This window comes from Ideonella sp. A 288 (assembly GCF_002198735.1).
In the GTDB taxonomy this organism is placed as follows: domain Bacteria; phylum Pseudomonadota; class Gammaproteobacteria; order Burkholderiales; family Burkholderiaceae_C; genus Pseudaquabacterium.
The window spans coordinates 1-86361 of the sequence record NZ_MWLO01000163.1; the positions used below are offsets into that span (position 1 = coordinate 1).

Genomic DNA, 86361 nt, shown 5'->3' on the forward strand with positions numbered 1-86361 from the left:
CTCCACGGTGCGGGCCACGGCGCTGGCGCCCTCGCCGGCCTCCTTGGCGGCCTTGGCGGCCATGCCGTCGGTGACGCCGGCGTTGTCGGCGTTCTGTCGCACCGACGAGGCCATCTCCTGCAGCGACGCGGCGGTTTCCTCGACGCTGGCGGCCTGCTCCGAGGCCGACTGCGACAGCGACTGCGAGGTCTGCGACACCTGGTTGGCGGCGGCGGTCAGGTGCTCGGCCGCGGTGCTCACCTCGGTGATCGTGCGCGACAGGGTGTCCAGCAAGGCATTGAGTTGCTCGCCCAGCGAGAGGAAGAAGCCCGACTTGCCGTCCAGCGCGATGCGCGCGCTGAGGTCTCCGTCGACCGCGCCCTGCGCCACCGCGGTGACCTCGGCCTCGGCGGCCAGTTGCTCGGTGCGGTCGAGCCATTGGCCGACCGTGCCGCGCAGCAGGCCCTGGTCGTCGAGCACGGGCGTGGTGGTCAGGTCATAGGTGCGGCCGCCCAGCACCATGCGCGATTGGGTGCGCTGGGTCAGCTGCTTCAACCGGGTCACTGCGGCGGCCGGGTCGGGGTAGAACAGCCCGATCGAGCGGCCCACCACGTTGTCGGGGTCGAAGGCAGGCTGCTCGCGGCGGAACGCGGCGGCGTCGCGGTGCAGCACGGCATCGAGCGCCTGGTTGATGTACAGCACGGTGCCTTCGGCGTCGGCGATGCGCACCGGCAGCGAGGCCACGTCCAGCGCCTGCTTGATGCGGAGCGCTTCGTCCTTGATGCGGCGTTCCTCGACCAGCAGCGCCGCCTCGCGTTCCTGCGCGGCCAGCACGGCGGTCATGTCCTTCCATTCCACGACGATGCCCAGCCGGCGCTTGTCGGCGTCGATCACCGGGTTGAGCAGCAGTTCGAAGCGGCGGCCGCCGATGGCGAGCTTGGCGGTGTGCGGCGCGTCCAGGCGCGCCAGCATGGCCCGCTGGTGCTCGGGACGGCGGTGGAAGATGTCGACGTTGGCGCCGATCACGGTCTTGGCATCGAAGTGCGGCAGGTCCTTGCGGATGTCCGACTCGGCCTCCTGCAGCATCTGCAGCAGCGACCGGTTGGCGTAGACGATGTTGAGGTCGGCGTCGGCCACCATCATGTTGGTGGCGGCCACGGTCAGTGCATGCTGGATGCGTTCGGCCACCAACGCGCGTCGCTGCGTGTCGGCCACCTCGAAGCCCAGGCGCACCTGCAGGCAACGCAAAGCCCGCATCAGCTCGGCCAGGTCGCCCTCGCCGCGTGCCTCCACCAGCCCGTCGAAGCGGCCCTGGCTGAACTGTGCGATCCAGCGGCTGGCGTCGGCCATGCCCGATCGCAGCGTGCCGAGCAGGCGCGCACCGCCCCACGCGGTGGCGCCCAGCGTGGCGGCGGCCAGCGCCAGCAGCCACCAGGCCTGCAGCGCGCCGCCCACGCCGGCCATCGCCGTGGCGGCGGTCGCGCCCAGCGCCAGCAGTGTGGCGCGGGTGGGCAGGGTGGCGTTGGCCACCCGGGCCACCAGCCCCGGGGCCTTGTCGGGCACCACCAGGCCGTCACGGATGGCCAGGCCCTGGGCCTTGCCGTCGGTGAACTTCTTGTAGGCCGCGGCGCAGGCATCGATCAGTTCCCGCGTGGGCCGCGTGCGCACCGACAGGTAGCCCGTCACCTCGTTGCCTTCGAGCAGTGGCGTCACATTGGCCACCACCCAGTAGTGGCTGCCGTCCTTGCGGCGGTTCTTGACCACGCCGGTCCAGGGCCGGCCGGCCTTCAGCGTGGTCCAGAGGTCGGCAAATGCCTCCTCGGGCATGTCGGGATGGCGCACCAGGTTGTGCGGCTGGCCGAGCAACTCGGACTCGACGAAGCCGCTGGCCTCGACGAAGTCGGCGTTGACCCAGGTGATCCGCCCCTTGGCATCGGTGCGCGAGACGATGGTCATGCCATCGGGCAGGGTGTACTCGGTGTCGTTGACAGGCAGGTTCTTGCGCACGGGGCGTGTTCCTTGAAGGCGAGGTCAGTGCGCAGCCGCGCTGCGCGGGGCCGAGGACAAGGGGCTGTTGGGGCGCTGGACGACGTGGGCGACGAGCGCCGACACGTCCAGCACCAGGGCCACCTCGCCGCTGCCGAGGATGGTGGAGCCCGCAATGCCGCGCAGTTGCGCGAAGACGCGGGCCAAGGGCTTGATCACGGTCTGGTGCTGGCCGTGCAGGCGGTCGACCAGCAGGCCCACCTTGCTGCGCTCGGTGCGCACGATCAGCATGCTCTGCCGCGGCGGCCGCTCGCCGTCGAGGCGGAAGCAGCGGCGCAGGTCGACGAAGGGCAGCACCTCGCCGCGCAGGTCGAAGCAGCCGTTGCCGCCGGAGGCGTCGGCATGGCAGGCCGGCGGGTTCTCGATGCACTCCACCACCGATTCGAGCGGCACCACGTAGTGGATGCCGGCGACGTTGGTGAGGAAGCCGTCGATGATGGCCAGGGTGAGCGGCAGGCGGATCTGGATCGTCGTGCCGGCGCCCTCGGTGCTGGCGATGTGCATCTGGCCGCGCAGCGATTCGATGTTGCGGCGCACGACGTCCATGCCGACGCCGCGGCCCGACAGGTCGGTCACCTGCTCGGCGGTGGAGAAGCCGGGCATCAGGATCAGCTCGTTGACCTCGGCATCGCTCAGCACCGCGTCGGGCGAGACGAGGCCGCGCTCGATGGCCTTGGCCAGGATGCGGTCGCGCTTCAGGCCCTTGCCGTCGTCGCTGACCTCGATGACGATCTGGCCCGACTCCTGGTAGGCGTTCAGCGCCAGGCGGCCCTTGGCCGACTTGCCCGCGGCCACCCGGTCGGCGCCGATCTCGATGCCGTGGTCCAGGCTGTTGCGCACCAGGTGCATCAGCGGGTCGGCGATCACCTCGACCATGGCCTTGTCCAGCTCGGTGTCGCCGCCGGTGAGCTCGAGATCGACTTCCTTGCCGAGCTGCTTGCTCACGTCGCGCACCACGCGCTGGAAGCGCGCGAAGGTCTCGCCGATGGGCACCATGCGCAGGCCCAGCGCGCGGTCGCGGGCGTCCTCCACCAGGCCGGCGATGCGCAGCGCGGCCTCGTGGAAGGGCGCCGACGCGGCCTCGTCGGCCACCAGCTGGGCCCCCGAACTGGCGATGACCAGTTCGCCGATGATGTCGATCAGCCGGTCGAGCTTGTCGGCGCGCACGCGGATGAAGCTGCCGGCGTTGGCGTCGGCGTTGCGGCGGTCGCGGGTGGCCTGTCGGCGGTCGGTGCCGCCCGGGGCCGGCGCGGCCGCGGTGGGGGCCGAGGCCGTGCCCGTGGTCGCCATCGCGGCGGCCTTGGCCTCGACGGGTGCAGCCGCCTTGGCCGCCGGGGCCCGCGCCTCGGGCCGGCGGAAGCCCAGGCGGTCCCACAGGTCGAGCAGGTCGGTCGTGGCGTCGGCGTCGTCGCCGCAGCGCCGCAGCAGCAGCGCGTCGAAGTCGTTGGGGCCGAAATCGGGCGACAGGATCGCGATGTCGCAGTCCTCGGCGCAGAAATCGAACACCTGCTCGATGAGGCTGCGCGGGCCCGGGCTGTCCAGGCGGATCTCGAAGCCGAGGTGGCAGTGCTCGGGGTCGAGCGCCTCGAGCGCAGGCACGGCGTCGGCCAGCGTCTCGATGCCCAGGACCGTGCCCACGCTGTCCAGGTAACGGATGAACGACAGGGGGTCCAGGCCGTTGCGCAGCGCATCGCCGCCGAAGCGCAGCGACAGGTGCCAGGCGCCAGCCTGCTCGCCGTCGGCACCGTCGGAGTCGGCCACGGTGTCGTGGGCAGCCGCTGCGGCAGAAGCCCCGCTGCCGGACCCGCCTGCCATGGCCGCGCGCAGTTCAGCGCCCAGTGCAGCGCCCGCGGCGGCGGCGGCCAGGTCGGCGGTGCCGGTGCGCACCTCGTCGAGCAGGCGCTCGATCTCGTCGCGGCTGCGCAGCAGCAGGGCGATCACGGGCTCGCTCACCACGATCTGCGCCGAGCGCAGCCCTTCGAGCAGCGTCTCGGCGTCGTGGGTGAAGGCCACCACGGCCTCGAAGCCGAACAACCCGGCCGTGCCCTTGATGGTGTGGGCGGCGCGGAAGGCGGCGTTCAGGTTCTCGTGGTCGTCGGGCGCGGTCTCCATGACCAGCAGCGCCTGCTCGAACTGGCGCAGCATGTCCTGCGCCTCGTCCAGGAAGCCCACCCGCGCGGCGGCCAGGATCTCGTCGTCGTCGTCGCGTTTCATGCGGCTTCTCCGCTCGGGGTGAGCAGGCGCGTGCTCAGGCCGTAGGTGGCCAGGGCCTGCCGCACCGGTTCGCTGGGCTCGGTGATGCACAGGCGCTGCCCGCGCTGCCGCGCGCTGTGCTGCAGCGACAGCAGCAGCTGCACGCCGGCACTGTCGCAGGCCTCGACATGCGACAGGTCGAGCCACAGCTCGGGCCCGTCGTCGGCCAGCGTCTGCAGCAACGTCTCGCGCTGCGCCGCGGCGGCGGCGATGGTGAACTCGCCGATCGGGGCGTGGACGGGGAGGGTCATGCGACGGCTCCGGTGGCTCGCGTGAGCTGTTCGATCGTGTCGATCAGCATCGAGGGTTGGAAGGGCTTGGCCAGCCAGGCGCCCGCGCCGGCGCGGCGGCAATCGTCGCGCACCGTGAGGCTGGATTGCGTGGTCACCACCACCACCGGCGTGCGGCGGTAGGCCTCGATCGAGCGCAGCTTGCGCAGCAGGCTGGGGCCGTCCATGCGGGGCGTGGACACGTCGCAGACGACGCAGTCCAGGGCGCGCCCGTCCAGCAGCAGGAGGGCTTCAACCCCATCGCCGGCTTCGATGACGTCGAAGCCGGCGTCCTCGAGTGTCAGGCGCACCACGGTGCGCACGCTCGACGAATCGTCGATGACCAGTGCCATTCGGCTCATGCAAGCTCCTGCGGGCCTGTTGGGCGGCCGCTCAGACGCAGAGCCGGTTGACGGCGTCCACGAGCTGCGAGGGCTGGAAGGGCTTGGTGATCCAGGCGCGGGCACCGGCGGCGCGGCCCTCGGCCTTCTTGGATTCCTGCGACTCGGTGGTCAGCATGATCACGGGCGTGAACTTGTAGTTCGCGGCCGTCTTCAGGTGCCTCAGGAAGCTCAGCCCGTCCATGTTGGGCATGTTCACGTCGCAGACGATCAGGTTGAGCTTGCGGCCGTCCAGCTTGCCGCAGGCGTCCTTGCCGTCGGCGGCTTCCACCACCTCGTAGCCGGCCTTTTGCAGCGCCAGCTTCACGACCGTCCGGAAGCTCCCGGAATCGTCGACCACCATCACTGTCTTAGCCATTTGATTGCTCCTTCGATGAGACAGGTTTTCAGAAGAACTCGACGGCCGCCGTGCGTTCGATCTGCACGGTGCCGTGATGGAAGGTGCGCTGCTCTTCCATCGTGTAGGACTGTTCGAGCCGGGCCAGCCACTCGGCGATGTCGGCGTGGGTGGCCGACGGGTTGGACTGCACCCATTCGGCGAAGCGGCCCATGTCGCGGCCGACGATGTCGAGCATCTGGGTCAGGCGGTCCTGGAACTGGAAGCCCATGAACACCTGCTCGAGCTCGCCGTTCATGCGCAGCGCGGCCTCGCGCAGCTCGCGAGAGCCGCGCAGCGTGCCGGCCATGCGCGTGACCAGCGCGGCGGCCACCTCGCGGGCGCGGCGCCGGGCCAGCAGCTCGAGCTCCTCGTCGCCGATGGTGGCCAGCTCCGACTGCTTGCGCAGGCGGTCGATGCGCGCGGTCATGGTGCCCAGCTCTTCGCTGATGCGCTGGCCGGCCTCGCCGCTGCGGGCGGCCAGCGACCGCACTTCCTGCGCCACGACGCCGAAACCCGAGCCGCCCTCGCCGGCGCGGTTGGCCTCGATCGAGGCATTGAACGCCACCAGGTGGGTGTGGCGCGCCAGGTCGCGCACCTCCTTGGCGACGCGGCCGAGTTCGGCCAGGCGTTCGCTGCAGGCCAGCATCTCGGTGACCATCGCGTCGCGTTGGGCACGGCTGGTGCGCATCGGCTCCAGCAGCGACTCGACGATCTCGGCGTTCTCTTCCAGGGCCTCGTCGGTGGCGCCGGCGCCCATCATCGGATTGAGCTTCTCGGCGTGCTGCGCGGCCTGGCTGAGCCCGTCCGACAGGTTGCCGAAGGATTGCAGCAGGCCGCCCACACCCTTCTCGGCCTCGGCCTTCGATGCCTCGATGTGGCGTTGCCACACCGGCACCACCTGGCTGACCATCAGCGTCGTGCCCTCGGCCGCCGCCAATGCACCGGCGCGCTGTGCCGGGGCCGCCGCGCCGCGCGGCCAGGCCAGGGCGGCGCAGACGGTGCCGCAGGCCAGCGCCGCCAGCGCGCCGCTCGTCCATTGCGGTGCCACGGCCAGGCAGCCCGCGGCCGCCACGGCCCCGGCAGCCACCGGGCGCCAGAGCGCACCGAGGCCGCCCGCAGCGGGCACGGCGGTCGGACGGGTGTTGGTATCTGGGGTCTCGGAGCTCATGCATCCTCGCTGCGAACGTCGCGCTTCGGGTCATCCCGCGCCCGGGCAAGTGCCGCGACTGACGGGTTATCGGCCGGTTCGAGGAGGATTTGAGCCTCGGCAGCGAGGAATCAGTGGTTCGAACAGCCCCATGTCGGTGCGTCATTTGTGCGGATGGTCGGCGCCGCACCAGTCGAACAATCCCTACAGGTGGCCCGAGGGGCATTCAGTCCCGCAGCGGGCCGCCGATACACACCAGGTTGCCGCCGTGTTCCGACATGGGGGTGCGGCCTCGAATCGTTGGTTTCCGGATCGGATGCATCGCCATGGTCATGTCGACAGCCAGCAGCGCGTTGAAGCAATTGCGACAGGTGCGCCTGCCCGGGCTGCGCTTCGGCAACTTCTTCAAGTACCACGGCTTGCTCGCGCCGGGCGTGCGCCTGTTGCGCCTGCTGCCCTTCGGCATGAAGGCTGCCGTGGTGACGCTGTGCTTCGTCGTGCCGATCGCCCTGCTCGGCGTGAACTACCTGCGCACGGTCACGGCACAGACGGCGCTGACCCGGAGCGAACGGCAGGGACTGGTCATCGCGATCCGCGCCGCCGAGCTGTCGCATGCGCTGCACGCGGCCGAACTGGATGCTGCGGTCACCGCACTCGGCGGCGCCGAAGGAAAGCGGCCGGACTGGCGAGCCGGCATCGACCAGGCCTACCTGGAATTGTCGGAGGCGGTGGCGACCCTGCCGTTTGCGCCCGGCATCATCGATTCGCTGCGCCGCGTGCAAACACCGCACGACGCGCTCAAGGCCGGCGAAGCCGTGGACGCCAAGGGCCGGCTCGAGGCCCTGCACCGCTACCACGACGCGCTGAACGCACTGGTGCCGGTGCTGACGGCCGAATCCGGGCTGGCGGTGGACCCGGAGCTGGCCACTCACCGGCTGCAGCACCTGGCGTTCACCGACCTGCCGGCGCTGGCCGGCAGCCTGGCCTCGATGCGTGCCAACGGCGCCGGCTGGCTGGGCGGCCGCACCGAGCCCCACTGGCGCAACGGCGCCGTGGGGAACCTGATGCTGGCCGATCTGGCGCTGGACCAGGTGCGCTACCGCACCGAGCCGCTGGCGCGCGAACGCGCGCCGGGGGTGGCGCAGTTGCACGACGCCGCCGCCTGGAAGCCCATCCTCGACTTCATCGCCACCGCCAACACCGGGCTCCTCGGGTCGGCGCCGCTGGGCGAGGTGAGCAGCTTCCTTGCCGAGGGCGAGCAGGCCGTGCAGGCGGCGCAGAAGCTGCACCGCTTGTCGCTCGAAGCCCTGGACAGGATGCTGGCCGACCGCGACGAGGCGCTCGGACAGGAGATGCGGCGCATGGCCGTCGTGGTGACGCTGTGCCTGCTGGCGGCGCTGTACATGCTGTTCTCGGTGTACCGGGTGATGGACGGCGGGCTGGACCTGATCCGCGAACAGGTCACGCGCATGGCGCACGGCGACCTCAGCGCGCGGCCCCGCGCCCGCGGCCGCGACGAGGTGGCCAAGGCGCTGGATTCGCTGAGCACCTCGCTGTCGCGGCTGGCCGACCTGTTCTCGGCGGTGCGACAGGGCGTGTCGGCCATGTCGCATGCCTCGCATTCGATGACCACCGCGTCGGACGACCTGCGCCGCCGCACCGAGGAGACCTCGCAGTCCACCACCGAGATCATCGGCCGCGTGGCGCAGTTCGTCGACCAGCTGGAGGACACCGGCCGGCGCATCGACGACGCCACGCAGGTGGTGCAGACGCTGCGCATCGACGCGCTGCGCAGCCACACGCAGATGCAGCGGCTGGACGAGCGCATGAAGTCGCTGCGCGGCAAGAGCCGCAAGATCGCGGACATCGTTCAGGTCATCGACCACATCGCGTTCCGCACCAACATCCTGTCGCTGAATGCGGCGGTCGAGGCCGCCAAGGCCGGGCCCGCGGGCCGGGGCTTTGCCGTGGTCGCGCAGGAAGTGCGCAGCCTGGCCACGCGGACGGCCGACTCGGCGCGGCAGGTGCACGGCATCATCACCAGCTCCACCGAGGACATCGAGCAGTGCAGCGCGATGGCCGACATGAGCGCCGAATCGCTGGCCGACACCCAGCGCAACGTGCTGCGCATCAACCAGTCGATGGACGAGATCGTGGGACTCACCCGCGGCGGGCTGGGCAGCTCGCAGGTGCTGCTTCAGCAGCTGCAGGCCATCGACGCCAAGACCGTCGACAACCACAAGCTCGTCGAGCAGATGGCAGCCGCCACCGGCGATCTGCGCGGCCAGGGTGTGCTGCTCAGCGAGCAGGTCACCGGCTTCAAGCTGGCCTGACGGGGCCGGCCCGCGCCAGCCCGCGCCCCGCAGCGGACCGTCGTCCGGGCGCGCTGCCGCGCGCCCGGGGCCTGTCGGCTGCAGTTCGTCGCACCGGCCGCGCAGTTCGTCGCACGCCGGCTTGGCCGGTATCTTGGCAAACCTACACTCCGCTCGGTTCAAAAAGGGTTCGGACAGGGGGTGCGGCATGCGCAAGGGATGGCTCGCGGGTGGAGGCGTGGTCGTGGCGGTGGCCATCGGCATCGCGGTGGCGGTGTCGGGCGGCAAGCTCGGCGCGCTGGGCAGCTTCGGTGCGTCGGCGATGGCGGCCAAGGGCCCCGCCGGGGCGGCCTCGGCGCCGCTGGAATTCCGGCCGAGCGAGGTCGTTCGACCGGTGCTCACCACCATGTCGCGGGAGATTCAGTTCTCGGGCCCGCTGGTGGCCCCGGGCACGGCCGTGGTGCGGGCCAAGGCGGCCGGCACGCTGCTGACGCTGGCCGTCGCCGAGGGCCAGCGGGTGACGGCCGGGCAGGTGCTGGGCCGCATCGATGTGTCCGAGCTGTCCGGCCGCGTGGCCGAGCGCAATGCCAACCTCGAATCGGCGCGTGCCGCGCTGGCCCAGGCCGAGCGCACCCACGCGTCGAACGAGCGCCTGGCCGCCCAGTCCTTCATATCGCCCAATGCCCTGGACACCTCGCGCTCGCAGGTCGAGACCGCCCGCGCCGCCCTGAACGCCGCCGAGGCCTCGCTGTCGGTCACCCGGGTGGGCCTGCGCGACGCCGCGCCCGCCGCGCCGATCACCGGCGTGGTGGCCAAGCGCCATGTGCTGCCCGGCGAAAAGGTGGCCATCGAGCAGACGCTGCTGACCATCGTCGACCTGCGCACGCTGGAGCTCGCCGGCCTGGTCGGCACCCATGAGGTGGGCAGCCTGGCGCCGGGCATGACGGTGCAGGTGTTGGTGGAGGGCGTCGACAAGCCGGTCACCGGCCGCCTGGCCCGCATCGCCCCGGCGGCCGAACCGGGCACGCGCTCGATCGGCGTGACCATCGAGCTGGCCAACCCCGGTGAACGCCTGCGTGCCGGCCAGTACGCGGTGGCCACCGTGGCCCTGCCGGACGACCGCCAGCGCCTGGCCCTGCCGCTGTCGGCCATCGGCTCGGCCTCGGGCCAGAACCATGTGTGGCTGATCGAGAACGGCGTGCTGGCGCGGCGCGAGGTGATCACCGGCCGGCTCGACGAGGCGCAGTCGCGCGTCGAGGTGGTGTCGGGCGTCACGGCCGGCGCCCAGGTGCTGGCGGCGCGTTTCGACAACCTGCGCGAAGGCGCCAAGGCGCTGGTGGTGGCGGGCAGGGCGTCGCCGCTGGCTTCGGCCGCGCTGCGCTGATCGACACCGAGGAACCTCACCATGTGGATGACCCGAGTCTCGATCGCCAACCCGGTGTTCGCCGCCATGGTGATGGTGGCGCTGTGCGTGCTGGGCCTGTTCTCGTACGTGCGCCTCGGTGTGGAGCAGATGCCCGACATCACCTTCCCCGGCGCCTTCGTCGAGGTGATGTACCCGGGTGCGGCGCCCGAGGCGGTGGAGCGCGAGTTGATGAAGCCGGTCGAGGAATCGGTGAACAGCATCGCCGGCGTCAAGCGCATCACCTCGCGCAGCATGGAAGGCCGCGGGCAGATGAGCATCGAGTTCGCGCTGAATGCCGACATGGGCCGCGCGATGCAGGACGTGCGCGACCGCATCGCCGCGGTGCAGGCCGTGTTCCCGCGAGAGGCCAAGGCGCCGACGATCTCGCGCTTCAACAACGACAACAACCAGCCGATCGTCAACCTGGCGCTGGTCAGCCGTTGCGCGGTGCCGGCGCCCGCGCCATCCGTGCCGGGCGTGGCCGCCGCGGCCAGCCAGGCAGCCTTGGCGGCGCCTTGCACGGCCACGCGCAGCGCGCGAGAGCTGTCGGTGCTGGGCGAGAACGCCGTGGGCAAGCGGCTGCAGCGCGTGGAGGGTGTGGCCCGGGTGGACATCAGCGGCCTGACCGTGCGCGAGGTGCGCATCGACCTCGATCCGGTGCGCCTGCGAGCCTACGGCATCACGCCGGCCGAGGTGGCCACCGCGCTGCGCGAGGCCAACGCCGACCAGCCGGTGGGCCTGCTGTCCGACAGCACGCAGGACGCCATCCTGCGGGTGGAAGGCCGGGTGCGCGACCCACGCCAGTTCGAGCAGGTGGTGGTGGCCCGCCGCGGCAACCTGGCGCTGACCCTGGCCGACCTGGGCACCCTGGTCGAGCGCGAGAAGGAGGCCGATTCCACCGCCCGCATCAATGGCCAGCGGGCCATCAACTTCAACGTCTTCAAGCAGCAGGACGCCAACATCGTGGCCACCGGCGATGCCGTCAAGGCGGCGATGGACGAGGTGCGCAAGACGCTGCCGCCGGACGTGGAACTGCGGCTGGTGTATGCCGGCAGCGACTGGGTCAAGGGCTCGCTGGTGGGCCTGCGCCACACGCTGATCGAGGGCGCGCTGCTCACCGTGGCCATCGTCTTCCTGTTCCTGCACTCGTGGCGCTCGACCATCATCACCGGCCTCACGCTGCCGATCGCGGTGATCTCCAGCTTCATCGCCGTCTACGCCTTCGGCTTCACGCTGAACTTCATGACGATGATGGCGCTGTCGCTGTGCATCGGCCTGCTGATCGACGATGCCATCGTGGTGCGCGAGAACATCGTGCGCCACGTGCACATGGGCAAAGACCACAAGACCGCCGCGCTCGAGGGCACCGACGAGATCGGCCTGGCGGTGATGGCCACCACCTTCGCGCTGTGCGCGGTGTTCGTGCCGGTGGCCTTCATGGGCGGCATCATCGGCAAGTTCTTCTACCCGTTCGGCATCACCGTGGTAGTGGCGGTGCTGGTGAGCCTGTTCGTGAGCTTCACGCTCGACCCGATGCTGTCGTCGGTGTGGAAGGACCCGCCGTCCGAGCGCCTGAAGCACCTGCCCGGCATCGGCCACGCCATCCGTGCCACCGATCGCGGCATGGACGTGCTGCACCGCTGGTACGAGCGCCTGATCGACTGGGCCTTCTCGGCCCGCCGCTACCGCCTGTGGCTGCCGGCCTGGGGCCGCGGCTTCGGCGCCGATGGCCGCCGCGACCGCAGCAGCCCGCGCCACTGGCGCCGCGCCACGCTGTCGCCACGCGGCGTGGTGATGGCCATCGGCGGGGCCAGCTTCGCCGCCGCCATCGGCCTGGGCGGACTGGTGGGCAGCGAGTTCGTGCCGCAGACCGACCAGGGCTACACCCAGCTGGCCTTGCGCCTGCCGGTGGGCTCCAGCCTGGACCGCACCGATGCCAAGGTGCGGCAGATCGAGGAGATCGTGCTGGCGATGCCCGAGGTGGCCACCGTGTCCACCTGGGTGGGCGGCGCCGGCCAGCGCAACCAGGCCTGGCTGAACATCGCGCTGAAGGACCGCGCCGACCGCAACCGCAGCCAGAAGCAGGTGGAAGATGCGATGCGCGAGCAGATCGCGCGCATCCCCGGCGTGGACGCCGCCGTCGGCTTCGATCGGCCGGTGTACGTGGCCCTGCTCGGCAGCGACGCCGAGGGCCTGGCCAAGGTGGCCACCGAATTTGCCGAGAAGGTGAAGCAGATCCCGGGCATCGTCGACGTGGAGCTGTCGGTCAAGCCCGGCCTGCCGGCCTACGCGGTGCGCCTGAAGCCCGGCGCGGTGCGCGAGCTGGGCCTGACCGCGCCACAACTGGCCGCGTCGCTTCGCGCCTATGTCAATGGCGACGCCGCCACCTACTGGACCACGCCGCAGGGCGACCAGGTGGAGGTGGTGCTGCGGCTGAACGAAGCCCAGCGCGAGCGCATCGACCAGCTGCGCGGCCTGCCGGTGGCCTTTGCCAAGGACGGCACGCCGATCGCGCTGGACAGCGTGGCCACCATCGAGCCGGTGTTCAACCCCGAGATCATCCGCCGCCAGAACCTGCAGCGCCGCGAGGCCGTGTTCGCCGGCGTGCAGGGCCGATCCACCGGCGAGGTGGGCGACGACGTGCAGAAGCTCATCAAGGCCACCACGCTGCCGCCGGGCTACAGCTTCGACGTCGGCGGCCAGATGCAGCAGCAGGCCGAGGCCTTCAGCGGCCTGCTCAGCGCGATGGCGCTGGCGGTGATCTTCATCTACATCGTGTTGGCCAGCCAGTTCGGCAGCTTCCTGCAGCCGCTGGCCATCATGGCCAGCCTGCCGCTGGCGCTGATCGGCGTGATGCTGGCGCTGCTGCTGTGGCGCAGCACGCTCAACGTGTTCAGCATGATCGGGCTGGTGATGCTGATGGGCCTGGTGACCAAGAACGCGATCCTGCTGGTCGACTTCGCCAACCAGGCGCGCAAGGCCGGCGCCACGGTGCACGAGGCGCTGCGCCAGGCCGGCCTGGTGCGCATGCGCCCGATCATCATGACCACCGCCGCCATGGTCTTCGGCATGCTGCCGTTGGCGCTGGCGCTGAACGACGGCGGCGAACTGCAGGCGCCGATGGGCCGGGCCATCATCGGCGGCGTCATCACCTCGACGCTGCTGACGCTGCTGGTGGTGCCGGTGCTCTACAGCTACCTGGTGCGCGAGCGCAAGCCCGAGGCCGCCCCGCAGGGCGAAAGCGATCCTGCGGCGCCCGCGGCCTTGCCTGGGTCGGGCGCCGGTGCCTGGCCGGCCCATGCGCCGGCCGATCGGAACTGAATCCCCAACAGCCAGCGCGTGCGTCGCAGGGTTTGTTGGACGACGGCGTGCGTGCGCCGGGAGCGGTCGCGGGCTCGGTGGCCCACTTCACGATGCGCCCCGCGATGGACATGGTCGTTCTGGCCGCACCGGCACCGATCGGATGAGAATCCTTCATGGCCCTCGACTCCGACCGCGACATCGCGCACTTCGCCCGGCGCCTGGCCGATCATGCTCCTTCGATGCTGGCGTACTGGGACACCCAGATGCGCTGTCGATTCGCCAACCGGGCCTATGAACTGCGGTTCGGGGTCGATCCCGACGAGCTGGTGGGCCGGTCGATCGTCGACCTGCTGGGGCCCCACCTCTATGCGCTGAACGAGCCGTACATCCGTGCCGCGCTGCGCGGTGAGTCTCAACAGTTCGAGCGCGTCGTCCCTGGGCCCGATGGCGTACAGCGACACAGTCTGGCGACCTACACGCCGGACGTGGTGGACGGACAGGTCGTGGGGTTCGTGGTGCAGATCACCGATGTGACGCCGCTCAAGGCGGTGCAGGATCAGTTGCAGGTCACCATCGCCAGCCTCGAGGCCGAGATCAGGCGTCGCCGCACGGTCGAGGAATCGCTGATCGACACGCAGCAGCGGGAGGTCGCCGAGAGCCGCTTCCGGCTGGTTTTCGAGGCCTCATCGAGTGCGCTCCTGATGCTGGATCGTGCGCATCGGATCGTGCTTCTCAACCAAAGGGCAGAACAGCTCTTTGGCTACCACCGAGACGAGTTGCTCGGCCAGTCGATCGAACGCCTGGTGCCGGAGTCTGCGCGCGCCGCCCACGCGGCCCAGGTGGCCGAATTCGTCGCGCGGTCGCACACCCGAGCGATGGGCATCGGGCGGGACTTGCGCGCCCGCCGCAAGGACGGCAGCGAAGTGGCCGTCGAGATCGGCCTCGACGCCATCGAAATGCCCGACGGCCGATACACGCTGGCGTCGGTGATCGACATCACGGAGCGCAAGCGCGACCACGACGAACTTCGTCGCAGCAACGCCGAGCTGGAGCAGTTCGCCTACATCGCTTCGCACGACTTGCAGGAGCCGCTGCGTATGGTGGCCAGCTACACGGAACTGCTGGCGCAGCGCTACAAGGGCCGGCTCGACGACAAGGCCGACAAGTACATCTACTATGCCGTCGATGGTGCCAAGCGCATGCAGCGCCTGGTGGCCGACCTGCTGGCTTTTTCTCGCGTCGGCTCGCAGGGCAAGCCGCTGATTCCCGTGGCCGTCGATGCGGTCGTGAGGCGCGCCGTGGCTGCGCTGCAGGCCTCGATGCTCGAATCGGGCGCTAGGGTGGATGCGCAAGGCCTGCCGACCGTGCTGGGCGACGAAACCCAGTTGGTGCAGCTGTTCCAGAACCTGATCGGCAACGCCATCAAGTTTCGTGCCGAACCCGCGCCGCACATCATCATCCTCGCCACGCGACAGCGGGAACGATGGGTCTTCGAGGTCAAGGACAACGCCATCGGCATCGAGATGCAGTATGCCGAACGCATCTTCCTGATGTTCCAGCGCCTGCACGAGCGGGGCACTCACGAAGGCAGCGGCATCGGCCTGGCCATTGTCAAGCGCATCGTCGAACGCCACGAGGGCCAGATCTGGGTGGAATCGGTGCCGGGTCGCGGCACGAGCTTCTTCTTCACACTGGCATCGGCAGAAGCCGGCACCGCGCCGCCATGAGGGCAGGCGTTCGGGGCCGGCGACGCTGAAGTGCGTCGGGACGGCTATTCGACCGCTCGACCGATGCGTGGCAGCACGGCGTAGAACTCGCTTCCGTGACCGATGCTGCTGCTGACACCGACGGTCCCACCTTGGGCTTCGACGAGCCGTTTGGTCAGGGCCAGGCCCAGGCCCGTGCCCTGGTGCTGCCTGGCCGACCCGGCGTCGAGTTGGTGAAACTCGGTGAACAGCTTGGCGATGTCCGACGGCGCGATGCCGAGGCCGTTGTCCCGCACCTCCACGCGAAAGCGGTGCTCACCTTCCGCCGCCACGCGCACCGACACCTGGCTGTGGTCGGCCGTGAACTTCAGCGCATTGGACAGGTAGTTGTAGAGCACCTGCTTGAAGCGGCCGGGGTCCAGCTCAACCTCCACGAGCGTCGGGTCGACCTCTACCGCGATGTCGATGCCCTTCTTCGCCGCTGCCTCGCCCAGGACGGCCTTGACCTCTTCCGTCAGCTCGAGCAGGCTCACCGGTTCAGGCGCGAAGCCGAGCTTGCCGGCCTCGACCTTGGCCAGGTCGAGCACGTCGTTGATCAGTTGCAGCAGGTGCCGGCCACTGGACAGGATGTGGCCCAGGAACAGCTCGTGCTTCGGCGACGTGGGGCTCACCACACCGTCGCGCAGCAACTGCGAGAAGCCGATGATGGCGTTCAGGGGCGTCCGGAACTCATGGGACATGTTGGCCAGGAATTCGCTTTTCAGCCGGTTGGCGGCCTCGAAGCGGCGGTTCTCGAACTCCAGTTCGGCGCTGCGGGCCTGCAGGGCTGAGGCCCGCTTTCGTTCGGTGACGTCGCGGACCGAGGCCAGCCAGACGGGCTCGTCGTCCCATTCGATGCGAACGACGCGCATCTCGCAGTCCCTGTGGCCGTCGGGGTGCGGGATCGTGATGTCCGCTGGCTCTGCGTCCAGGACGGAGAAGCCCAGCGGCTCGCTCATCAGCACCTCGCGACTGCGTCCGAACATGTCGATCGCCGCCTGATTGACATAGCGCACCTGACCGAACTCGTTGGCCAGCACCATGCCGTCCGGCGCGGCATCGAGCAAGACCTGAAACTGGCGCTGCTGGGCCCGCTTGCGGTCCATGATCTGCAGCACGCTGCGCCAGAACAACCGGCTGTTCGACTCCTGTTTGCCGAACAGGTCTTCGGCGCCTTCACTGCGGGCGAGCCGCCGCAGTTCGTCGCTGGCATGGCCCGAAATGGCGATGATCGGCGCCTCATGGGTCAGGATCCTGACCCGTCGAACCGTCTCGATGCCTTGTGAGTCGGGCAGGTTGAGATCGAGGATGATGGCGTCGACCTTTTCCCCGGACGAAAGCAGTTCGATGGCGGCCGCCAGGGTCGGGGCACGGTTGATCACGAATCGCTGTGCCGTGGACTGCTCCAGCAACTCGCGGGTGAGGTCGGCGTCGGCCGGGTTGTCTTCGACCAGGAGCACATGCCTCGGTTGCAGTGCGGCAGAACAGGCGAACGCGGATCTCATTCAGGCCTCGTCGGAAATCGACCGAGATTCAGACAGCCGCGTCCTCGAACATGCCGCCGAGGCGGGCCCGTTCATCGTTGAACGTGTAGGTGGGCGTCCCGGTCAGGATGCCGTGCACGCCGCGGAAGGGCGCCTGCACATGCAGGCCGTGGCTGTCGATCACGTACTCGCGGATGCCCTTGTCGTGGAAGGTTCCACGCATCTTCAGCACGGTCAGTCCGCGCCGCATCTCGCCATGCAGTTCCACGTAGCGCAGCAGGATGATGGTGTCGGTGATGGTGGAGATGTGGGTCTCGGTGATCGACTCGCCGCCGGTCAGCATCGACGTCGTGTTGGTGAACAAGCCGGTGATCTCGAGGTGCTTGATCGTGCTGGTCAGGGCGATCACGAACTCGCGGAACGACTTCGGTGTGGACACCCGCTCGAAGGCCGACATGCTGTCGATGGCGACGCGCTGGGGCTGGAAGGCACGGATGTCGCGCTTGATCTGAAGCAGGTGGTCTTCCAGGCCCATCACTTCCGGATAGCGGCAGATGATGCGCAGCAAACCGTCGCGCTCAGCCTTTTCGAAGTCCACACCCCATGACGCGGCATTTCTCGTCAGCTGTTCGCGGCTCTCCTCGGCGCCGAACAGCAGGGCTCGCTCCCCGGCCTCGATGGCGGCCTTGATGTACTGCGAGACCATCAGCGTCTTGCCGGTGCCGGTGGCGCCGCTGACCAGGATGATGGAATCGCGGTACATGCCGCCGGCGCACATCTTGTCCAGTTCGGGCACGCCCGACGAGACACGGATCTGCGACGAGCGCTGTTTCAGCTCGATCGCCGACAGCGGAATGATCGTGACGCCGTCCTCGGAGTCGATGGTGAAGGGGTACTCGCCCTTGTGGTGCGTGGCGCCGCGGAACTTCAGGATCTCGACCGTGCGGCGCCGCTTCTCGTTCTCGAGCCGGTTGCGCAGCACGATCACGTTGTCGGCCACGAATTCCTCCACGCCCCAGCGCCCGACGCCGCCCTCTTCCACGGTTCTTTCCATCGTCACCAGGGTGGTAACGCCCAGCATGCGCAGGCCGGCCGCCACCCGGTGCAGCTCGCGCCGGATGATGTTGGGATCGGTCAACTGCGGGAACAGCGCGCCCACCGCGTCCAGGATCACGCGCTTGGCCTTGACCGAGTGGATCGCATGTTCGATTCGCGCCAGCAGGCCCGACAGGTCGTACGGACCCGTGGCGACCACATCCTCACCCGGCTCGGGCGTCACGTCCACCACCGCGATGCGTTTGCTTTCGACCAGGCCTTCGAGATCCCAGCCGAAAGAGCGCACGTTCTCCATCAGGTCCGCCGGCGCCTCCTCGAAGGTGACGAAGACGCCGGACTCGCCGTAGTCCCGCACGCCGGCCAGCAGGAACTGCAGCGCCATCACTGTCTTGCCGCTGCCGGCGGTGCCCGACAGCAGCGTGCTGCGGCCGGCCGGGATCCCGCCGTTGGCGATCTGGTCGAACCCGACGATGCCGGTGGGCAACTTGCCGAGTTCCTGGGGAGGATGTCGCGATGTCATCACGGCACCGACTTGATCAGCCGTTCCACATCCAGCCCGACGAGCACCTTCACCCGGTCGGACAGGTCACCGATGATCTTGCGCACCGGCTCGGGCAGTTGTTTCACCAAGGTCGGCGTGGCCAGGATCTTGGCATGCTCGGCCAGGTCGGGATGCTCCAGCACGTCGATCACTTCGACATGGAACTGGCCCGGCAGATCCGTTTCACAGATGTTGTTCAGGTTGTCGATGGCACGCTGCGACTGCGCACTGCGGCCGGTGATGAACAAGCGAAGCTTGAAGACTGTCATGGCGAAATACCTTGCGGATCGCGGCGCCGGTGACCAACCCGGTAGTAGTCCACCAGCAGCCCCATCATTTCGACCGCCAGCAGGCGGGCCTCGAAAACGATGGTGTGCGAGTGGGGATCGTCGTAGAGCGATAGCGCTCGGTCGAGCGCCGCGACGTGAACTTCGAGCAGGTCGCGCGGGCCGCCAGCGGCGTCTCCGAGCGTCGTGACAATGATTTCCATGGCCCGTCGGGGGGCCACCACCTGATCGCATTCGCGCATCAGATAGGGTTCGAGCAGGGCGAAGTAGGACTGCACGACGGCCTCGTAGGTGGCCGGGCTGCGCAGGGAAACGGCACCGGTCCCCGCCAGTGCGGCGGTGACGGTGGTCGAATGGCCGGCCGAGGACATCGAGCGGTAATGCGCCAGCGTCCGTTGCAGTTCGCGCAGTTGCACTTCGCGCATGCGGCTGACGGCATAGCCGATGGCGCGCTTCAGGTTCTGGGTGCGCACCTCGCTCTTGGGCAGGTAGTCCTGCGCCCCGGCGTCGATGCAGGCCAGGGCGAGATCCTCGTCCTCAACGCCCGTCAGCACGACGATGGGCACCTCGGCGGCAACCTCTCGCATCGTCTTGACGACATCGACGCCTTGGCCGTCGGGCAGGCCCAGGTCGAGCACGATCACGTCGACCGGGGTGGATTGCAAGGCCTGCACCGCGGCGGCCACGGCGGGCACGTGGACGATCTGGAAACGGTCGCGATGCTGCTCGCTGAGCATGTCGCTCACCAGTTGAGCGTCGCCCGGGTTGTCTTCGACCAGGAGCAGCACCGGTGTGCCCTGCGCGCCGTGTTGAAGTGATGCACTGGCCATGGTTCGACCGTGGTTCATGGATTCGATGGCCGCCATCGGTCGTGTTCTGGTGCGCTGACGAGGCCCCGCCTACACAGGTCGGGCGGACTGCCCGGCCACGAGGGCCGCCACGATGTCGCGCAGATGCTCGAAGTCGAGGTGTTTGTTCAGGAAGCGATCGGCGCCGTCGACCAGGCACTGCCTGGCAATGGCAGGTTCCGTGTGGGAACTCAGGATGACGATGTAGCAGTGGTCCTGCGCGCACGCCTGCCGCTCGGCGGCGCGGATGGCTTGCGCCACCTGCAGGCCGGTGAGGTCGGGCATCTGGAAGTCGAGCACGGCCAGATCGGGCTTGTGCTCCACCCACAGGCGCAGTGCCTGGGCACCGTCGCTGGCCGGGCCGATGACATCGGCGCCGGCGTCTTGCAGCACCTCGACGACCTGCCGGGCCACGACCGGCGCATCGTCGGCGACCAGCGTGCGGGGGCGAAAGCTGCTGAGTGAGTTCACGGCCACAGCTTGCCAGCCGGCGACCTGGGCTGCTGTCCGTCTCTTGCTGTCGGGTTGTAGGCAATTTGCCTACACACCTTCAATCGCTCACTCGACCAGGCCGTTCTTCAAGGCGTAACGGGCAATGTCGACGTGGCTGATCAAGCCGGTCTGCTCACGGATCCTGGCCAGATAGGTGGCCACGGTCTTCTCGCTCAGCCCGAGGTCGAAGCCGATTTCCTTGATGGCCCGACCCAGCGCAATGCGGCGAAAGATGTCGAGTTCACGTTCCGACAGATCCTCATGCGGGAGCGTCGGCTTTCTCTGGCGCAGCGAGCGTGCGATGGCCGCCGCCGTCTCGGCCAGCAGGTAGGTGCCGCCCGCGGTCACCCGCTCGATGGCCATCAGCAATTCGTCGGCGGCCTGGTGCTTGTGCAGCAGGCCGTTGGCGCCCGCCTTCATGGTCTCGATGACGTACTCGATCTCGCTGCTGCCCGTGAGCACCAGGACCGGCACGGACGCTTCACGGCCGCGGATGCGCCCGAGCAGCTCGATGATGCCTGGGCCAGGCATCATCACGTCGAGCAGCATCAGGTCCCAGGTGCGCGTCGGCAGTTGCTCCAGCACCGCATCGCCGTCGGCCAGTTCGGTCACCTCGACGTCGGGGTAACGCTCGAGCACCAGTTCACGCACGCCGCGTCGTGTGACGGCGTGGTCGTCGGCGATCAGGACATGTCGCATCCGGCCCCCGCTACGGTCGCATCTTGGGGACGGTGACGCAACCGACGGCCCCTCCGCCAGGGAGAGACTCGAGCCGGAAGCTGCCGCCGAGCGATTCGGCACGCTCCGTCATGCCCAGGAGCCCCAGCAAGCCGCTGCGGGTGAGCAGGTCGCCGGGCAAGCCCACGCCGTCATCCTGCACCTCCAGGATCCAGCGGTCTGCATCGTCGGACAAGCCAATCTGCACCCGCTTCGCACACGCATGCCTGGCCACATTCGTCAGCAGTTCCTGGAAGATCCGGAACAGGGCCGTGGCCACCGCGGGCTTCGGCACCTCATGCGGCTGCACGTGGACCACGGTCTGCACCCCAGAGCGTGTCTCGAAGCGGCGCGCTTCGTCGCGCAGGGCCGACGACAGGCCCAAGGCATCCAGAGCGCTGGGCCGCAGCTCGACGGCGATGCGTTGCACGGTCTGGACGGTCTGGTCCACCAGGGCGTCGGCCTCTGCCAGCTTGGGCGTCAACGCGGCGGCGTCCGCACCAGCCACTGCGCGGCGCATCAGCCAGCGGATGTCCATCTTCAATCCGGTCAGCAATTGCCCGAGGCCGTCGTGCACCTCCCGAGAGATGCGCGTGCGTTCCTCTTCCTGCAGGTTGCGCAAGCGGCTGGTCAAGGCGCTCATTCGCTGCTCCCTTGCGGCCTGTTGCTCGACCAGGCGCTGCAGTTCGGCGTCACGGCGCTTGCTCTCGGTCACATCGCGCAGGATGGCGGCCAGGGCTTGCGTGCCGCCTGAAGCGTCGTGGATGACGCTGGTGATCACCGACAGGTTCAGCGGCCGGCCGTTCCTGTGAAAGAGGACGACTTCTTCCACGCCACCCGCGTCGGCCCCGCGCGGCACCGGGAAGACCCGGCGTTCGTTCGGCCAGCCCACCTCGTCGGCCTGCGGCCGGATGATTTCACGCACTTGCCGGCCCACGGCTTCTTCAGCCGTGTACCCGAAGATGCGCTCCGCGCCACGGTTCCAGCTTGTGATGACGCCATCGATCGAACTGCTGACGATCGCGTCGTAGGACGATTCCACGATCGCCGCCAGCCGCACCTGGAGCGCATCGGCCCGCTGCCGCTCCGCACTTTCCTGGGTCCGGGTGATGGCGTAACCGATGGCCCGCCGCAGGGACTGCGGCCTGAGGTCGTTCTTGGCCAGGTAATCCTGGGCGCCCGCCGCCACGCACTCCAACGCCAGTTCGTCGTCCTCCATGCCGGTCAGGACGACGATCGGAACCGTGGGTGCGAGGGCTCGGATCGCCTTCACGCAATCGACGCCGAAACCATCGGGCAGGTTCAGGTCGAGCAGGACCACATCGAAGGTCGCCGCCGGCAATCGCTTCCCGGCCTGCGCCAGATCCGACACATGGTCGTGGCTGCCGGCGCTGGCGTACTCGCCGTCGAGGAGGGCCGCGATGAGCCCTGCGTCGCCAGGGTTGTCTTCCACCAGCAGGACGCGAAGGGGGGTCTGCGGGCCATGCTTCACGGCAACCTCACCACCGTGAACCAGAAGCTCTCGATGGCGTGCACGATGGCCTGAAAGGCTTCCAGGCCCACCGGTTTGGTGACATAGCAGTTGGCTCCCAGTTCGTAGCTCTTGGCGATGTCCTGCTCGGCATCGGAACTTGTCAGCACCACCACCGGGATCACGCGCAGGGCTTCATGGCGATTGATCTCCGCCAGAACCTCCCTGCCGCCCATCTTGGGCAGGTTCAAGTCCAGCAGGATCAGGTCGGGGGCCGTGGCGGTGGCAAAGGGCGGTCTGCGGAGCAGGAAGTCCAGCGCCTGAACGCCGTCGGAGACCACGTCGATGTGCACCATCAGCTTGCCGTCCTGAAGCGTTTCGCGGGTCAGGTCGGCGTCACCCGGGTTGTCTTCGACCAGCAGCACATGAATGGGCGTCGTCATGGCATTTCCATCGGCACGCGGCAGCACGGGTGTGCGGGGGCTCGATGGATCGGCATGGGCAACTCTTTCCTGATCTTGTGCCCGGCGCTGACCACCGGCAGGTTCGGGTGAGGGTCCGAATGATTCGCGCGGAGTATGGCACTGCACCGACTGCGACTGGGGCCACCGCCGCTGCCGTCCGCAGATTTGGTGCGGGCATCGGCTCAAGCCGCGCGAGGAAAGGCCGAAGTCACGGGACTGTGATCTCCTGCAACAGGCTCCCATGGCACCCCATCCAAAGCTTCCGGACATCGGCAATCCTGGGCCGAGCGCTCACAAGCTGCTGCTGGTCGACGACGACCCCATGGTCATCGCTCTTCTCGGGAACACTCTGGAAGGTTTTGGCCGGCTGCAGTTCGCCACCTCCGGGATCGACGCCTTGCGCCTGGCGCAAGACACCGTGCCGGACCTGATCCTGCTGGACATCGAGATGCCTGGCATGGGTGGCTTCGAGGTCTGCAGGGCCCTGAAGGCCAATCCCCAGTTGGCGGACGTGCCCGTCATCTTCATCACCAGCCACGACGCCGGGGAGCACGAGGTCACCGGCCTTGCGCTGGGTGGGGTCGACTTCATCTGCAAGCCGCTGCGGCCGGCGAGCGTGGTGGCGCGGGTGCGCATGCACCTGCGAATGAAGGACATGTCGGACATGCTGCGCCGCTCGGCGTACACGGACGGACTGACCGGCATCGCCAACCGGCGCCAGTTCGATGACCTGCTGGGACGCGAATGGCACCGTGCGGAACGCACGGCATCGCCGATCTCTCTGTTGATGATCGACATCGACGCCTTCAAGAATTTCAACGACCGATACGGCCACCCGGCGGGCGACAAATGCCTGCAGCGGGTGGCGTGGGCCGTCCAGCAGGCCGGCCACCGCCCGGCCGACCTGGCCGCCCGTTTTGGCGGCGAGGAATTTGCCATGGTGTTGCCGAACACCGATGCAGCCGGCGCCGAAGTCGTGGCCCTGCACCTGCTCGAGGCCATCGACGCATTGGCCATACCGCATGCGGCGTCACCGGCGCATCCTTTTGTCAGCGTGTCGATCGGAGCGTCGTCGTTCGACGGAAGTTGCCAGAACTGGGTGGGCCATCCCGCCGACTCGCGGCTCGGCACGCTCGGGAGACACCAGCCCGTGGCCGATCTGCTGATGGCGGCCGACCGGGCCTTGTACACAGCCAAGCAGGCCGGACGCCGAGGCGCCTACTTCCTGTCCCTGGATGACCTCGACGGTCCGGGCCAGGCAATCCGCCTGTCCCGCCCGAGCGAGACCGTCTGCGAGCCGCTCATGGCCGTGGCTTCGAGCGATGGATGAAGCCGTGACGGCATCGCAAGCCGGTGGCTCGACCCACCAGGGGTCTTGTGCACGCTGCCGGCCCCAGCCGGGGCTGGCAAGCATGCTGAGCAGCGTGAAGCGCGTCGTCCTCGTCGAGGACAACCCGGGCGACGCCTTCATGGCCTGCGAGCGTCTGGCGGAGGCCCCTGAAGCCCACGTGCAGGTCGAGATCGCCACGAACCTGGCGGAGGCCTTGCGGATCCTGGGCACGGGTCCCGCCGATGTCATCCTGCTCGACCTGAACCTGCCCGATTCGAGCGGCATGCAGACCCTGCGTCGAGTGAAGGCCGTGGCCGGCTTGGCGCCGATCATCGTCGTGTCGGGGCTGTTCGACGACACCCTGCGGCGTGCGGCGCTGTCCGAGGGCGCGGAAGATGTGTTCGGCAAGGACGAGATCAACAGCCGCCTGTTCAGCCGCAGCGTGCTCTACGTCATCGAACGCAATCGCGCGCGCATGCAGCATCGCAGGCTGCACGATCTGCTCGACGCCACGCCGGACGCGATCCTGGTGGCCAACGAGTCCGGCCAGGTCCGCTTCGTCAACGCCGCGGCCACCGAACTCTTCGATCGCACGCGCGACGACTTGTTTGCCGAGAAGCTGGCCTTCTCCGCCACGCAGGGCGAGCCGGTCCAGCTCGCGATCCCCAGGCCGAGCGGCGCGCGCAGTTGCGAGATGCGCGTCGCCCACCTCGAGTGGGACGGCGAACCGGTGCAGTTGGCATCGATCCGCGACACGACCGAACGGACCCAGGCCGAAGCGCTGCGTGCGCGCAGCCACGAACTCGAGCTTCAGAACCAGCGCATCCAGGAGGCCTGCCGGCTGAAGACCGAGTTCCTGGCCAACATGAGCCACGAGATCCGGACCCCCATGAACGCCATCATCGGCATGGCGCATCTGCTGGACAAGACACGGCTGACCGGTGAGCAGCGGTCCTTCCTCGGCAAGATCCAGATTGCCAGTCGCTCCCTGCTGGGTGTGATCAACGATGTGCTTGACCTGTCGAAGATCGAGGCCGGCGAGGTCCTGCTCGAGGACCTCCCGTTCGACCTGCCCAAGCTGCTGCGCGAACTCGGTCAGCTGCTGCAGGACCAGGCGCAGGCCAAGGGGATCGAACTCGTGGTCCACCCCTCCGTCGGCGCGGCCCGCCGCGTGCGCGGCGATGTCACCCGGGTGCGCCAGATCCTCATCAACCTGCTGGGCAACGCACTGAAGTTCACCGAACAGGGGCAGGTCGAACTGGCGGTGACGAGCACCGTGCTGGCCCCGCACATTCCCGCCCTGCGCTTCGAAGTCCGCGACACCGGCATCGGCATCGCGCTGGCGGACCTGGATCGCCTGTTTCAGCCCTTCACGCAGGCCGACGCGTCGACCACGCGGCGCTTCGGTGGAACCGGGCTCGGTCTGTCGATCGTGCAGCAGCTGACGCAACTGATGGGTGGGGAGGTCGAGGTCACGAGCCAGCCTGGTCGTGGCAGTGTCTTCGGCGTGACCCTGCCGCTGTCGCCTGTGTCCGAACAGGTGGATGGCACCGAAGGGTCGCCGCAGACCCTGGAGGTGCTGGTCTCCGAGGGCGACAAGGGCAAGCTGCAGCGACTGCGCGCGATGGCGCGTTCGCTGGGCTGGCACCTGGAGGCCGTCGCACTGGGCCCGGCGACGCTGCCCCAACTGGCCGGGCGCCTGGCCAGCGGCCACGTGCCCGATGTCTGGATCATCGATGCCGAGCACGATCCCGAGCCGAAGGCGCGCGCCTTGGCCGCCCTGCGGCAGACCGTCGGCGACGACCGGTGGCCGCCCTGCGTGGCCCTGTGCCTGGCCGACTCGTCGCCCGCATGCTTCGATCACATGGCAGACACCTGGCTGAGGCATCCGCTGTCGGCCGCCGGGCTGTTCGAGTCCGTCCTCACTGCACTGGAGCGGCGGCAAAGGCCGACCGACCGGCTGATGCAGCTGACTCAGCTGGACGCCGTCGGCGTCCGGTGGCTGAGTGGCGTCCGATTGCTGATCGTCGACGACAGCGAAGTCAACCTCGAGGTGGTGCGTCGCATCCTGGAGCGCGAAGGTGCCCGGGTGGAGTCATTCGACAACGCGTTCGGCGTCCTGGCGCGCCTGCAGCAGGGCGCGGCCGACATCGATGCGGTGCTGATGGACGTGCAGATGCCCGGCATGGATGGCAATGCCGCCACGCGGGCCATCCGCGGGGACCTGGGCCTGACGACACTGCCGGTGATCGCACTGTCGGCCGGCGCCTTCGTCTCCGAACGCCGCCGTGCGATCGAGGCGGGCATGGTCGATTTCGTCTCCAAGCCACTCGATCCGGACACCTTGATCCGGACCGTGCGCCAGCACGTCGAGCGCAGTCGTGGCACGAGCTTGGGGCTCGAGCGCCGCTGCAAGGGCAAACGAACTGGATCTCCCGCCTGGCCGCACATCGAAGGCATCGACAGCCGCGACGTTGCCCACCGCCTCGAGAACGACGTCGAGATCTTTACCGTCATGCTGGCCAGCCTGCTGCGCGAGTTCGGCGCTGGAGGGCCGGCCTTCACGGCGCTCGACCTGAGCCAGGATGCAGGCCGCAAGGCATTTGCCGCCCGCATGCACAAGCTGCGCGGCAGCGCGGGCATGCTCGGAGCCTCGATTCTCCAGCGCCTGGCCGGCGATGCCGAGGCCGCGGCCCGACGTGGCGCCAGCGCCGCACAGATCGAGCAAGCCTGCATCGCCGTGAACGAACAACTGGCCCAACTGATGGATCAGGCTGGCCACCTGCTGGAGGCGCGGTCGGCCGCGCGCTCGGAGGCAGGGCCTAAGCAGACCGTCGCGCCGATCGTGGCGGCCGACCTCGAACCGCTGATCTCGCTGATGCAGGCCCAGGACTTGGCCGCCCTGACGATGTTCGCAGCCCTCGTGCCTGCGCTGCGCGCTGCGCTGGACCCGACGACGGCCATGCTGTTGCAGGAAGCGGTCGAGCGGCTGGAGTTCGCGCGTGCCATCGGATTGCTGCGCACGCTTCTGGGCGAACTCCGGGCGGCCGCCGGGGACGCCGGCCACTCGACCGTCGCCGGTGATCTGGGCGAACCGGCCAGCGCAGGGCCGATCCACTGCTGAGCCGTGTGGGTGTGGTGCACCCGGGGTCGCCATCGCCCGGGGTGTTCTGGGTGGAACTTGGCGCCGCACCCGTTGGTCGATGCCCCCGACCCAGCCACGCTCGTGAGCCGTGCACGCGCCCGCCACGAGCCCACTCGCGCCGCTCGGCCTCAGACCCGCGCCGTCGAGCGTCCCAGCAGCACGTCCTGCCGGTAGACGCCGCAGCCGATGAGCTGCGTGTCGCTCAGCGGCACCACGAAGGACGACTTGGGCTGGACATCGCCGGACTCCGGGTTGACGATGTCGTACTCGACCCATCCGCCATGGCGGTCGTGGCTTTCGCCGGCGGCCCAGGCTTCGCGGATGAAGCGGTCGCCGTCGATGCCGGGCACGTCGTGGATGCGACGGCCTTCCATCTCGGGCCGGACGCCGTGCAGAAGGTAGGTGCCGCGGCGGTCGACCATGAAGACGTAGAGGTCTCGGTCGACGTAGCCGGACTCGCGCGAGTGCAGGTCGTGCATGGCGGCATGCAGCCCGACGGCCTTGATCTGTTCCAGCGCGCGGCGGGCCAGCGCGCGCGCCTCGTCGGCGCTGCCTTGCCGCAGCCGGATCGAGGCCACCGCGCCGCTCAGCGCGCTGGCACGCTCCACCAGGTCGGCGGCGGCCACGCTGGATTCTTCGACCATGGTCACGTTGCGGTGGGTGAGCTCGTCGAGGTTGCCCACGGCCTTCGACACCTGCATCAGCCCGGCGCTCTGCTCGGCGCTGGCTGCGGCGATCGACTGCAGCGAACCCGACACCTTGCGCACGCCATCGACCAATGCGTCGAGGGCCTGGGCGACATGGTTCGTGCGCTCGACCGAGACCTTCACCTGGTCGCTCGACTGGGCGATCAGCTTGCGGATCTCGGAGGACGCTTGCGATGAGCGTTGGGCCAGCTGCCGCACCTCGGTGGCCACGACGGCAAAGCCCCGCCCGGCCTCGCCCGCCCGCGCCGCCTCGACGGCGGCGTTCAGCGCCAGGATGTTGGTCTGGAAGGCGATGCCGTCGATCACGCCGATGATCTCGCCGACGCGGCGCGAACCGGCTTCCAGGCCGGACATCGCCTCCATCGATTGCCGCATGGCCAGCCCGCCGGCCTCGGCCTCGGCGCGCAGCCGGGTGGTCAGCTGGTCCAGCTCGCCGGCCTGTCCGGCATTGGCCGCCACGGCCTCGCTCAGGTGGTGCACGGTGGTGACGGTCTGGCGCAGGTGGTTGGATTGTTCGTCGGTGCGGATGGCCAGCGACTGGCTGCTCAGCGACACCTTTTCGCCCGACATGCCCACGCGCACGGCGCTGCTGCGGATCTGCGCCACCAGTGCCGACAGTTGCTCGTTCATGCGTTCGACCTGGGTGCCGATGTCCACCAGCTCGTCGCGCCCGCGGATCTCGATGCGGTGCGACAGGTCGCCATCGGCCACCTCCTGCACGCCGCGCATCAGCGTGCGCAGGGCGCCCGCGAAGCTGACATAGAACGCCAGGCCCAGGTAGGCCACCAGGCCGAGGCCGACGGCGACCACGGCCAGGTGCAGCCAGAGCGATCGGCGCTGGGCCTGCAGACGCTGCCCGAGCCGATCGACCAGCTGACCCACGAGCTGGGTCTGCGTCAGCTGCGCCGCCGCCAGGGCCTGCGCGGCCTGCTGGTGGAACGGTGCCGGCTCGCCGACGATGGCTTCGGCACTGAACACGGCGCGCCCCTGCACCGCGGCGCGGGCAGACGCCTCGCGGGCGGCGGCCCAGCCAGCCGGCGGGTTGGCACCGGCGCGTTGCAGCGCTGCCAGTTCCCGGTCGATCTCGAGCAGTTGCCCTTGCACCCGGTCGGCATGGCCGATGACGCCGGCCCGCTCGGCACCACTGGCGTCGCCGCGCGCCAGCAGCGCGGCGCCCTGGCCGCCCATCAGGGCCAATGATTCCAGCCAGGGCACGGCGCGCTCGACCACCAGGTCCATCAGGAAGTAGGTGTCGGCCTGTGGATCGAGCAGCAGGCCGCTGTCTTCGGCCACGCGCCGCACGCGCCAGCGCAGCCGCTCCACCAGATCGGCATGCAGCGCGAAGAGCTCGGTGCGCTGCCCGGGCCCGCGGCCTTCGGCCAGGTCGGTGAGGGCCTGCCGCAGCGCGGGCCAGTCGTCCCCCGACGCGGGCGTGCCACCGGGCGGGTCGGCCGTGGCGATGGCCTGGCGCAAGCCCGTGGCGGCGGTGGCGCGCTGGGCAGCCGCCGCCTCGTCGCCCGACAGTGCCCGGTGGGCGATGTCGCGGTGGTTCTGCGTCTGGATGACCAGTCCCAGCAGGTGGTTGACCTGCTGGGCGCCGCGCAGTTCGCGCTGGGTTTGGGCGGCGTCGCCGCTGACGCTGAGGTAGGTGCTGGCCAGCAGCACGCCCAACGGCACCAGCAGCACGGCGACCATCAAGGCCATCTTGGCCGACATGCGCAGCCGTCGCATCAGCGCGATGCCGGGCCCCAGGGGAGAAAACTTGACAGGAAACATAGCGGTGGCTCCAGACGCGACAAGCGGTGCCGCCAGGCTGCTCGAACAGGCTGCCGGCACATCTTGCGGCCCGGGCGGCCGCCACCATCCGCCGAACAATCGACCGAAGGGCCGCTTGTTCCGGCCGCGTTCAGCACTCGACGATGTTCACCGCCAGGCCGCCGCGGGCCGTTTCCTTGTACTTGGTCATCATGTCGGCCCCGGTCTCGCGCATGGTCTTGATGACCTGGTCGAGGCTGACGAAGTGCGTGCCGTCGCCGCGCAGCGCCATGCGCGCGGCATTGATCGCCTTCACCGAGGCGATGGCGTTGCGCTCGATGCACGGGATCTGCACCAGGCCGCCGACCGGGTCGCATGTGAGCCCCAGGTGGTGCTCCATGCCGATCTCGGCGGCGTTTTCCACCTGCTCGGGCGTGCCGCCGAGCACCGCGCACAAGGCGCCGGCGGCCATGCTGCAGGCCACGCCCACCTCGCCCTGGCAGCCGACCTCGGCGCCGGAGATGGAGGCGTTCTCCTTGTAGAGGATGCCGATGGCCGCCGCGGTGAGCAGGAAGTCGACCACGCCCGACTCGCCCGCCCCATGCACGAAGCGGGTGTAGTAGTGCAGCACCGCCGGCACGATGCCCGCCGCTCCGTTGGTGGGCGCGGTGACGACCCGGCCGCCGGCGGCGTTTTCCTCGTTGACGGCCAGCGCGTAGAGGTTCACCCAGTCGAGCACCTGCAGCGGGTCGCGCAGCGCGGCCTCGGGGTTCGAGGTGAGCGCGCGGTGCAGCGATGCGGCGCGGCGCTTCACCTTGAAGCCGCCCGGCAGCACGCCCTCGGTGCGCATGCCGCGGGCCACGCAGTCCTGCATCGCGCGCCAGATGCGCAGCAGCCCGGCGTCGATCTCGGCGTCGGTGCGCCAGTGGCGCTCGTTGCGGCGCATCAGCCCGGCGATGCTGCAGGCCTGCTCGCGGGCCATCGCCATCAACTGCTCGCCGCTGCGAAACGGGAAGGGCAGGGACGTCGTGTCGGGCGCCACCGCCTTGTGGCGGCTGCCGTCGGCGGCCACTTCGTCGCTGACGACGAAGCCGCCGCCCACCGAGTAGTACACGCGGTTGGCCCGTTCGGCGACCTCGCCGTCGAAGGCGATGAAGCGCATGCCGTTGGCATGGAAGGGCAGCGTCTCGCGGCGCAGGAACTTCAGGTCGGCCGATTCGTGGAACGGGAGCACGCGGCCGTCGGGCAGGGCCAGCGCCTTGTCGCGCCGCACCGCGGCCAGCAGCGCGGGAATGGCGTCCACGTCCACCGTGTCGGGCTCGTGGCCCAGCAGGCCCAGCAGCACCGCCTTGTCGCTGCCGTGGCCCTTGCCGGTGGCGCCCAACGAGCCGTACAGCAGGCATTGCACGCGGCCGATGGGCACGCCGGGCAGGTCGTGCAGCAGGCGCTGCACGAACAGCCGCGCCGCCCGCATCGGCCCCACGGTGTGCGAACTGCTCGGGCCGATGCCGATCTTGAACAGGTCGAAGACGGACACGGCCATGGCGTCGCGCTCCTCAGCCCGCGGGGCTGGCGGCGTCGTCGGCGTAGTCGCCGACCGGCACGCAACTGCAGAACAGGTTGCGGTCGCCCCAGACGTTGTCCACCCGGCCCACCGGCGACCAGTACTTGGCGCGGCGCAGGCCGGGCACCGGGTAGGCCGCGTCCTCTCGAGAATAGGCGTGAGACCAGTCGGCCACCAGCAGCGCCTCCACCGTGTGTGGCGCGTGGACCAGCGGGTTGTCGTCGCGTGGCCAGTCGCCCGCCTCGACCCGGCGGATCTCGCCCCGGATGGCGATCATCGCGTCGCAGAAGCGGTCGAGCTCGACCAGCGGCTCGCTCTCGGTGGGCTCGACCATCAGCGTGCCGGCCACCGGGAAGCTCAGCGTGGGGGCGTGGAAGCCGTAGTCGATCAGGCGCTTGGCCACGTCCTCGGCGCTGACGCCGCTGGATTCCTTCAGCGGCCGCAGGTCGAGGATGCACTCGTGCGCCACGCCGCCGCCGACGATGCCGGGCACGTTGCCGCTGAAGTGGATGTCGTAGTGGGCGCCGAGCCGCGCGGCCACGTAGTTGGCCGACAGGATGGCCGTCTCGGTGGCCGCACGCAGGCCGTCGGCGCCCATCATGCGCATGTACATCCAGCTGATCGGCAGCACGGCGGCATTGCCCAGCGGCGCGGCCGACACGGCGCCGACGCTGCCCTCGGCGCTGCCACCGGCACTGCCCGGCTCGGTCGGCAGGAAGGGCACCAGATCGTCGACCACGCACACCGGGCCGACACCCGGCCCGCCGCCACCGTGCGGGATGCAGAAGGTCTTGTGCAGGTTGAGGTGGCTCACGTCGCCGCCGAACTCGCCGGGCGCGGCCACGCCCACCAGCGCGTTCATGTTGGCGCCGTCCACGTAGACCCGGCCGCCATGGCGGTGCACCATCGCGCACAGGTCCTTCACGCCGGCCTCGAACACGCCGTAGGTGGACGGGTAGGTGATCATCGCCGCGGCCAGCTTGTCGCTGTGCTGCACGCACTTGGCCTCGAGGTCGGCCAGGTCGACGCTGCCCTTGGCGTCGCACTTGACCACCACCACCTGCATGCCGGCCATCTGCGCGCTGGCCGGGTTGGTGCCGTGCGCCGATTCGGGGATCAGCACGATGGTGCGGTGGCCTTCGCCTCGCGACGCATGCCAGCCGCGGATGGCCAGCAGGCCGGCGTATTCGCCCTGCGAGCCGGCGTTGGGCTGCAGGCTGATGCCGCGGTAGCCAGTGGCCTGCGACAGCCAGGCGCACAGCTGGTCGTTCAGTTCGCGATAACCTGCCAGCTGATCGGCCGGCGCGTAGGGGTGCATGTGGGCGAAGGCCGGCCACGTGATTGGGATCATCTCGCTGGTGGCGTTGAGCTTCATGGTGCACGAGCCCAGCGGGATCATCGAGCGGTCGAGCGCCAGGTCCTTGTCCGACAGGCTGCGGATGTAGCGCAGCATCTCGGTCTCGCTGTGGTGGCTGTTGAACACCGGGTGCGTCAGGAAGGCGCTCTTGCGGCGCAGCGCGGCCGGGATCAGCGGCTCGATGCCGGCCTCCTGCGCATCCAGCGCGGGCACGGCCTGGCCGGGGGCGGCGAACCACGACCACAGCGCCTGCAGGTCGTCGCGGGTAGTGGTCTCGTCGAGCGCGATGCCCAGCGTGCGCGGGCCCAGGCGCCGCAGGTTGGCACCGCCCGCCAGGGCGCGGGCGGCGATGGCCTCGGTGGCGTCGCCGGTGTCGATGGCCAGGGTGTCGAAGGCCTGCGGCGTGAGCAGCGTGTGGCCCAGCGCCTGCAGCCCGCGGGCCAGCAGTGCGGTGTACACGGCCACGCGCTGCGCGATGCGCTGCAGGCCCTGCGGGCCGTGGTAGACCGCGTACATGCTGGCCACCACGGCCGGCAGCACCTGCGCCGTGCAGATGTTGGAGGTGGCCTTCTCGCGGCGGATGTGCTGCTCGCGCGTCTGCAGCGCCAGCCGGTAGGCCGGCCGGCCGTGCGCGTCGACGCTGACGCCGACCAGTCGGCCGGGCATCGAGCGCTTGTGCTCGTCGCGCGTGGCCATGTAGGCGGCGTGCGGCCCGCCGGCGCCCATCGGCATGCCGAAGCGCTGGGTGGAGCCGATCACGATGTCGGCCCCGAACTCGCCCGGCGGCACCAGCAGTGTCAGCGCCAGCAGGTCGGCGGCCACGATGAAGGCGGCCTGCTTGGCATGCGCGGCGGCCACGTGCGGCGCCAGATCATGGATCAGCCCGGTGGTGCTGGGGTACTGCGCGAGGACGGCGAAGTAGTCGTTGGCGGCCATCAGCTCGGGCGCCACGCCGACCAGCACCTTCAGGCCCAGCGGCTCGGCCCGGGTGCGGATCACCTCGATGGTCTGCGGGTGGCAGTCGCCGGCCACGATGATGGTGTCGGACTTCGACTTCACGCTGCGCCTGGCCAGCGTCATGGCCTCGGCCGCGGCGGTGGCCTCATCCAGCATCGACGCGTTGGCGATGGCCATGCCGGTGAGGTCGCAGACCATGGTCTGGAAGTTCACCAGCGCCTCCATGCGGCCCTGCGAGATCTCGGCCTGGTAGGGCGTGTACGCCGTGTACCACGCCGGGTTCTCGAGGATGTTGCGCAGGATGACGCCGGGCGTGTGCGTGCCCTGGTAGCCCTGGCCGATGAAGCTCTTGAGCACGCGGTTGCGCGAGGCGATGGCCTGCAGCTCGGCCAGTGCCTGCGCCTCGGTCACCGGCGGCGGCAGCGCCATCGCCGCGGCCCGCGCGATGGCCCGCGGCACGATGGCCTCGATCAGCGCGCGGCGCGATCGGTCGGCGGCCTGGGGCGCGACGACCGCCAGCATGCGCTGCTGGTCGGCCTCGCCGGGGCCGATGTGGCGGGCGACGAACTCGTCGGAATTCTCGAGCTCGGCGAGCGGCGGGCGGGCGGTGGTGAGCATGGGCTTGGCGGGCCGGACGCGAACGCCCGGCAGGGTCGATGAGGGGTGGAACGGCAGGGGCTGCGCCGCCCGGGACGGCGCCCGGGCCGGGGGTCAGCGCAGCGGGGTCACAGGGTCTTGAGCAGCGCGTCGTAGGCGGGCGGGTCCATCAGCGCCTCGAACTGCTCCATGTGCGTGACGTGCACCTTGAAGAACCAGCCGTGGCCCATGGGGTCCTTGTTGGCCAGCGACGGGTCGGCGCGCAGTGCCTCGTTGACCTCGACCACCTCGCCCTCGACGGGCATGTAGAGATCGGCCGCGGCCTTCACCGATTCGACGACGCCGGCGACGTCGCCCTTCTTGTAGGTGCGCCCGACCTCGGGCAGGTCGACAAAGACCACGTCGCCCAGCGCGTCCTGCGCGTGCAGCGTGATGCCGACGACGGCGGCTTCGTGGTCCTCGATGTTGATCCATTCGTGGTCGGGGGTGAACATGGTGGTCATCGGCAACTCCTCTCTCTCGGGTCGTGGGAATTCAACGGTGGTAGCGGTGGGGCGTGAAGGGCATCGGCGACACCCGCATCGGCAGCCGCTTGCCGCGCACCTCGGCATAGACCTCGTGGTGCACGATGGCGTGGTTGGCAGCCAGGTAGGCCATGGCCACCGGCTCGAAGACGGTGGGGCCCAGCGTGCCGCTGGTGACATGGCCGAGCTTGTGGCCCTGGGCGTCGACGATGACGGCGCCTTCGCGCACCGGAACCTTCTCGAGGCCGACCAGGCCGACGCGCTTGACCGGGGCGCCGGTGGCCAATTGGCCCTCGATCACGCTGGCGCCGGGGTAGCCGCCGGCGCGCGCGCCACCGGGGCGACGCACCTTCTGGATGGCCCAGGCCAGGCCCGCTTCGATGGGCGTGGTGGTCTCGTTGATGTCGTGGCCGTAAAGGCACATCCCGGCCTCCAGGCGCAGCGTGTCGCGGGCACCCAGGCCGACGGGCTTGACCTCGGGCTCGGCCAGCAGCGAGCGGGCCAGGTCCACCGCACGGTCGGCCGGCACCGAGATCTCGAAGCCGTCCTCGCCGGTGTAGCCCGAGCGGGTGACGAAGCAGTCGGTCCCGGCCAGCGTGAAGTGGTCGCCGGTCATGAAGGTGAGGGCGGCCACGTCGGGGTTCAGTCGCGACAGCACGGCCGCCGCCTGCGGCCCCTGCAGCGCCAGCAGCGCGCGCTCGGGCATCGGGGTGATGCGGCAGCGGTGGCCGATGTTCGTGACCAGGTGGCGGGTGTCGGCGTCCTTGCAGCCGGCGTTGACGACCAGGAACAGGCCGCTGGCGCGGCGGCAGATCATCAGGTCGTCGAGCAAGCCGCCGCTGGCGTTGGTGAAGAAGGCGTAGCGCTGCTTGCCCATCGGCAGGTCGACCACGTCCACCGGCACCAGCGATTCGAGGGCCAGCGCCGCGTCGTCGCCGCTCAGTTCGAGCTGGCCCATGTGCGACACGTCGAACAGCGCGGCGTGGTCGCGGCAGTGGCGGTGCTCGGCCAGGATGCCGGTGGGGTAGTTCACCGGCATGGCGTAGCCGGCAAAGGGCACCATCTTGGCGCCGAGTTCGACGTGCAGCGCGTGCAGCGGGGTGTGGAGGAGATCGGTGCTCATGGCGGGCTTTCGAGGGCAGGCGACACACCACCTGCCGGTGGTGAGAAGGGCCCTCGCTGTCCGCTTTACCTGAGAGATTCGGCCGTGCCCCGATCCGGGTGGATTGGCAGGCCTTGCCCCTTCGGTGGGCTGCCATGCGGTGGGCACGGCAACCTCTCTCCAGTGAGGAAGGAAGTCAGTCCTTTTGCCTGAGCGTTCGGGTGGTCCCTGCGCCTTCGGCGGCCCCGCTGAAGGGGCTCTCTCCTGACCTCGATGAGTGTAGCAGCGGCATGGGGGCGCACGGTACGATCCGCCCATGCAAGACGACATCGCCAGCCTCCGCCGCATCCTGCGATCGTGCAAGACGATCGCGGTGGTCGGCCTCTCGGCCGAGTGGCATCGGCCCAGCCACTTCGCCGCCAAGTACCTGCAGCACCACGGCTACCGCATCATCCCGGTGAACCCGCGCTACAAGGAGATCCTCGGCGTGCCCTGCGTGGCCCGGCTCGAGGACATCGACGGCCCGGTGGACATGGTCGACGTGTTCCGCAAGCCCGACGACGTGCCCCCCATCGCCGCCAGCGCGGTGGCCATCGGCGCGAAGTGCCTGTGGCAGCAGCTCGGCGTGATGAACGCCGAGGCCGATGCCATGGCCCGCGCCGCGGGTCTGGATTCGGTGATGGACCGCTGCGTCAAGATCGAGCACGCGCGCCTGTTCGGCGGGCTGCACTGGGCCGGGGTCAACACCGGCGTCATCTCCGCACGGAGAGCCACCTGATGGCCGACCACCGCTTCAAGCCCGAGACCCTGGCCATCCATGCCGGCCAGATCCCCGATGCCGCCACCGGCGCGCGGGCCTTGCCCATCTACCAGACCACCAGCTTCGTGTTCGACAGCGCCGAACACGCCGCCAGCCTGTTCAACCTGCAGACCTTCGGCAACGTCTACTCTCGCCTGTCCAACCCCACGGTGGCGGCGCTGGAAGAGCGCGTGGCGGCGCTGGAGGGTGGCCGCGCCGCGGTGGCCTCGGCCAGCGGCATGGCCGCCGAATCGATGGTGTTCACCACCCTGCTGCAGTCGGGCGACCACGTGGTGGCGGCCGGCGCACTGTACGGCGGCACGGTGACCATGCTGGCGGTCAGCCTGGCCAAGTTCGGCATCACCACCAGCTTTGTCGACGCCACCGACCCCGCCGCCTTTGCCGCGGCGATGCGCCCCAACACCCGCGCGGTGTACGCCGAGAGCCTGGGCAATCCCAGCCTGGTGGTGCTGGACATCGCCGCCGTGGCCGAGGTGGCCCATGCGCACGGCGTGCCACTGGTCATCGACAACACGGTGCCCAGCCCGATGCTGTGCAACCCGATCGCGCTGGGCGCCGACATCGTGGTGCACTCGGCCACCAAGTACCTGGCCGGCCACGGCACCACGCTGGGCGGCGTGGTGGTGGAAAGCGGCAAGTTCCCGTGGGACAACGGCAAGTTCCCGGGCATGACCGAGCCGTCGCCGGGCTACCACGGCGTCAAGTTCTACGAGACCTTCGGCGACTTCGGCTTCACGATGCGCTGCCGCATGGAAACCCTGCGGGTGCACGGCGCGGCCCTGTCGCCGATGGCCGCGTGGCAGATCCTGCAGGGCGTTGAGACGCTGCCGGTGCGCATGGAGCGCCACTGCGCCAATGCGCTGGCGGTGGCGCGCTTCCTGCGCGACGACCAGCGCGTGAGCTTCGTCAACTACCCCGGGCTGGAAGACCATCCGCAGCACGCGCTGATGAAACGTCAGATGAGCGGCGCGTCGGGGCTGTTGGCGTTCGGGGTCAAGGGCGGCGAGGCCGCGGGCGTGGCCTTCATCGAGGCGGCGCAGTTCATGAGCCACCTGGTCAACATCGGCGACACGCGCACTTTGATCAGCCACCCGGCCTCGACCACGCACCGCCAGCTCGATGCGGCGCAGCAACTCGCCGCCGGCGTGCTGCCCGACATGGTGCGCATCTCGGTGGGGCTGGAGCACATCGACGACATCCTCTGGGACATCGACCAGGCGCTGGCGGCGGCGGTGAAATAGGCGGCCCTGCCGGGCTGTGCACGGCCGCCGTGCCGCGGCCGCTCAGGGCAGCCGCAGCACGCCGTCGGCCACCAGGCGAGCGACGTGCGCGTCGTCGAAGCCCAGTTCGGCCATCACCGCGCGGCCATGCTCGCCCAGGTGGGCGGCCGCGCCGGCCGGCGGCAGGGCGGCGCCGTCGAAGCGCGCCGCGGCGCGGGCCAGGCGCACGCGGCCGACGCCGCCCTGTGCGGGGTCGCCGTGGTCCACCTCGACCAGTGCCTGGTTGTGCCGCACCTGCGGGTGGTCGAGCACCTCGCCGCGGGCGTTGACGCGGCCGATCGGCGCGCCCTCGCGCCGAAACGACGCGACCAGTTCGTCGGTGGGCCGCTCGGCCATCAGCGGCTCGAGCAGCGCGCGCAGTTCGGCGCCATGGCGGTTGCGCGAGCGCAGCGTGGCGAAGCGCGGGTCGGCGGCCAGGTCGGGCCGCTGCAGCGCCCGGCACTGCGCCTCGAACTCGGCTTGTTGCGGGTTCATCGTGGCCACCCAGCCGTCGGCCGTGCGCCAAGGGCGCTGGGTGATGCCGAACTCGGGGAAGGGCGGTGGCGGCTCGTCGACGAAGGCATGGTTGTACATCGCATCGGGCCACTGGAAGGCCAGCACCGCGTCGAGCATGGCCACCTCCACCCGGCGGCCGCGGCCGTCGCGCTCACGCGCGAACAGCGCGGCCGTCACCGCCTGCGCGGCGGCCAGCGAGGTGAGCTTGTCGCACAGCGCCGAGCTCACCATCACCGGCGGACCGCCGGGCAGTGCATGTGACGCGGCCATGCCCGAGACGGCCTGGATCACGGCGTCGTAGACCTTGGCGTCGACCTCCGGGCCATCGGCGCCATAGCCGGTGATCGACAGCCGGATCAGCCGCGGGTTCAACGCCGCCAGCCGCTCGTCCTGCAGCCCCAGCCGGGCCATCACGCCGGGCCGGAAGTTGTCGACCAGCACGTCGGCGCGGCGCACCAGCGCGTCGAGCACCGGTGTGGCCGCGGGCGACTTCAGGTCGATCGCGATCGAGCGCTTGCCGCGGTTGGCCGCGATGAAGGTGGCCGACAGGTCGCCCTTGGCCGGCCCGATCATCCGGCAGGTGTCGCCCTCGGGCGACTCCACCTTGATGACCTCGGCGCCCTGGTCGGCCAGCAGCGCCGTGGCGATCGGCCCCGAGAACACCGTCGACAGGTCGACGATGCGGATGCCGGTCAGCGGACGGTTCACGTGTCAGCGGCCGTACACTTTGCCGAGTAGCTCCCAGGTCTTGCCATTGAACCGGGCCAGCATCTCGCGCTCGATCGGGAAGAAGTCGTCCGCGGTGGTCTTGACGTTGACGCCCGGCAGCAGCATCGGCAGGGTCAGGTCGAGGCTGGCGGCCTGCTTCATGACGTTGTCGCGGGTCAGGTTGTCGCCGGCCTGCTTGAGCACCTGCACCAGGCCCTGGGCGGCGGTGTAGCCGTAGACGTTGTTGACGTCCTTCAGGTCGCCGCTGGGCTGGTACTTCTTCATCCAGGCCAGCCAATCGTCCCATTCCTTGCCCTTCTGGAACTGCGGGTCGGTCGGGTCGCGCAGGTAGCTGGCGGTGTACACGCCGACGCCGTTCTCGAGGCCCGCCGGCGTCATCACCGAGCCGACCGACGCCGACACGCTGTTGAGGTAGTGGGTGGGCTTCCAGCCGATCTCGGCGGCCTTCTTGATGGCCTGCGCCGCGAACTTCGGCGTGGTGATGTTGAAGAAGGTGTCGGCGCCCGAGTTCTTCAGCGACAGCATCTGGCTGTCCACGGTGGGGTCGGTCACCTCGTACGAGACCTTCGAGACGATCATCGTCTTGGCCTTGTCGCCCAGGCCGTCCTCGAAGCCCTTCAGGTAGTCCTTGCCGTAGTCGTCGTTCTGGAACAGCACGGCGATCTTGGCGTTGGGCTTGGTCTCGAGGATGTGCGCCGCGAAGATCTTGGCCTCCGACTGGTAGGCCGGCTGCCAGCCCATCGTCCAGGGGAAGTTCTTCGGGTCGCCCCACTTGGTGGCGCCGGTGGCCAGGAAGAGGTGCGGCACCTTCTTCTGGTTCATGTACTTGTGGATCGCCGAGTTGGACGGCGTGCCCAGCGGGTTGAAGACCAGCAGCACCTCTTCTTCCTCGACCAGCTTGCGGGTCTGCTCCACCGCCTTGGCCGGGTTGTAGCCGTCGTCGAGCGAGATGAAGGTGATCTTGCGGCCGTTGACGCCGCCCTCGGCATTGACCTTCTCGAAGTAGGCGCTGATCGCCTTGCCGATGGCGCCGTAGGCCGACGCCGGGCCCGAGTAGGGGCTCAGGCCGCCGATCTTGATCTCCTTGTCGCTGGCGCCGGTGTCGTACTTCTTCTGCGCCTGTGCGCTGGCGCCCAGGGCGGCGATCGCGAGGCCGACGGCGGCGAACTTCCAATGGCTGAGCTTCATGGCGGGGAGTCTCCTGGTGGGGGTGGACGTTCTTGGGGGACGCTCGGGAGGAACGGGGCCGGACGCGCGGGCGTTGACGGGGTCAGCCCGCGGTCGGGGCCGCGGCACGACGCCGCCAGCGGCCCCACAGGGTCTTGAGCATGCCCATCACGCCGGTGGGCATCAGGTACATCAGGCCGATCAGGAACACGCCGTAGATCGCCCACGGCGCCGACTTCGAGATGTCGCCGGCGATGTTGGGCACGAACTGGATGAAGATCGCGCCGAAGATCGCGCCCGGGATCGACGCCAGCCCGCCGACGACCACGCCGACCAGGAAGGTGATCGACAGGAACACCGTGAAGCTGTCCGGCGAGACGAAGGCCACGGCGATGGCGCCCAGTGCGCCAGCCACGCCGGTGAAGGCCGCCGACACGCCGAAGGCCATCGACTTGAACACCGGCAGGTTGATGCCCATCGCGGTGGCGGCGATCGGGTGGTCGCGGATGGCGATCAGCGCCCGGCCGATGCGCCCGCGCAGCAGGTTCCAGGCGAGCAGGAACATCAGTGCGGCCACGGCCAGTGTGAAGAAGTAGAGCCAGCGGTCGGCATTGAACGGCTGGTCAAGGAAGCGGAAGGTGAAGGGTGGTTCGGGCTTGTTCAGCACGATGCCCTGCACCCCACCGGTGAGGCCCTCGATCTTCTTGTACTTGAGCAGTTGCGGGATCGCCAGCGCCAGCGCGAAGGTGGCCAGCGCCAGGTAGTGCCCGCCCAGCCGAAGCGCCGGAAACCCCATCAGGAAGCCCAGGCCGAAGCACAGCACGCCGGCCACCGGCAGCGTGGCCCAGTAGGGCATGCCGGCCTGGTCCATCAGGATGGCGGTGGCGTAGGCGCCGATGGCGTAGAACGCGCCATGGCCCAGCGAGATCTGGCCATTGAAGCCGGTGAGGATGTTCAGGCCCAGCACCGCGATGGCGTAGATCAGCACCAGGTTGAACTGGAACACACGGTAGTTCTTGACCAGGAAGGGCAGCACCACCACCGCCGCCACGGCCAGCGCGGTGAGCAGCCAGAAGCGGGCCGAGCGGGGTTCGTTACTCATACCCGCGTCACCACATGCTTGCCGAACAGACCTGCCGGTTTGAGCGTGAGGATGGCCACGATCAGCACCAGGGCCACGCTGAGCTTGAGTTCGGTGCCGATGACGTAGGCGCCGAGCAGGTTCTCGAGCACGCCGACGATGAAGCCACCCAACACCGCGCCGCCGGGGTTGTCGATGCCGCCCAGCAGCGCCGCGGCAAAGCCGTACAGCAGGATGCCCGACATCATGTTCGGGTCGAGGTAGACGATGGGGGCCACCATCATGCCGGCCACCGCGCCGATGGCTGCCGCCAGGCCCCAGCCCACCGCCAGCATCCACGACACGCGGATGCCCACCAGCCGGGCCGATTCAGGGTTCTGCGCCGCGGCCCGCATCGCCAGCCCCACCGGCGTGAAGCGGAAGAAGGCGTACAGCGAGCCCAGCACACACAGCATCACCGCCACCGAGCCGACGTCGTGCGACGAAAAGTACCTGGTCGCGACGATCGACTTCTGCGGGAACGGGCTCGGGAAGGCCTTGATCGTGTGCTCGAAGATCCAGCCGGCCAGCGAGTTGAAGATGACCAGCAGGCCGATGAAGACGATCACGTTGGTCAGCACCGGCGCCTTCTCGACCGGCCGCAGGATGATGCGCTGCACCAGCAGGCCGCCGACGAAGGAGATGGCCACGGTGAGAAAGAACGCCACCCAGTACGACATGCCCGTCTGGATGAGCGCCCAGGCGATGAAGGTGGAGAAGGTGGCCATCTCGCCCTGGGCGAAATTGATGTGGTGCGTGGCCTGGTAGATCATCACCAGCGCCAGCGCCACCGAGCCGTAGATGCAGCCATTGGCCAGGCCCGAGAAGATCTGGTGGAGCAGGGCGTCCATGGGCAGGGGCCTCCGGTCAGTAACCGAGGTAGGCGCGGCGCACCGACTCGTCGCGCTTGATCTCGTCGGCCGGGCCCGACAGGGCCACGGTGCCGGTTTCCAGCAGGTAGGCGTGGTGCGCCAGGTCGAGCGCCAGGCTGGCGTTCTGCTCGACCACCAGCATGGTGACGCCGTCCTCCTCGTTGATGCGCCGCATGATGCGGAAGATCTCGGCGACGACGAGCGGCGCCAGGCCGAACGAGGGTTCGTCCAGCAGCAGCAGCCGCGGCCGCAGCATCAGCGCGCGGCTGATCGCCAGCATCTGCTGCTCGCCGCCCGACAGCGTGCCGGCCTGCTGGTGGCGGCGTTCGGCCAGCCGCGGAAAGCGCATGTAGGTCTTCTCGATGTCGTGCCCGATCTCGCCGCGGTCCTTGCGCACGTAGGCGCCGAGCTTGAGGTTCTCTTCCACCGACAGCGCGGTGAAGGTGCCGCGGCCGTCGGGCACGTGGGCCACGCCCAGGCGCACCACGTTCTCGGTCGACTGGCCCACCAGTTGCCGGCCCTCGAACTCGAGGCTGCCGGTGGTGCGCACCATCTGGCAGATGGCGCGCAGCGTGGTGGTCTTGCCGGCGCCATTGGCGCCGAGGATGGCGGTGATCTGGCCGGCCTCGAGCGCGAAGTCGATGCCGAACAGCACCGGCGTGGCGCCGTAAGAGGCGCCGAGCTTCTTCGCATCGAGCAGGCGGGTCATGTCGTCACCACGCCGGCCGACGCCTCGGCGGGCGCGCCCAGGTAGGCCTCGATCACTTCCGGGTGCTGCTGGATCTCGGCCGGCGAGCCTTCGGCGATCTTGCGGCCGAAGTTGAGCGCCACGATGTGGTCCGACACGCTCATCACCAGGCTCATGTGGTGCTCGACCAGCAGCACGGTGATCTTCAGCCGGTCGCGGATGTCGGTGATGAGCCGCCCCAGGTCGGCCAGTTCTTCGTGGTTGAGGCCGGCGGCCGGCTCGTCGAGCAACAGCAGCTTGGGGTCGGCGGCCAGCGCGCGGCCGAGCTCGACGCGCTTCTGCGTGCCGAAGGGCAGGTCGCCCGCGGCCCGGTCGGCGAAGGGCGAGAGTGCCAGGTAATCCATGATCTCGTCGGCGCGCTGGCGCAGCCGGCGCTCTTCGGCGCTGACCTTCGGCAGCCGCAGCGCGCTGGCGAAGAAGCCCGCGGCCGAGCGCGAGTGGGCGCCGATCATGATGTTGTCGCGCACCGGCAGCGTGCGGAACATCGCCAGGTTCTGGAAGGTGCGGCCCAGCCCCAGCGAGGCGATCTGGTGGGTGGGCATCGCGGTGATCGACCGGCCCTCGAACTGGATGTCGCCGGACTGGTAGGCGTACAGCCGGCTCAGGCAGTTGAACAGCGTGGTCTTGCCCGCCCCGTTGGGGCCGATCAGGCCGCAGACGTCGCCCCGCGTGACGTCGAAGCTCACGCCGTCCAGCGCCACGATGCCACCGAACCGGACGGTGACGCCGCGCACGCTGAGCAGAGGGCTGGAACGGTCGTTCATCCGGGGAGGCTGTGCTGGACCACGGGCCGGGCAGGCCGGATTGGGGATGGCGCCGTTTATAGGTGGGCCCCCCCTCAGGGGACACCCGTGCTTGCCCTGACACCACGGCGACAGGCCCCTGCTTGCAGGTGAGAATCGGGTTAGCCTGTCAGCCCCGCCTTCGGAGTGACCATGAGCATCTACGACCAGCACCTCGACCGCCAGCGCGCCAACTTCACGGCCCTGTCGCCGGTGAGCTTCGTCGAGCGCAGCGCCGAGGTCTTCGGCGACCTGCCGTCGGTGGTGCACGGCGCGCGGCGCTACACCTGGGCGCAGACGCGCGAGCGCTCGGCGCGGCTGGCCGCGGCGCTGCGCGCGCTGGGCGTCGGGCGCGGCAGCACCGTCAGCGCGATGCTGCCCAACACGCCCGAGATGGTGGAGGTGCACTACGCGGTGCCGGCTGTCAACGCCGTGCTCAACACGCTGAACACGCGGCTCGATGCGCCGCTGCTGGCCTGGCAGATGAACCACTGCGAGGCGGCCGTGGTCATCACCGACCGCGAGTTCGCGGCCGTGATGGGCCAGGCGCTGCAACAGATGCGCGACGGGTTCGGCCGCACGCCGATCGTCATCGACGTCGACGACACCGAGTACACCGGTCCTGGCGAGCGCCTCGGCGCGCACGAGTACGAGGCGCTGCTGGCCGCGCATGCGCCGGTCGAGGCGCTGGAGGGCCCGGCCGACGAGTGGGACGCCATCGCGGTCAGCTACACCAGCGGCACCACCGGCGACCCCAAGGGCGTGGTCACCCACCACCGCGGCGCCTACCTCAACGCGGTGTGCAACGCGGCCACCTGGACCATGCCGCACTTCCCGCGCTACCTGTGGACGCTGCCGATGTTCCACTGCAATGGCTGGTGCTTCCCGTGGACCGTGGCCATGCTCGGCGGCACCCACGTGTGCCTGCGGCGCGTGGAGGCCCGGGCCATCCTCGACGCGATGCGCGAGCACCGGGTCGACCACTACTGCGCCGCGCCCATCGTGCACAGCCTCATCTACAACGCGCCGGCCGAACTGCGCGCCGGCCTGCCCGAAGGCATCCGCGGCATGGTGGCCGGCGCAGCGCCGCCGGCGGCGATGATCGAGGGCATGGCGAAGATCGGCGTCGACATCACCCACGTCTATGGCCTGACCGAGGTGTACGGCCCGGCCTCGGTGGCCGTCAAGCGCGACAGCTGGGCGGCCGAGAGCCTGTCCGAGCAGACGCGGCTGAACGGCCGCCAGGGCGTGCGCTACCTGCTGCAGGAGGGCATGACCGTGCTGCACCCGCAGACCCTGGCACCGATCCCGGCCGACGGCCAGACCATGGGCGAGATCATGTTCCGCGGCAACATCGTGATGAAGGGCTACCTCAAGAACCCGGCGGCCACCGACAAGGCCTTCGAGGGGGGCTGGTTCCACACCGGCGACCTGGCGGTGATGGAGCCCGACCGCTACGTGAAGATCCGCGACCGCAGCAAGGACGTGATCATCTCCGGCGGCGAGAACATCAGCTCGATCGAGGTCGAAGATGCGCTGTACCGCCACCCCGCGGTGATGGCCTGCGCCGTGGTGGCCAAGCCCGACCCGAAGTGGGGCGAGACGCCGCTGGCCTTCGTCGAGCTGCAGTTCGGCGCCCAGGTCACGGTGGACGAACTGGTGGCCCACTGCAAGGGGCTGCTGGCCGGCTACAAGGTGCCGCGCGAGATCCGCTTCGAGGCCATCCCCAAGACGTCCACCGGCAAGATCCAGAAGTTCCAGCTGCGCGAACGGGCCCGCTCGTCCAGCGCCATCGAATGACCGACCGAGGAACCGACACCATGCTCACCACCGACGATCCACTGCTGATCCGCACCGCCGACGCGCGCGGCGTGGTCACCCTCACGCTGAACCGGCCGCAGGCCTTCAACGCGCTGTCCGAGGCCATGCTGGCCGCGCTGCAGACCGAACTGGACCAGATCGCCGACGACCCGTCGGTGCGCGTGCTGGTCATCGGCGCAGCGGGCCGCGCCTTCTGTGCCGGGCACGACCTGCGAGAGATGCGCGCCGAGCCCTCGCAGGCGTACTACGAGCGCCTGTTTGCCGACTGCGGCCGCATGATGATGTCGATCCAGAAGCTGCCGGTACCGGTGATCGCCAAGGTGCACGGCATCGCCACCGCGGCCGGCTGCCAGCTGGTGGCGATGTGCGACCTGGCGGTGGCGGCGCGCGACGCGCGCTTTGCCGTCAGCGGCGTCAACCTGGGGTTGTTCTGCGCCACGCCCAGCGTGGCGCTGTCGCGCAACCTGGGCCGCAAGGCCGCCTTCGAGATGCTGGTCACCGGCGCCTTCATCAGCGCCGACGAGGCCCTGGCCAAGGGGCTGATCAACCGCGTGGCCGATCCGGCCGAGCTGGACGCGGCAGTGGAGGCGCTGGTGGCGTCCATCGTCGGCAAGCCGGCGGTGGCGCTGGCCATGGGCAAGGCGCTGTTCTACCGCCAGCTCGAAAAGGGCATCGAAGCCGCCTATGCCGATGCCGGCGACACGATGGCCTGCAACATGATGGACGACTCGGCGCTGGAAGGCGTGCAGGCCTTCATCGAGAAGCGGCCGCCGAACTGGAAGTAGCCGCTCATGCCTTTGGGTTTGATGAGACCTTGTGTCTCATCAAACGGCCCTTGTGCGCTTCGCGCGAAAGGGACGTGTTCGCCGCGATGCGGCTCACCCCTTCGGGTTTGATGAGACCTTGTGTCTCATCAATCGTCCCTTTTCCCGCTCCCAATCGCGCTTCTTCTCGGTCTCGCGCTTGTCGTGCTGGGCCTTGCCTTTGGCCAGCGCGATTTCGGCCTTCACGCGGCCGCCCTTGAAGTGCAGGTTCAGCGGCACCAGGGTGAAGCCCTTCTGCTCGACCTTGCCGACCAGGCGCTTGATCTCTTCCTTGTGCATCAGCAGCTTCTTGGTGCGGTCGGCCTCCGGACTGACGTGGGTGGAGGCGGAGCGCAGCGCGTTGATGCGGCAGCCGATGAGGTAGAGCTCGCCGTTCTTGATGACCACGTAGCCGTCGGTCAGCTGCACCTGGCCAGCGCGGATGGCCTTGATCTCCCAGCCCTGCAACACCATGCCGGCCTCATGTCGTTCTTCGACGTGATAGTCGTATCGGGCTCGGCGGTTTTCTGCGATCGTTGCGGACATGGCGGGACACTAGAATTTGGGCATTGTATGAAGCATGTGAAAAAGTCAGTCCTGTTGTGGTACTCGCCTCGCGAGATGTACGAGCTGGTCACGGGCGTCGAGTCCTATCCGAGCTTCCTGCCCTGGTGCGAGCGCTCCGAGGTGCTCGAAACCCACGACGACGGCATGACGGTGCGGCTGCACCTGGGCTACAGCGGGTTGAAGCACGCCTTCACCACCCGCAATGCCCACGTGCCCGACGAGTCGGTGGTGATGCGCCTGGTCGACGGCCCCTTCTCGGTGCTCGACGGCACCTGGCTGTTCAAGGCCCTGGGCGCGCCCGGCAGCCCGCCGGCCTGCCGCGTCGAGTTCGACCTGAGCTACGCCTTTTCCAGCCGGCCGCTCGAGGCCGTGCTCAGCCCGGTGTTCGACCGCGTGGCCAACACCTTCATCGAATCCTTCGTGCACCGCGCCGAGCAGGTGTATGGGGCCCGCTGAGATCCACGTCGAGGTGGTGTACGCGGCCGGCCCACACCAGGTGGACCTGCGCCAGCTGAACTTACCGAAGGGGGCCACGGCCGCCGATGCCCTGCGCGCCAGCGGCGTGCTCGCCGGCTGGCCGGCGGAGCAGGTGGACGCCTTGAGGCTGGGCTGCTGGGGCCGGGCCTGCGACCCCGGCCTGGTGCTGCGCGACCGCGACCGCATCGAGCTGTACCGGCCGCTGCTGGTCGACCCGAAGGAGGCCCGACGCCTGCGCTATCGGCGCGACGGGATCCGCAAGAAAGTGAAGCCGCCTCGGCGGTGAGGGCCACGCCAGCCTGGCGGCTTCGACGCGCCGCCGGTGCCGCGTTCAGCGGCAGTCGGAATCCATGACACGGCGGGCGGTGGCCATTTCGTCGGCCCGGCCCTTGTCGTCGAGGATCTCGCGTTCGCCGCTGGTGTTGACCCGCGCGATGCGTTGTCCGCTCTGCAGCGCGGCCATCTGCTGGCGTGCGCGTTGGCAATTCTCGGCGCGCAGGGCGGCCTGCTTGTCTTCTTCGGCCTTGGCCTTGGCCTGCTGCTCGGCCTCGAGCTTCTTGCGACGAGCCTCGAGCTCGGGGTCGACGGTGGGCCGCGAGGCGGCGCTGGCGGACCCCATGGCCGCGGAGGCCGCGGGGGTGGCGACGGGCACCGCAGTGGCGGCACGCCGAACCTGGACGTTGGGGCGCTGCAAGATGTCCTTGTCCTGCACCTCGCGAGGCGGCGGGATGTCACTGACATGCACCTGCCCCTTGCTGTCTTTCCACTTCCACTGGGCCTGAACCGGCGATGCCGCCAGGGCCAGCAGCATCAGACTGCACAGCAGGGGGGTGGAACGCATGGCGGGCCTCGAGAATCGATGTTGCCAGTGTAACGATCAGCGGACGCGTGTGTTGGCACAAAAGGTGAACGAGGTCGCTGCGCCGGGGCCTGCAGGACCCTCTCGCGCCACCGTGCGTGGGCTGAATCGCTGCCGCGCAGCGCGCGCCGCACACGCTGCCCGCCCGGGGATGGCCGGCGATGCCATCCGTATAATTCGATTTTGCGTCTGGAGCCTGTCCCATGCGCCTTCTTGGCAAAGCGCTCACCTTCGACGACGTGTTGCTGGTGCCCGCGTTCTCCCAGGTGTTGCCCCGCGACACCAGCCTGGCGACCAAGCTGTCGCGCAACATCACGCTGAACCTGCCGCTGGTGTCCGCGGCCATGGACACCGTGACCGAGGCCCGCCTGGCGATCGCCATCGCCCAGGAGGGCGGCATCGGCATCGTGCACAAGAACCTCACGCCCCGGCAGCAGGCGGCCGAGGTGGCGCGCGTCAAGCGCTACGAATCGGGCGTGCTGCGCGACCCCATCACCGTGTCGCCGGGCATGCCGGTGCGCGAGGTCATCGCGCTGTCGCGCCAGCACGGCATCTCGGGCTTCCCGGTCATCGAGGAAGGCCGCGTGGTGGGCATCATCACCGGGCGCGACCTGCGCTTCGAGACCCGCATGGACGCGCCGGTGCGAGAGATCATGACGCCGCGCGAGCGCCTGGTCACCGTTGGCGAGCGTGCCACCATCGAGGACGGCAAGGCGCTGATGCACAAGCACAAGCTCGAGCGCGTGCTGGTGGTCAACGAGGCCTTCGAGCTGCGCGGGCTGATGACCGTCAAGGACATCACCAAGCAGACCAGCTTCCCCAATGCCGCGCGCGACGCGCTGGGCAAGCTGCGCGTGGGCGCGGCCGTGGGCGTGGGCGAGGGCACCGAGGAGCGGGTCGACCTGCTCGTCAAGGCTGGCGTCGACGTGCTGGTGGTCGACACCGCGCACGGCCACAGCAGCGGCGTGATCGAGCGGGTGCGCTGGGTCAAGCGCCACTACCCGCAGATCGACGTGATCGGCGGCAACATCGCCACCGGCGCCGCAGCGCTGGCCTTGTGCGAGGCGGGCGCCGACGGCGTCAAGGTGGGCATCGGCCCTGGCTCCATCTGCACCACCCGCATCGTCGCCGGTGTCGGCGTGCCGCAGATCACCGCCATCGACAACGTGGCCACCGCGCTGAAGGGCGTGGGCGTGCCGCTGATCGCCGATGGCGGCATCCGTTACTCGGGCGACATCGCCAAGGCCATCGCGGCCGGCGCCAGCACGGTGATGATGGGCGGCATGTTCGCCGGCACCGAAGAGGCCCCGGGCGAGGTCATCCTGTACCAGGGCCGCAGCTACAAGAGCTACCGCGGCATGGGCTCGATCGGCGCGATGAAGGCCGGCTCGGCCGACCGCTACTTCCAGGAAAGCGACGAGAACAGCAACCCCAACGCCGACAAACTGGTGCCCGAGGGCATCGAGGGCCGGGTGCCGTACAAGGGCACGATGATCAGCATCGTGTACCAGATGGCCGGGGGCCTGCGGGCGTCGATGGGCTATTGCGGCTGCGCCAGCATCCCCGAGATGCACACGCGCTCCGAGTTCGTCGAGATCACCGCCGCAGGCATCCGCGAGAGCCATGTCCACGACGTGCAGATCACCAAGGAAGCCCCGAACTACCGCATGGAGTAAGAGCCTGTGAACACTCCCAGCACGCCCGCTCGTGCGCCCCAGACGGCGCCGCTCGTCGTTGCAAATGCTCGCCATGGCTTGGGCCATGGCTGTGCTTTGCGTCTAGATCGACACTGTCTGGAACGCCCGCTCTGGCGCGCTGGAATCGCTCACAGGCTCTGACCTTGTCCCAACCCCCTGACGCCCGGCCCGCCGCGGCCGCACCGTCGAATGGCCGCCGCGAGGCGGCCATGTCGTTCATCCTGGTCACCGTGCTGATCGACATGGTGTCGATCGGGCTGATCATCCCCGTGCTGCCGCTGGTGGTGGGCAGCTTCACCACCTCGCCGGCCCAACAGGCGTTCTGGTACGGCGTGGTGTCCTTCGCCTTCGGCCTGTCCAGCTTCTTCGGTGCGCCGGTGCTGGGGGCCTTGTCCGACCGCCATGGCCGTCGGCCGGTGCTGCTGATCGGCTTCACCGGCCTGGCGCTCAGCTTCTTCGTCACCGCCATGGCCACCGCGCTGTGGATGCTCATCGCGGTGCGCGTCTTCAGCGGGGCGATGCAGGCCAATGCCTCGGTGGCCAATGCCTATGTGGCCGACATCACGCCGCCCGAAGACCGCGCGCGGCGCTTCGGCATGCTGGGTGCGGCCTTCGGCGTCGGCTTCATCCTGGGCCCGGTGATGGGCGGCCTGCTCGGCGGCATCGACCTGCGGCTGCCGTTCTTCGTGGCCGGGTCGCTGTCCATGATCAACCTGGCCTATGGGTGGTTCGTGCTGCCCGAATCATTGGCCATGGACAAGCGGCGCGATTTCTCCTGGCGGCGCGCCAACCCGGTGGCCGCGCTGCGCGGCTTGACGCAGTTGCATGGCGTGGGCCCGCTGGTGGCGGTGGTGGCCCTGTCGGGCATGGCGCAGTTCGTCCTGCACACCACCTGGGTGCTCTACACCAGCTTCAAGTTCGGCTGGGGCCCGGTGCAGAACGGCTGGTCGCTGTTCGCGGTGGGCACCATGTCGGCCATCGTGCAGGGCGGCCTGCTGCGCCACCTGCTGAAGCGCTGGACGCCGCAGCGCCTGGCGGCGATGGGCCTGGTGTCGTCGGCGCTGTCCTACCTGTGCTGGGGCCTGGCCACCGAGGGCTGGATGATGTACGCGGTGATCGGCCTGAACGTGCTGGGCTTTGCCGTCGCCAGCTCGGTGCAGAGCATGATCTCCAATGCCGCCGATGCCCGCGAGCAGGGCCAGACCATGGGCTCGGTGGCCGCGCTCAACAGCCTGATGGCCGTGATGGCGCCGGTGGTGGGCGCGACCCTGCTGGGCCTGGTGTCGCATCGCCCGCCGGGCGACTGGCTGATGGGCCTGCCGTTCTACTTCTGCGCTGCGCTGCAGGTGCTGAGCACGCTGCTGGCCTTCAAGCACTTCCGCCACACCCGCCACATCGCCGCCACGGCGGTTTGAAGCTACCACCATGCACGACAAGATCCTGATCCTCGATTTCGGCTCCCAGGTCACCCAGCTGATCGCGCGCCGCGTGCGCGAGGCGCACGTGTACTGCGAGATCCACCCGAACGACGTGTCCGAGGCCTTCATCCGCGAGTACGCGCCCAAGGGCATCATCCTGTCGGGCAGCCACGCCAGCACCTACGAAGAGCACGACCTGCGCGCGCCCGAGGTGGTGTGGCAACTGGGCGTGCCGGTGCTGGGCATCTGCTACGGCATGTTCACGATGACGGTGCAGCTGGGCGGCCAGGTCGAGGCTTCCACCCACCGCGAGTTCGGCTATGCCGAGGTGCGCGCGCACGGCCACACCCGGCTGCTCGACGCCATCGAGGACTACCGCACCGTCGAAGGCCACGGCATGCTCAAGGTGTGGATGAGCCACGGCGACAAGGTCACCACGCTGCCGCCGGGCTTCAAGCTGATGGCCAGCACGCCCAGCTGCCCGATCGCCGGCATGGCCGACGAGGATCGGCGTTACTACGCCGTGCAGTTCCACCCCGAGGTCACCCACACGCTGCAGGGCCAGGCCCTGCTCGAGCGCTTCGTGCTGGAGATCTGCGGGGCGCGGCCCGACTGGGTGATGCGCGACCACATCGCCGAGGCCGTGGCCCGCATCCGCGAGCAGGTGGGCGACGAGGAGGTCATCCTGGGCCTGTCTGGGGGCGTCGATTCCAGCGTCGCGGCGGCCCTGATCCACCGTGCCATCGGCAACCAGCTCACCTGCGTCTTCGTCGACCACGGCCTGCTGCGGCTGAACGAGGGCGCGATGGTGATGGAGATGTTCGCCGGCCGCCTGCACGCCAAGGTGGTGCACGTGGATGCCAGTGCGCAGTTCCTCGGCCACCTGGCCGGCGTGACCGACCCCGAGGCCAAGCGCAAGATCATCGGCCGCGAGTTCGTCGAGGTCTTCAAGGCCGAGGCCGCCAAGCTCAAGGCCGCGCAGGGCGACGCCCACCGCGGCGGCGCCAAGTGGCTGGCCCAGGGCACGATCTATCCGGACGTGATCGAAAGCGGCGGCGCCAAGACCAAGAAGGCCACCACGATCAAGAGCCACCACAACGTCGGCGGCCTGCCCGAGACGCTGGGCCTCAAGTTGCTGGAGCCGCTGCGCGACCTGTTCAAGGACGAGGTGCGCGAACTCGGCGTGGCCCTGGGCCTGCCCCACGACATGGTCTACCGACACCCGTTCCCGGGCCCGGGCCTGGGCGTGCGCATCCTCGGCGAGGTGAAGCACGAGTACGCCGAACTGCTGCGCCGCGCCGACCACATCTTCATCGAAGAACTGCGCAAGGCCGTGGACGAGCACACCGGCAAGACCTGGTACGACCTCACCTCGCAGGCTTTCGCGGTGTTCCTGCCGGTGAAGAGCGTCGGCGTGATGGGCGACGGCCGCACCTACGACTACGTGGTGGCGCTGCGCGCCGTGCAGACCAGCGACTTCATGACCGCCGACTGGGCCGAACTGCCGTATTCGCTGCTGAAGAAGGTGTCGAGCCGCATCATCAATGAAGTACGCGGCATCAACCGTGTCACCTACGATGTGTCGTCCAAGCCGCCGGCGACGATCGAGTGGGAATGACGGTTGCGAAGAATCTCTATCAATCAGAGGGTTACGACTCCTCGTTGGGGATTCGATCGCATTGTCAACGGGTCGGCGCGCCTTGGTGATGGCGGATGTCCGGACGGTAGCGGTACCACTTGGGACGTCGAGCTGACGGTAACAAGAATGCGCCGCCTGTCCTTTGCCTCTTCCCTTGATGAGCCAGTTGTTCAGCTCGTACGACGGCTTCGACGCGAACTGTCGAGTGCGTGCGCCCGGCCAGGAGCTAACCAACTCGGTCTGGCTCATGCAGGTTGAACTCCGTCCCTCGCCAGATGCCGGTGAACGTTCGCTTGGCAGAAGTCCAGATAGGCCTTGACGATGCTGGATGAATGCCTGTGAAACGGGTGAATCGGCATGACCATCCAGACGGCCATGCCGTCGTCGGATGTCGCGGTTGCAGCGCTCGAGACCTCAGAACCTGGTGCCGGCCATGGCCGCCGTGAAGGCCTGCGGGTTCCAGTACTCGCGGTAGTTGGCCATCAGGCCGTTGCGGAAGGTCACCACCGTGGCGCAGCTCAGCTCGTACGGGTTGCCGTTGCTGATCACGCGGCCGGACACGCTCCACTCGGCGATGGCCACGTTGGGGTCGTCGGTGGCGTGGATCTTCAGCGTCGGAATGGCCTTGATGTCGATGGCCTTCGGGTAGTCCTTGATGTACGCATAGACGGCCGCGCGGCCGACCAGCTTCCGGGTCGCAGGGTCCGGCGAGAACGGAAACTCGGCGACGACGTTCTCGTCGCACAGGTCGGCCCAGCCCTTCATGTCCTTGGCGAGGAAGGTGTCCAGGCCGCGCTTGAGCAGCTGCACGGCCGTCATGCCTTTGCCCATGTCCTGGGCTTGTGCGGGTGCAGCGAAGGCAGTGACCGCGAGCGTGGCGGCGGCCATCAGGCGCCGCTGGCCGGTGCGCTTGGCGATGCTTGTGTGCTGATCGGTGTACATGGGCCTGTCCTCAGATCTTGATGAAGTGGGTGGCAGACAGGCTGCCGAAGGGCAGCTGCGACAGGCGGCCACCCGTGACCAGCGAGCCGAGGTCCACCGGGAAGTAGCCGATGGCTTCGAGCACCTGGCGGACGGCCTGCTTGGCGTCGGCGTCGTCGCCGGCATAGAACTGCACGCGAAGGCCGCCGGAGACCTCGGGCTGCGCCAGCACGTTCACGTCCAGGTGGTTCAGCGCCTTGACGACGCGAGCGCCGGGCAGCATGTCGCGCACCACCTCGCTCGACGAGCGGCCACCCAGGTCGATGGCCTTGATGCCGTAGGCGGCCAGCGGGTTGCTCGGGTCCTTGGCGTCGGGTGAACTGGGGTCCAGGAACTCGACGGGGTTGGTGCCGTCGATGACGATGCGGTTGTTCCAGGCCGGCAGGCCCTTCAGTGCCGTGCCCAGGTCGGTCCAGCGCACGGCGATGAGCACGATGTCGGCCGAGGCCGCTTCTGCCACGGTGCCGGCCTTGATGGATCCGCCCAGTTCGGCCACCAGCGAAGCCAGTGACTCTGGCCCGCGGCGGGTGGAAATGGTGGCCGCAATGCCCTTCTTGGCGAGCGCCCGGGCCACGTTGCTGCCGAGTGCGCCGGAACCGATGATGCCGATGTTCATGATGATGTCTTTCGTTGGGTTGGGTTGGGGACGAGGAAAACGTTCAAGGGTCGGTCTGCGCAGGCATCTGCTGCCTGCCTGCGATTCGCCAGTCAGCTGAGCTGGGCCGCAACAGGCAGGCTCTGCCTGATACGGCGAATCTCGGCTTCGCCGCGGGCCAGCGCGTCGGCGTTGGTGTGCACGGAGTACCGGCCCATCACCATCGGATGCGGGTGCGGCACGGCAGAGCCCAGCACGAAGCGCGTGTCGGTCTCGGCGACGAAGTCGATGGCGGTTTCTGAAGGGGCAAAGCTGACGAGTTCGCCTGTGGCAATGGGTTCACTGGCCCGCAGCTGCCCACTGGCCACCGCCACCCAGGCCACGGTGTGGCCGGCAGGCGGCGTGTAGCGCCAACGTTCACCCTGCGCCAGGGTCAGCGACAGATAGGTCATCGCAGACGGCGCTTCTACGGCAATGCGCGCCGCGCCGTAGTGGCCCAGCAGCACGCGCGCCGGGCCCATCTGCGGCACCTCGGACGGCGCCAGATACCGGCTGAACGCCGGTGCGCCTTCCAGCTCGGCGGGCAGCGCCACCCACAGCTGAAAACCCTGGCCCGGCCTGTCGCCCACCGGTTCGCCGGTGTGCCACACGCCGCTGCCGGCCTGCATCCACTCCACGCCACCCTCGGGCAGCACACCGGCCTGGCCGGTGCTGTCGGCGTAGCGCACATCGCCCTGGGCCATGAAGTTCAGCGTGGCGATGCCGGAGTGCGGGTGCATGCCGAAACGCGTGCGGCCATGCCGCGCATCGAAGTTCACCAGGTCCAGGAAGATGAACGGCTTGAGGACTTGGCCCAGGTCACCGGGGCTCATCAGGCGGGTGATGGGCCCGTGCGTGCTGCCTCGGGTGCGGTGCACGACGGCGCGGGTTGATGGCGCGACGGAGACGAGGGCTTCAATGGCAAGCAGGGTAGACATCGGTTGGGGTGCCTTGATTCGATGACGGAAGCTTAAGAATCCGCTCGTTGATTGACTAGACGGCACAATCGGATTGAACTAGTCCAGGCATGCAAGTAATCAACCATGCTCGATCTCAATGACGTCGCCGTCTTCGTGCAGGTGGTGCGCTGTGGCAGCTTTGCCGAGGCCGCGCGACGACTGGGCATCCCGCCCAACACCTTGAGCCGCCGGGTGCAGCAGCTCGAAGCGCACCTGGGCACGCGCTTGATGCAACGGTCCACGCGCAAGCTGTCGCTCACCAGTGCGGGTCGGGACTTCCACGACCGCTGTGCCGAGGCTGTGGAAGGACTGGTCGACGCGGGCCAGTCCTTGCTGTCCCGCAACGAATCGCCCAGCGGGCTGGTGCGCGTGGCGGCGCCCGCCGACTTCTTCGACTTCTTCCCGATGGAATGGCTTGCAGAATTCCTGGCCGAGCACCCGCAGGTCCGGGTGGACTTCGTGCTAAGCGATGCGCGTGCGGACCTGATCGCCGACCGCATCGATGTCGCCATCCGCGGGGGCGTGCTGGAAGACTCCGCCTTCTTCGCGCGTCGGGTGCTGGACGCCGGGCTGGATGGCCTCGTGGCCAGTCCGGCCTACATGGCAGCGCGTGGCACGCCAGCGACCTTGCAGGACCTGGCTGCCCACGACTGCCTGGTGTTCGCGCACCCCAGCGGGCGTGCGACCTGGAGCCTGTCAGCCCACGATGGCACCGACGCCGAGGTGCAGGTGGCTGGCCGGCTCAGCGGCAACACCGTGCAGGTGCTGCGCAAGGCCGCGCTGGCCGGTCTGGGCATTGCGCTGCTGCCGTCGACGATGACGCGGCGAGAACTGCGCGCCGGCCTGCTGGTGCCGGTGCTGCCGCACTACCACCGCAAGGGGCACGGCGTGCACCTGGTCTACGCCAGCCGCCGTTATCTGCCCTCGGCCGTGTCGGCGTTCATCGACCTGGTGGCCAGGAAGCTGGGCGACGCGGAAGACTTGCCGATGGCGACGGCCGGCACCCCGGCCTGACCTGCCTTCAGTCGCGCGTTGAATGGCTCTTCGCCATGTCTGCACGAAGGGCTCGGGGCGATACCCCGAAATGGCTGCGCACCGCGTGTGAAAAGGCACTGGGCTCGGCATAGCCCAGGCGTTCTGCCAGCGTCGAAAGCGGCACGCGGCTGTCTGCCAGCAGTTCCACCGCCTCGCCCATGCGCGCCGCCTCGATGAGCTGACGGAAACTGGTCCCCGCCTCGGCCAGCCGCCGCTGCAAGGTACGCACGCTCAAGTCGAGCCGGTGCGCGACTGAGTCGCAGCGCGCATCGGCATAGCCTTCGGCAGCCACGGCCGCGATGACCTGCTCAACCAGCACATCACTGCGCCCCTGGGCTTGGCGCATGTCGTCTGCGCGGCCCAGCAGCAGACGCAAGAGGCTCGGGTCGGCAGCAGGCCAGGGGGCGTCGAGCACCTCATCGTCGAATTGCATGAAGATGTCGGGGCGACCCAGCCATACCGGGCAGTCGAGCTGTTCTTCGTAGGCCGCGACAAGTGCCGGGTCGGTGCCCGGCAACCCCACCTGCGATGGCCTCTGCCCATCGGGCACGCAGCGGTAGAGCATGGTGAGGAAGCCGGCAAACAGGGAGTCGACCTGGGCCGGATGCATGGGCACCGCGCAAGGTGTGATGGTGTAGAGCATGCGCATGCCGCCCCTCACGCCATGCAGGCGGAAACGGCCTGAGTTGCTGACCAGTTGCTGGTAGCGCACGCAGCTGCCCAATGCAGCGCGCAGCGTGGCGCTGTGCATCACCACCAGCGTCAGCACATTCATCGCCTGCAAGGGCAGCCCTGCGCCAACACGCAGACCCAGCAGTGGGTCGCCGCTGATGGCCGCAGCGCGTTGCCACAGCCGGCGCACCTGCACCAATTGCAGCTGCCGCGTCGGCGCGGCAAGGCCGCGCTCCGGGGTGCCCAGCCCAGCCTCCAGCTCGCCGAAGTCGATGCCCAGGCGTGCGAACTGCGCCGCCACACCCATCAGCCAGGTGGCGATCACCGTCTGCGGCGTGGTCATCGTGAGCGCCACCCGAGCTGGCGTGTCGGATCAAGTTTTTGGCACATGGTCGCATGGTCAGGCGGCGCACGCGTTTTCACAATCCGTGGAAAACGCCCCCCCAGCCAAGGAGACACGCCATGTTCCGCATCACCGTCAGCTACCCCAACACCGAAGGCAAGCGCTTCGATCACGCCTACTACCAGTCCACGCATCGCCAACTGCTGATGGACCGCCTGGCGGCCCATGGCCTGCTGCGCGTGGAGATGGACAAGGCGCTGGCCGATGGTTCCGGCGGCAAGCCCGCAGTGGTGGCCTGTGCCCACATGATCTTTGCCGACCTGGCAGGTTTCAAGGCGGGTATGGGCGCACATGGCCAGGAGATCATGGGCGATGTGGCCCGGTACACCGACATCACGCCCGGTGTCCTGATCAGCGAGATGGCGCCATGAACACAGCCACCTTGTCCGCCACGCCTGTCCGGCGGTTCTGGGGCTGGGGCTATCTGCGCGACGGTCTCACCGACGGTGAACTGCGTGGGGTCCACCAACTGCTGGCACCGCTCGGCCCGATGGGCCCGGTGCTGTCCGAGCCGCAGGTGGCGGACTACACCCTGGCTGCGTCGCGCGGCCAGTTGCCCGGTTCACTGTCGTCGATCGTGTCGTCCACACCCTACGACCGCCTCTCGCACTGCTACGGCAAGGGCTTCGCCGACGTTGCCCGCATGTGGATGCGTCATGCCCCACAGGCGCCCGACTGGGTGGCGTTCCCGCGCACCGAAGCCGACATCACCGACGTGCTGGACTGGGCAGGCCGGAACAACGTGGCCGTCGTTCCCTTTGGCGGCGGCACCAGCGTGGTGGGGGGTGTCGAGGCGGCGGTCGGTCCCGACTACGCCGCCACGCTGTCTCTGGACCTGGAGCACTTCAACCAGGTGCTGGAGGTCGACACCGCCAGCCGCGCCGCGCTGATCCAGGCCGGCATGCTGGGGCCTGATCTGGAGGCTGCGCTGCGGCCGCATGGGCTGACGCTGCGGCACTTTCCGCAGAGCTTCGAGTTCAGCACCCTGGGCGGCTGGATCGCCACCCGGGCCGGTGGCCACTACGCCACCCAGTACACCCACATCGACGATTTCGTCCAGAGCACGCGCATGGTCACCCCGGCTGGGGTGGTCGAAACACGGCGCCTGCCGGGCTCGGGTGCCGGACCGGCGCCCGACCGGCTGGTGATCGGCTCCGAGGGCACGATGGGCGTCATCACCCAGGCGTGGATGCGGCTGCAGACCCGGCCGACGTTCCGCGCGTCGGCCTCACTGGCATTCGACGATGTGTTCACTGCAGCCCGCTGCGTGCGTGCGCTGTCGCAATCGGGTCTGCAGCCCAGCAACTGCCGCCTGCTCGATGACCGCGAAGTGGCCTTCGCCGGCGTGGGTGATCGCAAGAGCCCGACGTTGGTGCTGGGCTTTGAATCCGCCGACCACCCGCTGCAGGCCTGGATGGCGCGTGCGCTGGAGCTCGTGGCCGATCACGGTGGACGGTGGGATGCACAGACCGTGGCCGATTCCATGCGACCGGCCGATGCACAGCCTGCCGCACACCGCAGCGGCGCGGCGGGCGACTGGCGCAATGCCTTCATCCGCATGCCCTACTGGCGCGACGAGACCACCCGCCTGGGGGCCATCTTCGACACCTTCGAGAGCGCCATCACCTGGGACCGCTTCGAGGCCTTCTACGACGGCGTGCGCCAGGATGTGGAGTCCGCCATCGAACGCGTCACGGGTCATGCCAGCCGGCTGTCGTGCCGCTTCACCCATGTCTACCCCGACGGGCCGGCGCCGTACTTCACCTTCACCGCGCGTGGCAGCAGCAACGGTGACATCGCCAGCGCCCTGGCGCGTTGGCGCGAGATCAAGCTCGCCTGCAACGAAGCGGTGGTGCGCCACGGCGGCACCTGCACCCACCACCACGCGGTAGGCCGCGATCACCGCAGCCCTTACGAGACCGAGGTGCCGCCGCTCATGCGCCAGGCCCTGGCGGGCGCCAAGGCGGTATTCGACCCGCGCGGCGTGATGAACCCCGGCGTGCTGTTCGACCCAGTCGGGCGCGCGGTGGGCATCCGCGGCGTGCTGGAGCCCGGCAGCGCCGGCCGTTGAACCGCGGCATGCACGCCAGACCCGCTCGCGAGGCGCGCGGCGGGCCTCGACTCGATCGGAGACAACGATGACCGACATTTCACTCGTGCGGCGGGCCCTCGTGCTGGCCGCTACCACTGGCGCCTGCAGCGTGCAAGCGCAGGGCTTTCCGAGCAAGACCTTGACACTGGTCGTTCCGTATCCGGCCGGTGGTCCGGCCGACGCGACGGCGCGCTGGCTGGAGCCGGGCCTGCGCAAGTCCCTTGGCCAGGTCATCGTGATCGACAACGTCGGTGGCGCTGGCGGTTCGCTCGGTATCCAGAAGGTGCTCGGCGCAACGGCCGATGGTCACCAGTTCCTGCTGGGCACGCCGAGTGACGTGATCCTCACGCCGCTGGCGCTGGCGGCCGTCAAGCACCGGCCTGAACAGCTTCGGCTGGTCGGGCTGGCCACGCGCGCACCGCTGGTGATGGTCGGCAACATGCAGATGACGGCACGCAGCGCGCAGGAACTGCTCAATGGTGCACAGAAGCCCGGCGCCCGTGAGCTGAGCTACGGCAGTCTGGGCGCGGGCTCGCTCTATCACCTGCTGGCCGAAGAACTGTCCTCACGACAGAAGATCCGCATGACACACGTGCCCTACAAGGGCGTGGCTCCGCTCGTGCAGGACCTGATCGGCGGGCAGGTCGATCTGGCCTTTCTGCCGTCGGCAGGCAACCTGGGCGACCTGATCCAGCATGGCAGGCTGCGTGCGTTCGCCGTCACCGACGGCCAACGCCTGGTCCGTCTTCCCGACGTGCCGACGATGAACGAGGTGCTCGGCGCGCAGGACTTCATCTACGAGATCTGGGCCGGCCTGTTCGTGCCGCGCTCGGTGCCCGCCGATGCAGCCCAGCGGCTGAACCTTGCGGTGAACGAAGCCCTGCAGGAACCCGAGTACCGGCGTCAGGTGGAGGCCTCGGGCGCCAGCGTGGGAACGCGCCTCGGCCTGGTCGAGGCCGACAGCTACCTGGCCGAGCAGACCGCACGTTACCGGCGGATGGCGCAGGCCGTGAAGCTCGAGCCGCAGTGATGTCGCCGTCCATCCCACAGGGCCGTGGCGTGGCCACGCTCGCCGACATCGAGGCCGTCGAGCGCGCCGCACCGCTGGAGAGCAGGTTGCCGCCGGGCGGCGTCTGGACCATGCTGGAGGCCGCAGGAGACCGCCACGCAGACCGCCCGGCGCTCAGTTTCCTGCCCAACGGTGACCCGCACGAACCTGCGCAGACCTGGACCCATGGTCAGTTGCTGATGCAGTGCCGTCGACTGGCCAACTGGTTGCACGCGCAGGGCGTGCGGTCGCCTGCCGGCGTGGCGGTGCTGATGCCCAACCTGCCGCAGACCTACGTTGCGCTCTTCGGCAGTCAGGCCGCTGCCGTGGTCTGCCCCATCAGCCCCACCCTGGGCGCCGCCGCGGTGGCCGGCATCCTGGTGGCGGGTGGCTGCGAAGTGCTGGTCGCAGAAGGGCCGGCGCGGAACCCGGCGCTGTGGCAGCGTGCCTGTGCTGCTGCCGCGCTGGCCCCGGGCCTGCGCCATGTGCTGGTGGTGGGTGGCTTGGTTGGCGACATGGGTGTCGGCATGCCTGCGGGTTTGCAGGTGCATGACTTCGACCTGACCTGCGCGTCCCAGCGTGGCGACCGGCTCGATTTCAAGCCGTCGAACGAGCCGCAGTCGCCCACCGCCCGCTTCCACACCGGGGGCACTACCGGTGCGCCCAAGCTGGCCACCCACACCCAGCGCAACCAGGTCTACCTGGCGTGGTGCATGGGCGAGATGGTGGGCTTCAACCCGCAGGACGTGGTGCTGATCGGCCTGCCACTGTTCCATGTGCATGCGGTCATTCCGCTCAGCATGGGGCCGCTCAGCCGGGGCGCCCACCTGGTGCTGCTGGGGCCGCAGGGCTTTCGCCATGCCAGCGTGATCCACGGCTTCTGGCGCATCGTCGAGCGCTTCGGCGCCACCTGCTTCAGCGCCGTGCCCACCGTCTACGCCGGTCTGCTGCAGGTGCCGATCGCGGATGCCCGGGTCGGCAGCCTGCGCGTGGCCTTCAGCGGCTCCGCACCACTGGCGCGCCAGGTGGCGCAGGATGTGCAGGCCCGCACCGGGCTGGTCATCCTGGAAGGCTACGGCCTGACCGAGGGCACCTGCATCTCCACGCTGAGCCCGCTGCGCGGCGAGCGCCGCATCGGCTCCATCGGGTTGCGCCTGCCCTACCAGGCGATGAAGGTGGCACGGCTGGACGAGCAAGGCCGCTGGCTGGCGGATTGCGCGCCCGGCGAGGCCGGCCACCTGCTGATCCAGGGGCCCAACGTGTTTGCGGGCTATGCCGATGCAGCCCAGACCGCCGCAGCCTTCGCCGCACCTGGCTGGCTGGACACCGGCGACCTGGGCCACTGCGATGCCGACGGCTACTTCTGGATCTCCGGCCGCGCGAAGGACCTGATCAAGCGCAGCGGCCACAGCATCGACCCGCAGGGCGTGGAAGAAGCGTTGCATGCCGACCCCGCAATTGCCCTTGCTGCCGTGGTGGCCCGACCCGACGCGCGCGCTGGCGAGGTGCCCGTGGCCTTCGTCAGCCTGAAGCCCGGCGCCCTTGCCGACCCGGCCCAACTGCTGGCCGCCTGCCGCCAACGCCTGGGCGACCCGGTGGCCGCGCCGGTACAGCTGACCGTGCTGCAGCAACTGCCGATGACGGCGGTGGGCAAGCTCGACAAGGTGGCGCTGCGCGCGCTCGCCGCGGCCGACAACATCAACTGAGAGCCTCACGATGACCCGCACCACGACACGTGCCACCTCCACCACCGGCACGCCCTACCGCAAGCACGAGGGCATCACCGGCCACTTCGACACCGTGGTCGTCGGTTCGGGCATGGGCGGCCTGGCGCTGGCCTCACACCTGGCGCAGGCCGGGCAGAAGGTGCTGCTGCTGGAGCAGAACAACATCGTCGGCGGCATGACCCAGGCCTACAGCCGCCACGGCTACCGCTGGACGGTGGGCATGCATTACATCGGTGAGGTGGGCAACCCCAACGGCGCTGGCTGGAAGCTGTTCAACCGGGTGACGGGCGGGCAATTGCGCTGGGCGCCGATGCCGTCGATCTTCAACCGCATGGTGATCGCCGGCCGGGGCTACGACGTGCCGGCCGGCCCGCAGGCCTATGCCGAATTCCTGACCAGCCATTTCCCGACGGAAGCGCAAGCGATCCAGGCCTACATGGCCTTGGTGGGCAGCGTGGCCAAGGCCTCGGCGCCGTACTTCGGCGCCAAGGCCTTGCCGCCCGACGCTGGCGCGGCGCTGATGCGGCAACATGGCCAGGAGTTCCGCTTCTTCGCCAGCCAGACCACCCAGCAGGTGCTGCGCAGCCTGACCGACAACGACGAGTTGATCGCCGTGATCTGTGCCAACTGGGGCGACTACAGCCTGGAGCCCAGCAAGAGTTCGTTTGCCATGCACTGCATGCTGGCCAAGCACTACCTGCACGGCGCCCACTACCCGGAGGGCGGCGGCCCGGCGTTTGCGCAGGCCATGGTGCCCATCATCGAAGCCGCGGGCGGGCGGGTGCTGCACAGCGCAGAAGTGGCCGAGGTGCTGGTCGAAGGCGACGCGGTGCTGGGTGTGCGCATGGCCTCGGGCGAGGTGTTGCGCTGCCCGCGGGTGGTCAGCAATGCGGGCGTGCAGAACACCTTCGGCCGGCTGCTGCACGGCACCAGCCCGGGCGTGCTGGCGGCCAAGGCGCTGCTGCCGAAGGTGGAGGACACCTATGCCATCGTCGGCCTGAACATCGGCTTCAAGGCCAGCCATGCTGAACTCGGCTTCACGCCGGCCAACATCTGGTCGCATCCGGGGCCGGACCTGGAAGCCAACCTGGTGGCCCACCGGCAGGATTTCGACGCGCCATTCCCCTGGCACTTCATCACCTTTCCGTCGACCAAGGATCCGCTGTGGGAACGTGCCTTCCCAGGCCGCGCCACGGTGGAGATGTACGCCTACACCGACTACCGCCACTTTGCGCGCTGGGCCGGCACGCCGTGGATGAAGCGCGGCGACGACTACCTGACGCGCAAGGCCGTGATCCAGCAGCGCCTGCTGGACGAGTTGTTCCGGCACGTGCCCGCCGCGGCGCAGCATGTCGACGTGGTGGAGGTCTCCACACCGCTGACCTACGAGACCTTCGCCAAACGCGAGCGCGGCGGCTTCATGGGCGTGGCCTCGTCGCCGCAGCGCTTCGAGCAGGACTGGTTGCGCCCGACCACCCCCGTGCAGGGGCTCTACCTGACCGGACAGGACGTGGCCACTGACGGCGTGATCGGCGCCCTGGTCGGGGCCACGCTGTGCGCATCGGTCATCCTGCAGCGCGACCTGATGACCGAGATCCGCGGCGGGGCTTGAGCGAAGGCACGGGCATCGGTCGGTCCCAGGGCGCGGTGTCGCCGCCAAAGCGGTCGGCCAGGAAGTCGATCAACAGCTTCATGAACTGACTCCCTCGATGGAGACCACGACGAAGCGCTTCAAGACCCTGTCCCTCGCGATGCTGCCCGCTGCCCTGACGCTGGGCGTCGTGGCACAAGACGCCGTCGCGCAAGCCACCCCGCCGCTAACCGTGCAGGTGTACAACGCCGATGGCGGCAGCTTCCACGTGAATGCCGTACTGGTGGCCGGCAAGACCGACGCCGTGCTGCTGGACACCGGCTTCACGCGGGCCGACGTGTTGCGCATCGCGGCCCTGGTACTGGACCGCAAGAAGACGCTGAAGACCATCTACATCAGCCAGGCCGACCCCGACTACTACTTCGGCATCGAGGTGCTGAAGCAGCACTTCCCGGAAGCCAAGGTCGTGACCACCGCGCCGACGCTGAAGAAGATCGAGGCCACCCTGCCCACCAAGCTGCAGGTGTGGGGCCCGCGCATGGGCGCCAACGCACCCAAGGCCGTGCCGCTGCCCGAGGTGCTCGCGGGCAATGCCCTCACGCTGTAAGGCCAGACCCTGGAGATCCGCGGCCTCGAGGACAACCTGCCGCACCGCGGCTACGCGTGGATCCCGTCGATCAAGACCATCGCCGGCGGCGTGAACGTCTATGCCGGCCTGCACCTGTGGACGGCCGACGCGCAGAGCCTCCAGGAGCGAGCCGATTGGGCCAAGAAGCTGGTCACGATGGCCGCCTTGCAGCCGGCGGTGGTGATTCCGGGCCACAGCCTGCCGGGCCAGAAGCACGACGCCTCGCAGTTGGCCTGGAGTCAGGCCTACCTGGCGCGCTTCGAGCAGGAGCTCCCCAAGGCCTCCAACAGCGCGGCGTTGATCGAGGCGATGAAGCGCGCCAACCCGAGGCGGGCCTGGGCATCGCGCTGGACATCGGCGCGAAGGTCAACAAGGGTGACATGAAGTGGTGAACCACCGATCGGAGGCCGACCTGCTGCGCGAGGTGATCGCGAACCTGAAAGCCGGCCGCTGGACCGAGGCGCACGATCTGGTGCAGCAAGTCGAATCCACCGCAGCGGCGTGGTTGCACGGAATCGTGCCGTCGCACTACCGTCCTGAGGCCTTTCACTTCATTGACGCGTCTCGGCTCCCGACAAGTCGCTGTCTGCCAGCGGCATATCGCCGGGCAGGGAAGGGCGGCCATTGCGGCGCGACACTGCATGTCCGTTCCCGCGGCGGGCGGAGTCACACCGTCGACCCCAACCGGACATCCGACTGTCGAGATCGGACGCCGCGAAGGAGCCACTGGCGGGTGTAGCCTGGGCTGCTAGCGCTGCCGCACGTACAGCCCGGGCGCCTCATCGACGACCGCATAACCCTTGCCCGGCGCGCCCATCGCAGGCGGCTTGCCCTTGGCACTGGAATGGGCGGCCAGCCATTGTTGCCACGCCGGCCACCACGAGCCTTCGGATTTCGGCGCCGCCTCCATCCAGTCCTCGGGTGCCAGGTGCGGGTCGGCCAGCCGGCGCGTGCGCATGCGGTAGTGCCGCTTCGGGTGCACGGGGCCGGCCACGATGCCGGCGTTGTGGCCCCCGGCGGTGAGCAGGAAGGTGAGGTCATCCGACCGCACCAGGTTGTCCACCTTGTAGACCGACTTCCACGGCGCCACGTGGTCGGCCTCGGTGCCCACCACGAACATCGGCACGCCGATGTCCGACAGGCGGACGGTCTTGCCGGCCACCGGAAAGCGGTTGGTGGCCAGTTCGTTGTCGAGGTAGAGCCGGTACAGGTACTCGGAGTGCATGCGCCAGGGCATCCGAGTGCCGTCGGCATTCCAGGCCATGAGGTCGATCATGCGGTCGCGCTGGCCCTTGATGTACTGGTTGACGATCGGCTGCCACAGCAGTTCCCGCGCCCGCAGCATCGCGAAGGCACCGCCCATCTGCCTGCTCTCGAGCACGCCCTTCTTGTGCATCGTGGCCTCGAGCATCGCCAACTGGCTGGGGTTGACGAAAAACGCCAGTTCGCCCGGCTCGGAGAAGTCGGTCTGCGCGGCGAACATCGTGATCGAGGCCAGCCGCTCGTCCTTCTCGCGCCCCAGCGCGGCGGCGCCGATGGTCAGCAGGGTGCCGCCGATGCAATAGCCCACCGCGTGCATCTTGCGCTTCGGCACGATGGTGCTGACGGCGTCGACCGCCGCGCGGAAACCCTTCTCGACATAGTCGTCCATGCCGAGGTCGCGGTCGTTCTCATCGGGGTTCTTCCACGACATCATGAACACGGTGTGACCCTGGTCGACCAGGTACTTCACCATCGAATTGCGCGGGCTCAGGTCGAGGATGTAGTACTTCATGATCCAGGCCGGCACGACGAGCACCGGCTCGGCATGTACCGACGCCGTGGATGGCGAGTACTGGATGAGCTCGATCAGTTCGTTGCGAAACACGACCTTGCCCGGGGTCACCGCGACGTTGCGGCCGACCTCGAATTCTTCGGTGCCCGCCGGCGCGCCGCCCTCGAGCGTGTGCCCCAGGTCCTCGATCACGTTCTGGAAGCCGCGCAACAGGTTCTGCCCCTGCTCCTCCTGGGTCTGGGCCAGCAGTTCCGGGTTCGACAGCAGGCTGTTCGACGGCGAGGCCGAATCGGCCAGCATGCGCACCGCGAACTCCAGCAACTGCGTGTGGTACTCGCTGACGCCGCTGACGCCACGCACCGCGTCGTTCATCACGGCCACGTTGTTCTGGTACGCACGGGCGAGCACGTTGAACGGGAACTGCGACCAGGCCTCGCCCGCGAAGCGCCGATCGGGTTCGCCGTTCAGCCCCTCGCCGGGCGGCGTCGGTGTCCCGGCCAGCGCGCGCAGCGCGAACATCCAGGTGTCGCCGGCCCGCACCGTGGCATCGCGCTGCATCTCACGCTGCTTGGATGGCGACATGGCCAAGTGCGAGAGCCAGTCAGCCCAGGCGGTGGTGAAGGCCGTGGGGGCAAGCCCGGCGGTCATCTGCGCCACCTGCGCACGGAAGTCGCGATCGACGTCCTGCGTGGTGGGGGCGGGCTTGGGTTTGCGGGTCATGGCTGCGCCTTGGTGCGGGGGTGGTTGGCCGGTGTCGTGTGTCGTCGCCCGGGAGCACTCTATGCCGGCGCGTGCCAGCCGGCGTCGACCCAGAGTTCGCCGCTGACGGCCGAGTTCGCCAGCATGAAGCAGATGGCGTCGGCGATCTCGGCCGGCTGGATCAGGCGGCCGAGCTGCGTGAACGGTAGGATGTTCTTGGCCACGTAGTCGGCGCCCATCGCGCGCACCATCGGCGTGTCGGTGAAGCCGGGGTGGATGACGCTGCAGCGCACGCCGTAGTACATCGCCTCCTTCATGATCGTCGCCGCGGCACCCTCCAGTCCGGCCTTGGTGCTGGCGTACGCAATCTGGCCGCGGTTGCCCTGCGACGAGATCGAGCCGATGAAGACCACGGAGCCCTGCATGCCCTCATCGGGCGTCCATCGCTTCTTGCCCTTGGTGGAACGCTCCTCGGCCAGGCGTCCGATCATCTCCAGCGCCCAGTACACCGGCGCGACGAGGTTGACGTCGACGACGAGCTTGAACAGCTCCATCGGATAGATGCGCGCCTTGCCCGTGTTCTTGTCGACGCGCACGGCCAGGTCGTCACGGGTGATCCCCGCGGCCGGCACGCACAGCGTCACGGGGCCGTACTTGTGGCTGATCGAGTCGAACACGCCGGCGCGGAACTTCTCGTCGGTCGTGTCGCCCTGGAAGGGGATGGCGAAGGTGCGACCGGCCTCGGCATTGAGTTTCTCGGCGACGTCTTTGACCGCCTCGCTCACGTCGACCAGCGCGACGGCAGTCACGCCGCGCCGCGCCATGGCAACGGCCACTGCGCGGCCGATACCGCTGCCTCCACCGGTGATCACCGCGACTCTGTTCAGGAATTCCATGAAACCTCCAGCAGTTTGTGTTGCGCCGCACCATTTTGAACCGCCGCGCAAAGAAATACCCCGTCACAAGCACGCCGGCACAAGGCATTTCATGCCGAGTTGCGCGGGCTCAAGTCCGCCGGCCCTTTGCGCACATCCCACGCAGGCCCTGGCGTGTCCTTGAGCTTGAACGGGGCCTTCTGGCCGACGACCTTGCCCTCGTTCCATGGCTCGCGATGAACAACGGTGGCAACGGATTCCATGAATGACTCCCATCCAGTGGAGGGCCAGGCCTGAGAATCCCGCAAGCCCCGAACATCCCACACTGCGGAGAACGACGAGTTGAGCCCATCCGCCAAGGCACCCACCGCCGTTGGCTTGTACCTGGCCGGCGTGCAGTTCCTGTTCGCGGTCGGCTGGATCGTCTACGTGATCTATCTGCCGGCGCTGGCGGAGCAGGCGGGGCTGCCCAAGTCGGCCGTGCCCTGGCTGCTGCTGATGGACCAGCTGATCTTCGTGGCCTGCGACCTGGCGGTGGGCGTCTGGTCGGACCGGGCGGCGGGCGTGCTGGGTCGCATCGGCTGGTGGGTGCTGGGCGTCACCCTGCTGTCCACCGTGGCCTTCCTGGTGCTGCCCTGGGTGGCGCCCCGGGGATCACCGGGCCTGTTCGTGGCGATCACCGCGCTCTGGGCGGCCACCAGCGCGGCGTTGCGGGCGCCGCCGTTGACCTTGCTGGGTCGATATGTGGCCAAGCCCGCCGTCCCTTGGCTGGTGAGCCTGGTGTTGCTGGGCACGGGCATCGCATCCGCCATCGGCCCCTACCTGGGGTTGACTCTGAAGGGGCTGGACCCGCGACTGCCGTTCGCTCTGGCCGGGTTGTCGCTGGCCGCCATCACGGCCGGCATGGTGTGGGCCGAGCGCGCGCTGTCCCAACGCCGGGCCGCCGACCGGGCCGCCGGGGTGGACACCGCGGCGCCGCCGGCTTCGCTCACCGGGCGCGATGGCGTGGCGCCGATCCCTGGCTTCCTGCTGGCCGCCCTGATGGCGGCGGCTGCCGCCCAGGTGCATGCCAATCTGGTGGCCGCGCCGCTGTACCTGCGCCATGCGCCCGCATCGATGCTGCCGGTGCTGTTGCCGGTGTTCTGGGCCGGCTTCAATCTGGCGCTGATGCCGGCGAGCCTGGCCGTCAAGCGTTTCGGCGCCTTGCCCGTGATGGCCAGCGGCGTGCTGGTGGCGGCCGCGTGCAGCGCGCTCGCCTGGAACGCCACCTCGCTGGGGGCGCTGCTGCCCCTGCAAGGCCTGGCCGGCGCGGCCTGGGGCGTCAGCCTGTTGAGTGGGTTTTCGGCCGCTGTGTTCTTCGGTCATGTGGGCCGCGAAGGCTTCATGGGTGGCGCACTCAACTCGGCCCTGGCGGCGGCGGCGCTGTCGCGCATCGCCGTGGTCACCTTCGTCGCGCCGGCGCCGGTGGTGGCCGCGCAATGGGGCTGGGTGCCGGCCCTGCTCTTCGCCTTGAGTGCGGCACTGTTGTGGGCCATCTGGTCGCGCAGCCGCAGCGTCTGATCCATTCAATGAGCCCTGTCATGGCCCGCCGATGTGTCGATCTGTCCATCCATCTGGAGAACGACGCGCTCAGCGGCCATGGGTGAGCGACGGGATGTGGCCGGGCGTGTGAGTACGCTGGCCCGCCAGGAGGCCGACCTTCGATGCGTGCGCTTGGCCGGGCAAGGTCAGGTATCCAATCGGCGCGTCGACGCGGCGCTGCAGGCGACGCGAAGTCTTCCGACCCATTCGTGTAGGCTCCGCGGTCACTCGCAATCGACCCGAGGATCCCGATGAACAAACCCCGCCTGACCTATTTCGACTTCGCCGGCAGCCGCGGCGAGGAATGTCGCATCGCGCTGCACCTGGCCGGCATCGAATTCGACGACGTTCGCGTCAAGAGCGCCGACTGGCCAGCGCTGAAGGAGAGCATGCCGTTCGGAGCGATGCCGGTGCTGCAGATGCCAGGCAAGCCTGCTCTGGCGCATTCCAACGCCATCCTCGTGTTCATAGGCCGCCAGCACGGCCTTCATCCCGTGGACGCCTTCGAGGCCGCACGGCACGAGGCGATGATGTGCGCCGTCGAGGAACTGCGCCACGCGATCACGCCAACGCTGCGCATTTCCGACCCCGAACAGAAGCGCGCGGCTCGCGAGGCGTTGGCCGCGAACGAACTCGCGACTTGGGGCCGCCAGGTCGAGCGCCAACTCGACGATGGTCCCTTCGTCGGCGGTCAGTCGCTCCAGGTTTCCGACATCAAGCTGTACATGGTGGTCCGCTGGCTGACCTCGGGCACGCTGGATCACGTGCCCACCACCGTGCTCGATCACTGCCCGAAACTCCTTCGCCTGTACCGTGCCGTCGGCGAACATCCAGGCGTGAAGGCCTGGCTGGCGAAGTCGGCGCAGTGAGGTCTGCCGAGCGGGACCCAGGGCGCCGCGTGCGGCTGTAGCGAGCACCGCGCACCGAATGCCGCAGAAGTGGCCGTGGCCTGTCGCGCTCGAACGCCCAGGCAGCTGACCATCAAATGAGCGGGGGCGCCGCTGCGATGGCAGTCCCACCGATCGAGGTACTGGCGCCGACTGACTGCTGCCTGGCCGGGCCGTGTACTCGCACTCGCGGCCAGTTCCCGTCTTTCGCGACGGGCTGTTTTGCGGTGTAACGGGGAGCCAAGTCGCTCTCTTTGGGTGCGTCGAGTTTCGTGGCGCCCCGGTTTTCTTCGCAGGGATAGGCAGGCGGCACCGCCCCGCTTCCTCGGGATCGCACTGCATCGTCCAGCTTCCGCTCGCCGGGCAGCGACGTCCCCGTCAAACGCATCGATTTGAACGAAGCCCTCTTCCTGCATCCACAGGCGACCTTCGTAATTGGCGCAGAAGGGTACGCACTGGTAGAGGCAGGCGTCTGGGATGGCGACGTCCTGATGGTCGACAGTGTGGTGAGCCCGCCCACGGCCAGCCAGCATGGGTATCGGCTTCGCGCTGGCGCGCGCGCTGGGTAATGCCTGTGCGCGGCGATACTTGTCGCATCGGTACCCGACTCAGCGCACCTTGCCATGACTGCCTCAGCCCCGCAGCTTCTCGTAGCATTTGCCACAGCCTGGGGCCCTCGGTTTGGCGGCATCAACGCGTTCAACCACGATCTGCTGCTAGCGCTGGCGCCCGCCTGCCGCGCAAGTGTCAAGGTGGTGTGCGTAGTGCTGCACGCCACGCCCGAGCAGTGCCAGGCGGCCCTCGCCGGCGAAGTGCTGTTGGTGCCACTGGGCCTGGATGCGCAGCAGAACATGACCGTGGACTTGGAACCCCTCGTGCGGCAAGTGCTTCAGGCCCATGGCTTAGCCGAATTGCACACGGGAACAGTCTGGCTGGGACACGACCGCATCACGGGTGCCATCGCGCTGCAGGCGGCAAAAGCGCGCGGCGGGCGTGCCGCACTGATCCACCACATGAGCTACGCCCACTACGAGGCGTTTGCCGAAAACAGCGCCGCCGCCGACGTCAAGGCGCGCGAACAAAAGGCCCTGTTCAAGAGCGCCGACCATGTCATGGCCATCGGCCCGTTATTGCGCCAGGCACTGGCCGACATGCTGGACTGCCCAACGGATCAGGTGAAGATGCTGGTGCCTGGCCTAGCCGATATTCAGCCCAAGCAGCACCATCACAACTTCAACACCTTTGTCAGCGGCAGGCTGGATGCTAGCGCCGGCCGCATCAAGCAAGGACAGTTGAGCGTGGCGGCGTTTGGGCATGCGGTGTACTTGTGTGACCACGACCCTGGGCTGCCGGACAAGCTGCGCGGCGAGGCTGAGCCGTCGCTCACCCTGCGTGGCGTGGACTTCGAGCATGTATTGGGTGCTGGGCTGTCGGCGCAGGAAGCCGATCTTCGGCGATATGCCGAGGGTATTGCGCAACGGGCCATCAACTTGCGCGCCTTGCCGTTCACCGAGGATCGCAATGCGCTGTTTGACGACCTGCGTTCGGCCAGCCTGTGTCTGATGCCTTCATGGCACGAGGGCTTTGGCCTTGTAGCTTGGGAGGCAATCGCCGCCGGTGTGCCGCTGATTGCCGGCAAGAAGAGCGGGGTGGTGCAACTGCTTAGTACGCTGCAAGGTGGCCAGTACATGGCGTGGCTGCAAACCATCGATGTGCGTGGCCAGACCGATGAGCCCTTTTTTCGGGACGACGACAAGGCACTTCTGTCCAGGTTGGTTATTCAAACTGCCAAGGATCATGGCGCCTGGAAGGACAGGGCCGCACGATTGCGCGAATCGCTCCTGCCGCGGTATTCGTGGCGAAACTGTGCCGAGGACTTGATCACCGCAATTGGTTGGCAGGTGGTAAGCCCAGTGGCTTCATTGGCCGACATCCCGCTTGCAAGTACATCTCCGCCCGCTGAGACGGCTGCCGTGGCCACGGCAGCCCCAACCGCCGTTGGCAGCGCCAAGGCTCATGCGGCCAACAGTCTGAACAGCTGGCTGGATCCGCTGGGCCCACGCTGGGAATCCGCGCATGGCCTGAGCCCGGCGCAGTTGCTGCGTGCCGAGGAGGCGCTACTGCCGTTTGCGCAGCAAGCAGAGCCGTTTCTGGCAGCGCAACTCCACTGGGCCCATGCCGATGAGCTGCCGCTCACTGTCCGGTTGTTGGTGGCGCAGGGCGGGAGTGGCAAGACGCGCCTAGCCATCGAGCTGTGTGCCCGTCTGCGGCACGACGGCTGGTTGGCGGGCTTCCTGGTCGGTGATGGCAACCCCGGCTCAATGACGTCGCTGGCGGCGCAACTGCGGGATTGCCGGCAGCCAGTCTGCATCGTGGTGGACTATGCCGAAACACGCACCGCGGAGTTGCTCGCGCTGCTGGCGGCCGTGCTGGCCAACCCCCGTACCGCTGCCACTCGAATCCTGCTGCTGGCCCGCAGCGGCGGCGAGTGGTGGCAGCAATTGCCCGCACGCGATGCGCGCTGCGAGGCGCTGCTGATGGGCGCCGCCGGCACGGGGCCCTACCTGCTGCCTGCGGTGTACCCCAAACCGTCGGATCGGGACCAGGCGTTTCAGCATGCCCTGCAACTGCTCACGACAAAGCTGCGGCTGCCGATGCCAGCGGCTAGGCCCAACCTGCGCGGCGAACACTTTGCCAGGCCCTTGTACGTGCAATTGGCGGCCTTGATGACAGCCTTGGGCGAGCATGCCGAATCCGCCGAAGCCTTACCCAGGGCCCTGCTAAACCACGAGCAGCGCTACTGGGGTAGGGCAATGCATAGCCCTTTGCATGAAGTGGCCGGCCAGGACGCGGTGCGGCTGATGGTGCTGGCCACCCTGCTCGGCGAGGTGGCAGTGCCAAACGACGTGCGCGACGCCTGGGCTGCCGCCGGTGGCGAGCAACAGGTCTTGCTGCCGCTGTTTCGCGCCCTCATCCCGCTGTACCCCGGGCGCCAAGGCTTGCAGGGCCTGCGCCCGGATATGGTGGGCGAGGCCCTGGTCGCCCACGCCGTGCTGTCCGTCAACGGGCCGGCGCTGCTGGATGCCGTGCTGGGCGCCAGCCTGTCGAAGGCGCGGTACGCCGCATTGACGGTGTTGGCCCGCGCCAGCAAGCAGCGAGCTGATCTGGCGCTACCACTGGAGGATGCGCTGGCACGCCATTTCGCCCGCTGTGCCTCTGAGGTCCTACGTGTTTGCATTGACACACCAAACGAGCTACCCCAGATCGCCAAGCGTGCCTACGTGCGGCTCGCGCCCGCCGTTGCCCACCAGATTGCCGGCGCGCTGCTGCCTTCATTTGAATCCGAGGTGGTGCCGATGACGGGCTTAGAAGTTGAGATGCGGCGCACGGTGCACGATGCAGCGAAGCGAAAGAAGGACAAGCGCAACGCCACTGTCAACGACAAGGCAAGCTTTGCCGCGGCGATCAGCAACCTGGGAGAGGCGCTACGGCGCGACGGGAAAGCCAAGTGCGCGCTTCAGTGTGCCGATCAAGCTCGACTACTCTTCCGCGAGTTGGTTCAGGCGAATCGGGATCGGTATGAGCCGGATTGGGCTATGTCGCTGAACAACTACGCCAATCACCTGAGCGAGGCTGGCCGCACCGACGAGGCCTTGGCCTTCGCCAAGCAGGCGTTGGACATTCATCAACGCCTGGCGTTGGGCAAGCCCGAGCGCTACGAGTCGGATTGGGCGACGTCGCTGAGCAACTACGCCAATCGCCTGAGCGAGGCTGGNCGTTGGGCAAGCCCGAGCGCTACGAGTCGGATTGGGCGACGTCGCTGAGCAACTACGCTGATCACCTGAGCGAGGCTGGCCGCACCGACGAGGCCTTGGGCATTGCGGTGCAGGCAACGGAGACCTGGGAGCCACTGGCCCTTAAAAGGCCCAAGCGTTTTGGCGCCGATGCGCGGTTGAGTTCGCTTTGGGCTTCGTTCTTGGAATGGCTGGTTGTCTCGCCGTCGAGTTCAATGCCCCCGCCTGAGCCGGACGTAGAGCTCAACCAGTATTCGGTTCAGCATGTGGCGTTTGCACACCACGCGCTTTTGGCGATCTTTGCGCAAGAAGCGGCCATCCAGGACACTGCGGCCGAGGCCGCGTTTGCCGCTTGGCATGGCATGCACCGTGGACAACGGGAACGAGAGGCTGGCATGTTTGTGCTGCTGACCACCCTGTCGGTGGCGCACGGGTCAACCGAAAGCAATCCGCCTGGCTGGGCGGAATGTGTGGACCGCTACTGCACCAGCCGGCAAGGGCGATTGCCTGCCTGGCTGTTGGCCGCCTGCACCAAGCTGGGCACGATGCCACCACGTTGGCACCCGCCGTCGGTGCAGTGAGCGTTGCGGGTGAGCCGGCAGGTGCTTTAGCCGAGACAGCCGCAGATAGGCGATGGCGATGAAGTTGCAGTTGGTTCGGACGCCGCCGCTCCCCGCGCTGGGCCTGGTGCAGCAGCGCGTTCATGTCTCGACGGCGTGGTCGACTGAAGGTGGTGAGGTTCGTAGCGGATCCGGGCACCAACCGGCGCCCGCTGGGCTAGCGGCGAGTGGCCTGCGCGATCGGTTCCGGATTGACACGGTACAGATCTGACCGGCCGTCTCGCGGCGGCGAGCTCAGGGCCGCGGATGGCGCTTCAGGGTCGGGTGCGACCGATGACGAGGGGCTGCTTCCAGACGGCCCACTTTCAGGGGCTGCTCTGCGGCGCTGAATTCGGCAGGAGGACAGTCAGTCCATCGACCGGCTCCAGTTCTGCGAAACCTCGTGCGGTCCCTATGAGCGCATCGGGTCATCGACAGTGGAGCGGGAAGCGGGCTCGAATCCGGTCTCAGACCCTCGAGGTTCATCGACGACGTGATCCTGGGCACCGAGCTGCTGCTGCCGCCGAGTGGCCGCACCGTTGCTCTTCATGCGGTCCGGCCATGTCGGTGTCCGACAGCACCCAGGCGAACGGGCAGCGATCTGGGTGCCCCCGAGGTGGTGAGTCGTGGGTCGCTCGTATTTGGTGTTACGGCCAGCGCACCGAGCCGCGATAAGCATGCCAGCTGGCATGCCCCAGCAAAGGCCCCACCACGGCAAGCCCCAGTGCCAGCGGCATCAGCAGCAGGGACAGGACGATCATGGCGACGATCAGGGTGCCCCACAGCAGCATCACGCCGGTGTTCCGGCCAACCACCTCGGCGCTGAGGATGGCGGCGGTGATGGCGTCGGTATCGCGGTCGAGCACCATCGGAATGGACACCACCGACAGCGTGAACACGAGCATGGCAAAGAGGCCGCTCGCCACGAGGTAGGCGGCCACGAAATCCAGGTTGTCGACATTGACCGCGGCTTCCATCAAGCCCGCCGATGTCGGCAGGCCGGTGTCGAAGAACAAGGCCAGCATCACCAGCGACACGCGGCCCCACATCAACTCCAGCACCACCAGCACACCCACCAGCAACCCGAGGCTGCGCAGGTGGGGCTTCCAGCAGGTCAGTGAGGCCATGAAGTCCATGGCCTGGCCTTGTTCCCGGCGGCGGCTCAGGTCATACAGCCCCATGGCCACGAACGGGCCCGCCAACAGGCAGCCCGACACCAGCGTCATGACGTACTCGGGCTCCTTGTGGAACAGCCCATGCAACACCACCGCCATGCACCAGAACGGCAGGCCGTAGAACAGGCTGGTGCCGGGGTGGGCCACCACGTCGCGCCAGCCCAGCCGGAGCCAGTGGAACGGATCCGCCCATGACAGGGGAACGATCTCCCTGGGGGCAGACCCTGGGGCCGGCGCCACCACGGGGGGCTGCGCGGCTGCCTTCAGCAGGGCGGTGGTCAGTTCTGTGGGCATGGTGCATTCCTCGTTGAGGTCGGCCCCAGGCGTGCTGCGTGCGGGGCCAACCGAACCTGAACGCTCCCACTGTGCCGGCGCCGGATTAAGCAATGCTTAGCCGACGCGCTGCGTGCATCACTGGGCTCGCGCGGATGGCGTTCATGCCCCCGGGTCGTTGGGTCCTCCGCCGAGCACTGCCAGCCTGGCAGGGTCCCGGCCCCGGGCTGAGACCCGTGGCGGTTGCGACGCCGTCAGCACCGTGCGGGCCCGCGAGGTCACGATGGCCGCCCGTTGCGAGCGTGAAGTCCGCCAGGCTGCTGCCAGGGCCTTCACTTCCGGGGCGTTGCTGCTGGAGAACAGCGCGGCGACGGCGTGCGGCGCGGGATCGGCGCCGGGCGGCCTCAGGCCTTGACGGCGTCTCGGCGCGGCAGCGTCCAGCCGGGCCGCGCGTAGTGGCAGGTGTAGCCGTCGGGGTAGCGCTGCAGGTAGTCCTGGTGCTCGGGTTCGGCCTGCCAGAACGGCCCCGCGGCCTTCACCTCGGTGACCACCTTGCCCGGCCACAGGCCCGACGCCTCGACATCGGCGATGGTGTCCAGCGCCACCTGGCGTTGCGCGTCGCTGGTGGTGTAGATGCCCGAGCGGTACGACGGCCCTCGGTCGTTGCCTTGGCGGTTCGGCGTGGTGGGGTCGTGGATCTGGAAGAAGAACTCGAGCAGCGCGCGATAGCTCAGGCGCGCGGGGTCGAACACCACTTCGATGGCCTCGGCATGCGTGCCGTGGTGCCGGTAGGTGGCGTTGGGCACGTCGCCGCCGCTGTAGCCCACGCGCGTGGCCACGACGCCGGGCATCTTGCGGATCAGGTCTTGCATGCCCCAGAAGCATCCTCCGGCCAGCAGGGCGGTTTCGGTCGTGGTCACGGTGGACTCCTTGGTGTGGGGTGGGGTGGAGAAGGCGCGAGGCCCCGATCTTGACCGCATTGCAGCGGTTGACAGCGCGACAGGGGCGTCGTCGTCGGCTGGCCTCGAAACGAACCGCCAGTCGCGCGTTTTTTGCGCTAGGAGCGGGTCACGGTGCGGCCCGCAGCAGCGCCGGGTCGAGCAGGAGATAGCCCGCGGCGCGTCGGGCCTCCCGGTTTCCATCGTCGCTGACGAAGACGATGCACTCGACGCCCCCGACGACTGCCGGGCAGACGCCTTCGGCCTTCTCGAAGCCCGGCAATCCAGGCACCGTCACGCGGCGCGCCGGCGCACCGGGCTGGCCGCTCCAGCGCCAGACACCGAAGGCTTCCGCGCTGCGGGACGCAGGGCCGCCGATCACCAGGTACTCGCCCAGGGCAGGTACATACGACAAGCCGCGGATGCCTCGGCCGTCCAGATCGAGTTCGTCGAGCACGGGTGCGATCCGGGGTGCTTCATCGGCATCGAAGACGGCCGAAGGGTTCTCGACACGGGCGATGAGCGCGCGGCCCTCGTGCAGGGGGCTGCGGAAGCCGATCAACAGGTGCTGCCCGTCCGGGCTGATCTCCAGCCCCTCGATGTTGAGCCCGCCGTCGGCCTTGACGTCGCGCACCCGGGCTGCTTCGGCCAGCACGGGGTGGCGGGATGTCAGCGCCTTCTTCAATCCGTCGACGACCTGGGGGTCCACGACCCGATCGCCTTCGATCCGGAACCGGACGAACTTGGCCCGAGACTTCTTTTCGTCGCCCTCGGCATCGCGCGAGTGCGAGGTGATGGCGTAGACGACTCCCGCGCGGTCGGCGGTCAGGCCTTCGAGATCGTCCAGTTTCCAGAAGGCGCTGAACATCTGCAGCAGCCCTGCCGTCACTGGAGCGGTCTCGACGACGCCATCGGCGCCGAGGGTGACGAGGCTCAGCGGGTGTTCCTTCTCGTCCTCGACCACCAGAAAGCGTCCGTCGGGCAACTGCTGGATCGCCGAGGGCTCGTAGATGCCGGTCAAGGGCTGGAAGGCCGGTGCGGGGTCGTCGTGTGTCATCGGGGGATTGTGGACCGCCGGTCGAGCGTCAGGTCACGCGGCGGCGTTGCCGCCCCTGGCCGGAGTTCGGCGGGGCCGGTGCGCGGGGATTGACATCAAGCTGTCGCGATCGCGCGATAGGGTGCGCGCATGCCCACCATCGAACTTTGGCACTGGCGCGTCAGAGACCGCGTGAGCGGCCGCCGCTACGTGACCCGTTACCCCATGTCCGAGGCCAACGCCCTGGATTTCGACCCCTGCGCCGAGCGCCTGCCCGGCAGTTGGGAACTGCGCCCCTTGTGGCAGGCGGCGCACCGCCGTGCCGACCACCAGCGGCCCATGGCCGCGGGCGGCGGGGTCGGCCCGAGGTAGCGCCACAATGGGCGCTTGGGGTGGCTGTCCTCGACCTCGCCGTCGAGGCGCCTGGCCACCGCAGACCATCCCGCCCACTTGATCGGCCTCGGACGATGCAGGGTTTCGACGTGCTCGCAGGCGCCTTGCTCACGATCAGCGGCGCTGCCTTGGTCCGCAAGGCGAACGCCTCGCTCAGGCTCCACGACGGCGCCAGGCATTGGCCCACGGTGCCCGGGGTGGTCGTTGGCAGCGAACTCTGCGAAGACACCGACAGCGACGGGACTTCGTATCGGGCCCTCATCACCTGCACGTACGCCGTGGGGTCGACGCAGCACACCACGTCGCGCCACACCGAAGGCATGACGTTCGCCCAACCCGAGCACTCGGCGCGGGCGCTGGTGGCGGCGTTTCCCGTCGGCAAGGCTGTCGAGATCAGCGTCGACCCGTCGAGAGACGATGCCGGCGTACTGAACACGGGCCAGCCCCAGCACATGGTCGTCATTCGGCGCGTCGGCCTGGCCGCTGTCGTGGCAGGCATCGCCCTGGGCACGTACGGACTGCTCCGCAGCACATCGGGCTGAGCCGTCGAGAACGGCGACGGGCTGGTGACGGGACGGGCCGGGGCCTCTGCGCCGCCGACCGGCCGAAGCGAGGCACGGCCCGGTGCCAGGCCGGACCTGTCACCAGCCGGCGGGCGCCTGGCTGCGCATCGCGCCCGCCGTCATCCACTGCGCGGGGCGCTGGTTTGCCGCGCCGAGGGCCGTTCGCCCCGACGGTTCGCCGCTTCTGTGCGCTGCCGGGGGATCACCCTGGCGGCGTCTGGGCCGCGCCCTCGCGTCCGCCCGATGCGCTGTCACTGTCGCGTGTGGCGTGCCACAGCACCGCCCCAGCCGCGCCCGCTGCGGCGAAGACCCCGGTGAACGCCAGCGCCATCGAGCTGACGCCGCTGGCGGCGGCAAACGCCAGGGGGGCGAGCGTCAACCCGGCATAGCCGAACACCAGCACGGCGCCGGTCAGTGCCCCCGCGCCCGCCGGGCCGGCGATGCGCGAGACCTCGGCCACCAGCACACCGTTCCAGCCGCTGGCCGTGAAGCCCAGCACGGCGACGAGCACCGCCATGGGCAGGCCCTGTTGCGCCGTCGGCCACACCATCAGGGGAATGCCGGCGGAGGCGATGAGCAAGCCGATCAGGGCCAGCAGGCGCCCAGCGCTGCGGCAGCGCTGGGCGAAACGGCCCCAGAAGAGCCGGCCCGCCAGGCCCGCGGCCTGCAGCGTGGCCACCCAGGCACCCGCGTGGGCCACCTCCAGTTGCCATTCGCGCACCGCCAGGCTCATCAGGAACGTGTTCAGGCACATCTGTGCGGCGGTGTAGGTGAGCGTGGCGAAGGCCAGCGCCCGCAGTGGGCGCGTCGACAGGACCCTGCGCAAGCCCTGGCCGCGGGGGCTGGTGTCGACGGCCGCTTCGCTGCGCTCGGCGGCCAGTGCCTTGTCGCGCGACAGCAGCAGGCACCATGCGGCCATCGCCGTGGCGACCGCCGCGATGGCGACGAAGGGCGCGCGCGGGTGAAAGACCATCAGCGCCGGCAGCAGCACCGACCCCGCCATCGCGCCGATCTGGTTGCCCGTCTGGCGGACCGAGAACACCCAGGGCCTGCGGGCCGGGGGCGTGATGCGCGTCAGGACCGCGGCGCTGGCGGGGGTTTCCGGTCCGAAGGCCAGGCCGAACAGCAGCACCGCCAGCCAGGGCGCCAGCGGGCCGCCCACCAGCAGGCACAGCGTGCCGGCAGCCACCGCCCCCGCGCACAGGGCGGCGACCGGCCAGGCCCCCCACCGCCTCAGCCAGCGCCCGGCCATCAGCGCCCCCACCGTGCCGACGCCGAACAGCACCGTGTTCAGCCCCGCCAGCTGCGCCACCGACAGGCCCAGTTGCGGCGCCAGCACCGACAACGAAAAGCAGCCCAGCGCCACGGTGGCCTGCAACGCGGTCATCGCCGGCAGCGCGCGTGCCAGGGGGCTCAGCATCGGTGTCCCTCGGAGGCCAGTGCGGCTACAGTGGTGGCCACACTTCGAGGGGAATCGGGATGGCGGGTGGCATTTCCTTGCACGCGGTCGACGTGGCCCGTGGCGTGCCGGCAGAGGGCATGGAAGTCGAGCTCTGGATGCGCGCCCCGACACCGCACCAGGTGGCGCAGGGACGGCTGGGTGCCAACGGGCAGCTCGATCATGCCAGCGTGCGGGGCGACGGCGTGGAGGCGGGCGAGTACGAGGCGCTGTTCCACATCGGCGTCTACCTGCGCGCCCACGGGGGGGCGCAGGCCAGCCCGTTCCTGGAGGTGCTGCCGTTCCGGTTCCAGTTGCGCGACGCCACCCAGCATGTGCACCTGCCGCTGAAGTTCACGGCCTGGGGCTGCGCCCTGTTTCGCGGCAGCTGAGCCGGCGGCCATCGGTGCGCCGGCCACCGCCGGGCTGCCGCCGCGGGCCAAGGCGCTACGACCGGGCGGGCGGTGGCCCGGCCAGCAGGCGGGCGATGCCGTCCGGCAGGCCCTGGTTCGGCTTGACCGGCGGCGGCGCGAAGCTGCCGCGCACGGCCTTGCCGGGCGCCAGCGCCACCATCGATTCGGCATGCCGCACCGCGCTGGAGACACCGTCGACCACCGGCACCGGCAGCCGACCGCGAAGCGTACGAGCCAGCCCGGCCAACGGCGCGCCGGCCAGCACGATGACCTCGGCGCCGTCGTCGTCCACCGCGCTTTCGCACAGCGCCAGCAGCGCGGCCTGGTGGTCGTCCTGCACGCTGCCGATGCTGGCCAGCGGCCGGTTCAGCGCCCGGATGCTGGCCAGGCGGCCGCTGAGCCCGTTGGCGGCCACCACCTCGCGGTACCAGGCCTGGATGCGCTGCGAGATCGCGATGATCGAGAAGCGGTGGCCCAACAGGCAGGCGCTGGCCAGGGCCGATTCGGTGAGGCCCAGCACCGGCACCGGCAGCACCTCGCGCAGGCCACCGAGTCCGGGGTCGCCGAAGGCCGCGATGACCACCGCGTCGTGCCCCGTGTGGTGTTCGGCGGCGAGCTGCGCGGTGGCGTAGGCGCCGATCAGCGCCTCGAAGCGGGTCTCGATGTAGGCCACGCCGAAGGGCGCGGTCAGCATCGTGAGTTCGGTGCCCGGCGCCGCGCTGCGACGGGCCTCGGCCTCGATCAGCGCCGTGACGCTGTCCGAGATGTTGGGGTTGATCACCAGCAGGCGGGTCATGGGCGTGGCCTCAGCGTGGGCGCGGTGCCAGGCAGGGCAGGCCGCAGGCCAGGAACTGCCCGCGGCCGGCGAGGCCTTGCGGCTGGCGGCCATCCCACACCACCTCGCCGCGTGACAGGGTGATGGCCGGCCAGCCACGCACCCGCTGGCCCTCGTAGGGCGTGTAGTCGACGGCGTGGTGCAGGTCGTGGTTGTGGATGGTGCGCTCGTCGCCGACCGCGAAGCGGTCCCAGATCACCAGGTCGGCGTCCGAGCCGATGGCGATGGTGCCCTTGCGCGGGAACAGGCCGTAGGCGCGGGCCGGCGCGGTGGCCGTCAGCTCGACGAAGCGTTGCGGCGAGATGCGGCCGTCCAGCACGCCGGCCGAGAACAGCAGCGGCAGGCGGGTCTCCAGCCCGGGGATGCCGTTCGGGATGTAGGCGAAGGGCACCTGCTCGCCGCCGGGCTGCTTGCCCTCGGGCGCGTCGTAGCGGAACGGCGCGTGGTCGCTCGAGAACACCGTGAACAGCCCGTCGACCAGGCCGTCCCACACCACCTGCTGGTTGGCCTTGTCGCGCGGCGGCGGGCTGCAGACGCACTTGGCGCCCTGGTAGTCGTCGTCCGAGCCCAGGTCATCGGCGGTCAGGAACAGGTACTGCGGGCAGGTCTCGGCGTACACCGTCATGCCGCGTGCGCGCGACCAGCGGATCTGCTCGATCGCGTCGCGGCCCGACACATGCACGATCAGGATCGGCACATCGGCCAGCTGGGACAGCGAGATCGCGCGGTGCGTGGCCTCGCGCTCGACCAGCATCGGCCGCGAATGGGCGTGGTAGCGGGGCGCGGTGCGGCCGCTGGCCTCCAGCCGGCGCGTCAGCCATTCGATGCACTCGCTGTTCTCGGCATGGACCATCGCCATCGCGCCGTGGCGCCGCGCCACCTCCAGCACGTCGAGGATCTGGCCGTCGTCGAGCTTCAAGTCGTCGTAGGTCATGTAGACCTTGAACGAGGTGTAGCCCTCGGCGATCAGCGCCGGCAGTTCCTCGTTCAGCACCGTGGGCGTGGGGTCGCTGACGATCAGGTGGAAGGCGTAGTCGACCAGGGCCTTGCCATTGGCGCGGGCGTGGTAGTCGGCCACCGCGTCGCGCAGGGACTGCCCCTTGGCCTGGGCGGCAAACGGGATCACCGTGGTGGTGCCGCCGCAGGCCGCCGAGCGCGTGCCGGACTCGAAGCCGTCGGCCATGCGCGCGGGCGGCGGCAGCGGCTGGTCGAGGTGGCAGTGCGCGTCGACGCCGCCGGGCAGCACCCAGCGGTCGGACGCGTCGATCTCGCGTTGGCCCGGCCCCAGCGTCTCGGCCAGCGCGACGATGCGGCCGGCCCGCACGCCGATGTCGCAGCGCATCTCCTCGGTCGCGGTGATCACCACCGCGTTGCGCACCACCAGATCGAACGTGTCGGGCGTCATGTCAGGGCTGAGCTCATCGGATCCGCTTGCTGATGCCGGTGAGCCGCTCCATCACGATCATCAGCACCAGGGTGATCAACACCATCAGGCTGGAGACCGCGGCGATGCTCACGTCGAGCTTGCCTTCCAGGTCTTGCCACATGCGGATCGGCAGCATGTCGGTGGACGCGTCGCGCAGGAACAGCGACACCGGCACGTTGTCGAACGAAGACATGAAGGCGATGAACGCCCCCGCCGCGATGCCCGGGGCGATCAAGGGCAGCGTGACGCGCCGGAAGGTGTAGGCGCGGCTGGCGCCCAGGCTGGCCGAGCTTTCCAGCAGCGCCGGCGGTAACTGCGACAGCGCGGCCACGCTGGTGCGGATGACGTAGGGGACGGCCACCACCGAATGGCCGATGACCAGCGTGGTCAGCGACAGGTTCACCTGCAGCCGCGAAAAGTAGATCAGCGAGGCCAGGCCGAAGGCCAGCGCGGGAAGGATCAGCGGCGACATGAACAGCGAGTCGAGCGCCCGCGCCATGGCCTTGTCGGACCGCGCGATGGCCATTGCCGCCGGCACGCCCAGCAGCACCGAGATCAGGGTGGCCGCCGACGCCACCTTCAGGCTGTTGAGCGCGGCGAACTGCAGCTGCCAGGCGTCGCCCAGGGCTTCGTACCAGCGCAGCGAATAGCCCGGCGGCGGGAACTTCAGCGAGTAGCCATTGGTGAAGGACACCACCACCACCACCACCGTGGGCGCCAGCAGCAGCAGCACCGTCACCGCGGCGATCACGCCCAGCAGCGTGCGCAGGGCGAGCGTGGACGGGGACTGGCGTTGCACCGAGTTCATGGCATGCGCTCAGCCGGCCGCGTGGCCGCGGCTCAGGCGCCCGACCTGGTTGAACAGCGCCACGCAGGCCAGCACCGACACCAGGAAGACCAACGAGATCGCCGCGGCGAACGGCCAGTTCTGCAGGGAAGAGGCCTGCTGGTAGATGTACATCGGCATGAACAGCATCTGGCCGCCGCCGATCAGCGACTGCGAGATGAACGCGGTGATGGTGGCCGCGAAGGTGAGCAGGCAGCCGGCGACGATGCCCGGCAGCGTCAGCGGCAGGGTGATGCGGAAGAACGTGCGGAAGGCGCTGGCGCCCAGCGCCGCCGAGGCGTCTTCCAGGTTCGGGTCGAGTTTCTGCAGCGCGGTGATGAGCGGCAGCGCCATCAACGGCAGTTGCACGTTGGCCAGCGTCACGATCAGGCCGCCGCGGGTGTACAGCAGCTTGATCGGCCCGTCGATCCAGCCCAGGTCGAGCAGCGCCGAATTGACGATGCCCTGGCGACCCAGGATCACCACCCAGGCGAAGGTGCGCACCACCACGCTGGTGAGCAGCGGCAGCACGATCACCAGCATCAGCACCTTCTGCACCGTGCCCGGGCTGCGCACGTAGGACCAGGCCAGCGCATAGCCCAGCACCAGGCACAGCGCCGTGACCTGCAGGCCCAGCCACAGCGTGTCGCCCAGCACCTGCAGCGTGAAGCCGTCGGTGGCGATCTTGTGGTACTGCGTGAGCCCCATGCCGCTGAGCTGCGGGTCGGTGTAGAAGCTGATGAACACCAGCACCACCAGCGGCGCGGCGAAGAACAGCAGGAAGTACGCCGCCAGCGGGCTGGCGAACGCCAGGCTGTAGCCGGAGACCGATGGGGCGCTCTTCATGGCGTGGTGCGTCGACGGGGCCGAATCAACGGGGCCGTGGCCTCAGAGGCTGAGAGGAAGGCGAGCGTGCCCGAGCGACGCCCCTAAACGTGCCCGATCTAGGCGCAAAGCGCAGCCATAGCTCGGGCACAGGCTACGCATTTGCAACGACGAGCGGGTGCGTTTGGGGGTGGTGAGCGGGCATGATCGAAGAACTCTCAGCCTCTCAGAGCTTGATCTCCTTGTTGAAGCGGTCGATCCAGGCGGCGCGGTTCTCGTTGATCTTCTTCCAGTCCTGGAACACGAACTTCTTCTTCAGCTCGGCCGTGTCCTTGGCCAGCACTTTGGCGATCTCGCCTTCCATCTTCACCTTCGCATTCGTCGGCACCACGAGGTAGGGCGCCTGCATCAGGCGGCCCTGCACCTCGGGCGACAGGGCCACGTCGATCAGCTGCGCGGCCAGGGCCTTGTTGGGCGAGTTCTTGACGATGTGGATGCTGGTCTTGAAGGCGATGGCGCCTTCCTTGGGCGCGACGAACTCGACCGGCACGCCGCGGGCCTTCAGGATCTGGATGGCGTTGAAGTTGCCCGGGCTGATGTCGATCTGGCCCTGCTGGTACAGCGCCGCCAGCGCACCGGGGTTGGCGGCCACCGCGGCCAGGCTGGGCTTGAGCCGCTCGATCGCCTTGAAGCCGGGTTCGACGTTGGCCTCCGACCCGCCGTTCATGCGCGCCAGTTCGACCAGGAAGCCCGTGCCCAGCGTCGAGTTCAGGTTGGTGATGCCGACCCGACCCTTGTACTCGGGCTTGAACAGGTCGGCCCAGGAGGTGGGCGGCGTCTTGATCTTCTCGGGGTTGTAGGTCAGCCCGACCACCTGGAAGAACATCGACGGGCCCAGGCCGTCCTGCGCCTCGGGGATCAGGTCCTTGTAGTGCTTGCTGCCGGCCGTGGGGAAGGGCTCGACCAGGTCCTGTGCGATGGCGGTGAGCGCCGGGCCCGGGTCGTGCAGCATCACGTCGATCGGCGGGTTGGCCCGTGCCGCGGTGACCTTGGCGATCTGGTCGACCGACAGCATCGCGTCGAGCAGCATGTCGTTGCCGCTGGTCTTCTTGAAGGCGGGCACCAGCACGTCCCGGTGGGCTTCTTCCCAGCTGCCGGTGAAGGTGGCAAACACCAGCTTGCGGGCCTGCGCCCGCGACATGCCCGGGAACAGTTGCAGCGCGCTCAGCGTGAGCGCGCTGCCCAGCAAGTGACGACGATCGAGGCTCATGGCGGATCCTTGGGAGGGTTGACAGGGGCGGTGCGGGGAG

The 86361-nt window shown here is 68.9% G+C and carries 69 protein-coding genes, 2 pseudogenes and 1 riboswitch; of the genes and pseudogenes, 28 read left to right on the plus strand and 43 right to left on the minus strand.

Features of this window, described 5'->3' with window-relative positions:
* The 6 genes from EOINJALH_RS30330 to EOINJALH_RS32085 all read right to left on the minus strand — a co-directional run.
* Positions 1–1986, minus strand: a 1986-nt coding sequence (locus EOINJALH_RS30330) for a PAS domain-containing protein (RefSeq protein ID WP_088287343.1), incomplete at its 3' end; no start/stop codon positions are given.
* 24 nt (positions 1987–2010) lie between these two features.
* Positions 2011–4239, minus strand: coding sequence for a chemotaxis protein CheA (locus tag EOINJALH_RS30335; RefSeq protein WP_088287344.1), 2229 nt, complete (start codon positions 4237–4239; stop codon positions 2011–2013).
* Entirely contained in the window at positions 4236–4529 is a 294-nt protein-coding gene (locus EOINJALH_RS30340) for an STAS domain-containing protein (RefSeq protein WP_088287346.1), read from the minus strand. The genes EOINJALH_RS30335 and EOINJALH_RS30340 overlap by 4 nt, the downstream gene beginning before the upstream one ends.
* Positions 4526–4909, minus strand: a complete 384-nt coding sequence (locus EOINJALH_RS30345; protein WP_088287348.1) for a response regulator — start codon at positions 4907–4909, stop codon at positions 4526–4528. The genes EOINJALH_RS30340 and EOINJALH_RS30345 overlap by 4 nt, the downstream gene beginning before the upstream one ends.
* A 31-nt stretch (positions 4910–4940) precedes the next feature.
* A complete protein-coding gene (locus tag EOINJALH_RS30350) occupies positions 4941–5306 on the minus strand; it encodes a response regulator (RefSeq protein WP_088287350.1) in 366 nt (121 codons plus the stop codon).
* 28 nt (positions 5307–5334) lie between these two features.
* The gene (locus EOINJALH_RS32085) at positions 5335–6495 is read right to left on the minus strand and encodes a methyl-accepting chemotaxis protein (RefSeq protein ID WP_088287352.1); all 1161 of its coding nucleotides are present in this window, start codon (positions 6493–6495) and stop codon (positions 5335–5337) included.
* A gap of 305 nt (positions 6496–6800) precedes the next feature.
* Between EOINJALH_RS32085 and EOINJALH_RS30360 the strand changes: the two genes are divergently transcribed.
* The 4 genes from EOINJALH_RS30360 to EOINJALH_RS30375 all read left to right on the plus strand — a co-directional run bounded on the left by EOINJALH_RS30360 (position 6801) and on the right by EOINJALH_RS30375 (position 15221).
* Positions 6801–8807, plus strand: a complete 2007-nt coding sequence (locus tag EOINJALH_RS30360) for a methyl-accepting chemotaxis protein (RefSeq protein WP_088287354.1) — start codon at positions 6801–6803, stop codon at positions 8805–8807.
* A gap of 187 nt (positions 8808–8994) precedes the next feature.
* The gene (locus tag EOINJALH_RS30365; protein WP_088287356.1) at positions 8995–10170 is read left to right on the plus strand and encodes an efflux RND transporter periplasmic adaptor subunit; all 1176 of its coding nucleotides are present in this window, start codon (positions 8995–8997) and stop codon (positions 10168–10170) included.
* Between the two features lie 21 nt (positions 10171–10191).
* Positions 10192–13512, plus strand: a complete 3321-nt coding sequence (locus tag EOINJALH_RS30370; RefSeq protein WP_088287358.1) for an efflux RND transporter permease subunit — start codon at positions 10192–10194, stop codon at positions 13510–13512.
* 155 nt (positions 13513–13667) lie between these two features.
* Positions 13668–15221, plus strand: coding sequence for a PAS domain S-box protein (locus EOINJALH_RS30375; RefSeq protein WP_088287360.1), 1554 nt, complete (start codon positions 13668–13670; stop codon positions 15219–15221).
* A gap of 44 nt (positions 15222–15265) precedes the next feature.
* On the opposite strand, the gene EOINJALH_RS30380 is transcribed toward EOINJALH_RS30375, so the two are convergent.
* The 8 genes from EOINJALH_RS30380 to EOINJALH_RS30415 all read right to left on the minus strand — a co-directional run bounded on the left by EOINJALH_RS30380 (position 15266) and on the right by EOINJALH_RS30415 (position 22578).
* Complete coding sequence (locus EOINJALH_RS30380; protein ID WP_088287362.1) at positions 15266–16744, minus strand: ATP-binding protein; 1479 nt, start codon at positions 16742–16744, stop codon at positions 15266–15268.
* 28 nt (positions 16745–16772) lie between these two features.
* Positions 16773–18299, minus strand: coding sequence for a circadian clock protein KaiC (gene kaiC / locus EOINJALH_RS30385; protein WP_088287364.1), 1527 nt, complete (start codon positions 18297–18299; stop codon positions 16773–16775).
* Entirely contained in the window at positions 18299–18589 is a 291-nt protein-coding gene (locus EOINJALH_RS30390) for a circadian clock KaiB family protein (protein WP_088287366.1), read from the minus strand. Before EOINJALH_RS30390 ends, kaiC begins: the two co-directional genes overlap by 1 nt.
* Entirely contained in the window at positions 18586–19473 is an 888-nt protein-coding gene (locus EOINJALH_RS30395) for a response regulator transcription factor (RefSeq protein WP_088287368.1), read from the minus strand. Before EOINJALH_RS30395 ends, EOINJALH_RS30390 begins: the two co-directional genes overlap by 4 nt.
* Positions 19474–19506: 33 nt before the next feature.
* The gene (locus tag EOINJALH_RS30400; RefSeq protein ID WP_158219957.1) at positions 19507–19926 is read right to left on the minus strand and encodes a response regulator; all 420 of its coding nucleotides are present in this window, start codon (positions 19924–19926) and stop codon (positions 19507–19509) included.
* Positions 19927–20013: 87 nt separating this feature from the next.
* Positions 20014–20646 carry a response regulator transcription factor gene (locus EOINJALH_RS30405; protein WP_088287372.1) on the minus strand — a complete coding sequence of 211 codons (633 nt, stop codon included), beginning with the start codon at positions 20644–20646 and terminating at the stop codon, positions 20014–20016.
* 10 nt (positions 20647–20656) lie between these two features.
* On the minus strand, positions 20657–22156 hold the full coding sequence (locus tag EOINJALH_RS30410) for a PAS domain S-box protein (protein ID WP_088287373.1): 1500 nt from the start codon (positions 22154–22156) through the stop codon (positions 20657–20659).
* Positions 22153–22578, minus strand: a complete 426-nt coding sequence (locus EOINJALH_RS30415) for a response regulator (RefSeq protein ID WP_088287469.1) — start codon at positions 22576–22578, stop codon at positions 22153–22155. Before EOINJALH_RS30415 ends, EOINJALH_RS30410 begins: the two co-directional genes overlap by 4 nt.
* Positions 22579–22840: 262 nt before the next feature.
* On the opposite strand from EOINJALH_RS30415, the gene EOINJALH_RS30420 reads away from it, so the two are divergent.
* Both EOINJALH_RS30420 and EOINJALH_RS30425 read left to right on the plus strand, forming a co-directional pair.
* Positions 22841–23929, plus strand: coding sequence for a diguanylate cyclase domain-containing protein (locus tag EOINJALH_RS30420; RefSeq protein WP_088287375.1), 1089 nt, complete (start codon positions 22841–22843; stop codon positions 23927–23929).
* Complete coding sequence (locus EOINJALH_RS30425) at positions 23835–27053, plus strand: response regulator (protein WP_088287376.1); 3219 nt, start codon at positions 23835–23837, stop codon at positions 27051–27053. The genes EOINJALH_RS30420 and EOINJALH_RS30425 overlap by 95 nt, the downstream gene beginning before the upstream one ends.
* Positions 27054–27202: 149 nt before the next feature.
* On the opposite strand, the gene EOINJALH_RS30430 is transcribed toward EOINJALH_RS30425, so the two are convergent.
* The 5 genes from EOINJALH_RS30430 to gcvT form a co-directional block, all read right to left on the minus strand.
* On the minus strand, positions 27203–29557 hold the full coding sequence (locus EOINJALH_RS30430; RefSeq protein ID WP_088287378.1) for a methyl-accepting chemotaxis protein: 2355 nt from the start codon (positions 29555–29557) through the stop codon (positions 27203–27205).
* A 130-nt stretch (positions 29558–29687) separates the two neighbouring features.
* Positions 29688–31079, minus strand: coding sequence for an L-serine ammonia-lyase (locus EOINJALH_RS30435; RefSeq protein ID WP_088287380.1), 1392 nt, complete (start codon positions 31077–31079; stop codon positions 29688–29690).
* A 13-nt stretch (positions 31080–31092) separates the two neighbouring features.
* Positions 31093–34032, minus strand: a complete 2940-nt coding sequence (gene gcvP, locus EOINJALH_RS30440) for an aminomethyl-transferring glycine dehydrogenase (RefSeq protein ID WP_088287382.1) — start codon at positions 34030–34032, stop codon at positions 31093–31095.
* Positions 34033–34139: 107 nt separating this feature from the next.
* A complete protein-coding gene (gcvH, locus tag EOINJALH_RS30445) occupies positions 34140–34514 on the minus strand; it encodes a glycine cleavage system protein GcvH (protein ID WP_088287384.1) in 375 nt (124 codons plus the stop codon).
* Positions 34515–34545: 31 nt separating this feature from the next.
* Positions 34546–35658, minus strand: a complete 1113-nt coding sequence (gcvT, locus tag EOINJALH_RS30450; RefSeq protein WP_088287386.1) for a glycine cleavage system aminomethyltransferase GcvT — start codon at positions 35656–35658, stop codon at positions 34546–34548.
* A 166-nt stretch (positions 35659–35824) separates the two neighbouring features.
* A riboswitch (glycine riboswitch) is annotated at positions 35825–35914 on the minus strand.
* 39 nt (positions 35915–35953) lie between these two features.
* On the opposite strand from gcvT, the gene EOINJALH_RS30455 reads away from it, so the two are divergent.
* Entirely contained in the window at positions 35954–36415 is a 462-nt protein-coding gene (locus tag EOINJALH_RS30455) for a CoA-binding protein (RefSeq protein WP_088287388.1), read from the plus strand.
* Positions 36415–37698 (plus strand): O-acetylhomoserine aminocarboxypropyltransferase/cysteine synthase family protein, encoded by a 1284-nt coding sequence (locus EOINJALH_RS30460; protein WP_088287390.1) that lies wholly within the window; start codon positions 36415–36417, stop codon positions 37696–37698. The genes EOINJALH_RS30455 and EOINJALH_RS30460 overlap by 1 nt, the downstream gene beginning before the upstream one ends.
* Before the next feature lie 42 nt (positions 37699–37740).
* Here EOINJALH_RS30460 and EOINJALH_RS30465 read toward each other — a convergent pair whose 3' ends face one another.
* The 6 genes from EOINJALH_RS30465 to EOINJALH_RS30490 all read right to left on the minus strand — a co-directional run bounded on the left by EOINJALH_RS30465 (position 37741) and on the right by EOINJALH_RS30490 (position 43632).
* Positions 37741–38940: a CaiB/BaiF CoA-transferase family protein gene (locus tag EOINJALH_RS30465; protein WP_088287392.1), complete on the minus strand. Its 1200-nt coding sequence runs from the start codon at positions 38938–38940 to the stop codon at positions 37741–37743.
* Between the two features lie 3 nt (positions 38941–38943).
* Entirely contained in the window at positions 38944–40149 is a 1206-nt protein-coding gene (locus EOINJALH_RS30470; RefSeq protein ID WP_088287394.1) for an ABC transporter substrate-binding protein, read from the minus strand.
* An 82-nt stretch (positions 40150–40231) separates the two neighbouring features.
* Positions 40232–41230, minus strand: coding sequence for a branched-chain amino acid ABC transporter permease (locus EOINJALH_RS30475; protein ID WP_088287396.1), 999 nt, complete (start codon positions 41228–41230; stop codon positions 40232–40234).
* Positions 41227–42099, minus strand: a complete 873-nt coding sequence (locus EOINJALH_RS30480; protein ID WP_088287398.1) for a branched-chain amino acid ABC transporter permease — start codon at positions 42097–42099, stop codon at positions 41227–41229. The genes EOINJALH_RS30475 and EOINJALH_RS30480 overlap by 4 nt, the downstream gene beginning before the upstream one ends.
* Positions 42100–42115: 16 nt before the next feature.
* A complete protein-coding gene (locus tag EOINJALH_RS30485) occupies positions 42116–42829 on the minus strand; it encodes an ABC transporter ATP-binding protein (RefSeq protein WP_088287400.1) in 714 nt (237 codons plus the stop codon).
* Positions 42826–43632 carry an ABC transporter ATP-binding protein gene (locus tag EOINJALH_RS30490; RefSeq protein WP_088287402.1) on the minus strand — a complete coding sequence of 269 codons (807 nt, stop codon included), beginning with the start codon at positions 43630–43632 and terminating at the stop codon, positions 42826–42828. Before EOINJALH_RS30490 ends, EOINJALH_RS30485 begins: the two co-directional genes overlap by 4 nt.
* A 171-nt stretch (positions 43633–43803) precedes the next feature.
* Here EOINJALH_RS30490 and EOINJALH_RS30495 point away from each other — a divergent pair, with 171 nt between their 5' ends.
* Both EOINJALH_RS30495 and EOINJALH_RS30500 read left to right on the plus strand, forming a co-directional pair.
* On the plus strand, positions 43804–45450 hold the full coding sequence (locus tag EOINJALH_RS30495; protein WP_088287404.1) for an acyl-CoA synthetase: 1647 nt from the start codon (positions 43804–43806) through the stop codon (positions 45448–45450).
* 20 nt (positions 45451–45470) lie between these two features.
* Positions 45471–46256: an enoyl-CoA hydratase gene (locus EOINJALH_RS30500; protein WP_088287406.1), complete on the plus strand. Its 786-nt coding sequence runs from the start codon at positions 45471–45473 to the stop codon at positions 46254–46256.
* Positions 46257–46349: 93 nt separating this feature from the next.
* Here the strand turns inward: EOINJALH_RS30500 and smpB are convergent, their stop codons facing one another.
* The gene (gene smpB, locus EOINJALH_RS30505) at positions 46350–46820 is read right to left on the minus strand and encodes an SsrA-binding protein SmpB (RefSeq protein ID WP_088287407.1); all 471 of its coding nucleotides are present in this window, start codon (positions 46818–46820) and stop codon (positions 46350–46352) included.
* A gap of 27 nt (positions 46821–46847) precedes the next feature.
* On the opposite strand from smpB, the gene EOINJALH_RS30510 reads away from it, so the two are divergent.
* Both EOINJALH_RS30510 and EOINJALH_RS30515 read left to right on the plus strand, forming a co-directional pair.
* The gene (locus EOINJALH_RS30510) at positions 46848–47297 is read left to right on the plus strand and encodes a type II toxin-antitoxin system RatA family toxin (RefSeq protein WP_088287409.1); all 450 of its coding nucleotides are present in this window, start codon (positions 46848–46850) and stop codon (positions 47295–47297) included.
* The gene (locus EOINJALH_RS30515) at positions 47284–47604 is read left to right on the plus strand and encodes an RnfH family protein (RefSeq protein WP_088287411.1); all 321 of its coding nucleotides are present in this window, start codon (positions 47284–47286) and stop codon (positions 47602–47604) included. The genes EOINJALH_RS30510 and EOINJALH_RS30515 overlap by 14 nt, the downstream gene beginning before the upstream one ends.
* 45 nt (positions 47605–47649) lie before the next feature.
* Here the strand turns inward: EOINJALH_RS30515 and EOINJALH_RS30520 are convergent, their stop codons facing one another.
* Complete coding sequence (locus EOINJALH_RS30520; RefSeq protein ID WP_088287412.1) at positions 47650–48159, minus strand: DUF4124 domain-containing protein; 510 nt, start codon at positions 48157–48159, stop codon at positions 47650–47652.
* Between the two features lie 221 nt (positions 48160–48380).
* On the opposite strand from EOINJALH_RS30520, the gene guaB reads away from it, so the two are divergent.
* From guaB to guaA, 3 genes are all read left to right on the plus strand, one after another.
* Entirely contained in the window at positions 48381–49853 is a 1473-nt protein-coding gene (gene guaB, locus EOINJALH_RS30525) for an IMP dehydrogenase (protein WP_088287414.1), read from the plus strand.
* 164 nt (positions 49854–50017) lie between these two features.
* The gene (locus tag EOINJALH_RS30530; protein WP_144290231.1) at positions 50018–51289 is read left to right on the plus strand and encodes a TCR/Tet family MFS transporter; all 1272 of its coding nucleotides are present in this window, start codon (positions 50018–50020) and stop codon (positions 51287–51289) included.
* A gap of 10 nt (positions 51290–51299) precedes the next feature.
* Positions 51300–52910 (plus strand): glutamine-hydrolyzing GMP synthase, encoded by a 1611-nt coding sequence (gene guaA, locus EOINJALH_RS30535; protein ID WP_088287418.1) that lies wholly within the window; start codon positions 51300–51302, stop codon positions 52908–52910.
* Between the two features lie 435 nt (positions 52911–53345).
* Here guaA and EOINJALH_RS30540 read toward each other — a convergent pair whose 3' ends face one another.
* From EOINJALH_RS30540 to EOINJALH_RS30550, 3 genes are all read right to left on the minus strand, one after another.
* On the minus strand, positions 53346–53873 hold the full coding sequence (locus tag EOINJALH_RS30540) for a nuclear transport factor 2 family protein (protein ID WP_199873518.1): 528 nt from the start codon (positions 53871–53873) through the stop codon (positions 53346–53348).
* 10 nt (positions 53874–53883) lie between these two features.
* Complete coding sequence (locus EOINJALH_RS30545; RefSeq protein WP_088287420.1) at positions 53884–54528, minus strand: NADPH-dependent F420 reductase; 645 nt, start codon at positions 54526–54528, stop codon at positions 53884–53886.
* A gap of 92 nt (positions 54529–54620) precedes the next feature.
* Entirely contained in the window at positions 54621–55484 is an 864-nt protein-coding gene (locus EOINJALH_RS30550) for a pirin family protein (protein WP_088287421.1), read from the minus strand.
* Between the two features lie 105 nt (positions 55485–55589).
* Between EOINJALH_RS30550 and EOINJALH_RS30555 the strand changes: the two genes are divergently transcribed.
* A complete protein-coding gene (locus tag EOINJALH_RS30555; RefSeq protein ID WP_088287423.1) occupies positions 55590–56519 on the plus strand; it encodes a LysR family transcriptional regulator in 930 nt (309 codons plus the stop codon).
* A gap of 7 nt (positions 56520–56526) precedes the next feature.
* Here the strand turns inward: EOINJALH_RS30555 and EOINJALH_RS30560 are convergent, their stop codons facing one another.
* A complete protein-coding gene (locus tag EOINJALH_RS30560; protein WP_088287425.1) occupies positions 56527–57555 on the minus strand; it encodes an AraC family transcriptional regulator in 1029 nt (342 codons plus the stop codon).
* A 119-nt stretch (positions 57556–57674) separates the two neighbouring features.
* On the opposite strand from EOINJALH_RS30560, the gene EOINJALH_RS30565 reads away from it, so the two are divergent.
* The 6 genes and pseudogenes from EOINJALH_RS30565 (at position 57675) to EOINJALH_RS33575 (ending at position 65093) form a co-directional block, all read left to right on the plus strand.
* Positions 57675–57986, plus strand: a complete 312-nt coding sequence (locus EOINJALH_RS30565; RefSeq protein ID WP_158219958.1) for an EthD family reductase — start codon at positions 57675–57677, stop codon at positions 57984–57986.
* Positions 57983–59686, plus strand: a complete 1704-nt coding sequence (locus EOINJALH_RS30570) for an FAD-binding oxidoreductase (protein WP_088287429.1) — start codon at positions 57983–57985, stop codon at positions 59684–59686. Before EOINJALH_RS30565 ends, EOINJALH_RS30570 begins: the two co-directional genes overlap by 4 nt.
* 67 nt (positions 59687–59753) lie before the next feature.
* Positions 59754–60737, plus strand: coding sequence for a tripartite tricarboxylate transporter substrate binding protein (locus EOINJALH_RS30575; RefSeq protein WP_088287431.1), 984 nt, complete (start codon positions 59754–59756; stop codon positions 60735–60737).
* Complete coding sequence (locus tag EOINJALH_RS30580; protein WP_088287433.1) at positions 60737–62461, plus strand: acyl-CoA synthetase; 1725 nt, start codon at positions 60737–60739, stop codon at positions 62459–62461. The genes EOINJALH_RS30575 and EOINJALH_RS30580 overlap by 1 nt, the downstream gene beginning before the upstream one ends.
* Before the next feature lie 10 nt (positions 62462–62471).
* Positions 62472–64094, plus strand: coding sequence for an NAD(P)/FAD-dependent oxidoreductase (locus tag EOINJALH_RS30585; protein ID WP_088287435.1), 1623 nt, complete (start codon positions 62472–62474; stop codon positions 64092–64094).
* 139 nt (positions 64095–64233) lie between these two features.
* Positions 64234–65093: pseudogene (locus tag EOINJALH_RS33575) on the plus strand (MBL fold metallo-hydrolase).
* A 356-nt stretch (positions 65094–65449) separates the two neighbouring features.
* Here EOINJALH_RS33575 and EOINJALH_RS30595 read toward each other — a convergent pair.
* From EOINJALH_RS30595 to EOINJALH_RS33580, 3 genes and pseudogenes are all read right to left on the minus strand, one after another.
* Positions 65450–67195, minus strand: coding sequence for an alpha/beta hydrolase (locus EOINJALH_RS30595; protein WP_088287437.1), 1746 nt, complete (start codon positions 67193–67195; stop codon positions 65450–65452).
* A 59-nt stretch (positions 67196–67254) separates the two neighbouring features.
* Complete coding sequence (locus EOINJALH_RS30600; RefSeq protein ID WP_088287439.1) at positions 67255–68070, minus strand: SDR family NAD(P)-dependent oxidoreductase; 816 nt, start codon at positions 68068–68070, stop codon at positions 67255–67257.
* A 155-nt stretch (positions 68071–68225) separates the two neighbouring features.
* A pseudogene (locus EOINJALH_RS33580) lies at positions 68226–68312 on the minus strand (integrase); the annotation flags it as partial.
* A gap of 79 nt (positions 68313–68391) precedes the next feature.
* Here EOINJALH_RS33580 and EOINJALH_RS30605 point away from each other — a divergent pair.
* The 3 genes from EOINJALH_RS30605 to EOINJALH_RS33585 form a co-directional block, all read left to right on the plus strand.
* On the plus strand, positions 68392–69609 hold the full coding sequence (locus EOINJALH_RS30605) for an MFS transporter (RefSeq protein ID WP_144290232.1): 1218 nt from the start codon (positions 68392–68394) through the stop codon (positions 69607–69609).
* Positions 69610–69881: 272 nt separating this feature from the next.
* Positions 69882–70499 (plus strand): glutathione S-transferase family protein, encoded by a 618-nt coding sequence (locus EOINJALH_RS30610; protein WP_088287443.1) that lies wholly within the window; start codon positions 69882–69884, stop codon positions 70497–70499.
* A gap of 641 nt (positions 70500–71140) precedes the next feature.
* A partial coding sequence (locus tag EOINJALH_RS33585; RefSeq protein ID WP_404872805.1) for a glycosyltransferase occupies positions 71141–74292 on the plus strand: 3152 nt, incomplete at its 3' end.
* Positions 74293–75557: 1265 nt separating this feature from the next.
* On the opposite strand, the gene EOINJALH_RS30625 is transcribed toward EOINJALH_RS33585, so the two are convergent.
* The 3 genes from EOINJALH_RS30625 to EOINJALH_RS30635 form a co-directional block, all read right to left on the minus strand.
* Positions 75558–76379, minus strand: a complete 822-nt coding sequence (locus EOINJALH_RS30625) for a DUF2189 domain-containing protein (RefSeq protein ID WP_088287449.1) — start codon at positions 76377–76379, stop codon at positions 75558–75560.
* A gap of 383 nt (positions 76380–76762) precedes the next feature.
* Complete coding sequence (msrA, locus tag EOINJALH_RS30630; protein ID WP_088287451.1) at positions 76763–77278, minus strand: peptide-methionine (S)-S-oxide reductase MsrA; 516 nt, start codon at positions 77276–77278, stop codon at positions 76763–76765.
* Between the two features lie 148 nt (positions 77279–77426).
* Positions 77427–78317 carry a DUF3616 domain-containing protein gene (locus EOINJALH_RS30635; RefSeq protein ID WP_234414120.1) on the minus strand — a complete coding sequence of 297 codons (891 nt, stop codon included), beginning with the start codon at positions 78315–78317 and terminating at the stop codon, positions 77427–77429.
* 165 nt (positions 78318–78482) lie between these two features.
* On the opposite strand from EOINJALH_RS30635, the gene EOINJALH_RS30640 reads away from it, so the two are divergent.
* Positions 78483–78704, plus strand: coding sequence for a hypothetical protein (locus tag EOINJALH_RS30640; protein ID WP_088287454.1), 222 nt, complete (start codon positions 78483–78485; stop codon positions 78702–78704).
* Between the two features lie 95 nt (positions 78705–78799).
* The gene (locus EOINJALH_RS30645; RefSeq protein WP_088287456.1) at positions 78800–79267 is read left to right on the plus strand and encodes a DUF3592 domain-containing protein; all 468 of its coding nucleotides are present in this window, start codon (positions 78800–78802) and stop codon (positions 79265–79267) included.
* 223 nt (positions 79268–79490) lie between these two features.
* Here the strand turns inward: EOINJALH_RS30645 and EOINJALH_RS30650 are convergent, their stop codons facing one another.
* Complete coding sequence (locus tag EOINJALH_RS30650; protein WP_088287458.1) at positions 79491–80708, minus strand: MFS transporter; 1218 nt, start codon at positions 80706–80708, stop codon at positions 79491–79493.
* 59 nt (positions 80709–80767) lie between these two features.
* Between EOINJALH_RS30650 and EOINJALH_RS30655 the strand changes: the two genes are divergently transcribed.
* On the plus strand, positions 80768–81118 hold the full coding sequence (locus tag EOINJALH_RS30655) for a hydroxyisourate hydrolase (RefSeq protein WP_088287460.1): 351 nt from the start codon (positions 80768–80770) through the stop codon (positions 81116–81118).
* Between the two features lie 55 nt (positions 81119–81173).
* Here EOINJALH_RS30655 and EOINJALH_RS30660 read toward each other — a convergent pair whose 3' ends face one another.
* From EOINJALH_RS30660 to EOINJALH_RS30680, 5 genes are all read right to left on the minus strand, one after another.
* A complete protein-coding gene (locus EOINJALH_RS30660) occupies positions 81174–81935 on the minus strand; it encodes an aspartate/glutamate racemase family protein (RefSeq protein ID WP_088287473.1) in 762 nt (253 codons plus the stop codon).
* Between the two features lie 10 nt (positions 81936–81945).
* Entirely contained in the window at positions 81946–83379 is a 1434-nt protein-coding gene (gene hydA / locus EOINJALH_RS30665) for a dihydropyrimidinase (protein ID WP_088287462.1), read from the minus strand.
* A gap of 13 nt (positions 83380–83392) precedes the next feature.
* Complete coding sequence (locus tag EOINJALH_RS30670) at positions 83393–84208, minus strand: ABC transporter permease (protein ID WP_088287464.1); 816 nt, start codon at positions 84206–84208, stop codon at positions 83393–83395.
* 9 nt (positions 84209–84217) lie between these two features.
* Positions 84218–85072: an ABC transporter permease gene (locus tag EOINJALH_RS30675; protein WP_088287466.1), complete on the minus strand. Its 855-nt coding sequence runs from the start codon at positions 85070–85072 to the stop codon at positions 84218–84220.
* Between the two features lie 205 nt (positions 85073–85277).
* Positions 85278–86321, minus strand: a complete 1044-nt coding sequence (locus tag EOINJALH_RS30680; RefSeq protein WP_088287467.1) for an ABC transporter substrate-binding protein — start codon at positions 86319–86321, stop codon at positions 85278–85280.
* Between the last annotated feature and the right edge of the window lie 40 nt (positions 86322–86361).

Coding starts and splice junctions, on each gene's coding strand:
- EOINJALH_RS30335 (WP_088287344.1), bottom strand. CDS start 4,239: ATGAAACGCGACGACGACGACGAGATCCTGGCCGCCGCGCGGGTGGGC.
- EOINJALH_RS30340 (WP_088287346.1), bottom strand. CDS start 4,529: ATGACCCTCCCCGTCCACGCCCCGATCGGCGAGTTCACCATCGCCGCC.
- EOINJALH_RS30345 (WP_088287348.1), bottom strand. CDS start 4,909: ATGAGCCGAATGGCACTGGTCATCGACGATTCGTCGAGCGTGCGCACC.
- EOINJALH_RS30350 (WP_088287350.1), bottom strand. CDS start 5,306: ATGGCTAAGACAGTGATGGTGGTCGACGATTCCGGGAGCTTCCGGACG.
- EOINJALH_RS32085 (WP_088287352.1), bottom strand. CDS start 6,495: ATGAGCTCCGAGACCCCAGATACCAACACCCGTCCGACCGCCGTGCCC.
- EOINJALH_RS30360 (WP_088287354.1), top strand. CDS start 6,801: ATGGTCATGTCGACAGCCAGCAGCGCGTTGAAGCAATTGCGACAGGTG.
- EOINJALH_RS30365 (WP_088287356.1), top strand. CDS start 8,995: ATGCGCAAGGGATGGCTCGCGGGTGGAGGCGTGGTCGTGGCGGTGGCC.
- EOINJALH_RS30370 (WP_088287358.1), top strand. CDS start 10,192: ATGTGGATGACCCGAGTCTCGATCGCCAACCCGGTGTTCGCCGCCATG.
- EOINJALH_RS30375 (WP_088287360.1), top strand. CDS start 13,668: ATGGCCCTCGACTCCGACCGCGACATCGCGCACTTCGCCCGGCGCCTG.
- EOINJALH_RS30380 (WP_088287362.1), bottom strand. CDS start 16,744: ATGAGATCCGCGTTCGCCTGTTCTGCCGCACTGCAACCGAGGCATGTG.
- kaiC (WP_088287364.1), bottom strand. CDS start 18,299: ATGACATCGCGACATCCTCCCCAGGAACTCGGCAAGTTGCCCACCGGC.
- EOINJALH_RS30390 (WP_088287366.1), bottom strand. CDS start 18,589: ATGACAGTCTTCAAGCTTCGCTTGTTCATCACCGGCCGCAGTGCGCAG.
- EOINJALH_RS30395 (WP_088287368.1), bottom strand. CDS start 19,473: ATGGCGGCCATCGAATCCATGAACCACGGTCGAACCATGGCCAGTGCA.
- EOINJALH_RS30405 (WP_088287372.1), bottom strand. CDS start 20,646: ATGCGACATGTCCTGATCGCCGACGACCACGCCGTCACACGACGCGGC.
- EOINJALH_RS30415 (WP_088287469.1), bottom strand. CDS start 22,578: ATGACGACGCCCATTCATGTGCTGCTGGTCGAAGACAACCCGGGTGAC.
- EOINJALH_RS30420 (WP_088287375.1), top strand. CDS start 22,841: ATGGCACCCCATCCAAAGCTTCCGGACATCGGCAATCCTGGGCCGAGC.
- EOINJALH_RS30425 (WP_088287376.1), top strand. CDS start 23,835: ATGACCTCGACGGTCCGGGCCAGGCAATCCGCCTGTCCCGCCCGAGCG.
- EOINJALH_RS30430 (WP_088287378.1), bottom strand. CDS start 29,557: ATGTTTCCTGTCAAGTTTTCTCCCCTGGGGCCCGGCATCGCGCTGATG.
- EOINJALH_RS30435 (WP_088287380.1), bottom strand. CDS start 31,079: ATGGCCGTGTCCGTCTTCGACCTGTTCAAGATCGGCATCGGCCCGAGC.
- gcvP (WP_088287382.1), bottom strand. CDS start 34,032: ATGCTCACCACCGCCCGCCCGCCGCTCGCCGAGCTCGAGAATTCCGAC.
- gcvH (WP_088287384.1), bottom strand. CDS start 34,514: ATGACCACCATGTTCACCCCCGACCACGAATGGATCAACATCGAGGAC.
- gcvT (WP_088287386.1), bottom strand. CDS start 35,658: ATGAGCACCGATCTCCTCCACACCCCGCTGCACGCGCTGCACGTCGAA.
- EOINJALH_RS30455 (WP_088287388.1), top strand. CDS start 35,954: ATGCAAGACGACATCGCCAGCCTCCGCCGCATCCTGCGATCGTGCAAG.
- EOINJALH_RS30460 (WP_088287390.1), top strand. CDS start 36,415: ATGGCCGACCACCGCTTCAAGCCCGAGACCCTGGCCATCCATGCCGGC.
- EOINJALH_RS30470 (WP_088287394.1), bottom strand. CDS start 40,149: ATGAAGCTCAGCCATTGGAAGTTCGCCGCCGTCGGCCTCGCGATCGCC.
- EOINJALH_RS30475 (WP_088287396.1), bottom strand. CDS start 41,230: ATGAGTAACGAACCCCGCTCGGCCCGCTTCTGGCTGCTCACCGCGCTG.
- EOINJALH_RS30480 (WP_088287398.1), bottom strand. CDS start 42,099: ATGGACGCCCTGCTCCACCAGATCTTCTCGGGCCTGGCCAATGGCTGC.
- EOINJALH_RS30485 (WP_088287400.1), bottom strand. CDS start 42,829: ATGACCCGCCTGCTCGATGCGAAGAAGCTCGGCGCCTCTTACGGCGCC.
- EOINJALH_RS30490 (WP_088287402.1), bottom strand. CDS start 43,632: ATGAACGACCGTTCCAGCCCTCTGCTCAGCGTGCGCGGCGTCACCGTC.
- EOINJALH_RS30495 (WP_088287404.1), top strand. CDS start 43,804: ATGAGCATCTACGACCAGCACCTCGACCGCCAGCGCGCCAACTTCACG.
- EOINJALH_RS30500 (WP_088287406.1), top strand. CDS start 45,471: ATGCTCACCACCGACGATCCACTGCTGATCCGCACCGCCGACGCGCGC.
- smpB (WP_088287407.1), bottom strand. CDS start 46,820: ATGTCCGCAACGATCGCAGAAAACCGCCGAGCCCGATACGACTATCAC.
- EOINJALH_RS30510 (WP_088287409.1), top strand. CDS start 46,848: ATGAAGCATGTGAAAAAGTCAGTCCTGTTGTGGTACTCGCCTCGCGAG.
- EOINJALH_RS30515 (WP_088287411.1), top strand. CDS start 47,284: ATGGGGCCCGCTGAGATCCACGTCGAGGTGGTGTACGCGGCCGGCCCA.
- EOINJALH_RS30520 (WP_088287412.1), bottom strand. CDS start 48,159: ATGCGTTCCACCCCCCTGCTGTGCAGTCTGATGCTGCTGGCCCTGGCG.
- guaB (WP_088287414.1), top strand. CDS start 48,381: ATGCGCCTTCTTGGCAAAGCGCTCACCTTCGACGACGTGTTGCTGGTG.
- guaA (WP_088287418.1), top strand. CDS start 51,300: ATGCACGACAAGATCCTGATCCTCGATTTCGGCTCCCAGGTCACCCAG.
- EOINJALH_RS30540 (WP_199873518.1), bottom strand. CDS start 53,873: ATGTACACCGATCAGCACACAAGCATCGCCAAGCGCACCGGCCAGCGG.
- EOINJALH_RS30545 (WP_088287420.1), bottom strand. CDS start 54,528: ATGAACATCGGCATCATCGGTTCCGGCGCACTCGGCAGCAACGTGGCC.
- EOINJALH_RS30550 (WP_088287421.1), bottom strand. CDS start 55,484: ATGTCTACCCTGCTTGCCATTGAAGCCCTCGTCTCCGTCGCGCCATCA.
- EOINJALH_RS30555 (WP_088287423.1), top strand. CDS start 55,590: ATGCTCGATCTCAATGACGTCGCCGTCTTCGTGCAGGTGGTGCGCTGT.
- EOINJALH_RS30560 (WP_088287425.1), bottom strand. CDS start 57,555: ATGACCACGCCGCAGACGGTGATCGCCACCTGGCTGATGGGTGTGGCG.
- EOINJALH_RS30565 (WP_158219958.1), top strand. CDS start 57,675: ATGTTCCGCATCACCGTCAGCTACCCCAACACCGAAGGCAAGCGCTTC.
- EOINJALH_RS30570 (WP_088287429.1), top strand. CDS start 57,983: ATGAACACAGCCACCTTGTCCGCCACGCCTGTCCGGCGGTTCTGGGGC.
- EOINJALH_RS30575 (WP_088287431.1), top strand. CDS start 59,754: ATGACCGACATTTCACTCGTGCGGCGGGCCCTCGTGCTGGCCGCTACC.
- EOINJALH_RS30580 (WP_088287433.1), top strand. CDS start 60,737: ATGTCGCCGTCCATCCCACAGGGCCGTGGCGTGGCCACGCTCGCCGAC.
- EOINJALH_RS30585 (WP_088287435.1), top strand. CDS start 62,472: ATGACCCGCACCACGACACGTGCCACCTCCACCACCGGCACGCCCTAC.
- EOINJALH_RS30595 (WP_088287437.1), bottom strand. CDS start 67,195: ATGACCCGCAAACCCAAGCCCGCCCCCACCACGCAGGACGTCGATCGC.
- EOINJALH_RS30600 (WP_088287439.1), bottom strand. CDS start 68,070: ATGGAATTCCTGAACAGAGTCGCGGTGATCACCGGTGGAGGCAGCGGT.
- EOINJALH_RS30610 (WP_088287443.1), top strand. CDS start 69,882: ATGAACAAACCCCGCCTGACCTATTTCGACTTCGCCGGCAGCCGCGGC.
- EOINJALH_RS30625 (WP_088287449.1), bottom strand. CDS start 76,379: ATGCCCACAGAACTGACCACCGCCCTGCTGAAGGCAGCCGCGCAGCCC.
- EOINJALH_RS30640 (WP_088287454.1), top strand. CDS start 78,483: ATGCCCACCATCGAACTTTGGCACTGGCGCGTCAGAGACCGCGTGAGC.
- EOINJALH_RS30645 (WP_088287456.1), top strand. CDS start 78,800: ATGCAGGGTTTCGACGTGCTCGCAGGCGCCTTGCTCACGATCAGCGGC.
- EOINJALH_RS30650 (WP_088287458.1), bottom strand. CDS start 80,708: ATGCTGAGCCCCCTGGCACGCGCGCTGCCGGCGATGACCGCGTTGCAG.
- EOINJALH_RS30655 (WP_088287460.1), top strand. CDS start 80,768: ATGGCGGGTGGCATTTCCTTGCACGCGGTCGACGTGGCCCGTGGCGTG.
- EOINJALH_RS30660 (WP_088287473.1), bottom strand. CDS start 81,935: ATGACCCGCCTGCTGGTGATCAACCCCAACATCTCGGACAGCGTCACG.
- hydA (WP_088287462.1), bottom strand. CDS start 83,379: ATGACGCCCGACACGTTCGATCTGGTGGTGCGCAACGCGGTGGTGATC.
- EOINJALH_RS30670 (WP_088287464.1), bottom strand. CDS start 84,208: ATGAACTCGGTGCAACGCCAGTCCCCGTCCACGCTCGCCCTGCGCACG.
- EOINJALH_RS30675 (WP_088287466.1), bottom strand. CDS start 85,072: ATGAAGAGCGCCCCATCGGTCTCCGGCTACAGCCTGGCGTTCGCCAGC.
- EOINJALH_RS30680 (WP_088287467.1), bottom strand. CDS start 86,321: ATGAGCCTCGATCGTCGTCACTTGCTGGGCAGCGCGCTCACGCTGAGC.